Raw genomic sequence first — 88,128 nt, 5'->3', positions numbered from 1 at the left:
GAGGAGCGTAAGCGACCCACTGCTGCCTGAGGTGCGAGGAGCGTAAGCGACCCACTGCTGCCTGAGGTGCGAGGAGCGCTAGCGACGAGCCTCGAAGGCCTGGTGAGATGACGTCACCGGCCCTTCGAGGTTCGCTTCGCTCGCACCTCAGGGAGCAGGGGCGTGGGCAGAGGTAGCGATTCTCTCCGCTACCCCAGCGAACCGAGAGTCTTCAACCGTTCGTGCGCCTGGTGCATGATCGACTGGATCAGCTCGTCGCAGCTCGGCAGGTCATCGATCATACCGACGACCTGCCCCGACGCGAGAACACCGGCGCGGGTGTCACCCTCGACGAGCCCGGCCTTCAGCAGCATCGGGGTGTTGCCGGCCATGATGACCTGCTGCCAGGTCCGTTCACCCGACTTCTTCATCGTGCGACCGTCTTTGAGCATGGTGGTCCAGCGCATGCCGGTCATCTGTTTGAACTCGTTGGCATTTCGGGCCGCGGCGAACAGCGCCCGCACCGGACTGCCGCTTTCCAGTGCCTCGACGAGCGGGGTACGCAGCACGCGGTGGGGCATGCCGTCGACCTTCACCGACACGACGGTGTCGTTGAGGCCGCGCTGCAGGTACTCCTGCTTGACCGAGTCGGGGACCGCGCTGTCGGAGGTCAGCAGGAACCGGGTTCCCATCGCGACGCCCTGGGCGCCGTAGGCGAGCGCCGCGGCGAGTCCGCGACCGTCGAAGAAGCCACCCGCAGCGACCACCGGCATGTCGATGTTCTTCGCGGACAGCGCATCCAGGACGGACGGCAGCAGCAGGGTGGTGGCGACCGGACCGGTGTGACCGCCGCCCTCGCCACCCTGAACGATGACCGCATCGGCGCCCCAGGAGGCGACCTTCACCGCGTGTTTCGCTGCGCCGATCGACGGGATCACGACGATGCCGTGGTCCTTGAGCTTCGCGATCAGCTCGGGCTTCGGCGCGAGCGCGAACGACGCGACCTTGACGCCCTCGCGGATCAGCAGATCGATCCGTTCCGGGGCGTCGGTGGCGTCGGCGCGCATGTTCACGCCGAACGGCTTGGTGGTCAACGACTTCGTCTTGGCGATCGCGGCCTCGAGTTCGGCGAAGGTCATCGTCGCCGACGCCAGGATGCCGAGACCGCCGGCATTCGACGTCGCCGAGGTCAGCGACGGCCCGGAAACCCAGCCCATTCCCGTCTGCACGATCGGGTACTCGACCCCGACCAGCTCGGTGAACGACGTGGACAGGCCGGCCGCCCGCGCCGGACTCATCGGACTTCCTTGTTGCGAACACCCTTGGGATCGAGGACGTCTCGGATCAGGCCGAGTTCCTCGGCGGTGGGCTGCCGGGTCTCCGGAGCGTCGGCGAGACCCTCGATCTCGAAGCCGGTGTTCTCCGCGACCTCGTCGGCGGTGACCCCCGGATGCAACGACAGTGCCCGCATCGTGTGACCCGCCCCGCCGAAGTCGAAGACACCGAGGTTGGTGACGACTCGATGGATGTTCAGGTCGTCGTATGCCGGGTTGTCCGGGTCGACCTTGTCGTATCCGATGCCGGACACGATGTCGACGGTCTCCCCGAAGACGCGTGCCGTGTGACGCGGCACCCAGTAGCTCGTCGGGTGGTTGATGGTGTTGCCGGGTGCGCCGCGGACACCGAACATCTGCCGCGTCGGGTGCTGCAGCGGGCCGAACGCCGACAGGTTCTGGTTCCCGTGACGATCGATCTGGTTGGCGCCCATGACCACATGACGACGGCCCGACGCCACGACGTCGAACACCTTGCGGAACGGCATCCAGCCCTCGATGGGGCCGGTCTTGCCGATCGGCGGTGTGTCGGCGAGGATCAGCGCCTCGCCGTCGGTGATCAGCAGGTCGGGTTCGGTGGTGAGGCGTGCCAGGCGAGCGCCCAGCAGGGGGACGGGCGCCATCGGCGACGCCATGATCTCGCCGGCACCGGCGAAGATGCCGGCGCATGAGATGACGCAGTACTCGGCGCGCGTGACTTCGACAGGCTCAGCCAGCGGGGAGGAAGGCTCAGCCGGCGGGATATTCGTTGCCTGTGTCTCTGCGGTGCTCACTGTGCGTTCTCCTCCTGCTCGGCCTGCCATGCGGTCACCTCTCGCTGGTAGGTCGCCTCGTCGACCTGAAGGAATCGGCGCGAGAACGCTTCCCAGGTGTCGGGTTCCTTGGCGCTGGCGACGTAGAACTGCTGGAACTTCTCGTCCCGCCCGTACTCGCCGGCAAAGGTGAAGTGCGCGCCGTTGGGGGCGTGCACCACGCGGTCGACGTTCATCCGGTTCAGCAGGAGTCGCTGATGCGGAACGGTTTTCACCAGTACCTCGTTCGAGACGAGCTGATCGGTCTCCAGGTAGCGGCGCTCGGCGGCCGCGCAGTAGAGGTCGTCGAAGTACGGGTCCACGCCGGTGTAGGCGGCGTTGCCGTGGGCGTCGGCCAGATCCAGGTGGACGAAAGCGGCGTCGAGCTTGAGCGCCGGCATCGCGACCAGCGTCTGGGTCCGTCCGTCGGCGTCCGGATACGGGGATTCGACGGTTTTCAGTTCGCCCTCCCAGAAGTTCAGGACGTCGGAACCGAGTCCGGCGCGGATCGGGAGGAACGGCAGCCGTGCGGCCGCGGCCTCCAGGCCGCACTTGACCATGCCCTCGTCCATCTCGCGCACCTCGATCTCGCCGTTGGTGCGCGCCTTCGCGAACCACGGGTCGTAGAACGGGGCGGAGTCGAGCGACACGAAGCCGTAGTATGCGCGACGCACCTTGCCTGCGGCGCAGAGCAACCCGAGGTCGGGGCCGCCGTAGGTCACGACGGTGAGGTCCTTGACGTCCGAGCGGGCGATCGCGCGCACGAGCGCCATCGGCTTGCGGCGCGAACCCCAGCCGCCGATCCCGATGGTCATCCCGTCGCGGAGCTCCGCGACGACGTCGTCGAGAGTGCTTGTCTTGTCGGTCGGCATCTCAGGCGTGTCCTCCGTTGTGAGAAGCGTTCGAGGCGAGCGGTTTACCGGTCGAGACGAAGGCGTCGCGGTGCTCGTCGGCGACGCCGGCCAGGTTCAGCTCGAAGGTGTAGCCCTGTTCCAGGCGGTAACTGGCCTTCACGTCCACCGGATCGATGTTGTTGATGGCCTCTTTGGCCGCGCGGATCACCCGGGTGTCCTTGGCCGCGATGGCCTCGGCGACCTCGAGTGCGGCGTCGAGCAGGTCCTCGCGGGGGACGACCCGGTACACCGAACCGAAGTGCTCGAGTTGCTGGGCGGTGACGTTCTTCGCGGTGAAGTAGAGGGTGCGCATCATGTGCTGCGGCACCAGGCGCGCGAGATGTGTTGCCGCACCGAGGGCGCCGCGGTCGACCTCGGGAAGCCCGAAGACCGCGTCGTCGGAGGCGACGATGACATCGGCGTTGCCGACCAGACCGATTCCGCCGCCCACGCAGAAGCCGTTGACCGCGACGACCACCGGCACCGCGCAGTCGTAGACCGCGCCGAAGGCGGCCGCGCATCCCCGGTTGGCGCCGATCAGGGCGTCGAAGCCCTCGGTGGCCTGCATCTCCTTGATGTCGACGCCGGCGTTGAAGCCTCGTCCTTCGGCGCGTAACACCACGACGTGTGTGGCCGGATCGTTGCCGGCCGCCGTGATGGCGTCGGCGAGTTCGAACCACGCTGCCGATGGCAGCGCGTTGACCGGCGGGTAGTCGACCGTGATGGTCACGATGCCGGACTCGGTACGTCTCGTGGTGATCGGCACGCGTGCTCCTCTCGTGGCTGCGTTGGCAACCTCGTGGGCTGCGCAAGCATGAACCAAGCAAGTGCTTGGTTGTTTGGTAGGGTAGCACCCATGCAGACGCAGTCACAGGCCGAGCTGGGCCTGGTCGGGAAGGTTGTCCTGGTCACCGGTGGTGCACGCGGAGTCGGTGCGGGTATCACGCGGGTGTTGTCGACCCTCGGTGCCCGGCCGGTCATCTGCGGCCGGAGTGCGGACAGTCTCGCCGACGACCTTCGCGAGATCGACTTCGTCTCGTGCGACGTCCGCGACGCCGCGGCCGTCGAGGCGATGATCGACGACATCGTCGACCGCGCCGGACGCATCGACGGGGTGGTCAACAACGCCGGTGGGTCGCCCTTCGCGCTGGCCGCCGACGCATCGGTCCGGTTCGCGAGCAAGATCGTCGACCTCAACCTCCTGGCCCCGCTGGCGGTGGCGAAGGCGGCGAACGCGGTCATGCAGACGCAGCCGGACGGTGGGGCGATCGTCAACGTGTCGAGCGTGAGCGGACACCGGCCGTCGCCCGGGACGTCGGCGTATGGAGCCGCCAAGGCGGGCCTCGACAACCTGATGACTTCGCTCGCCGTCGAATGGGCCCCGAAGGTGAGGGTCAACTCGGTCGTCGCCGGACCCGTGGAGACCGAGCAGTCGCATCTCCACTACGGGGACGACGCCGGAGTCGCTGCCGTGGGCGCCACCATCCCGCTGGGCCGGATGGCAACCCCCGTCGACGTCGGCAACGCCGTTGCCTTCCTGCTGTCACCGCTGGCGGGATACATCAGCGGCTCGACGCTCACCGTGCACGGCGGGGGCGAGAAGCCGGCCTTCCTCGACGCCGCGACCGCCGGCAACGCCGTCTGACCCACCGCACAAGCACAGTCTTCGCAGTTCAGAAAGGAAACACCTTGAGTAGCAAGTTGAATGAGGGCCGCGTCGTCATCGTGACCGGTGCCGGACAGGGCATCGGACGAGCCCACGCGCTCGCGTTCGCCGCCGACGGGGCGAAGGTCGTGGTCAACGACTATGCGGAGGATCTCGCTGCCGGGGTCGTGGACGAGATCGTCGCGGCCGGCGGCGAAGCCGTCGTCTCGGTGGGCGACGTGGCCGACTGGAAGAGTGGCGAGGCCATGGTCGCCACCGCCCTCGACGCCTTCGACCGGCTCGACGTGCTCGTCAACAACGCGGGATTCGTCCGCGACCGCATGCTGGTGTCGCTGTCGGAGGACGAGTGGGATGCCGTCATTCGCGTGCACCTCAAGGGTCACTTCGTCGGCTTGCGTCATGCCGCGGCCCACTGGCGGGCCGAGGCCAAGGCGGGTCGTACGCCGCAGGCGCGGATCATCAACACGAGTTCCGGTGCCGGACTGTACGGTTCGATCGGCCAGGGCAACTATGTCGCGGCCAAGGCGGGTATCGCGGCGCTCACCGTCCAGGCGGCCGCCGAACTGGGCGGCTACGGCGTCACGGTCAACGCGATCGCGCCCGCGGCCCGGACCCAGATGACGATGGGTGCCGGTGACGAGATGGCCGCGCAGATGGCCGCCCCCGCGGACGGATCGTTCGACGCGATGGATCCGGCGAACATCTCACCGCTCGTGGTGTGGCTCGGCTCGCCCGAGTCGGCGTCGGTGAGCGGTCGGGTCTTCGAGGTCGAGGGCGGCAAGATCTCGGTGACCGACGGCTGGCAGCGAAGCGTCGAGCGGGACAAGGGGTCTCGCTGGGAGGTTGCCGAACTCGGTCCGGTGGTGGAGGAGATCCTGGCGAAGGCGCCGGTCCCCATGCCGGTCTACGGCGCGCGGTGACCTCGGCGGACAGAGACCAGCAGCGGGTCGCGGCGGCCCGCGCATATGTCGACGCCCTGGTCAGCCACGACCCGTCGGCGGTGTCGCTGCATCCCGACTGCACCCGCGTGGAATTCGGTCTGCGGACCGGCCGCAACGGCCCCCACATCGCACGAAGCCTCGCGCGGGGTCCGCAGTTCCGGTTGATCCACCGCGTCTCGGACTTCACCGCGACGGTCGACGGTCACAGCGTCACCACGCGGTATGTGGTGCATGTCCGACCCCGGACCCTGCGACTCGGTGCTCCGGTGTCGGAGACCTTCGTCGTCGACGAGGAGAACCGGATTCGCGCGATTGTCGCGCGGTTCGGGCTGCCGCGTCCTTACTTGGCCCCGCACGCCCAGCAGTGATCGACGCGTCTACTACTTTCGGGACGGGTCGTCGAGTGCGATGCGTTGCCTGTTGGGTAGTGGGTGCGAGGACCTGTGGATGCCGACGAGACGGCTCGCCGATATGTTCCTAGCATCGGTTGAGCAGGTACTTCGCCGGGCGACTGCGCGCAGATTGTGGCAGGCGCAGTACTGTGTTCTGCGTAGCCATCTCGGGGGAGAAACATGTCGGATCTGGTCGTAAAGCCTGAATCGTTGATTTCGGCCGCTCAGGCGATCGAGCAGAGTGCATCTCGGATCGGCGAGCTGACGCTCGGTCCAGGCGGGGAAGACGGCTACGCCACAGAGTCCTTCAGTTCTCTCGTGAATGCGTTCCGCGGTGCGACGCACGATATGTCGCGTATCGCGTCGAAAACGGACAAGCAGATCGCGACCGCGTTGTCGAACACCTCAGACGCCGTCTCCTCATTCGCCGCGTTGGTGATGAACTGCCGGAACATCACCGTTGAGGCTGACGATGACAGTGCCAAGCGGATCGAGGACTCCATCGGATATCCGACACGCGTCGGGGCGCTCACCGATCATCTTGTCCCGGCTCCCATCCTTGAGGACGTCACAGCGAAGGCATCTCGCTGAGATGACGCCTAGCTACGACGAGATCGCGTCGTGGAAGCCGGAGGCACTGACCCCGATCGCGAATGGGTTGTTTGCACTCAAGGCGAACCTCGACCTTGAAGCCCCGAAAGCCGGGAACCCGGTCCGGAATCTGATGCGCGGCGAGTGGACCGGAGACGCACGTGGACCTGCCGACGACCGTGCCGTGTCCATCACGTGCTGGCTTCAGAGCATGGCCGATGAGTACGGCGATCTGGCGCAGACCTTGAATACCGGCGCAGGCGACATCGCCAGCGCCAGGACCGGACTGAGAAACGCTACCGATGCCGCCGCGGACCTCGGGTATGTCCTCGACACGGCGAGCCGTGACTACATGCTGAATTTTGTTCCGGAGAAGGCGCCCGACGGCGCGGAGTTCGACGCCACCACGGCTGCCGAGATCCAGGGACGATTGAAGGGCTTGGGAGATGCCGCAGACCAGGCTGTCACCTCTGCCGGTAGCGCGATCAGCGCTGCGGTCGGCGAGCTCTACGCCATGGCCCCGGAATCTCTCGTTGTCAACAGCGGTTTGGTTGCCAATCAGATCGAGGCTTTCCGCAAAGTCTATGGACGGGAGCCCGACACCCTCAATGACTGGCGAATGGCAGCAGCGTTGGACCTCCACAGTTATAACCCCAAGAACCAAGGGGTCCCGCCGGTCATCAGCGTCATCAAGATTGACCCCGTACCCGGACAGGGTGTTGTCGCCACTGGTCTGTTCATCCCCAACGGCAAGGTACTCGGGGGAGCATCGCGGCACTATGGAGACGGCCGCGAATTTGACCCGAACTTCGCCCCCGAGAACACCCGGGTCTCGTACTTCATCGACTACGAGAACGGCATAGTGATTGCGCGGCAGAATCCGTCGGCCGATACGGTGGGGCAAGTCAGGACCGGCACGCCCAAGATGTCTGCTGCTCAGCTGCCAGACGGCACTGTGTTGATCAACTACGACGCCGCGGATCCACTTGCTCCTGGGCCGGCTGGTGACGCGGGGTGGAGGGTGCGCGGACAGACGATCGTGACCCCTGGCGTTGACGGTGCCCGGGTCTCGGGGGTTGCGACCGACTTCCCGTCGATGGAGACCTACCAGTACCTACCTGACGGCAAGACCAGGATCTTGCATCAAGACGACTCCGGCGACCACATCGGGTTAGGGCCGCTCGTGCATCTCCCGTTCCGCCATGAGTACGGGGACTATCAATGGGACTTGCAAGGATTTCCGAGAGAGAACAACCCCGAGCAAGTGTATGGTCCTCATCCGCCCGGCATCGAGGGGATAACGGACTTCGGATCGGCAGACAGTCCGCCTACCGTCAAAGGAGCCGCATGAGCACGCCCGATATCGACTCACGCAACGCAGCACGATGACCAGCGAGCAGGCTGCGACAGTCGAGCCCGGCGACAGTACCAGTCAACGGAGTTACGCGACGAGGACGTGCGTGGCTCTCCTGCTCATGATTTTGTGTTTCTTTGCCTCGTATTTTGCTGAGCGCTTGCCCATTTACCAGGGCGCCAAGGCGATTCCGGTCGCAATCATCGTGGGAGCATGCGTTCTGGCGATATTCAGAAACACGCGCGGCTGGGCGTCCGTGGTTGCTACAGCCGCGGTTTCCGCGGGGCTCGCCCGACTGATTTTCGAAAGCGCGACGTGAACCCGATTACGAGCGAAGTCCAGGACAATCGGTTCTTCGGGCCAATGACACCGTTCGCTGCAATCGGCACATTGGCGCTGGCCCCGTTGACCTGGATCGTGGTGTTGGCGGCCAGCTTCGTGCTGTACCTTCTGGTGGCCGTTGTCGGTGGGTTCTTGATGTTCAACGGTGGTAAGCGTCGTCAGATAGGCGCCGGCATCGTTTTCGGGTCGATGGCGTATGTGCTCGTGTTGGTCGTACTTGCCGTCAGGCTCGCGCTCGGCGCGTGAGCGTTCATGTGCAGCGCCACAGGCCTTCGCGCTCGACCCGCAGCGTAATCCACCGAGAATGATGGACCCACCAACAGCCTGGCAGTGGGTCCAGCGAGAAATGCTGGATTATGCGCCGGGCGCCCGCACGACCATCGGCACTCCGGGGAAATACGCGGCCATCTCCGAGCGCGACTTGCGCAGGGCAGCGGTGCCGTAGCCGGACTTGCGGTACTGCGGGTGGATCCAGATCCGCAGGTCCACCTCGCCGTCCTTCAGTTCGCCGAAGACGAAGCCCACCTTGGATTCTCCCTCGACGGCGACGAGCCACACGGCCTCTTCGGCGTCGACGCGGTCGGCGGCGGCGCTGATCTCGGCGGCGACGTCACCGGCCGGTGCCCCGGAACCGTCGCCGGCGGTGCCGAGTTCGTCGGTGCGGGCCGCGAACAGTTCGGCATCGGCCTCGGCGTCGAACGGGCGCAGGTCGAGGGTGTCCCCGCTGCTGGCCGGACGCTCGGCGAGTGTGAAGGTGAGGGCGTTGTTGAGGTCGTCGAGCTCGGCTTGGTTCTTGCGGCGCTCGTCCTTGGTCAGCTGGTCGAGTTTCATGTCCAGGATCGCCTTGGCGCCCAGCTGCGACTTGCCGAGCAGCTCGACGATCGCCGTGACGGCTTCATCGTGATTCTCCGCGTCGACGATGGCGTCGAGAACCTCGTGGCGGCGTTCCAGCGCGGTCAGCAAGGCGTCGGCGATGTCGCGGCGAGTGGTGGCCAGGTCGAGATCAGTCATACTTCGATCGTAGGGCAACCCGCTCGATCCGTGGCGGGAGTCGCGGATGGGTGAGCGTTCCCCGGAGACCGCAACCTGGAACGTGTTCTATAGGCGATAACCGCGATTTTGGTGGACCTTCTTTCCTGAAGCTGTAACACGTCCTAGTCTTGTGGCATGACGAACGAGGGTACGACGACCGCACCGACCGACTTCGATCACCTTCGCGGGGGCACGCACATGGGCGACCTGATGGTCGCCGCGCTGCGGCGCCATGCCGATCGCACGGTGTTGTCCCTGGGGGACACCGAGATGACCGGCGGCGAGATGGCCGCCGCGATCAGCCGCTACATCCAGGCGTTCGAGGGGCTGGGCGCGGGCACGGGCACCGCGGTCGGCCTGCTGGCACTGAACCGGCCCGAGGTGCTCTTCGTCATCGGGGCCGGCCAGACGCAGGGGTGGCGACGGACCGCGCTGCACCCGCTCGGCTCGCTCGACGACCACGCCTACGTCCTGTCCGACGCCGGTGTCTCGACCCTCATCATCGACCCCGTGCCGATGTTCGTCGAGCGTGCGGCGGCGCTGCTGGAACGTATCCCCGGACTGAAGCAGGTGCTGACCCTCGGCCCGGTGCCCGAGCAGTTGTCGGCCCAGGCTCGTGACGTCATCGCCGAGGCGGACAATTTCGAACCGAAACCGCTTGTGGCCGAACATCTGTCGCCCGAACACGTCGTCTCGATCACCTACACCGGCGGCACCACCGGAAAACCCAAGGGCGTCATCGGAACCGCGCGCGCGATGGCGACGATGACGCAGATCCAGCTCGCCGAATGGGAGTGGCCGGAGCATCCCCGGTTCCTGCTCTGTACGCCGCTGTCGCATGCGGGTGCGGCATTCTTCATCCCCACCCTCATGAAGGGCGGGTCGATGGTGGTGCTGTCGAAGTTCGATCCGGCCGAGGTCCTCAAGACCATCGAGGAGCAGAAGATCACCGCGACGATGCTCGTGCCGTCCATGCTGTACGCGCTGATGGACCATCCGGATTCGCGGACGCGTGACCTGTCGTCGCTGGAAACGGTGTATTACGGTGCGTCGCCGATCAATCCGGTCCGGCTCGCGGAGGCGATCGAACGGTTCGGCCCGATCTTCGCCCAGTACTACGGCCAGTCCGAGGCGCCGATGGTGATCAGCTACCTCGCCAAGGGGGATCATCCGGGGCCGGGGGAGGACCAGCGTCGCCTGAGCAGTTGCGGCCGGCCGTCGGCCTTCCTGCGCACCGCACTCCTCGGCCCCGACGACAAGCCCGTCCCGCAGGGTGAGCCGGGCGAGATCTGCGTTGCCGGACCACTTCTCGCCGGCGGATACCTCGGACTCCCGGAGCAGACCGCCGAGACCTTCCGCGACGGATGGCTGCGTACCGGCGATGTCGCACGTGAAGACGAGGACGGATTCTGGTTCATCGTCGACCGCACCAAGGACATGATCGTCACCGGTGGCTTCAACGTGTTCCCGCGCGAGGTCGAGGACGTGGTGGCAGAGCATCCTGCGGTGGGCCAGGTCGGCGTGATCGGTGTGCCCGACGAGAAGTGGGGCGAGGCGGTCACCGCGATCGTCGTGCTTCGTCCCGACGCGGACGCCGACGACGCAGCCAAGGAGCGCATCACCGCCGAGATCCAGCAGGCCGTCAAGGATCGCAAGGGTGCCGTGCAGTCACCGAAGCGGGTGATCTTCGCCGATGCACTGCCGTTGACCGCGCTGGGCAAGCCGGACAAGAAGGCACTGCGGGCGCAGTACTGGGCCGACGCGGAGCGCGGGGTCGGCTAGGCGTCCCGCGCCTGGAAACCGCCCCTGGAAACCTCCCCTGGAAACCGCGCTGAGCAGGCGGAACGCCGACATACTGTCGTCGAGCCGCCTGTGGAGGGCGGATTTCGGGGGCGCATTTCAGGGGCGGGCGAGGACCGCTCGCGCCCGGTCGGCCAAGGACTCCCGGACCCACTGCGGTTCGAGGACCGCGATGTCGAGGTCGAACATCGCCGCCCACAACGCGCCGGCGGCATGCCGGCGGTCGGCGAACCGGAGTTCGACCCGTCGACGATCTGCGGCGTCACCCCTCGTCTCCGAGGAGAGCACGATCGCGCGGACCCGATCGACATCGTCGGGGGTGCACTCGACCACGACGTCGACCGCATCGAACGAGGAACGAAACGCGGTACGACGCCGCTCCCAGATCTCTTCCAGATCCACGTCTGCGTCGCGCACCGCCGGTTCGTCCAGGACCTCCACCTCGCTCATCCGCGACAATCGGTACATCCGTTCCTAGGTCCCGTCACCCGCACCGTGTGCGACGAGGTACCAGGTGTCGCCCGCGATGATCAGCCCGATCGGATCGAGAATCCGCTCCCGTGCCTCGCCCACCCCACGCGGGCGGTACCGGGTGCGGATTCGCCTGCCCGCGAAGACCGCGAACTGCACCGGATCGAGAGCGTCGAGTTCCTTCGGCGTCCGCACGAATCCCTCGGGGCGGACCAGAACCCGCTGGGCGGCCCGTACCGCGGTACCTCTGTACGCCTCGGGCAGTGCCGCGGTGACCTTGCGCATCGCGCTGGCGAAGGCGGGCGAGTCGAGCCGTCCCGTTCCGGCGAGCAGCGAGGTCGCCTCTTCGACCGTCAGGCCGGTGAGGTCGGTGCGATAGCCGGGGACGAGCGAGAACCCGCCGTGCCGGCCGCGCTCCGCGTAGACGGGCACCCCGGACAGCGACAGCGCCTCGATGTCGCGCAGCACGGTCCGCTCCGACACCCCGAGTTCGACGGCGATCGTCGACGCGGTCACCCGATCGTGCTTCTTGAGCAGCATCAGGACCGCGATGAGGCGTTCGGCGCGCATGCCGACGATCATCTCGCACAAACATGACAGAAGATGTCAGGTTTCGCGGTTTGACTGGACTCGTCAGCCACCGACGAAAGGAAAGACCATGAACGCACAGACCACACCGCCGGATCCCCGCCCGGTCTTCGCGGCCGCCACCACCTGGGTCACCGAGCTGCTCTCCGCGGTGACAGCCGACCAGTTCGCCGCCCCGACGCCGTGCGACGACTTCGACGTCCGCACTCTCGGGGCCCATCTGCTTGCGACGGCGCAGCGCGCGGCCGCCCTGCCCGCGGGAGTCGACGTGCGGTCGATGCCGTTCATCGCCGACCGTTTCGACGCGCAGGAGTATGCGGCGGTCGTGGCTCGTGCCCTCGAACTCTGGTCCGACGACGCAACGCTCACCGCGCCGGTGCAGGTCCCGTGGGGTGAGGTTCCCGGCGCCGGTGCGTTGTGGGGTTATGTCAACGAAAGTCTGGTGCACGGTTGGGATCTCGCGGTGGCGACCGGGCAGCCGTCCGAAGCCGTCCCGAAAGCCGCCGCCGCGACGCTCGCGATCGCGCGTCAGTTCATCCCCGCCGAGATCCGCGAGGACCCGAACGTTCCCTTCGGCGTCGTTGTCGAGCCGCGGGCCGGCGCCGGGCCGACCGAGACGCTGGCCAACTGGTCCGGACGGCGTTCCGCGGCATGGATTCCGGCCGCGACTCGGTGAACCGGTCCGGCCACCTCAGTTCCGGTAGGAGACGTCGAACTGTTTGACCCCGTTCAGCCAGCCCGATCGCACACGACGCAGTTCGCCGAGCCGGGCGATGTCGGGCAGGGTGTCGGCGATCGCGTTGAAGATCAGGTTGAGTTCGAGTCGGGCGAGGTTGGCGCCGATGCAGAAGTGGGCGCCGTTGCCGCCGAAGGACAGGTGCGGGTTGGGATCTCGCGTGATGTCGAAGGTGAACGGGTCGTCGAAGACCTCTTCATCGAAGTTCGCGGAGCTGTAGAACAACCCGACACGCTGGCCGGCGGCGACGTCGACGTCGCCGATTCGGGTGTCGGTCAGGGCGGTTCGCTGGAATCCATGGACCGGGGTGGACCATCGCAGGATCTCCTCGATGGCCGTCGCCGGACGTTCCCGCCGGTAGAGCTCCCACATCTCCGGATGGTCCAGGAAGGCGTTCATCCCGTGCGACGTCGCGTTGCGGGTTGTCTCGTTGCCGGCGGTGATGAGCAGGACGACGAAGAAACCGAACTCGATCTCGGTCATTCTCTCGCCGTCGATGTCGGCCTCGATGAGGGCGGTGATGAGGTCGTCGGTCGGGTTCTTGCGGCGTTCCTCCGCCATCGCATATGCGTAGGCGAGTACCTCGGCGTTCGCGGTCGCCGGGTCGATGGTCTCGTCGGGGTCGTCGTTGTTGATCATCGCGTCGACGAGCACGTGGAGCCGCTCGCGATCGGCCTGCGGGACGCCGATGAGGTCGAGGATCGACTGCAGGGGTAGATGCACCGCGATGTCGTCGACGAAATTGCCGCTGCCCTTGGCGGCCGCGGCCTCGACGATCTCGTGAGCCGAGGCCGCCAGTTGGTCCTTGAGCAGTGCTACCGCCCGCGGAGTGAACATGCGCGACACGATCTTTCGCAGTCGAGTGTGCTCCGGCGGGTCGTGGTTGATGAGCAACGCCTTCGTGAGTTCGATCTGGTCGGGCGTCACGTAGTCGGGCAGGCGCAGGATCGCGCCCTTGGCGTTGGTGGACCACAGCTGGTTGTTCTTCGAGATCTCGCGGATGTGCGCGTGCTTGGAGATCACCCAGAAACCGCCGTCGGTGAACCCCGATGTACCTACCGGCTGCGCATTCCACCAGACGGGGGCGGTGCGGCGGAGCTCGGCGAACTCCTTGACCGGCATGCCGTGCTGCTGGAGTAGATCGGGGCCGGTGAAGTCGAAACCGTCGCGGAACGGATTGACCTTCGTCGGTGTCGTCATCTCGAACCTCCGGGTGGACGAGCACGCATGTACGTGATGTGTGCTACATCACCACACCATACATCATTGGGTCATGCGTATGGTCAGCTCGAGACGCGGGCGAACGGACTGGTGACGGTAGGCTCATGACCTGATGCGCACACATGGTTGGAGCGGTCGGGTACCCGTCAACGACGCCGAGGCGGTCGCGCGCATCCTGGCGGCGACCCGCACGACCATCGACCGGCGTGGCACGGCCACCAGCATCGCCGACGTCGCACGTGAACTCGGGGTCACCCGGCAGACGGTGTACCGCTATTTCTCCGGCACCGAGGAATTGTTGTCGGCGACCGCCCTCGACGCCGTCGAAGGACTGCTCGAACGGGTGATGACACGACTGGCCGGTATCGCCGAACCCGACGCGGCCCTCGTCGAGGGCATCGCCGCCGTACTCGAGGAGCTCGCCGAAGACGACTACGTCGGCCTACTCCTGCGGGCCGACAAGCTGAGCGTGCCGGTGGTCGGCGGATTCACCTCCGCCGACGCCCGACGATTCGCCCGCACGATGGTCGACCGACTCGAGGTCGGCTGGGCCGAGAACGGCTACGACGCCCACGCCCTCGACCTCATCGCCGAGATCGTCCTGCGCACACTGCAATCCATGGTCCTCGACACCGAGTCGCACCGGACCGGTGCCGAACTCCGGGCTTTTCTCGACGCCTGGACCGGTGCCGCGGTTCGGGAGCTCGCGCGACAGGGCCCGGTCGTTCCCTGAGGTGCGAGCCGGCGCTTGTACTTGCTCCCTGAGGTGCGAGCGCAGCGAGCCACGAAGGGCTGGCGACGTCGACTCACCAGGCCTTCGTGGCTCGTCGCTTGCGCTCCTCACACCTCAGGCAGCACTGCTGGTGTGTCGCGTTCTCTCCGATCAGGCACCAGAGGTGTCGCGCTCCTCAGGCGGCAGCGGCCGGCTTGCAGATCACCACCGGGATCTCCCGGTCGGTCCAGGCGGCGTAGGTGTCGTAATCCGCGTAGACCTTGACCAGATCCGGCCACAATCCGGCGCGCTCGGCGTCGGTGGCGGTATGTGCGACGAGGTCGTACTTCTCCTTGCCGAGCTGGATCGTGACCTGAGGGTTGTCGCGCAGATTGAGGTACCACGCAGGGTGTTTCGCCGAGCCGCCCTGCGAAGCGACTACGACGAACGCGTCCCCGCGACGCAGGTAGATCAGCGGCGCGGTACGCGGCTGACCGGATTTGCGGCCGATGGTGGTGAGCAGGCACACCGGCGCTGGCTTCTTGAGCCCCGCACCGATGCGCCAGGTCTCGCCGAATCGTCCGCCCGTCAGCTTGTACACCGCGGTGTGTGCCCGTGAGCCGAGCTTGATGATGGTGCTGACGATCGGCGAATCGAGCTGGTCCGGTTTCTTGTCCGGGTCGAAGACGGCCACGCGGTCAGATGCGCTCGAGGATGGTGCCGGTGGCCATCGCGCCGCCGGCGCACATGGTGACCAGGGCGGTCTGTCCGTCGCGTCGCTCGAGTTCGTGCAGGGCCGTGGTGATCAGGCGAGAACCGGTGCTGCCCACGGGGTGGCCGAGAGCGATGGCGCCGCCGTTGACGTTGACGCGATCCATGTCGGCGTTGTGGACCTGGGCCCAGCTGAGCACCACCGATGCGAAGGCCTCGTTGATCTCGACGATGTCGATGTCGGACAACGACATTCCCGACTTCGCCAGGACACGTTCAGTCGCCTGGACCGGGCCGTCGAGGTGGAAGTGCGGTTCCGAGCCGACGAGCGCCTGAGCCTTGATGCGGGCGCGCGGCGTCAGGCCGAGGGCACGGGCCTTCGCCTCGTCCATGATCAGCACGGCCGCGGCGCCGTCGGAGATCTGCGACGACGTGCCCGCCGTGTGGATGCCGCCGTCGATGACCGGCTTGAGTGCGGCGAGGGATTCGAGAGTGGTCTCCCGCAGGCCCTGGTCGCGGCTGACATCGATGATGTTGCCCGTCAGCTCGCCGTCCTTGGTCCGCTCGGGCGCCTTGAACGTGAGCACCTCACGGTCGAAGCGTCCTTCGTCCCAGGCCTGGCGGGCGAGGCGCTGGCTTCGTTCGCCGAGTGCGTCGACGTCGGCACGGGTGATGCCGCGTCGCTTGGCGATCCGCTCGGCTGCCTCGAACTGATTCGGCAGGTCCACATTCCATGAGTCCGCGTGGTAAGGGCCGGCATTGGTGCCGACATTCGCGCCGAGCGGCACGGCGGTCATGGTCTCCACGCCGCAGGCGATGCCGACCTCGATGGCGTCCGACGCGATGAGCCCGGCGATGAGGTGATTGGCCTGCTGGGCGGATCCGCACTGGGCGTCGATCGTGGTGGCGCCGGTGTGCTCGGGGAGTCCGGCCGACAGCCAGGCCTTGCGGGTGACGTTGCCCGCCTGCGAGCCTGCCTGCGTGACGCAGCCGCCGATGGCCTGCTCGACGAGGGCCGGGTCGATTCCGGCCTTCTCGATGAGACTGCGCTGCATGATGCCCAGCAACTCCTCTGCGTGGAGGCCCGACAACCACCCGGCGCGCTTGCCGATCGGCGTGCGTGCTGCTTCCACGATGACCGGAACGCCCATCTTCACTCCTTCGTTCACCCGGCGGACCTCGTCCGTCGTCTGCGGGTCGACGGCACTTCGACGGAGGTGTCGAGGCCGTGCAATCAAGCTAGAACATGTTCTATGTTTGCGTCCATGGGCAGCGTCGGAAGGCCGGTCTGGGCGGTGTCGTAGCACGTTCCGCCGGACTTCCGATGCGTACCGGGATACATGGGATCTTATGTCCCCGACGGCCGAACTCCGCAGGTGGGGCGGGTGCGCGATCCGAAAACTAGAACAAGTTCTCATCCGGGGGTGTCGCGTGTGTCACAATGTGGTCTAATGAGATTGAAACAGGTTCTAAATCTCCAGCGAGGTGGTGTGACGTGACCCAGGCCCAGAGTGCCCCGATCGGCAGTGAGCCGACCACGGCGGATTCTGCGCGCACGAGCCCTTCCGACGTAGTCGTGAAGTGTGCGTTCATGGAGCAGGAGGGTTGGGACTTCACCAACCCCGACCTGCTCGAGCAGGGAATCCCGGTGGAGGAGTTCGCGCAGCTCCGTAAGACCGCGCCGGTCTGGTGGAACGCCCAGGCGCCCGGCAAGGGTGGAGGTTTCCACGACGGCGGTTACTGGGTGATCTCGAAGCACGCCCACATCCGCGAGATCTCCAAGAACAACGATGACTGGGAGACCAACGCCAACGGCGTCATCATGCGTTTCGACGACGAGATGACCGCCGAGCAGATCGAGATCACCAAGGCCCTGCTGATCAACCACGATCCGCCGGAGCACACCCGTCTGCGCAAGTTGGTCTCCAAGCTGTTCACTCCCCGTGCGGTGCACTTCCTCGAGGAGAAGCTCGACGACGCCGCCCGCGAGATCGTCACGCGCGCTCTGGAGAAGGGCAGTGGCGACTTCGTCAAGGACGTCGCCGTGGACCTGCCGCTGCTCGCCATCGCCGATCTCCTGGGTGTTCCGGAGCAGGATCGCGAGAAGCTGTTCGACTGGTCGAACTCGATGATGAACGCCGACGACCCGGATTACACCACCGATCCCCAGCAGGCCAACGCCGAAATCCTCGGCTACGGCTACACGATGGCGGAGGAGAAGCGCCGCAACCCGGGCGAGGACATCGTCACCAAGCTCGTGAACGCCGACATCGACGGGCAGTCGCTCGACGAGACGGAGTTCGGCTTCTTCTTCATCCTGTTGACCGTGGCCGGCAACGAGACCACGCGTAACGCCATCAGCCACGGCATGAACGCCTTCCTGGACAACCCCGACCAGTGGGAACTGTTCAAGAAGGAGCGCCCCGCGACGGCCGTCGACGAGATCGTCCGCTGGGCGACCCCGGTCAACTGCTTCCAGCGGACCGCGAAGCGCGACACGCAGATCGGTGGCATCGACATCAAGAAGGGCGAGCGCGTCGGCATGTTCTACGGCTCGGCCAACTACGACGAGGACGTGTTCGACGATCCGTTCTCGTTCAACATCCTTCGCGACCCGAACCCGCACGTCGGCTTCGGTGGCAACGGTGCGCACTTCTGCGTCGGCGCCAACCTGGCGCGCATGGAGATCAACCTGATGTTCAACGCGCTCGCCGATCTCGTCCCGGACATCACCAAGGTCGCCGCGCCGCGTCGTCTGCGTCACGGCTGGATCAACGGCGTCAAGGAACTCCGCGTCGACTACGGGACGAAGTGACCGCGACAGACCCGAAGCCGGCCTACCTGGACATCGACCGCGAGAACCATCCCGCGGTCGTGGCGGGTCGTCGTTCACGAGAGTTCGTGGAGTCCCGCGACAAGCAGGCGTGGATCGACAACTTCGCGCCGGACGCGATCGTCCAGGATCCGGTGGGTCCCTCGATGTTCGATCCGGAGGGTGTCGGATTCCGGGGGTACGAGCGCATCTCGGAGTTCTGGGACAAGTCGATCGCGACCACCGAGAGCATCGAGTTCCGCTTCGACGAGGAGATCATCTGCGGGAACGAGGTCGCCTACATCGGCAGCATCGTCACGCACATCGCAGGTCATGTCTCCGAGGCGCGTGGTGTGTTCACCTACCATGCCGACTCCGAGGGCCGCCTCTCCGCACTGCGGGCCTACTGGGAGGTCGAGAAGACGATCAACTCGGTGCGCAAGGCCTGAACGAGCACACGAACCGCCGCGGGCGGGACCGGTGATGACCTCACCCGTCCCGCCCGCGGTCTTCTTGTCGGATCGGTCGTTACAGTGGTTGCCTCGTGGCCGAAGATGGGTCGAGAGAACCATCGACACGAAGGGTGGAAGGACTCGGAGTCCGGCGCGATCGATCAATTCGACGCGGTGTACCGCGAGCACGTTGCGGGGGTGTGGCGCTACGTGCGTACCCGTGTGCCCGGAACCGCCGATGCCGACGACGTCACCGCTGAGGTGTTCGCCAAGGCGATCCGCTCCTGGGACCGTTTCGACGGCCGGCGCGGCTCGGTGGGCAGGTGGCTGATCGGGATCGCCCGGCATGTCGTCGCGGACTGGTGGGCGCGTACCGCGCGAGAGGTGCCCGTGGCCGAGGTGAGTGCCGATGCCGACCGGTCCGAGGGCATGATCCGGAGACGGCGATGCTCCGCGCGGCGGACGTCGACGATGTCCGGAGTCGCCTGTGGGTTCTCACCGCGCGGGAACGCGAAGCGGTCACGCTGCGGTTCACCACCGAGCTGACCTCGGAGGAGATCGGTGCTGCGATGGGTCTCTCGGCGACCGCGGCTCGCATGCTGGTCTACCGCGGCGTGGCCAAACTGAGGGAGGTGATGCCGCGGTGACGTCGAACGATCCATCCGATTCCGAGCCGCCGTTCGATCCCGAGGAGGTCGCGGCGGCCGAGCGCCTCGACGACGACATCGCCGCCGTTCTCGCCGGCTCCGCCCGACCGGGTGCGGTGGAGCCGGATCTCGTGTTGCTGGCCAATGCCTTCCGGCGTGCGCCGACCACGTCGACCTACGCGGCCGTGGAACGGCAGGTCGCCGCGGCGCGGGCGAGTTCCGCCGGCCGGTGGCGGTGGTCGCTCGCACAGGGGGCCGCGGCTGTGCTCGGGCTTCTCCTTGTCCTGCATGGTGTTGGCAACATGGTTGCCGGAGAATGGCTCTCGACCTCGCTCGGTGAGCCGTACAACCAGCACGCGATGGTCGACGGTGGCCTCGCGTTCATGGCGGTCGGTGCGGCGATCGTGGTGGCGTCGACGCGTCGCCGATGGCTGCCGGTCGCATTTCTCGTGGGGGTGCCGCTGGGTCTGGTGCTGGGCGGCCGCGGGGTGCATGAGATCGGGGTCTTCGCCTGGGGGCCGTGGCGCACGGTGCGGTGGCGCTGGCGGCGATTGTACTGCTGGTCACATACTTGGCTGCACGGCGTTACAGCCGGCGACGCGGACGGGAAGGGTAGATATGAGAGCACTACACCGGATCCGAAACTACCTCAGCGCCATGAGCGGAGCCCGGCGCAACCGCACCGAACTCGTCGGGAAGATAGCGCGGCGACCACTCATCGCCGGGGCGACGATGGGGATGGAGAGCGCGATGCTGCTGTCCAACAGTGTCGACCCGAAACTCAAAGAGCTCGCCGAACTCAAGGCCGCGGGGATGGTCAGCTGCGAATTCTGTCTCGACATCGGCTCGGCGCTGGCATCGGGTGCCGGGATCACCGAGCAGCAACTCCGTGATCTGCCCGACTACCAGGACTCCGATGCCTACAGCGAGGTCGACAAGCTCGTGATCGCCTTCGCCGAGGCGATGACCCGCACCCCCGCGGTCGCCGACGATCTCGCCGAGGTGCGTCGACGCCTGGCCGGTCACTTCTCGCCGACGCAGATCGTCGAACTCGCGATGACCGTCGCCTGGGAGAATCAGCGGGCTCGCCTCAACCAGTCCCTGGGGGTCCGTCCGACCGGAATGGCGGACGGGATGGCCTGCGCTGTGCCCGAGCGGATTTCGTAGCATCCATGCGCTGATGGTGCGCATGAATGCTACGAAACGCCGGTCAGTGGAGGGGCTTGTCGGCTCCGACGAGCCACATCGAGAAGTACTGTGAGCCACCGCCGTAGGCGTGGCCCAGGGCCTTGCGGGCACCGTCGACCTGGTGGTCGCCGGCCTTGCCCATGACCTGGATCGCGGCCTCCGCGAAGCGGATCATGCCCGACGCGCCGATCGGGTTCGACGACAGCACGCCACCGGAGGCGTTGAGCGGGATGCGCCCACCGATCTCGGTGTCGCCGGATTCGGTCAGCTTCCAGCCCTCGCCCTCGGCGGCGAAGCCGAGGTTCTCCAGCCACATCGGTTCGAACCACGAGAACGGCACGTAGATCTCGGCGACGTCGACCTCGTCGAGCGGATTGCTGACGCCCGCCGACTTCCACAGGGCGGCAGCGGCATCCCGGCCGGCCTGCGGACTGACCACGTTGCGGTGTGCGAACGACAGCGGCTCGGTCCGCATGGCGGTGGCGTGAATCCACGCGACCGGGTTGCCACCGGCGACCGCGTCGTCGGCGACCTGCTCGTCACCGATCACGACCGCACACGCGCCGTCCGACGACGGGCATGTCTCGTCGTAGCGGATGGGATCCCAGAGCATCTGTGAGCTCATGACCTTCTCCACGCTCTGATCCGGCTGATGCAGGTGCGCCAGCGGATTGAGTGCGCCGTTGCGACGATCCTTCGCCGCGACCATCGCGCCGATGTGCTCCGGTGCGCCCGACTGGCGGATGTACGCGCGCACGTGCGGCGCGAAGAAGCCGCCGGCGCCGGCGCCGACGGGCTTCGTGAACGGCACCGGGATGGACAGCGCCCACATGGCGTTGGACTCGGACTGCTTCTCCCAGGCGACGGCGAGGACGCGCTTGTGGACGCCTGCGAAGACCAGGGATGCGGCGACGTTCGCCGTCGAGCCACCGACCGATCCGGCGGTGTGCACCCGGATCAGACGCTTGCCGACGGCACCGATGGCCTCGGCCATGGCGAGCTCGGGCATCATCGACCCCTCGAAGAGGTCGGGGGCCTTGCCGATGACGATGGCGTCGATCTCGTCGAGGGAGACCCTGGAGTCGATCAGCGCCGCGTCGATCGCCTCGCGGACCATACCGGCCATCGTGACGTCGGAGCGCTTGGCGACGTAGCGGGTCTGGCCGGTACCGAGGACTGCCGCACGGTTCTTGTGTCCCATCAGTTCCCGCCTCCCGCGTTGTTCTGGTCGCTCAGGGTGACCACCATGTTCTGCTGCAGCAGAGGGCCGCTCGTCGCGTGGGCGACGGCGGTGCCGGCGTTGCCGGTGAGGATCTCGTGGGCCGCATAGCCGATGCGCTGTAGGCCTACCGAGAACAGCGAGTTGCCGGCCAGCGCACCGCCGGACGGGTTGATCCGCACCGAATCAGGTAGATCGAGAGCATTACGCACGATGATCTCCTGATGCGAGTACGGCGCGTGTATCTCGGCCACGTCCACCGCTCGGCTGCGGTCACCGAACGCGGTGTCGCCGGCGAGCTTCGTCGACGGCGAGACGGTGAGATCCCGGGCCCCGAAGTTGGGCGTGTCGATGCGGTGATCCCAACCGGTGACGAACGCCGGATTGGCCACCAGTTCACGGGCTTTGCGCTCGCTGGCGATGACGACCGCGGCGGCTGCGTCGGTGTAGGGCGCGATGTCATGGCGGCGCAGGGGATTCGCGACGTAGTCGCTCGCCAGGAGGTCGTCGACCGAACCGCCGGAGGTGCGGGCCCCGATGGCGGCCATGTCGGCCTCGGTCCAGGTCCCGGCGTCGATCCCGGCGCGTGCCTGCAGCGCGGCCAGCGAACGGGCATCGGGATGCAGCGGCGCGACCGTGTAGGGGTCGGTCTGCAGGGCGAGGGTCTGGTCGGTGTTGCCTGCGGAGGCCTTGCCGAAGCCGTAGGCGAGCGCCAGGTCGACCTCGCCGGTGGCGATCTTCACCCAGGCCTCATAGAGTGCCCAGGCGCCGTCCATCTCGACATGGGACTCGTTGATCGGCGGCATCGCGCCGATCGAGTCGATTGCGGAGATGAACGAGAAGGCGCGTCCGGCAAGATAATCCGACGAACCGCTGCACCAGAACTCGATGTCGGTGCGGCCGATGCCCAGTTCGGCGTAGAGCTTGTCGAAGCAGGGGATGAGCATCTCGACACCGTTGGTGGTGCCATGTGTGCCCACGACGTTGGGGCTGTGGGCGAACCCGATGATCGCGATCGGCGGCAGTGTCATCACAGATGGTCCTTCATCACAGGTGGGCTCGGTAGGTGTCGTACTCGGCGTCGGGTTCGCCGGTGGGTGCGAAGTGGCTGATGTTGCCGATCGAGTGCTCCCACTCGTCCTCGGGCAGCCAGACGGCCTTGACGCGCATGCCCATTCGGACGTCGTCGGCCTCGCAGTCGAGGATCAGGTGCAGGAACGGGATGTCCGCACCGTCGAGGAGCACATATGCGGCCACATACGGAGGCTTGATCCGCTGGCCCTGGAACGGCACGTTCACGATGCAGAACGTCGTCACGATGCCGGTGTGTGGGAGTTCGACTCGTTCGACGGCGCGGGCGCCGTCCGCCGGGCTGACCGAACGGGGCGGGAAGTACACGCGCCCTTCGTCGACGCCCGAACCGATCCGGGTACCGATCAGCTTGCCCGCCTTGAGGCCTTCGAGGTAGGCGGACTCCTCCTCGGTGGCCGAATGCGTGATCTCGGTCGTGATGGGGGTCGGGATGACGACGAGGCCGGCCTCGGCACCCTTCGGTGCGTCGGCGGTGTTCTCCGGTGCGGTCTGTGGGCTCTCGCCCGGGGCGAAGTACGCGATGTCGTCGATGCGGCCGATCCGTGCGGCGCCGAACACCGCGTGCACACGCAGTCCGGTGGAGATCTCCGACGGCGACTCGACCGAAACCGCCTGCAGCAGTGCGGTGTCCGCGCCGTCGAGCCGGATCAGTGCCCACGCGAAGGGTTTGTCGAGCGGCTGTCCGGGCACCGGCTCGTCCTGCCAGGTCCAGCTGGTGACGGTGCCGACGGTCGAGACCTCCGCGAACTCCGTCGACTGTTTCCCGGTCACGGGATCGAATTCGGCCGGCGGCACGGAGACCTTGCCGTCGCTGCCCTTCGACCCGACGATGCGGCCGTCGCGCAGCGCGAGCGCGAACTGGCTCAGCACCGGACCCAGCGACCGTGTGTAGTCGAAGGAGTTGATCAGGGGAGCGGTCAGGATGGGGGACTTCGGCTCGGGCACCGTGGCAACAGGACTGGCGATGGGGTTGCCGGCGGCCGGAGACGTTACGCTCATGCTCACATCTCGAGTAGAACACGTTCTAGTATTGGACACAAGACGCATGTCAGGCCGTGAGAATCTCCGCGGCCGGCGAAAGGGAATGCGAGTGAAGCTCGGTCTGCAACTCGGATATTGGGGTGCCGATCCGATCCCGAACGCGCCAGAGCTGATCGCGGTCGCGGAGGAATGCGGATTCGACGCGGTGTTCACCGCGGAGTCCTGGGGATCGGACGCCTACACGCCGCTGGCGTGGTGGGGTGCGGCGACGTCGCGCCTCCGATTGGGCACCGCGGTGGCCCAGCTGTCGGCGCGGCCGCCGACCTCGCTGGCGATGCACGCGCTGACCCTCGATCACCTGTCGAACGGCCGGCACATCGTCGGCCTCGGTGTCTCCGGGCCGCAGGTGGTGGAGGGCTGGTATGGCGAACCCTTCGGAAAACCGTTGGCGCGCACCCGTGAATACGTCCAGGTGGTTCGTGACGTCCTCGCCCGCGCCGACAAGGTGACGAGTGCCGGACCGCACTATCCGCTGCCGTACCCGGCCGACGCGCCCGGCGCCACCGGACTCGGCAAGTCGCTCAAGCCGATCACGCATCCGCTGCGCGCCGACCTCCCGATCTGGCTGGGCGCCGAGGGGCCGAAGAACGTCGCGCAGACCGCCGAGATCGCCGACGGCTGGCTCGCCATCTTCTTCAGCCTCGGGCTCGCCGATCAGTACAACTCTTGGCTCGACGAGGGATTCACACGTCCCGGAGCACGCCGAAGTCGTGAGGACTTCGAGGTCGCGGCCACGGTGCAGGTCGTCATCACCGACGACGTGGCGTCGGCGATCGAGCGGTACCGGCCGTCGACCGCGCTGTACGTCGGCGGAATGGGCGCCAAGGAGAAGAACTTTCACGCCGAGCTCTACAAGCGCATGGGTTACGGCGACGCGGTCGACGAGATCGTCAGCCTGTTCCTGAGCGGCAAGAAGGCCGAGGCGATGGCCGCGGTCCCCGACGAGATGGTCCGCGAGACGATGCTCGTCGGGACCGCCGACGTGGTCCGGGCGCAGATCAAGGATTGGGAGGCCGCGGGTGTGACGATGCTGATGGTCACCGCGCGCGACACCGAGACCATCCGGCAGTTGGCGACGCTGGTGTAGTCGCCTCATCGCTCAGGCAGCAAGTGGTCAGAGGCTGTCGATGATCTCCGCGAGCGTCTCGTCGGCGAGCGGGAACGGTTGGTAGATCGCGACATCCGTGGCGATGTCGTGCGACCGTGCGCGGATCGTCGCGGCCACATCGCGTGGACTGCCGTGTGCGGCGATGAGTTCGAGGAGTTCGTCGTCGACGAGACCGGCCATCTCCGCCCAGCGCCCCTGCTTCGACAGCAGGTTCAGCTCGGTCTGGAGGTCCCCGTAGCCGTGCATCTCCAGCACCGGTCGATAGGCGGGCGTCGACCCGTAGAAGGACAGGAGACGGCGGGCCGCGTCGACCGAGGTGTCGAACTCCTCCGCGGTGCGACCGGTGGCGACGATGATCTCCGGGACCACCGCGAAGTCCGCGCGGGTACGTCCGGACGCGTCCAGGCCGGCGTCGACGCGCGGCAGGATCGATTCGCGGACGAATCGATCGGTGGTGAACGGCATGACGAGCAGGCCGTCGGCATGTTCGGCGACGGCGCGGGTGAGTCGGGGTCCCAGGGCGCCGACGTAGATCGGTGGCATGCCGTGTGGGTTGGGTCCCGGGTTGAACATCGGGGTCATGAGGCGGTGCCGATAGAACTCGCCGTCGAAGTCCAGCCGGGTGCCGTTCTGCCAGCAGTCGAAGATCGCCCGCAGTGCGGAGACGAACTCGACCATCCGGTCGACCGGCCGCTCGAACGGCACCCCGAACCGCTTCTCGATCTGCGGTCGGATCTGCGTGCCGAGTCCGAGGGTGAACCTGCCGCCGCTGAGCAGCTGGAGGTCGTTGGTCTGATGGGCGACCGTGATCGGATTTCGCGGGAACGCGATGGCGACGTTGGTCATCAGCGCGACGCCGTCGACGCCGGCCGCGCCGAACAGCGGGCTGAAGACGTCATGCGGGCCGTCGAAGGTGAAGATCCCGTCGATCCCGGCGTCTCGCAGTGCCCGGGCGCGTTCGGCCGCCTGCTGCGGACCGAAGAGTGCGGTGTGGATTCTCACCGGTGCTCGGTGGTCCTCACTCGCCGGTGAACTCCGGGGTGCGCTTCTCGGCGAATGCGCGGGGCCCGACCTTGGCGTCCTTCGACTTGAAGACCTTGATGCCGATCTCGGCGTCGATCGCGAAGGCGTCGAGTTCGTGGAGGCCCTCGGTCTCGCGGATGGTCTTGAGGATGCCCTGGACCGCGAGTGGTCCGTTGGCGGCGATCTTCTCGGCCAGCTCCAGAGCCTTGTCCAGTGCCTTGCCGTCGTCGACGACGTGCCCGATGAGGCCGTACTCGAGCGCCTCGCGCGCGGTGATGTGCCGGCCGGTCAGGAGGATGTCACAGGCGACGGTGTACGGGATCTGCCGGACCAGGCGCACGGCGCTGCCGCCCATCGGGTAGAGACCCCACCGTGCTTCGGACACGCCGAACTTCGCGCTCTCGCCGGCGATTCGGATGTCGGTGCCCTGCAGGATCTCGGTTCCGCCGGCGATGGCCGGGCCCTCGACCGCGGCGATGAGCGGCTTGGTCAGGCGACGGCCCTTGAGCAGGGCGGGCAACGACGCGGGGTTCCACGCGCCGGAGTCGACGGTGTCGCCAGGGGCCTGCTTGTTCATGCTCTTCAGGTCGGCGCCCGCGCAGAAGTAACCGCCCGCGCCGGTGAGGATCGCGACCCGGATGTCGGGATCGGAGTCGACCTGGTCCCACGCCTCGGTCATGATCCGCATCATCTCGGTCGAGAGTGCATTGCGCGCCTCCGGACGGTTCATCGTCACGATGAGGATGTGCCCGCGCTTCTCGACGAGGCACTCGGGAGCCTTGTCGGTGACGGACTCGGTGGGGGTGGCTGTGGTCATCGCTGTCTCCCGGTCATATTCCGCACTTGCCCAGAACGATAACACGTTCTAATTTTGAGGCCATGGCCTATACGATCGCCGATCTCATCGAGCATGCCGTCGACCTGGTTCCGGAGCGCGTCGCCCTGGAATCCGGCGATCACGGCCGGACCTACGCCGAACTCGAGGCGCGCTCCAACGCGCTCGCCCACAAGCTCCGCGAACTGGGCGTGCAGCCCGGCGATCGGGTGGGCCTGTACAGCAGAAACACCCTCGAGTCCGTCGAGTCGATGATCGCCGTCTTCAAGGCGCGAGCGGTCATGGTGAACGTCAACTACCGCTACGTCGAGGCCGAGCTCGAGCACATCTTCACCGACTCCGGGATGAAGGTCCTGATCCACGAGCGACGGTACTCGCAACGGGTGTGCAACACGTTACCGAAATCACCGGCGATCGAGCACCGCATCGTGATCGAGGACGGGACGTCGGAAGACCTGTGCTGCGAGGGGCACGACGACGCGATCCGGTATGAGGAGGCCATCGCCGGGGCGCCGTCGGAACGCAACTTCGAGGACCGCTCCAACGACGACCTGTACATGCTCTACACCGGCGGCACGACCGGAAAACCCAAGGGCGTCGTGTGGCGCCAGGAGGATGTGTGGCGCGTACTCGGCGGCGGAATCGACTGGTACACCAGCGAACCCGTGCCCGACGAGTGGCACCTCGCGAAGACCGGTGCCGACGGTGGACAGCTCGTGCGCTACCCGATCCCGCCGTTCATCCACGGCGGCTCACAGTGGGCGATCTTCCAGTCGCTGTTCGCCGGCGGAAAAGCCGTGGTGTACCCCGAGTTCAGCGGTCCGACGGCCTGGGAGATCGTCGAGCGACACAAGGTCAACGTCGTGTTCATCACCGGTGATGCCATGGGGCGCCCGATGGTCGAGGCCCTCGGGCAGGGCAAGGAGTACGACCTGTCGAGCGTCGTCTCGATCGCCTCGTCGGCCTGCCTGTTCTCGCCGAGCGTGAAAGAGCAGTTCCTGGAACGCTTCCCGAACGCCGTCATCGTCGACGCGATCGGCTCGTCGGAGACCGGTTTCGGTGGTCTGGGCATCGTCGCGAAGGGCACACCGCACACCGGGGGCCCACGCGTGAACGCCGACAGCGAGACCCACGTCCTCCGTGAGGACGGTACGCCGGTGGAACCGGGCAGCGGCGAGATCGGGGTGCTCGCACGGTCGGGCCATGTGCCGCTGCGCTATCACAACGACCCGGAGAAGTCGGCGAAGACGTTCAAGGTCTTCGACGGCGTGCGCTACTCGCTGCCGGGCGACCACGCGGTTCTCGAGGCCGACGGCAGCATCACCATGCTCGGCCGCGGATCGGTGTCGATCAACACCGGCGGCGAGAAGGTCTTCCCCGAGGAGGTCGAGGGTGCGCTCAAGGCCCATCCCGATGTGTTCGACACCGTTGTGGTGGGAGTCGCCGACGACCGCTGGGGTCAGCGCGTCGCCGCGGTGATCGCCGCCCGTGACGGGGCACGTCCCTCGCTGGAGAGTCTCAACGACGTCGTGCGCAAGGAGCTCGCGGGCTACAAATGCCCGCGCAGCGTCTGGTTCGTCGACGAGATCAAGCGTTCGCCCGCAGGTAAACCCGACTATCGCTGGGGGGCGGCGGTCACCGCCGAGCGTCCCGCCGACGAAGCGCTGTAGCGCCGGAAATGTGACAAGGCGCTGTAGAGCGCCGGAAACGAGTGAGAGCAATGCGTACAGAACTGGCCGACAGGTTCGGCATCGAGTACCCGATCTTCGGGTTCACCCCGAGCCAGGATGTCGCGGCGGCGATCAGCCGTGCCGGCGGATTGGGTGTGCTCGGATGTGTGCGGTTCAACGAGGCCGAGGAACTCGACGAGGTCCTCGAGTGGATGCACGAGAACACCGACGGCAAGCCGTTCGGCGTCGACGTGGTGATGCCGGCCAAGATCCCGACCGAGGGGTCCAAGGTCGACCTGGATTCGATGATCCCGCCGGAGCATCGGGCGTTCGTGGAGCGCACGCTCGACGATCTCGGTGTCCCGCCGTTGCCGGGTGGTGATCGCGTGAATGCGGGTGTGCTGGGCTGGCTGCACTCGGTGGCCCGCTCGCATGTCGACGTCGCGATGGAGCATCGTCGTAAGTACGGGCAGATCAAACTCATCGCCAACGCGCTCGGATCGCCGCCGTCGGATGTCATCCAGACCGCGCACGACAACGGGGTGCTGGTCGCCGCCCTCGCGGGCGCGAAAGACCATGCGCTGCACCATGTCGAGGCCGGCGTCGACATCGTCATCGCCCAGGGCTACGAGGGGGGCGGCCACACCGGCGAGGTCACCTCGATGATCCTGTGGCCCGAACTCGTCGACGCGGTCGGCGACTCCGCGCCGGTGCTCGCGGCCGGCGGTGTGGGTAGCGGTCGCCAGATCGCCGCGGCCATCGCGCTCGGTGCGCAGGGCGTGTGGATGGGTACGTACTGGCTGACCGCCGCCGAATACAAACTCGGTGTGCCCGAGGGCTCGGACAAGCCGTCGACGGTACAGCAGGCGCTGCTCAAGGCGACGTCGCGCGACACGGTGCGTCGTCGTATCTACTCGGGCAAGCCCGCGCGTCTGCTGAAGACGGCGTGGACCGACGCCTGGGACGCCGAGAACGCTCCCGAACCGCTGCCGATGCCGCTGCAGAACCTCCTCGTCGCCGAGGCGCACGCGCGCATCTCGGCGGCCGACGATCCCGACGTCGTCGCGATGCCCGCGGGTCAGATCGTCGGACGCTGCAACGCGATCACCCCGGTCGCCGGCCTCATCGCGGATCTCGTGAGTGAGTACGAAGAGGCCGTCGGGCGGATGAACAAGACGCTGGGCGGCTGACCCGCCCCGCACCCACCCCTTTTCGGCAAACCCAGCACGCGCGGGTGGTGGAAACGCCGAAAAGGGGTGGGTCTGCGTCAGGAGCGGTAGGTTCGACCCTCACGTCGCCAGGTGGGCGGGCCGGGATCGGATGCCAGTAGGCGCTTCACCGTCTTGAACGTGGCGGTCTCGGGAAGCGAGTCGACGATCCGCACCCGGTGTGGCCATTGCTTCGGGCCGAGATCGTTCTGCGCCGAGAGGAAGTCGGCGAAGTCCTCGGGGTCCAGGTCACCGTCCGCGACGATCACCGCCTCGATCTCGTCCCCGATCTCCACCGGTATCCCGTGCACCGCGACCTGTCGGATCGCGGGATGCCGCAGCAGGATTCGTTCGATGGGTCCGGTGCCGAGGTTCTCCCCGTCGACGCGCAACCAGTCGCCGAGGCGGCCGGCGAAGTGCAGGTAGCCGTCGTCGTCCACCCAGGCGAGATCGCCGGTGTGGTAGACGCCGCCGCGCATGCGTTCGGCCGTCGCGTCGGGGTCGTTGTGGTAGCCGGCGAACAACCCCGGCCCCGAGGAGTTCACGATCTCACCGATTACGCCGGGCGGTGCGGGTTCACCGGTCTCGACGTCGACGACGGCGGTCGGTGCACGAAGCGGACCCAGCGCATCGTGCGGGGTGTCCGGGGTCCGGGTGATCGCGACACCGCCCTCGGTGGACCCGAATCCGTCGACGACGCGGCAGCCGAAGCGGACGGCGAAGCGTTGCCGATCCACCGCCGACGCCTCGTTGCCGTACATGATGCGCAATGAACTCGACGCGTCGTCGGGATGTGGGTCGGTGGCGAGGATGTAGTTGAGCGGCTTTCCGACGTAGTTGGCGTAGGTCACGCCGTAGCGGTGGAGGTCGGCGACGAAGCCGCGTGCGGAGAAGCTGCGACGCACCGCGATCGACGCACCACCCGCGACGGCCACGCTCCATCCCGCGATCATCGCGTTCGAGTGGAACATCGGCATCGACAGATGGATGACATCGTCGGCACCGATTCCGAACCGTTCCGCGAGCATCGGTCCGCTGACCGCGAAGGTCCGATGCGTGCAGCGCACAGCCTTCGGATCGCCGGTGGTTCCCGACGTGAAGATCAGCATCAGCAGGTCGTCGGGCGTCGCTTCGACCAGCGGTGCCGCGGCACCCGATTCGATCGCCGACGACCACTCCGGACCATCGACGTCGACGACGCGGACGTCACCGAGGTCGACGCCGGCAAGCAGGTCGCGGGTATCGCTGCCACACAGCACGATCTGGCAGTCGGCGCGCGCGACGTCGGCGGCGAGCGCGGCGCCGCGTCGAGTGGTGTTGAGTCCGACGAGGACGAAGCCGTGCCGCGCCGCGGCCGCGAACAGGGCGCTGAACTCCGGTGTGTTGGTGAGTAGTACACCGACATGGGGTGGCCGGTCGGGTGACAACCACTCGAGCAGGACGTCCGCCCGGACCGCAGCGCCCTCCAGATGGCGTGCCCACGAGGTGAACTCCTCCTCGAAGTACACACCGCGGTCGGTGACCTCGCTCAAGGGGGCGAGCAGGTCGCCGACCGTCGACACCACCGACCCCGTCGACACCCGGCCCGGCGCGCTCACGCCGGGGTGGCGGCCAACTCGGCGCCGATCGCGCGTACCGACGCCGTCGCCGATCCGTAGGCGAACTCGTTGTGCTTGGCGCGCAGGAAGTATCGATGAACCGGATGGCTGGTGTCGAGGCCGACGCCACCGTGCACGTGGACCGTGGTGTGCGCTACCCGATGCCCGGCCTCCGCGGCCCAGAACTTGGCAGTCGCGATCGCGTTGTGCACCTCGGTGGCGTTGTCCGAGTTCGCCAGCAGCCAAGCGGCCTGGGTGGCCGTCAGCGCGAGACCCTGAGCGTCGATGTAACCGTCGGCGAGACGCTGGGCGACGGCTTGGAAAGAGCCGATCGCCCGGCCGAACTGCTCACGCTCACGGGCATATTCGGCGGTCAGCTCGAGCGCGCGTTGCACGACACCCGACTGTTCGGCGCAACAGGCCAGCGTCACCCGTGCCCACAGGGCGTCCGCCACGCCGGAACCCTCGAGCACGGCGTCGGGATCCACCGGCACGTCGTCGAACTCGACCTGCGCGGTCGGTATCAGTCCGGTCGACGGCGCGGCCGTGACCCGGACCCCGGTCGAGTCGGTGCGCACGGCGACCACCACGACGCCGTCGGGCCCGACCGCGTCGACCAGCAGCAGATCAGCGGCCTCGGCATAGGGCACGTTGACCTTGACGCCGGACAGTCGCGAACCGTCGGACGAGAGGGAGGTGGTGGGGGAGTCGGTGGGCGAGCCCAGGTCCTCCTCGACGGCCACCGAGACGACGAGACCACCAGAGGCCCCCGAAGCCAACACCTGCTCACGAAGAGCCGTCGACCCGTGCGCGGCGATGACCGGCAGTGCGGCGATCGCATGCGATCCGAACGGCACCCGCGCGAGAGTCCGGCCGAGTTCGGTTGCGATGAGTGCGTTCTCGATGACGCCGAGATCGCCGCCGGCATCGCCCGCGTCCTCCGATGTCAACTCGAGCCCCAGCAGGCCCGCATTGCCGAGTTGCCGCCAGAGTTCGGCGTCGATCGGTGCGCGTGCGGATTCGAGTTCGGCGACGCGTTCGGGCGTGCTGACGGCGGTGGCGATGTCACGGGCAAGGCCACTGACGTCGTCACCGGATTCGGGAAGGGAGAAATCCATGGTGGAGTGCCTCTTTCGAGTGAGTCGTCAGCGACGCTGGTGGGGAAGACCGAGGGCGAGCATGGCGATGATGTCGCGCTGGACCTCGTTGGTGCCGCCGCCGAAGGTGAGGATCAGCGAGGTGCGCTGGAAGCGTTCGAGCCGACCGTTGAGGTGGGCGCCGGGGCTTCCCGCGCGCAGCGTCGCCGCAGGGCCGACGACCTCCATCAGCAACCGGTAGGCCTCGGTGGCGAACTCGGTGCCGTACACCTTGGTCGCCGAGGCGTCGGCGGGGCTCGGCGCCTCGCCCGAACCGGCGATCGAGGCGATCTTCCAGTTGATCAACTTGAGGAACTCGACCTTCGCATGCACCCGGGCGAGATTCTGCTGAACCCACTGGGCGTCGATGAGTCGCTGTCCGTCGCCGGTCTTGGTGTGCTGTGCCCAGGCGATCGTCTCGCGCAGAGCGGTCTGGATCGGTGCCGCGCTGCACAGGGCGACGCGCTCGTTGTTGAGCTGGTTGGTCACCAGCGGCCACCCGCCGCCCCCGTCGCCGACGATCGCCGACGTCGGTACCCGCACGTCCTGGTAGTACGTGGCGCTGGTGTCGACCCCCGACATCGTGTGCACCGGGGTGTAATCGAAACCCTCGGCGTTCGTCGGCACGATGAGCACCGAGATGCCCTTGTGCTTCTTGCCGCCTTCCTGCAGCGTCGACGGATCGGTACGACAGGCGAGCCAGATGTAGTCGGCGTAGGGGACCAGGCTCGTCCACATCTTCTGGCCGTTGATCACGTAGTCGTCGCCGTCGCGGACCGCGGTGGTGCGCAGCGCAGCGAGGTCGGTGCCGGCGCCCGGCTCGGAATAGCCGATGGAGAAGTGCAGCTTGCCTGCCGCGATGCGCGGTAGGAAGAAGGCCTTCTGGTCCTCCGTGCCGTAGTGCATGATCGTCGGCGCCACCGAGTTGATGGTGAGGAAGGGAACCGGGGCACCTGCGATGGCGGCCTCGTCGGTGAAGATGAGCTGATCCATCATCGAGCGGTTCTGGCCGCCGAACTCGGTGGGCCACCCGAGGGCGAGCCAGCCGTCGGCGCCCATCTGCGCAACGACATCGCGGTAGGCGTCCCCCTCGCCGAGTTCGCCGTCGCCGCCGGACAGCGCCGCGCGGCGCTCCTCGGTCATCAGGGACGAGAAGTAGCCACGCAGCTCCCGCCGGAGCTCGGACTGTTGATCGGTATAGGCGATTCGCATCGAAACTCCATGGGTGGGTGGCTAGCGTCCGAACCCCGCTTGTGGTCAAGTTATGGGGGAAGGCTCGTCTAGTTTCTGAAACACGTTCTAACCTGTTCTGGCAGCCCCGTCAACAGGCGACGAGCCGGTGAGGAGGAGGTTCTGATGCGTATCAAGGCAGATTTCGACCTGTGCGAGTCCAACGCCATCTGTGTGGGGATGGCACCGGACTTCTTCGACCTGGATGATGACGATTACCTGGTCATTCTCCAAGAGGAGATCCCCGCGGACCGCGTCGAGGAACTGCGGCAGGTGGCGGCCAACTGCCCGAAGTCCGCACTCTCGGTCGTCGAGGACTGACAGAGCTGGAACTCCCGCTCGGTTCCATCTGATCGGGAATCATGCTAGAACAGGTTCTAGTTTCAGCTCAGGAGGATGTCGGGTGGGTTACTCGTTGGACGGTCGCGTCGCGGTCGTCACCGGTGCAGGTGCAGGTCTCGGTCGGGCGGAGGCCATCGGTCTCGCCGCAGAAGGGGCCGCGGTCGTCGTGAACGACCTTCCGGCAGCGCTCGATTCGAGCGATGTCATCGACACGATCACCGCGACCGGTGGTCGAGCGATCGCCGTGCCCGGCGACATCAGCGACTCGTCCACCGCGACTGCCATCATGACCGCGGCGACCGAGCAGCTCGGTTCGCTCGACATCGTCGTGAACAACGCGGGCGTGGTTCGCGACAAGATGCTGTTCAACATGACCGACGACGAGTGGGACCTGGTCATCCGCGTGCACCTGCGCGGCCACTTCCTGCTCAATCGCAATGCGGCGTCGCACTGGCGTGCGGCGTCGAAGGCTGCTGGTGGTCCGGTCTACGGCCGGATCATCAACACCTCTTCGGAGGCCGGTCTACTCGGTCCCGAGGGGCAGGCCAACTACGGTGCCGCCAAGGCCGGCATCACCGCGCTCACGCTGTCCGCGTCGCGTGCACTCAAGCGTTACGGCGTTCGCGCCAACGCCATCTGCCCGCGCGCGCGGACCGCGATGACCGCGGACGTCTTCGGAGAGGCGCCCAGCGATGGCGTGGATCCGCTCGATCCAGCACATGTGGTCCGTCTCGTGACCTACCTCGCCGGCCCCGAAGCCGACGGCGTCACCGGACAGGTGTTCGTCGTATACGGCCCCAAGGTCACCCTCATGGCGGCACCCACGATCGACGAGGTGTTCACCGCCGACGGCGATGCGTGGGACTCGGAGGACCTGGCCAAGACTCTCACCGGCTACTTCGCCGACCGAGATCCGGGACGTACGTTCTCGGCAAGCGCTCTGGTCAACTGACTTAATCGCCGGGATTCTGCGTGATAGGTTTCGCGATGGTGCGAGGGTGAAGGGGGTCCGCTGGTGCTGAACAAACTGGCAACACCCCTCGGGGGGATCGGGGATTTCGTCGCGCTCGGCGTCGATTCGGCGCGTGAGCTCTTCCGTCGTCCGTTCCAGTGGCGGGAGACAGTCGAACAGTCGTGGGCCATCGCCCGGGTGTCGATGGTGCCGACCTTGCTCGTCGCAATCCCGTTCACGGTGCTCGTGAGCTTCACCTTGAACATCCTGCTGCGCGAGATCGGTGCGCAGGATCTGTCCGGTGCGGGCGCGGCCCTGGGCACCATCACCCAGATCGGCCCGATCGTCACCGTGCTGATCGTCGCAGGTGCGGGTGCCACGGCCATCTGCGCCGACCTCGGCGCCCGCACCATCCGCGAAGAGATCGACGCGATGAAGGTGCTCGGCATCAACCCGATCCACCGTCTCGTCGTCCCGCGCATCGTGGCGTCGACGGGCGTCGCCCTCCTGCTGAACAGCCTGGTCTGCACCATTGGCATCGGTGGCGGTTTCGTCTTCTCCGTATACCTCCAGGACGTGAACCCGGGCGCCTTCGTGGCCAATCTGACCCTGCTCACCGGCTTTGGCGAGCTGATGATCTCCATGGTCAAGGCCGCCTTGTTCGGCCTCTTCGCCGGCATGGTCGGCTGTTACCAGGGACTCAACGTCAAGGGAGGCGCGAAGGGTGTCGGCGATGCCGTCAACGAGACCGTCGTGTACTCGTTCATGGCACTGTTCGTCGTCAACGTCGTCGTCACCGCCGTCGGACTCAAAGCAACGGCGGGCTGAGCGATGGTACTTCCGTTCACCACCCGCTTCCGGACCGCGCGCGTCGCGGTGAAACGAGCCGGCGAGGACTGGGACCAGATCGGCGATCAGGCACTGTTCTACTGGGACAGCATCGTGTCGATCCCCCGTGCGCTCAAGCAGTACAAAAAGGAGACCCTCCGGCTCATCGCCGAGATCTCCATGGGCACAGGGGCACTCGCCATGATCGGCGGCACCGTCGTGGTCGTCGGCTTCCTGACGCTGTTCACCGGTGGCACCATCGCCGTCCAGGGCTACAGCTCGCTGGCCAACATCGGCGTCGAGGCCCTCACGGGCTTCTTCTCCGCGTTCATCAACGTGCGTATCGCGGTGCCGGTGATCTCCGGGATCGCGCTGGCCGCGACCATCGGCGCCGGCGCGACCGCGCAGCTCGGCGCCATGCGGGTGTCGGAGGAGATCGACGCCCTCGAGACGATGGCCATCTCCTCGATCCCGTATCTGGTCAGCACCCGCATCGTCGCCGGTCTGATCGCGATCATCCCGCTGTACGCGTTGGCGTCCCTGGCATCGTTTCTCGCGAGCCGCTCGGCGACGGTGTTCCTCTACGGACAGTCGCCGGGTGTGTACGACCACTACTTCGACACCTTCCTGATCCCGTCGGACATCCTGTGGTCGTTCGTGCAGGCCATCTGTATGGCCGTGGCGGTCATGCTCATCCACACCTATTACGGGTACAACGCCTCCGGCGGTCCGGTCGGCGTGGGCGTCGCGGTCGGCAACGCCGTTCGTGCCTCGCTGGTCGTGGTCGTCGTCATCACCCTGCTCACCTCCCTCGCCATCTACGGCGCGGACGGCAAGTTCAACCTGGCGGGCTGAGCGATGAGCAAGAGACAAGAACGGACACGGACCACCCGTCGCCTGGCGGCAGTCGTCATGGTCTCGGCGCTGCTGGCCCTGATCATCGGCGCCAGCGCGTCGTTCCTCGGCGCGTTCAAGGGAACCCAACAGGTCACGCTCGTCGCACCGCGCGCCGGCCTGGTGATGAATCCCGACGCCAAGGTCAAACTGCGCGGGGTCGAGGTGGGGCGGGTCGGCGAGATCACCGAACGCGGCGGCGACGCGATCCTCACCCTGGACATCGCCGACAGCGAGATGTCGAAGATCCCGGGTAACGTGGTCGCCGACATCAAGTCCAACACCATCTTCGGCGCCAAGGCCGTCAACTTCGTCGTCCCCGGCGAGGCCGAGGGAGAACTCACCGCGGGCGCGGTCATCCCCGCCGACCGCGTGGTCGTCGAACTCAACACCGTCTTCCAGCAACTCGTCTCGGTGCTCGCCGACCTGCAGCCCGAGAAACTCAACGCCACCCTCGGTGCGGTCGACACCGCGTTGTCGGGTCAGGGTGAGGACATCGGTGTGGCCCTGGAGCAGCTGACCACGCTGCTGGGCAAGACCAATCCGCACCTGCCGGCGCTGAACCGGTTGTTCCGAGAGGGGGCGACCGTCACCAACGTCTACGCGGACTCGATGCCGGACCTGATTCGCACCGTCGACAACTTCACCGTCGTCGGAAACACATTGGTGGACAACACCTCCAACCTCGACGCGCTGCTGATCAACGCCACCGGGATGGCCAACACCATCGACGGTGTCATCGCGCCGACCAAGAAGACGCTCATCGGCGCGCTGTCGGATCTCAATCCCATTGCTGCGCTGCTCGGTTACAACTCGCCGGGCATCAAGTGCTTCCTCACCGCGGGGGCCATCGCCTCGGAGGTCGCCAAACCGTTCATGGGTGGCCGCAACGGCATGCTGATGCTCGACGCCGGACTGTTCCCCGGCAAGGACCCCTACGCCTACCCGTATGACCTGCCCAAGGTCGGGGTCGAGGCACCGCCCACCTGCGCCGGTGGTCTCTCCGACCCGGGCAGTACCGAACACGCCCCGTTCTTCGTGGGCGACAACGCTCCTCAGCCCTACGAGCCCAGGACCAAGCCGAAGGTGAACTCGAAGAAGCTGTTCCAGATCCTGTTCGAAGAGCCGCCCCGTGGATAACCGCGCACGCGCGTTCCGCGCGACCCTCATCAAACTCGGCGCGTTCACCGTCGTGATGATCCTGGTGTTCGTCGCGCTGGTCGTGGTTTTCAGCCGGTACCGCTCCGGGGCGTCGAACGAGTTCTCCGCGGTCTTCACCAGCGCATCGGCGATGAAGTCGGGCAGCAAGGTCAAGATCGCCGGCGTCGAGGTCGGTTCCGTGGGCGGTGTGGAACTGAACCGGGCAAACGAGGCCGTGGTCACCTTCTCCGTCGACGAGCAGTACCCGCTCCCGAAATCCGTTCGGGCACTGATCCGGTACGAGAACCTCACCGGCGACCGGTATCTCGAACTCCAGCAGGGGACCGGTGACACCTCGAGCTTCCTCGGCGACGGTGCGCAGATCCCGATCACCCAGACCGAACCGGCACTCGACCTCGACAAACTCGTCGGTGGTTTCAAACCGCTGTTCCGGACCCTCAACGCCGACGACGTCAATGCGCTCACCAGCTCGCTGATCGCGGTCTTCCAGGGCCAGGGCGGGGCGCTGAACACCCTGCTGGCCAACACCGCGTCGTTCACCGATGCACTCGCCGACCGCGACCAGTTGATCGACAGCGTCATCAACAACCTGAACACGACACTCGCGACCCTCGACGGCGACCGCGCGGGACTCGACACCAGCGTGGACCTGCTGCAGCAGTTGGTGACCGGCCTCGCCGAGCAGAAGGGCACGATCGGCAATGCCCTCACCCAGACGTCGCGGGTCACGAACGGTCTCGCCGATCTGCTCTCGACAACCCGTCCCACGCTGCAGTCGATGGTCGCCAACACCGGTCGGGTGTCGGAGGAGCTGCTGGCCGCCGAGCCATTCGTCCGCAATCTGCTGACGCGCCTGCCGGAGGATTACAAGACCTTGTCGAACCTGGGTTCCTACGGTGCCTGGCTGCAGATCTACTTCTGCCGCATCCGACTACTGCTCCCCGCGCCGGGCGGACAGACGATCATCTACACCTCGAACAACGTCATGGGCGACACCACCCGCGCGGGCGGAAGGTGTGACGGCTCATGAGTCTTCCCTTCGGCGGCATGTTCTCCAGCCGCAGAACCGAATCCGACGAGGCCGACATCGCGCGCGAGCAGAAGCGCGGCGGACGCACCCGGGCGCAGGTGGGTGTCATCGGCATCGTGGTGATCGCGCTCGTCGTCATCACCGCCATGCAGATGGACAAGCTGCCGTACCTGGCACCCATCAGCACCTACAGCGCCTACTTCGACGACGCCGGCGGACTCGCCAAGGGCGACATCGTGGTGGTGTCGGGCGTGCAGGTGGGCACGGTGGAGGGCATCGAACTCGCCGGCACCGACCAGGGCACCAAGGTCAAGGTCTCGTTCCGGATGAACGACGAGGTCGAGATGGGCGACGAGACGCAGGCCGCCATCCGCACCGAGTCCGTGCTGGGCCGGCGCAACCTCACGGTCATCCCGCACGGCGGCGAACGGATCAAGCCGGGGGGATCGATCACCCTCGGCAACACCATCGCGCCGTATTCGTTGCAGGACGCACTCGAAGGCGCTACCGACACGATCTCGGGGACGAAGACCGACCAGTTGAACACCGCGCTGAACACGCTGTCGGTGACTTTCTCCGAGACACCCGACCAGGTGCAGGGCGCGGTCGACGGCGTCGCCCGGCTGTCGAAGGCCGTGGCCGACCGCGACCAGGAACTCCGTGCCCTGCTGGCCAAGGCCAATCAGGTCAGCAAGATCGTCGGAGACCGCAACGACCAGATCAACCGGCTGCTCATCGACGCCAACGCCCTGGTCGGCGAGATCGAGATGCGGAGATACGCGCTCAACCAGCTGATCAAGGGCATCGGCGACGTGACCGCTCAGTTGCGTGGCTTCATCGCCGAGAACAACGCACAGCTGACGCCGGTGCTCGAGAAGTTCGACCGGGTGGCGACGATCCTGACCGACAACGAGAAGAACCTGAAGGAGACGATCGATCGGCTCGGGCCTTTCGCCAACACCCTGGGCGAGGCGGTGGCGTCCGGTCCGAACTTCGACTCCCTGGTGGGCCTCAACAGCTTCGGCGACTACACCGCGACCTTCCTGAACGCGCTGCGCGGACGCTACCCGCAGGTCTGGCAGTCGCTGATGTATACCGGCTTCCCGTTGATCCCGGACTACTACAAGCTCGGTCCCCCCGACGGCACGGACTCGCCACGCGGCCCGCTGCCATCCCCGACCTATCCCACGCCGGCGCCGACCACGAGAGGGCGGTGAACATGACCATCGGACGCAAGGTGCTGCTCGGTGTGCTCGCCGTGGTACTCGTGATCGCCCTGGTCGTCGTCGGCTGGACGGTCTTCCTCCGGTCCACGACGAACACCTTCACCGCCTACTTCGGATCGGTCGCGAGCCTCTACGAGGGTGATCCCGTGCGGGTCCTGGGTGTGAACGTCGGCCGGGTCTCGAAGATCACGCCCCGCGAGAACGACGTGAAAGTCGAACTGCGCGTGGACAAGAGCGTCGACATCCCGGAGGACGCGAAGGCGGTCATCGTTGCGCAGAGCCTGGTGTCGGGGCGTTTCGTCCAGCTGACCCCGGTCTACTCGGGCGGCCCGGTGATGTCCGACGGCTACGACATCCCGATGGATCGCACGGCGGTCCCGATGGAATGGGATGACATCAAGGCCCAGCTCACGAAGCTGACCGAGGCGATCGGTCCGGAGGGTCCCGACCAGGGCTCGGCGGCCAGGGCGGTCAACGTCTTCGACGAGAATCTCGAGGGCAACGGCGCCGCGATCAACAAGTCGATCCGCGAGGTCTCCGACGTCATCGGCACCCTCGCCGCCGGCCGGGGAGATCTGTTCTCGACGATCCAGAGTCTGCAGAAGCTGACCGACGCGCTGTCGGGCAGCCACGAGCAGCTCGTGCAGTTCAACGGCCGGCTCGCCTCGGTGAGTTCGGTTCTCGCCGACAACACCACCGAGCTCGACGAGGCGCTCAAGGGCCTGGACTCGGCGATGACCGACGTGCAGGGCTTCATCGACACCAACAAGGACGCACTGGCCTCGTCGGTGGAACGGCTGCAGGCGACCACCAAGATCGTCGCCGACAAGAACGAGCAGGTCGAGGGCGTGCTGCACTCCGCGCCCAACCAGCTCGCGAACTTCTACAACATCTACAACCCGCTCTCCGGCTCGCTGTCGGGCGTCTTCGGCCTGGGCAACGGCACCAACCTGATCACGCTGCTGTGTGGTTCGATGGATGCCACCAACCGTCCGGGAACGTCGATGCAGGACATCGACAAATGCGTCGAGATCCTCGCGCCGGTGCTGTCGTCGATCTCGATGAACTACCCGCCCTTCCTCACCAACCCGGTGCAAGGAACCAATGCGCTGCCGAGTCAGCTGCAGTACCAGAATGCGAACGTGAAGGCGCGGGCGCAGGCCGGCGTGCGGCGCATCGACAACGAGACGCGGCGGGACAACGCCGGTTCGCCGCTCGGAAACCTCCTGGTGCCGTTCGGGGGTGACCGATGACCTCGGCACGCCTACGCGGCGGACTGGCCGCAGGCGCGGTGGCGCTCACCGCGCTCCTCGCCGGATGTTCTTTCGACGGACCGAATTCGCTGCCCGTGCCGGGTGCGGAGGGGACCGGCGGCGGCTCCTACCAGATCACCGCCCTCATCCCGTCCGCCGCCGGACTGGTGAACAACGCCCCGGTCCTCATCGACGATGCTAACGTCGGCAGCGTCGGCGACATCGAGGTGAAGGACTGGAACGCACAGGTGACGATCCGTCTGAACGACGGCGTCATCGTCCCGCGCGGTTCGCATGTGATGGTCGGGATGACTAGTGTGTTGGGCTCGACGCACCTGGAGATAGTCCAGCCCGCCGAACCGAAGGGCGGACGCCTCGAAGCGGGCGACGAGATCCCGCTGACAAAGTGTCCCGAACAGTCCAACATCGTCACCGATCCCAAGGTGCCGACGGTGCCCGACATCAATGCCGCGCAACAGGTCGCGGCGTGCACCTACCCGAGCACCGAGCAGGTGCTGAGCTCGCTGTCGGTGGTCCTCAACGGCGGCGGGCTGTCGCAGGTGGGCGACATCGTGCACGAGATGAGCCAGGTGTTCGGCGGACGTGAGACGCAGATCAAGAAACTCATCCCGCGGCTGACCACCCTGGTTGCGGATCTGAATGCCCAGAAGGACAACATCATCCGCGCCACCGAGGGGCTTGATCGCCTGTCCCGCACGATGAACGAGCAGAAGGACACGATCGAACGAGCGCTGGACGCGAGCCCGCAGATCCTGCAGCTGCTCGTCGACCAGCGTCAGCAGTTCCTCGACACCCTCGCCTCGGTGTCGAAACTGTCGAAGACCGCCAACGACATCCTCGGCGCCAACTCCGAGGACATCGTCACGATCGTCAAGGGAATCGAACCCGCCCTCGATCAGCTGCAGGCCTCGGGACCGGCGATGACGCAGTCGCTGAACATCCTGCTGACCTTCCCGTTCTACGAGCCGACCATCCGCCAAATCGTCAAGGGCGACTTCGTGAACTCGGATCTGACCCTCGACCTCACGGTGGACCGGCTGAGCGAGACGATGTTCGCCGGCCTGGGCGTCACCGGCCCAGAAGGCGTGTTCGGCCGCCCGGCCGGTGCGGCCGCTCGCGGACTCAACCCCTTCACCGCGCCGTTGATCCCGGGTGGTGAGAAGCTTCCCGACACCGCGGAACCGGTTCCGGCCAATCTCATTCCACCGGTGCAGGTGCCGTCGCCCACGGCGCCGCCGACGGTGCCCTCGTATGCGGGAGGTGGGCGCTGATGAAGATCACTCGATTCGTCCGGATCCAGCTGATCATCTTCTCGATCGTCACCGTGATCGCGATGGTCGCGATGGCGCTGTTCTACATCCGGATCCCGTCGATGTTCGGCGTGGGCAGCTATCGGGTGCAGCTGAACATGGAGACCAGCGGCGGCCTGTACCAGAACGCCAACGTCAGCTATCGCGGCGTCTATGTCGGCAAGGTCGACTCGGTCAAGCTCACCGACGACGGCGTCGCGGCGACGCTCGTCATCGACAACGGCACCGACATCCCGGCGTCGGCGGTGGCATCGGTGCGCAGCGTCTCGGCGATCGGTGAGCAGTTCGTCGAGTTCACCCCGAACAAGAACCCGCCGGCCGACGCTCCGACCGGGTACCTCCACGACGGCACCGAGGTCACCGTCTCCGAGGTCCCCGTGGAGATCTCGACCATGCTCGACCAGGCCGACGCGATGCTGCAGGAGATCGGCGACACCAAACTCCGGTCGCTGGTCGACGAATCCTTCGTCGCCTTCAACGGCACCGGTGAAGCGCTGCAGCGGCTCCTCGACTCGATGACCCTGTTCATCGGCGAGGCCAACAACAACACCGACACCACCATCGCACTCGTCGAGCAGGGGGCTCCGCTGCTGGCGACGCAGTCCCGCACGGCCGACGACATCCGGGCGTGGACCCGTGACGTCACCGCGTTCACCGACCAGCTGCGGGCCGATCGTCCCGAGATCGGCGACATCCTCCGCAAGGGGCCGTCGACGACGTCGAAGGCACAGAAACTGTTCGAATCGCTCGGCGGTTCGTACCCGTTGCTGGTGTCGAATCTGGGCACGATCGCCCAGACCCAGGCGATCTACCTGCCGAACTGGAAGCAGATCCTGGTGCTCTATCCGCGTCTGATGAACTCACTGATCACCGCCCTGAACACCGGTACCAACAACTACGGGCCGAATGTGAACTTCTCGCTGGGCTTCCAGGACCGGCCGGTGTGCAACATCGGCTTCCTGCCCAAGGAGGAGTGGCGGTGGCCGTCGGCGCAGACCGCGCGCGAGCTGCCGCCGGGAATGCTCTGCCGGGTGCCGCAGAACTCCAACGTCGCCGTGCGCGGCGCCCGCAACTACCCGTGTGCGGAGTTCCCGGGCCGCCGCGCGCCGACGCCGGCCGAGTGCCGCACGGGCTACAAACCGCTGCCGGGATTGGTCGATCCGTTCCAGAGCGGTCTTTCGTTCGGCTTGAAATGGCAGCCGGCGTCCTCCGGTACCGTGACACCGGGCACACCGAAGGACTTCACCCCGGAGCCCGCGGTGTACGCCACGACATACGATCCGGAGTCGGGCAACTTCATCGGACCCGACGGCAAGACGTACAACGCCGGCACGGGGAGTGAAGGGCAGGGACAGAGCAGTACATGGCAGACGATGATCAGCGGGACGGTCAGTCCGTGACGCCTGACGGCACCACGTCGACCCCGGTCACCACGAGCCCGGCCGGCACGGCACCGAGTCGCACCGCCCAGACCGACCGTCGGAAGCCGACGAGGCCGGTCCGGTCGGCGCCGATCCGAGGTGGCCGCCCGGCCGGAAAGAAGCCCGCGGAGCAGACCCCGGTTACCGAGACCCCCGTTGCCGAGACCGCCGCCGCCGAGACCCCGGTCGAGTCGGCCGAGGAGACGACGACCCCCGCAGTGCCACTCGCCGAGCCGGACGCCGGGTCGGAGATCGCTCCCGATCCCTCCGAGGTCGAGAAGACGGTCAGCTGCCGCGAGCGACGTCGGGCACGTCTGGCGTCGAAGTCTCCGGAGAAGGCCGGCAAGGGCAAGGTTCGCTACCGCGGGTCGGGCCGGCGATCGCCGCGGGCCGTGGTCGGCGTCGTCGTCGCGATCGTGGTCATCGTCGTCTGCGCGGTGGCCTCGGTGGTGTTCGCGCTGGGCATCGCCCGGCAGAACGAGCAGAACGATCTGCGGGCGGAGTACTCGGCGTTCGCCTCGCAGGTGCTGATCAACCTGACGAGCATGAATCCCGACACCGTCGACCAGACGCTGAGGTCGGTGCAGGACGACACCAGCGGCAAGGTCAAGCAGGAAGTGCAGAACAACATCCAGCAGGTCGCCTCGCTCGTGCGGGACGGCAAGCTCGAGACCAAGTCGATCATCCTCAGTTCGGCGGTCACCAAGGCCGAACCCGACGAGGGTTCGGTGATCATGGTGTTCGGCTGGCATCAGCAGTCGCTCGACGGCCAGACCCCCGCCCAGGACAAGGTGTTCCGCTGGCGTGTGGACATGACCCGGATCAACGGCGACCTGAAGATGACGGATTTCGAGTGGGTGGCGTGATGGCAGGCAAGACATCCGGGCTCAGCAAGGCGCGCCTGGGATTGATCGTGCTGGCCGTCCTCGTGGTGGCGACCGTCGCGGCCACCGCGTTCCTCGGCTACCGGTACACCCAGGGCCGTGCGGAGGAGGAAGCGCGCGAATCCTCGCTCGCCACCGCCCGCGACTACGCGAACACCATGTTCGGGTACAACGCCGGGAACGTCAGCGATCACATCGACCAGTCGATGAGCGTGCTCACCGGCCCGGCCAAACCCGAGTACACCAAGCTGATCACCGAGAACAACCTGGCCGCGGAGGTTCGCAAGCAGCAGGTCGTCTCGGAGGTCACCATCCAGGACGCCGGCGTGGTCACCAACACCGCCGACACCTCGCAGGTGCTGATCTTCATGAACCAGTCGGTCACCCGTGGCCAGAAGGAACTCGTCAGCATCAACCCGTCGCGGCTGACCTTCGACATGGAACGCCAGGGCGGGCGCTGGATGATCAACCACATCGAGGTCATCACCGACGACACCTTCCGCTCCAAGCTCGAGGTCGTCGAGTCCCTGCCGCCGGATGCCAAGCCGGTGCCCGGACAGTCGCCGGCGCCCTCCCCGGCCCCGGCAGCGCCGCCGGCCGCGCCGGTCCCGGGATCGGGCGCACCCGCAGTACCCGTGCCCTGATCCACCCCGTCTGACCCAGCTGATCGAGCCGCGTGCCCCGATCGAACCGGTGTCGAGCGAAGGGCGGAGCCGTGTCGAAAATCCCGTTGCGGGACGCCGAGAGCGGGCGTACTTTCGCGGTTACACAGGGAAGGAGGTGGTCTGATAGTGATTTCTCATCGGACATGTGAGGTGACCATCCGTTAGCAGCTGACCGTGTGGCATTCGTGTCGCCGGAGGTGGGTCACCACCTCATCAGCGCCGACGAATACCAGGTGGTCACCCGGCCCCCGCATCCCGACCTGGTCCGGTCGGCACGAGGCTCGTATGAGCGATGCGGGGGCCGTTCCATGTCTGGAGCACCCGTGTCCGCCCACCACTCGTCTCCGGCAGGACGGCCTTCGGCCATTCGCGTAGCGCGCTACTCGTGAGAAACGGATGCAGCAGAGGTGAACTGAGGCAGTCCACCGATGTACGTGCCACGAATACCTGCTACAGGGAACACCCCGCCAGAGGGAGAGAACGATGGTCACCACGAACGCCGTCCGTGAACACCCGATCGAACCCGGTCTCGACGGTTCTGACATCGACGACACCGGCATCCGCGACCGCGGTTGGGACGACAGTTACTGGGGGCCGGGAGATCCGGACTTCGGGACCGCGACACCACCTCACTTCACCTTCGCCGATCCGCACGCCGCCGGACTCTTCCACGCGGACGACGAGCACGTCTCGATCCACAACCGTGGTACCGGCCCGATGGCCGCCCTCATCTTCCTCGACGACGGCCGCGTCGAACTCCGTCGACTGGGGCCCGGCGAGACGATCACCCTGCCCGACGAGGACTCGTTCACGTATCTCCAGGCGCCGCGAGGTGACGACGGCCGCCCGGTCATCTACGGAGGGGTGTGGGTCCACCAGGGGCGCGCGATGCCGGTGACCATCCCCATCCCGTCGGAGCGGGAGTTCCTCGCCCAGCGTTACCTCACGCCGTGGAGCACGGACTGGGCCGGGGGGACTCGCCGGCTGCCGGCTGCGGGACCCCGCGGAGGATCACATCTCCTACCAATACCGCTCCGGAGGAACGACATTCACGGTCCGCAATGCCGGCGACACCTGGGTTGCGGTCGTTCATCGGGCCGGGTCGGAGTACACCGTCGTCGAATGCGGTCCGCACGAGCGCGTCGACTTCTCGATCTCCCCGCACTCCGCTCGCAGCGACGTCTTTTCGGTGGTGGGCCTGCGACTCGACGGCTCACCCGGACGCGCACCCTATGTCTCGGCGTCGGGCACGGTGCACCCCGGCTGGGCGGGGCGCCCGGGAGCTGCGACGGCCTACGGCTCGGTGGTGATCATGGTCGGGTCGCTGATGTACAGCGCGCTGCCCAAACGGAACCTGTATCTCGCGTTCTCGGATCTACGACGTTGCGGCCGCACTCATCGGTGAGGGGCTCCCGGGTATCCGCTGATCCCGCGAGATGCTCAACCGACGTGGCGTCGGAGCTTGGCCGACAGACGGGGGATGAGGTCGCCGTCGGTGTCGACGCGCTCCTCGACGTAGGCCAGGTCGCCGTCGGGGACCAGACCGTAGAGGCGCTTCGCCCCGCCGGCGCGGCGGCCGGACTGGGACTTGATGACGACGTCGGTCGCCAGCTCCCATGAGGTCTGGTTGAGGGGAGTGCCGTAGAAGAGCTCGACCGAACCCTCGGCGTGGGCGAGGAGCAGCTCGATGGTGTCGTCTTCGCCGATACGCCAGAAACCGGATTCGCGAAGGTCTGGTCGGACGAAGACGGCGTCGTCGTCGATAACCCACGAGCGTGACTCCCAGGTGAGGAAGTTCTGGCCGTCATGCGAGACGACGATCTGCTGCGCGAAGTGGTAGTCGGTGTCGGTGTCCGCGTCGTGGCCTTCGCCCTCGCCGCGCCAGACACCGACCAGCGGCAGAAGTGCCAGCAGACCGGGATGGAGATCGGCGCCGAGACGAAGGTTCGCGGTGTCGGCGGGCAGCGGGAGGCCGTCCCAGGTGGGGACGTTGCGCTCGCGGCTGCCGGACTCGACGGCGCGTGCCTCGGCCTGGCTTATCGCCTCGTCACCGGAACGATGAGCGACACCTTCGCCCGACGGCGACGTGACACCGTCGCCCTTGGGCACGGAGCCGGCAGGCTCGTCGGCGGCTCCACCGGTTCCCGGGTGGGACGTCACGACTCGTCGGTGACCAGGCGGTAGAGGGTGTAGACACCGAACCAGGTGATCAGCACGGCGGCCAGGATCAGCAGGATTTCGAAGAAGAGGACCACGAGGATAATTCTAACCCGGGCTTCTGCGGAGGGTGCAGCGGGTGCCCTTCGAGACGCTTCGCTCCTCAGGGAACGGGTCGGTGCTCCGGCAGGCGCTCCTCAGGGAACGGAAGAGGTCCCGGAAACGACGAAACCCGGTCACCGCTGTGCGGTGACCGGGCGGCGTCGTGAGGTCTCGGACACCCACGACGAGGAGTGCATCACTTGGAGACGGTGATGTCCTGTTCGTGGATGCCGGGGCCCTCGGGGCTGATCGACGCATCGCCGTTGCCGACGGACGACAGGGCGCGAAGCGTCCAGGTGCCGGGGGCGGCGAAGAAGCGGAAGTCGCCGGTCGGTGAGGCGACGACCTCGGCGGTGAACTCACCGGTCGAGTCGAGCAGACGAACGAAGGCGCCCGCGACCGGGTTGCCCGAGCCGTCGGTGACCTGCCCGGTGAGGACGGTCTCCTTCTCCACGTCGACGCCGGCAGGCAGCTTCTGTCCCTGCTTGGGTGCAGCACACATAGTTGTTACTTTCCTTCTCCGAGTTCGATCGGCGCACCGACTAGCGAGCCGTACTCGACCCAGCTTCCGTCGTAGTTCTTGACGTTCTTCTTGCCGAGCAGCTCGGTCAGCACGAACCAGGTGTGGCTCGAGCGCTCGCCGATGCGGCAGTACGCGATGGTCTCGCGGCTGTCGTCGAATCCCTTGTCCGCGTAGAGAGCGGTGAGCTCTTCGTCGGACTTGAAGGTGCCGTCTTCGTTCGCGGTGGTCGACCACGGGATGTTGATGGCGCCGGGGACGTGGCCGCGCTGCTGTGCCTGCTCCTGCGGGAGGTGCGCCGGCGCGAGGATCTTGCCGGAGAACTCGTCAGGGCTGCGCACGTCGACCAGGTTCTTGGTGCCGATGGCGTCGATGACCTCGTCGCGGAACGCGCGGATGCTCAGGTCGGGCGAGGAGGCCTTGTACTCGGTGGCCGGGCGGGTGACCGCATCCGAGGACAGCGGACGGCCGTCGAGCTCCCACTTCTTGCGGCCGCCGTCGATCAGCTTGACGTCGTTGTGGCCGTACAGCTTGAAGTACCAGTAGGCGTAGGCCGCGAACCAGTTGTTGTTGCCGCCGTACAGGATCACGGTGTCGTCGTTGGCGACGCCACGCTCGGACAGCAGCTTCGAGAAGCGATCGGCGTCGACGAAGTCGCGGCGGATTCCGTCCTGCAGGTCCTGCTTCCAGTCGAGCTTGATCGCGCCGGGGATGTGGCCGCCGTCGTAGGCCGAGGTGTCCTCGTCGACCTCGATGAAGACGGTCTTGTCGGCGTTGAGGTTCTGCTCAGCCCATTCGGCGCTGACCAGGACGTCGGAACGTGCCATGTCTGGTTCCTTTCGGATGGATATCTGGTGGTGAATGGATCTGTGTGGCGAAACAGCGGCGAGGCGCGGACAGACGCCCGCGGGCTCTGATCTGTGATGAACGAGGAGGCGTGTGGAGAGAGGACTCAGGCCTCGGTGAAGACGCACCCCGTCGTCATCGGCGGTGCGCATGATGCGACTGCGTGGCAGCGCATGTAGGGCACACCGTCAGCGGTGCGTGCGACAGCAACAATCGGCGACACGACAGAAGTCGATCGCCCGGCGGCGTGTGAGCAAGTACTCACGGCGCTGTTGCATGCCCACGAGGGTACAACAGTGCCGATCGGAGTCCGAACCCCCGGGTGGATTGCGCTCTGACCAGCGCAGAAAGGCCGCGTCCAGAGCGGTGTGTGCGCTGCGTACGGCGGTGTCAGAACCGGCCCGGCCGGAGGCCGGCGGGGCCGGAGTCGGCGACGACCTGCACGTCGCCGCCGAAGCTCTCCGCGCGTTGGGCCACGAGTCCCCAGGCCATCGGGAGCGGGGGGAGCACCATGCTGAAACGGTCGAGTACAGCCGCGCGCATCTCCTCGGGGACGTCGGCGTCCACGTGTCGTTCGGGTCCGGTGTAGAAGTCGGTGGCCCGGATCTCCAGTGCGCCGTCGGTGACCGACAGGTCGACCGCGACGCTGACCCGAACCTTCGGCCCGGTGAACGAGGACGCCGACGGGGGATCATCGGCGGCGAGCCCGGCGTCCGGCGGCAGGGCGACCGTGCCGGTGAAAACGACACCCTCCGAACGGGAGACGACGCCGTCCTGGGGACCACCGCCCCCGGCCTTGCCGTCTGGGGCGGGCGTGCTCACCGTCAGATCGGTGATCCGCAGATAACGCGCGAGGGTGACCGCGTCGAGGCGGGTGTAGGCCGAGATCGACGATGTGTGCAGAACATCACTCCCGGTGAAATCCCCTCGTTCCGGGCCCTGGAAACGGCCGAGTGTGGCGCCGAGTTCGCCTCGGCAGATGCCGCGGGCGGGTTCGCAACCGGGTAGTTCGACACCGCGAGCGGCGATCGTCGCCCCGGAGTAGTCACCCTTCGACGCCTGGGTGAGGAACGGGAACCCGGCGAGTGTCACCTCGGGATCGAATGGGACGCGCGGTGATTCGGCGAGGGCACGGGCGAGTCGGTGCTCGCTGCGAATGGCCGCGCCGACGTCGACGAGCAGCACCGATCCGGCGGCGACGACCGCCACGGTGACCGCGATGACGAGGACTTTCCGGATGCCCGGCATGCTCGGACGACCATCCTCTCCGGCGTGTCCACCGATCGCCCCGACTCGACTTGTTAACAGCGAAGTGCGCGGATGGCGCTATTCTGTCACCTATCTCGCACACGTTGGTAAGCCAGAGTAAACAATCTGCGGTGGCGTGTGCGGAGGCGTTCACAGCGTGGTGGGCGGATTGGATGGTCTGGGACGGGGACGAACGAGATCGGAGTGCTAGGTGGATCTCTTGTTGTTGACGGCCGATCCCAATCCGGAGTCGGTCCTGCCGTCGCTGTCGCTGCTCGCTCACAACGTGCGTGTCGCCCCGACGGAGGTTTCCTCACTCATGGAGGCGGGCAACGCGGACGTGGCCCTGGTCGACGCACGCGCGGATCTGGCGGCGGCACGAGGACTGTGCCGGCTGCTGGGTAGCACCGGCTCCTCGGTGCCGGTGGCGGCCGTGCTGACCGAGGGCGGATTGGTCGCGGTCAATGCGGACTGGGGCATCGACGAATTCCTGCTCCCGGGCACGGGACCGGCGGAACTCGACGCGCGGTTGCGCCTGCTGGTGGTGCGCACCCGCGGAGTGGCCGCCGAGGAGACGTCGGGGAAGGTCACGCTCGGGGAGCTGGTCATCGACGAGGGGACGTATACCGCGCGACTGCGTGGACGTCCCCTCGATCTGACTTACAAGGAATTCGAACTCCTGAAGTACCTGGCGCAGAACGCAGGTCGTGTGTTCACGCGCGCTCAGCTGCTGCAGGAGGTGTGGGGGTACGACTTCTTCGGCGGTACGCGCACGGTCGACGTGCACGTGCGCCGTCTGCGCGCCAAGCTCGGCAGCGAACACGAATCGCTGATCGGCACGGTCCGCAACGTCGGATACAAGGCGGTGCGGCCCACGCGCGGTCGGGCGGCCCAGGCCGAGGTCGAGGAAGTGCCGGAAGACGTTGCCCCGGAAGTTGATCCGGGCGAGTTCGACGACACCCTCCACGGTCCGGATACCTTCGACGAGGAGTTCAGTGCCAGCGCCGGAAACTGACCGAATGCAGGTACGACGAGGTGCCGCCCCCGCGGAGGTCGTCGCCGAGGCACGTCGCATGGTGCGTGCGGCGACCTCTGCCGACGGCGTCGCTCCGCTCTCGGACGAGGCGGTCAAAGCGATTGACACCGACGCGGATTCGCCGGTCATCCACGTGTGGTCCACAGGTGCCTACGCCAACGTCGTGCCCGGTCGGGACGGCGAGCCGTCGATGATCGAGGCGGTCGTCGACCCCGAGCGGCGGCGCGAGGGACTGGGACGCTCGCTGCTCGACGCCGCTTTCGCCGCGGCGAAGCAGGAAGGGCTCCCGGCCCGGGTGTGGGCGCACGGCGATCTGCCCGGTGCAGTCGCGCTCGCATCGGCGATGGGACTGCAGAAGCGGCGCGAACTCCTGCAACTACGGCGCCCGGTCGGTGAGGGACACGAGCTCCCCGAACTCGTCGTCGATCCGGGTCTCACACTCCGGACCTATGCCGGGTCGGACGACGATGCAGAGATCCTGCGCGTCAACAACGCCGCCTTCGACTGGCATCCCGAACAGGGCGGCTGGGAGCTCGATCAGATCGCCGAGCGGGTCGCGGCCGACTGGTTCGATCCCGAAGGTCTGTTCCTCGCCTTCGACGCCGAGGATCCGGCACGGCTCCTGGGTTTCCACTGGACCAAACAGCACGATGCCGATCTCGGCGAGGTGTACATCGTCGGTGTCGATCCGCAGGCGCAGGGGCGCGGGCTCGGGAAGCTGCTGACGCTTGCCGGACTCCACCACCTCGCACGGCGCGGTGTCGCCGAGATCAACCTCTACGTGGAAGGCGACAACACGGCGGCCTTGCGCACGTATGAACGCCTGGGCTTCACCAGGTATGCCGTCGATGTCGCCTACGGGTGAAGCCCGCGGCTGAGCGCGGTCCGCATCGCCCCGACGATGTCGCCGATGTGTGGCTCCCGCCAAGTAAGGACACCTGCGTTGCGTAGATCACTTCCATCCGGTCCCGGAGGTCGCGGCACGCCATTCGCACCTGACCGCCTCGGGTGGTTCACCTTCCGTTCACCTTCTGTCGGGGATTCGGCAACCCGGCGCGCCTAGCTTTCCTTTTCGGACACTCCGGACACCCGGGCCTCGGGACGGAGCACGATACGGAAAGGCAACACCTGCGGTGAGAATCAAGCGGAACGGCGCTCTGGCGGCGGTGTCGGCGATCGCGGCATTGACCCTGGTGACGGCGTGTGGTGGGGGAGACACTCAGACGGTGAGTGGCGAGGGTTCCACCGCCCAGCAGAAGGCCATGGAGCACTTCAGTCAGATCCTCTCGGACGACAGCGACATCGTCCTCGACTACACCGGCAGCGGCTCCGGTGACGGCATCAAGAAGTTCATCGCCGGCGACGTCGACTTCGCGGGTTCGGACTCGGCCCTGAAGGGCGACGAGATCACCAAGGCCAAGGATCGCTGCAACGGCAACGACGCCTGGCATCTGCCGATGGTCGTCGGACCGGTTGCGGTCGCCTACAACCTCGAGGGCGTCGACGACCTCAAGCTCAATCCCGCCGTCATCGCCAAGATCTTCAACGGCAAGATCACCAAGTGGAACGATCCGGCGATCGCCGCACTCAACCCGGGCGCGCAGCTGCCGGGCGGCGACATCGTCCCGGTCTACCGCTCCGACAGCTCGGGCACGACCGACAACTTCCAGCGGTTCCTGCAGAACTCGGCGACCAACGACTGGCCGTATGAGCACAGCAAGGAATTCGCTCCCAAGAACGTCGGTTCGGGCGCGTCGAAGTCGACCGGTGTCGGTGACACGGTCAAGAAGACCCCCGGCTCGATCAGCTACGTGGAGTGGGGCTTCGCGACCGAGAACAAGCTCGGTGTCGCCGACATCGACTTCGGAGCGGGTCCGGTCGAGCTGAACGCGGAGAGTGCCGGCAAGGCCCTCGACGCGCTGGAGTTCAAGAACCCGGCCAGCAAGGACCTCGTCGTCGACACCGACGCGCTGTTCGCGTCGAAGACCCCGGGTGCCTACCCGCTGTTGCTGACGCCGTACAGCATCGTCTGTTCGGCCGGTTACTCCGACGAGGCCACCAGTGCCACCCTGAAGGATGCGTTCACGAAGATCCTCGGCGACGGCCAGACCGGTCTCGCGGAGATCGGCTACGTGCCGGTGCCGCAGAACTTCAAGGCCAAGCTGCAGGGCAGCATCGACGCGCTTGCCGGCAGCGGCAACGCCTGACGTGACACAACGGAACAGTGCATGCGGGGCCGCCAGGAATTGCGGCCCCGCATGTGCGGTTGACACACTGACACGACTCTTCGTGTGTCGCACGGACTGTGAGCAGTGGACCGGGAAGTGGCCCCAATGACCAGAGCGGAAGCACAAGAGGGACGCATGACGTCGCTGAGCAAAGAAAGTGGTGCGATCCCGCCGGATTCGGATGGGACGAGCCTTCCCGAGTCGTCGCCCGACGGCGCCACACCCAGCAACCTGCACTCCGGGGCGCGTCACCGTGTGGCCGACCAGGTGTTCCGCAACCTGGCGGTCGGTTCGGGCTTCGTCGTCTCGCTCGTCATCGGGCTCATCGCGCTATTCCTCCTGGCGCAGGCCATCCCGTCGCTGGCCAAGAACGAGGAGAACTTCTTCACCTACACCGGTGACTGGATCACCAGCGGCAACCAACTCGCGTTCGGCATCCCACAGCTGTTCTACGCGACGGTCGTCGTCTCCGTCATCGCCCTGCTCATCGCGATGCCGGTCGCGCTCGGGATCTCGATCTTCCTCACCGAGTACGCCCCCAAGCGCCTCGTCGGACCGATCACGTACACCGTCGACCTGCTCGCCGCGGTGCCCTCGATCGTGTACGGCTTGTGGGGCATCCTCGTCCTCGGCCCCGCGCTGGTGCCGGTGAACGAGTGGCTCGTCGGCCACCTCGGTTTCCTGCCGTTCTTCCAGCAGCCCACCCAGGTCGCGAACATGTCCACCGGTGGCACGCTGCTCACCGCGGGCATCGTGCTCGCGGTCATGATCCTGCCGATCATCACCGCGGTCACCCGTGAGGTCTTCATGCAGACGCCCAAGGGGCACCGTGAGGCCGCTCTCGCCCTGGGCGCGACGAAGTTCGAGGTCGTCAAGCTGGCGGTGCTGCCCTTCGGCTTCTCCGGCTACATCTCCGGTTCGATGCTCGGCCTCGGTCGCGCGCTCGGAGAGACGATGGCGCTGCTGCTGATCATCTCCACCGCCGGCCCGATGAACTTCAACCTCATGGAGAGCGGCGAGACCTTCGCGACCAAGATCGCCAACAACGCCGCCGAGTTCGACTCACCGGGCAAGACCGGCGCCTACATCTCCGCCGGACTCACCCTCTTCGTCCTGACCTTCATCGTCAACGCCGCGGCCCGTGCGGTCGTCGCCGGAAAGAAGTGACCATGACCGTCACAACGCCCTCACGATCGGCCGACCCGGTCAAGAAGCCGACCGGCTTCGCCCCGCTCGCGAAGCGTCGGCGCCTGACCGATCACATCGTCCGGACCTCGGTCATCGCCGCACTCCTCATCGCCTTGGTCCCGCTCGTGTGGCTGGTCGCCACGCTGGTCATCCGCGGCATCGAACCACTGCTCGACATCGACTGGTGGACCCTGCCCGAGCGCAAGGGCGGCGCGGCTAACGCCATCGTCGGAACGCTGATGCAGACCGCACTGGCCGCCGTGATCTCGATCCCGCTCGGCATCTTCGTGGCCATCTACCTCGTCGAGTACGCCACCAAGAAGTCGCTGCTCGCCCGGGTCACCACCTTCATGGTCGACATCCTCTCCGGAGTTCCGTCGATCGTCGCGGCCCTGTTCGTCTATGCGGTGTGGCGCACCAGCCTCGGACTGCCCCGCTCGGGGTTCGTGGTGGCCATCGCGCTGGTGCTGCTCATGGTGCCGCTCGTGGTCCGTGCCACCGAGGAGATGCTCAAGATCGTCCCGCAGGATCTGCGCGAGGCGTCGTATGCGCTGGGTATCCCGAAGTGGAAGACCATCGTGAAGATCGTGCTGCCGACGGCCCTCTCGGGCATCGTGACCGGCGTGATGCTGGCCATCGCCCGCGTGATGGGGGAATCGGCGCCCGTGCTCATCCTCGTCGGCTCGACGCGCGCGATGAACTGGAATCCCTTCGAGGGCAACCAGGAATCACTGCCGCTGATGATGGTTCAGCAGTACAACAACGGGCCAGGTGTCTTCGACAAGGTCTGGGGGGCGGCCCTGTGCCTGGTCATCCTCGTGGCCATCGTCTACGTCGGGGCCAAGGTCGTCTCGAAGATCTTCGCACCCAAGACATCCTGAGTCTCGGCGACTCTGAGACCACCCCCGGCCCGGTGAACGGGTCGACACTGAGAAACGGACAACGTCATGGCAAAGCGCCTCGACATCAAAGACCTGAACATCTACTACGGCGACTTCCATGCGGTGAAGGACGTGACCCTCGAGGTGCCGCCGCGCTGCATCACCGCCTTCATCGGCCCGTCGGGCTGCGGCAAGTCGACGGTCCTGCGCACCCTGAACCGGATGCACGAGGTCACCCCCGGCGCCTACGCCGAGGGCAGCGTGCTGCTCGACGGCGAGGACATCTACGGCCGCAACGTCGATCCGGTGAGCGTGCGCGCCACGATCGGCATGGTGTTCCAGCGACCCAACCCGTTCCCGACGATGTCCATTCGCGACAACGTCGTCGCCGGCCTGCGCCTCCAGGGCGTGCGCAACAGGGCCGAGCTCGACGAGGTCGCCGAGCGCAGTCTGCGCGGCGCGAACCTCTGGGAAGAGGTCAAAGACCGTCTCGACAAGCCCGGCGGCGGGCTCTCCGGCGGCCAGCAGCAGCGGCTCTGTATCGCGCGGGCCATCGCGGTCTCCCCGGACGTGCTGCTGATGGACGAGCCGTGCTCGGCGCTCGACCCGATCTCGACGCTGGCCATCGAGGATCTGATGGGTGAGCTCAAGAAGGAGTACACGATCGTCATCGTGACCCACAACATGCAGCAGGCCGCCCGCGTCAGCGACCAGACCGCATTCTTCAATCTCGAGGGTGTCGGTCAGCCCGGACAGCTGGTCGAGATCAGCGACACCGAGACGATGTTCTCGAATCCGACGAAGAAGGAGACCGAGGACTACATCTCGGGGCGCTTCGGCTGACGCAGCGCCAACCTTCCGAACAGGGCTCTTCCCGTTGACGGGAGGGGCCCTGTTTGTTTGCTGCTCACATGTTGATCAGGAGAATGACCAGCAGAGCGGTGAGCGATGCGATGACGCCGAGATAGGTGAATATCTGCCGTCGGTGGGCGGCTGCCGCGGCTGCCTCGTCGGTCATCGCATTGAAATCGGGTTCGATCGGCTGATTCTGGCCCATGTCCGCCACCATAACGGGGACATGTGCAGCTGTGAAATCGTTCCCGGGCGCAAAGCGCGCCAGATGTTCCTGACATGAAGAGAGGCCGAGTTCAGTTCATCCAACTGAATCCTCGGCCTCTCGAAATGTGTGCCCTCGCTCCCCGAGAAGGGTGAGCGAGGAAGATCACCCGATGTTCTGGAACTGTTCGGGGGTCTTGCCGGTGGCGGTGAACACCACCCGGCGACCGATCAGCACGGCATGATCTGCGAAGCGTTCGTAGTAGCGACCGAGCAGGGTCACATCCACCGCCGCGGCGACGCCGTGCTGCCATTCGCGGTCCATCAGGACGGTGAACAGGTGGCGGTGGAGATCGTCCATCGCGTCGTCGTCCTCCTGCAAGCGCAGCGCGGCCTGCGGGTCGTGGGTCACCAAGACCTCATGCGCATTCTTGGCAAGGGTCACCGCGAGCCGGCCCATCTCCGCGAAGTAGCCGTTGACCTCCTCAGGGAGGGCCTTTGCCGGGTGGCGACGACGGGCGACCTTGGCCACGTGGAGGGCGAGGGCACCCATCCGGTCGGCGTCGGCGACGATCTGGAAACCACTGACGACTCCGCGGAGGTCGCCGGCGACCGGGGCCTGGAGAGCGAGGAGAGCGAAGGACTGTTCCTCGGCGCGGGCCGACAACTGTGCCATCCGTTCGCTGTCGCCGATGACCTCTTCGGCAACGGCGAGGTCGGCCTGCAGGAGCGCCTGGGTGGCACGCGACATCGCGGTACCCGCGAGTTCACACATTTCACCCAGGACGTTGGTCAGCTCCTCGAGTTGCTCTTGGTAGGCAGTACGCATGTACCCAGGGTACGTCGGGGAACGGTCTTCTTCGCTCACGGGCGATGAACGCAGCGTGAACGACCGGCGCGGTGACGTCGTCGTCGTCTCATCCGGACGATCGTGCTAGGTACAGGTCGTGTCGCCCGCGTTGGTGACGGCGAGATCGTTGGGCAGATCACCGGTGTTCTCGGCCGGCGCGAGCTGCTCGACGTTCACCGTGGCCCCGGCGTCGGGCACCGATCCCAGCTCGCCGGTGAAGTCGGACCCGAGGATGAGTTCGACCCCCGATTTGACCGTCCGGTCGAGCTGGATCTCGGCGCCGGGGAACATGGCGGCCAGCGTGGCGGCCGCGTTCTGCTGTCCGGTGCCGTACCGCACGACGGTGTCGTCCCGGCTCTCCGAGGCGTCGGCCACACCGCGGACGTCGAAGCCGTACGGCTTCAACTGGTCGGACACCTCGGCGGCGAGACCGGTGGTGCTGGTCCCGTTGAGCACGCGGATACCGATGTTGCCGGGATTCTGCGCGGTGGCGTTGATCCGTCCGGGGGTCTCCGTCGAGTTCCTCGAACTCGGAGCTCGCGAGGGCGCCTTGGACGTCGGCTTCTTCTTCTCGACCTTCTCGCCGGGCAACGGCAGGTCGTCGATGATCGCGTTGAAGATCGCATCGACGTCGTCGGTGCGTGGGATCTCATTGTTGGAACCGTCGGTGGTCGTGCCGGAGGTGGGGATGGTCAGGAACGAGACGCGACCGGCCTCGATGCCCTGCATCGACTCGGCGAGGTTGATCAGCGACTGGGTGTCGACGCCGTCGACGTAGCTGTACTTGATGAACGTGTTGACGATGCTGTTGAGCTTGTTGGGGTTCGCCAGCACGTTGCCCGACAGCGTCGAACGCAGCAACGACGACATGAACAGCTGCTGACGCTTGATGCGACCGTAGTCGCCGTTGCCCTCGGAGGCGATGTTGCGGGCGCGGACATAGTTGAGGGCCCTGCGCCCGGTGAGCTTCTGTTTGCCGGGTTTGCGGAGGATGTTGCCGAGCTCGTAGTCGTAGAGTGGCACCGTCGAGCACACCTCGACACCACCGATCGTCCGTACGACCTGCTCGAAGCCGTAGAAGTCCATGCCGATGAAGTGGTTGATGTTGAGGCCGCTCATCTGGGTCAGCACCCGGACGAGGCACTGCGGGCCGCCGTAGAAGTAGACGCTGTTCAGCTTCACGCCGCTCTGTGCCGGCATCTCCGCGCCGTACTTGCCGGTCTCGTTGTCCCACGAGTTGCATGCGGGCTGGTCCACCTGGAGGTCGCGTGGGAAGGACACCGCGACGACGCGTTCACGGTTGGCCGGGACGTTGACCAGGATGACGGTGTCGGAACGGGCGCCCTCGGCATCGGCGGTGGTGCCCGCACCCACCTTCGCGTTCTTGCCGCCACGCGTGTCGGTGCCGACGATCAGGTAGGTCTCGTCGCCGTTTTGGGCGTCCTTGTTGCGGATGTTCTTGTCTTCGGCGTCGACGGCGGTGACATTGCGCCAGTTGCCGTTCCACGACTGCAGGTAGTTCCAGACGAAACCGGTGCCGACCAGGGCGGTCACACATGCGATGGCCACCAGGATGCGTCCGGTGGCGGTGGTCTTTCGGACGAGTGCACCGCGACGGTCGCCGCCGCGCCCCGGGTGGTGGCGGGGCGCCTGGCGGAGTTGGAGTGGACCGGTCAGGTCGGGGGTTCGTTCGAGCGGTTCGCGAGGGGTCGGCGGTTCGTCCGGCGTGGTCGCGGCCGGGGGTACCAGCGCGTCCTGGGCACGCGACTCCTCGAAGGCGCGCTGGGCGGTGGCGCGGTCCGACAGGTCGGGTGCGGGCTCGCCGGGTTTGTCACCGATCGTGGGGATCTTCTGGGTGACGTCGTTGTCGAAGCGGTGGATCTCGGTGGGACGATCGTCGGCCGCGGGCTGGCTCTGGTCGCTCCGTCCGAGCGGAGGACGAGGGGGCCGGACCTGATCGGGCTGCGCCGGGTTGAAGCGGCGGGACCGGCTGCGGGTCGTCGGCGGGATGTTCGCGTAAGGGCCGGGCGGGGGTGCCTGGTCGGGCGCACCGGCGCGGGAGCGTCCGCGGCGGGGGGAGTCGGCCGGGGGCGTCCGGGGTTCCTCCGCGTTCATCTGCTCCATGAGCTCGCGGACGGTCAGTCGGGTCCGCCCGCGGACGAAGCGATCACTGGAACGCGGCTCGCGGAGACTCGGGTGCGCTCCCGGCGGCGAGGCGTCCCGAGCGCCGGGGTCCACCGGCGGACGGCGGTCGTTGGCATCGTCGGGACGCCCGGCACGACGGCCACGACGAGACCGGTTGGCCTCGTCTCCCGCCTCCGGTTCGTCCGGTCCCGATGTCCGACTCAATGCACGTTCCTCTACCCCGTAGGTCTCGAATGCGCATGACCGCGCGTCGGGGCTGATCGACGCGGCACGCACGCACGCAGGGCCCCGGGTGGCCGGGACCTTCGCGCCATATTACTGATCGCACCTGAGAATCGAACTCAGCCGGACCGTCGTTGTGACGGTTTTCGCAGAACGTGTCAGCCGCCGGAGTGCATGATCTCCGCACCGGCGGGCACGACGTCCTCGTCGGGATCGTCGAGCCAGCCGTCGGGCAGGGCGACCTTCGCCGGCGAACCCTGGCGGCCGCGCGGGCCATGACCGTCACTCGGGAACGGTGCGTCGGCAGGCAGTTCGGACAGCAGTTCGCGCAGCTCGTCGACGCTGCCGACGAGCGCCATCCGCCGACGGATCTCCGAGCCGGCCGGGAATCCCCGCAGGTACCACGCCACATGTTTGCGGATCTCGCGGCAGCCCTTCATCTCGCCGTGGTGGTCGACGAGGAGCTGGCAGTGCCGGACCATGATCTCGGCGACCTCGCCCAGGTTCGGGGGACTGGGTGCCTCGAATCCGTTGAGTTCGGCGGCGAGTTCGGCGAACAACCAGGGGCGTCCGAGGCAGCCGCGGCCGACGACGACTCCGTCACACCCGGTCCGGTTCATCATCGCCACCGCGTCCGCTGGTTCGAAGATGTCGCCGTTGCCCAGCACCGGCACCGAGGTGACGTGCTCCTTGAGGCGGGCGATCTCATCCCAGTCGGCTTCGCCGGAATAGCGCTGCGACGCGGTCCGGGCGTGCAGGGCGACCGCGGCGGCACCCTCCTCGGCGGCGATGCGCCCCGCGTCGAGATGCGTGCGGTGGTCGTCGTCGATGCCGATGCGGAACTTGACCGTGACCGGGATGTCGGTGCCCTCGGTCGCACGGACGGCGGCCGCGACGATCTTGCGGAACAGCGTCCGCTTGTAGGGGATGGCCGAGCCACCGCCCTTGCGCGTCACCTTGGGTACCGGGCAGCCGAAGTTCATGTCGATGTGATCGGCGAGGTTCTCGTCGACGATCATCTTCGCCGCCTGGTACGTGTACTCCGGGTCAACGGTGTACAGCTGCATCGATCGCGGACTCTCGTCGGGTCCGAAGGTCGTCATGTGCATCGTGACCGGATGACGTTCGACGAGGGCGCGGGCGGTCACCATCTCGCAGACGTACAGACCGGAGACGGTCCCGGTGCGGGCGAGCTCGAGTTCGCGGCACAGCGTGCGGAATGCGACGTTGGTGACACCCGCCATCGGCGCGAGGACGACGGGGCTCGCCAGCTCGATGGAGCCGATGCGGAGCTTGGCCGGGGACGCAGAACCGGCGCCTTCGGAGGTCGAAGGCGCCGGGCTGCTGGAGAGGGTCGTGCTCAGGATGCCCGCTGCTCCCGCTTCTTGGCCTCGCGGGCGAGCGAACGGTCGCGCATCTCCTCGAAGCGGATGGTGTCCTTCTCGAGCTGCTCGAGGAAGGCGGCGAGCTCCTCACGGGTCTTCTCGCCCTCGGCGGTGAAGTCGTCGCGCTCGAAGACGTTCCACTTGCGCAGAACCGGCATGACGACCTCTTCGAGGTGCTGGCGAAGGTCGTAGATGCCGTGCTTGGCCATCAGGACGCCGTGGCGGCGGAAGTTCGGCATTCCGGCGCCGGGCATCTGGAAGTTGGTCACGATGTCGGTGACCGCGCGCAGCGTCTGGTCGGGGGAGATGTCGAAGCCCGCACCGCAGATGTTGCGGTAGAAGATCATGTGCAGGTTCTCGTCGGCCGCGATGCGCTGCAGCATCTTGTCCGCGATCGGGTCCTTGCAGGCCTTGCCGGTGTTGCGGTGGCTGACGCGGGTCGCGAGTTCCTGGAAGGTCACGTATGCGACCGAGTGCAGCAGGCCGAGTTCGTCGGCGTGCTCCTCGAGTTCGTCGACGCGACCGGCGGTCGCCAGCATCGGGTCGTAGCCGTTCGTCATGTGGATCATCCGCGCCTCTTCGAGGGCGACCGGATCGACACCGCGGGTGACGACGAGGTAGTCGCGCATGACGATGCCGTGGCGGTTCTCCTCGGCGGTCCAGCGACCGACCCAGTGGCCCCAGGCGGAGTCCATCGAGAAGTTGTCGGCGATGACGCGGTGGTACGATGGGAGGTTGTCCTCGGTCAGCAGGTTGGTGATCATCGCGGCCTTGGCGACCTCGTCGAGCTGCGACTGCTCGGGGTCGTAGTCGACGCCGCCGAGCGCCGCGAAGTTGCGACCCTCGTCCCACGGGACATAGTCGTGCGGGTTCCAGTCCTTGGCGGTCTTGAGGTGACGGTTGACGTTCTCCTCGGCAACCGGGGCGAGTTCCTTGAGAAGCTCGAGTTGCGTCAGCTCGCGTGCCATATAGATGTCCTCCGAAGGGTGTCCGCGTATGTCGTACGTGTGTCGTCTTTTCTTGCCTCGCGACGGTGCCGCGAGTGGGATAGCGGCGTCGTCGTGGGCGGGTCACGCCCACCCGGGCGGACCTTGGGTGGTCTCGGACGCGCGACTGCGCAGCCCTCCTCCACTGGTCAAAGCCCTAGCCTACGGCACTTGCGATCGGGTCCCAAGTCCGTCTGTGACACTGTCGTGTCCGTATGGTGCCGACGTTACGACCGTGCACGGTGGTGTCGGTCACGGTTGTCCTGGGCGATCGGTTCGGTCGCCTCGTCGCAGGTCGGCGGGGATTTTTCCCGGCGTCAGCCCTTCTTGTGGGACCGGGCGAAGAAGGCGCCGCTGGTCTCCATCCACGTGGCGGCGGGCTCATCGAGATTGCCGTGTTCGCGGGCTTTCTCACACCACCGCATCGCTGCCCGGCCGAACTCCATCGGGTTGTAGACATCCTCCTCGCGGCTCCACAGACCGTCGCCCGCATAGGTGAGGATGGTGATGTTCGTGGCGGTGATGAGGCTCTGGTCCCCCGGATCGCGCATCGGGTTGTCGACCTCGCAGATCACCCGACCGGTCGGGGCGTCGACCACGTGCCACAGCGACGGGAAGCCCGTCATGTGACTTCCGGGGAAGGCGGTCATCGTGCGCCAGGCCCAGGCGCGGATCTCCTCGCGGCCGCGCAGCGTCCCCAGCGCGTGCTCGACGAAGTCGGCGTCCTCGGTGAACATGTCGGCGTAGCGGTCCCAGTCACCGCTGACCGCGACCTCGGCGACCGTGCGCTGGAATTCGGCGAACGCCTCGTCGAGTTCGGTCGCGCTGAAGGCCCCGCCCGGGGCGTCGGGAAGTTTCTCGGTGGATTCCATCGACGCCGATCGTAGGGTTCGGACGGTGTACCCGGCCGGGGTTTGGTGACACTCGGTAGCATTCGGTGCCTATGCATCCGCCCGAAGCCGCGGGTGCACGGGGTATCGGTGAGGACGTCATGTACCAGGTAGGGGACCTGATCGCGGGGTACCGCGTCCTTGACGTGCTCGGACGCGGTGGCATGGGCGACGTCTACAAGGCGGCCCACCCGCGGCTGCCGCGGTCGGATGCACTCAAGGTCCTGCGGTCGGGACACGCCACCGATCCGGTGTTCCGCGCCCGGTTCGAGCGGGAGGCGGACATCGTCGCGCCGCTACACCACCCCAATGTCGTCACCGTCTACGACCGGGGGGTCTTCGAGGGTCAGCTCTGGATCGCGATGGAGTACGTGCCCGGTGTCGACGTCGCGCGGATGCTCGCGGCCGACGCGCCCCTCGACCCTCGGCTGGCGTGCACGATCGTCCGCGGCGTGGCCGCCGGGCTCGACGCCGCGCACCGTCGCGGGATCATGCACCGCGACATCAAACCGGCGAACATCCTCGTCACCCCGGGTCTCGGCGGCGACCGTCCCGGAAACACCGGCTCCCTCACACCCGAGGCCGTCAAGGTCACCGACTTCGGCATCGCGCAGGTGCTCGACGAGGTGACGAACCTGACCGGGACCGGCATCACGATCGGGACGATGCATTACGCGTCGCCCGAGCAGATCGAGGGCCGACGCGTCGACCCCCGTAGCGACATCTATTCGCTCGGCGCCACCGCCTTCGAACTCCTCACCGGCGCACCGCCTTTCGATGCGACGTCGCTGCACGGCCTGATGACCGCGCACATGTACCACGAGCCGCCGCCGGCGAGCAGTCGCAATGGGGCGCTCCCGGCCGCGGTCGACGCGGTCCTCGCTCGGGCGATGGCCAAGAACCCAGACGACAGGTACCCGACCGCCGGCGAGTTCGCCGACGCCCTGCACGATGCCTTCGACACCCGTCAGACCCTCGTCGGGCCGCGTATGCAGCCGGATCCCCATGCGTCTCCGGGTTCTTCGGGGTCGGCTCCGGGCATGCCTGCCGCCGGAGATCCGACTTCATCTGCGGCGTACCGTGATCGGGCGACCGATCCGACCGCCCGGGAGCGGCTGGGGCCGCCGATGGTCTCGACCGAGACCCTGCACGGATGGGAGCCCACACATGCCGCGGAACCGGCCCGGCCCGTCCGGCGTGGAGGTGGCGCCACGGTCGTCGCGATCGGGGCGGCGGTCGCGCTGATCGCCGGAATCCTCGGCGCCGGTGCCGGATTCGTGAGCACCTCGGCGGGGACACTGGAGACCCCGAACGCACCCGACGCCGAGGTGACGACGACCGCCGTCGAACTGTCCTGGGGTCACGTCGACGACGCGACCGACTACGTCGTCACCCAGAACCACGAGGTCATCTACTCCGGTCCCGATACGAAATTCACCGCACCGCGCCCGATTCCGGGTACGTACACCTACCAGGTCGCTGCGCAGGACGAGGACGGCCGGACCTCGGAGTTCTCCCGCAACTCAGAGGCTGTCGACGTCTTCATGACCTGGGGCGAACTTCAACCCATCGCCGACCTCTACCACGACCTCGTGCCGGCATCTCCGTTGAGCACCAACGGTTTCGACGGCATGCGGTGCTGGGGCGAGGACGGCGACCTCGCGTTCGAGTCCTCCAAGCGCACCGTGTGGTGCACCCGTTACCGCGACGACGAGGCGAAGAATGCGGACTACCAGGTGATCGTCGACGTGTACGACACACCCGAGGAGGCGCGGGCGGCGGCGGACGTGACCGCCTACAATCTGCGCGGCACCGGTTACACAACGGCGCAGGGTTTCACGGGGACGCTGTACCTCTCGGACAAGCAGCGTGATCAGGGGCAGGCCATCCTCGCCCATGACACCGGCGACCGCGCCAAGTCGGTCGTGTGGGTCGTGGTGCCCGGCAAACCGGCTGCCGCTGCGGCCGATCTGCTGAAGAGGCTGCCGATCTGATGGCACAACCTGTGACCACCCCACCCGCGGGCCCGCCCACCACCCCGCCGAACTCACCGACCGTGCGGCCGTGGACGATCGCGGCGATCGTCGTCGCCGCGGTGCTGCTCGCCGTCGGCTCCTTCTTCTCGGTACGTGCGCTCACCAGCGTCGACGTGCCGGATGCACCGACCGGCCTGAAACTCGACGCCGGAACCGGACGCCTCGTCGCGACCTGGGATGCGGTGCCGGGTGCGACGGGCTATCAGCTCGTCCGCGACGACGGGATAGTCGTGTACCGCGGTACGGAGACCGAGGTCGTCGACGCCTCGGTGCCCGCAGGCGAACACACCTACCGGGTGGCCGCGCTGGACGGCGACACCGTCTCGCCGCCGAGCCCGTCGCAGTCCGTACGCACTGGCGCGACCTGGGGGGTCTTCGCGCCGCTCGTGGCGCAGTTCCCCGAGCTCCTCCCACAGACCCCGGACACCGCCGCGAGATGGGGCAACGCCGAGTGCGTCCGTAGGTACGCCGGCGGCCGCGACGAGGTCGGCCCGTCGGAGACCGGAAACGGCAAGGTGCGCACCGTGTTCGTGGTGCGATGCGCCGCGGGGGCGGTCGACCGCCCGTTCGGCGTGTTCTGGTTCGCCTCCAAGGACGCCCTCAACGCCGAGTACTCCCGCTCGTCGGCGACCTCGCGGCCGGTGCGGTGGAAGCACGGCACCGGCCTCATCGACGAGAACGGTCGCGGCGTCTTCAAGATCACCGACGACCCGGCTCGGGAACTGGCGATGATCGTGGTGCTGGAGACCCCGGCCCAGAACGTCCTCCAGATGGTCGATTCGATGCCGATCTGAGTCCTGTCCGGGCGGTGGAGGACAACCTGGTCGATCGACTGGGACGAACACGCTTCCGGAGTCTCCGGCGTGCGGCATGATGGCGTGGGGGCTTTCGGGTGCGGGGAGACGAGAGGTTGATGTCATGCAGCGGTTGAGTGGTTTGGACGCTTCGTTCCTCTACCTGGAGACCCGGAGCCAGCTGATGCACGTCATCGGTCTCGTGGAGATCGATCCGAGCACCATGCCCGGCGGGTACAACTTCGACAGGCTGCGCGAGGAGATGGAGCGGCGCGTCGCCGCGATCCCGGCCTTCCGCCGAAAGCTCGACAACTCGATCTTCAACATCGACCACCCGGTGTGGATCGAGGACGAGGACTTCGACATCCAGCGTCACGTCCATCGCGTGGCGGTGCCCGCGCCGGGCGGTGCGGGTGAGGTCGCCGAACTGTGCGGTCATCTCGCCGGCCAGACCCTCGACCGGGGCAAGCCCCTCTGGGAACTGTGGATCATCGAAGGGCTCTCCAACGGCCGCATTTGCGCGATGCTGCGTATGCACCACGCCGGCACCGACGGTGTCACCAGCGCCGAGATGCTCGCCCAGATGTGCACTCTCACACCGGACCCACCCGAACTCGACTCGTCGAAGGTCCACGAATCGGCGGGCCCGCCGTCGCGCGCAACGATCGCCGCGACCGGGGCGATCAACTACTTCGCCAGCGCCCGCAGGCGATGGCGAAACTGTTGCCGCGGACGGTCAGCGTCCCGGTCGGCTGGCTGCGCCGGGCTCAACGGCAGTCCGCCATGCCCGCACCGTTCATGGCGCCCCGGACCCGGTTCAACTCGGCGATCACGCCCCACCGCAGCATCGGCCTCAGCCAACTGTCGCTCGACGACGTCAAGCGCGTGAAGAACCACTTCGGGGTGAAGCTCAACGACGTCGTGCTGGCGCTGGTCGGCGGTGCGATGCGCACCTACCTACTCGAACACGACGAGCTGCCCGACAGGCCGCTCGTCGGGATGGTGCCGGTGTCCGTCCACGGTGCCGACGAGTCCGACCTCGTGGTCGAGGGCACCAACAAGGTGACGGGAATGTTCACCCAGTTGTCCACTGACGTCGAGGATCCGGTGGAGCGACTCGAGAAGCAGGCGGAGTTCAGCCGAAAGTCGAAGGAACACCACGCCGAGATCGACGCCAACATCCTGCGGTCCTGGGCTCAGTTCGCACCGGGGGTCACACTGTCGACGGCGATGAAGTTCTACGGCAACCGGAAGCTTGCCTCGGCGCATCCGCCGATCTTCAACGTCCTCGTGTCCAACGTGGCCGGCCCCGATTTCCCGCTCTACTTCCTCGGTTCACGCGTCACCGCCGTCTACCCGCTCGGGCCGATCTTCCACGGACTCGGACTGAACATCACGGTGTTCTCCGCCGACGGACACCTCAACATCGGCATCCTGGCGTGCACCGACCAGACCCCCGACCCGTGGGAGATCGCCAACGCCTTCGACGATCAGCTCAAACAGCTGCTCGCCGCCTGCGACTGAGCCGCGCCGCGCGCGGCGTGACCGGTGGGCGCTACACCCGGTCCGATCCGCCCGCCAGCTGGTCGAGCCAGACCCGCGCCGACGCATCGGACGGCGAACGCCAGTCGCCGCGCGGTGACAGCGAACCGCCCGAACCGATCTTGGGGCCGTTGGGCATGGCGGTGCGTTTGAACTGGTTGCCCATGAAGCGCTTCAGGAAGATCCCGAGCCAGTGCTCGATGGTCGCGGTGTCGTACTCGTTGCGCTTGTCCTCGACCAGCAGCTCCGACCACGGGCCGCGTGAGCGGTCACCCCAGGCCTGCCGGGCGAGGTAGGCGACCTTGGTCGGCCGATACCCGAACCGGGTCACGTAGTAGAGGAAGAAGTCGTGGAGTTCGTACGGGCCGACGGTGTCCTCGGTGGACTGGATCTTCCCGTCGTCGCCGGCCGGGACGAGTTCGGGGGAGATGACGTCGTCGAGGATCTCGGCGAGCACCTCGGTGGTCTCCGCGGAATGGTGGCTGTTGCTGATCATCCACCGGATCAGGTGCTGGATGAGGGTTTTCGGCACCGAGCCGTTGACGTTGTAGTGCGACATCTGGTCGCCGACACCGTATGTGCACCACCCGAGCGCGAGTTCGGACAGGTCGCCGGTGCCGAGGACGATGGCGCCGTGGTGGTTCGCCAGCCGGAACAGATGCGACGTGCGTTCACCGGCCTGCACGTTCTCGAAGGTGACGTCGTAGACCTTCTCGCCGCGGGAGTAGGGGTGGTCGAGGTCGGCGAGCATCTGCTCGCACGACGGCCGGATGTCGATCTCCTTGCCGGTCACACCGAGTGAGTTCATCAGGATGTGAGACCGGCGCAGCGTCGCGCCGCCGGTGGCGAAACCGGGCATCGTGTAACCCAGGATGTTGGTGCGGGGCAGGCCGAGTCGGTCGAAGGTGTCGACCGCGACGAGCAGTGCGAGAGTCGAGTCGAGTCCGCCGGAGACGCCGATGACGATCTTGTCGATGCCCGTCGAGCGCAACCGCTGGGCCAGACCCTGCACCTGGATGTGCCGGACCTCGGCACAGCGCTCGTCGAGATCGGCGGAATCCGTCGGGACATAAGGAAATCGGGGCACGACCCGGCGCAGCACATCGTCGTCGCCGTTCAGTTCGCCGAACGAGAACCCGATGCGCCGCAACGACTTCAGTTGATCGGAGTAATCGCCGGCCTGGTCGCGCAGGCTGATCATCCGCATGCGTTCCTGCCGGAGCCGGTCGAGGTCGATGTCCGCGGAGATCACCTGATCGGTGGTCGCGAACTGTTCGCTCCGGGCCAGCAGAGAGCCGTTCTCGGTGATGAGGGCGTCACCGTCCCAGGCGAGATCGGTGGTCGACTCGCCGTAACCCGCCGCGACGTAGACGTGCGCGGAGATCGTGCGCGCGGAATGGCCTGTGCAGAGGTTCTTCCGGTAGGACTCCTTGCCGATCGTGACCGGGCTGCCGGACAGATTGGCCAGCACGGTCGCGCCGCCCAGGGCCGCCCAGGTGCTCGGCGGGATCGCCACCCAGCCGTCCTCGCAGATCTCGACATGCAGTGCGAAACCGGGCAGATCGGTCGCCTCGAAGATCAGATCCGCCCCGAACGGGACCTCTTTGCCGTCGACGGTCACGGTGGTGGGCACCGCATCGCGGGCGGCCGAGAAGAATCGCTGTTCGTAGAACTCGCGGTAGTTCGGCAGATACGACTTCGGGACGATGCCGAGCACCTCGCCGTCGTGGATGACCGCCGCGCAGTTGAACAGTCCGTCGCCGACGACCATCGGCAGACCCACCACGATCAGTGGTCGGAGACCCCTACTGGCCGTGGCGATCTCGCTCAGTGCGTCGCGGCACCCGTCGATCAGCGCGTCCTGGTGGAACAGGTCGTCGATGCTGTAGCCGCAGAGCCCGAGCTCGGGGAAGACTACCAGAGCGGCGCCGTCGTCGGCGGCGCGCCGCATCAGCTCGACGGTGCGTGCGGCATTCGCGGCGGGTTCGGCGATCGTGAGGACGGGCACCGCACCCGCGACCCGAACGAAGCCGTTTGCGTAGACAGACACGTCGACAACAGTAAACCGCGGAGTGCCCGAAGATCGCGCGCCGGCTCGCTAGGTGTACTGACCTGCCAGGTTGGGTACGCGGCTGACGGGTGAGTTGCCTCGCAGTGCGGTGTGGCCGCGTTCGTGATTGTAGATGCGCAGGAACTCGGGGAAGGCCGCGACGCGTTCGGTTTCGCTGAGGTAGGGGCGGGCGTAGGCCCATTCCTCCTGCAGGGTGCGGTTGAAGCGTTCGACCTTGCCGTTGGTTTGCGGCCGGTACGGGCGGGTCCACTTGTGCGTGATCTCGTTGTCGGCCAACAACTTCCGGAACATTCGGGACCGATAACATGACCCGTTGTCGGTCATCACCCGCGCGGTGGTGACACCGATAGAGGCGAAGTGCGCCAAGGCACGGGTCATGAACGCGGTCGCGGTTTCCTTCTTCTCATCACCGAGGATCTCTGAGTAGGCGTAGCGGGAATGGTCGTCGACGGCGTGGTGGAGGAACGCGTATCCCAGGTTGGGGCGGCCGTGGACTTTGCGGGGTCGTGCGGGCTCGCGGTGGGCGCTGGAGTTGCGGCCGCCTCGGGCGCGGCCGTGGATGCGGTGTCCGCCACCGTCGGGGATTCTGCCGAGTTTCTTGATGTCGACGTGGATCAAGTCTCCGGGCGCTTGGCGTTCGTACTGACGAATCTCGCGTCTGCGGGCACGTACGGGCGCCCCTGTTGCTGGGTCGGTCCACGACAACCGCACACACTGGTACCGGGTGAGGATGCGGTGGACTGTGGACACGTTCAACCCCAGGTGGAACCCGATCCGAGCTGGTCCCCAACGGCGCGACACGCGTAACCCCACCACCCGGCGTTCCCGGCGACGGGTGGTGCGATGCGGGCATGAGCGGGGCCGGCTTGAGCGGTCAACCATCCCTGCGGGCCCGTGGTCGCGGTAGCGGTCGGCCCACCGTTTGGCCGTGGTCACCGAGACATTGAAACGGTCCGCGGCACGCCGCAGCGGCCACCCATCCTCGACAACACACCGAGCCAGACGCAGCCGGCCAGTCGGGGACAACGGTGAATTACGGTGAGACATGAAGACCTCCGGGTTGAGGAGCGGTTCTTAGACAGCTCCACACCTCACTCGGAGGTCTTCCCTATGTCACGCCGACTCGCCGAACCCCGTACCTAACGTCCCGGGTCAGTACAGCTAGCCCATCGGGTCGTCCACCAGCGGCTCGTCGACTCGCTCGAACGGCGCGGTCTTCGCGCCCCAGCGATGGCAGACCCAGACGCCGTCGACGTACTCAAGTTCGATCGAACCGGTGTTCCCGAGGTGCGTCGCCGCGGCGAAGCGGGAGTCGATGCCGGCCAGGCGCGCCGCGATGAGGCGGATCGCCGCACCGTGGCTGACCAGGAACACGTCCCGCGGGTCGGTTCCCGTCAGGTATGAACGCGCGAGGTCTTCGACGGTCGGGATGTAGCGCTCGTAGACCATCGCGAGCGACTCACCGCCGGGGATGCGCACGTCGAGGTCGCCGGCGTGCCACTTCTCCATGACGTCGTGGAAGACGTCGTGGGCCTCGCGGTCGGTGCGGTCCTCGAGCTCGCCGGCCTGGACCTCGTGCACGCCCTCGACGGACTCGGTGGCGACCTCCCACACCGAGCCGATCAACTCCGCGGTCTGCCGGGCACGCCTGGCCTCCGAGCTGACCAGCACGGCCTCCTGCTCCGGACGGTTCTCGAGTCCGAACCGGACGCCTTGTCGCGCACCGAAATCGGTGAGCGCCGCGCCCGGGAGCGCGGTGTCGAGGCGGCGCATGACGTTCGCGGTGGTCTCGCCGTGACGGACCAGATGCAGGCGCGCCATCACACCTCCCCCTGTCGCATCGCATCGATCCAGGCCAGCGACTCGGCGTGGTCGGGCGGCGTCGTCCCGGTGGTCCGCACCGCGGGCCACGAACCGAGATAGACGACCCGCTCGCACCGACGATGGAGTGCCGCAAGGGCTTCGGCGACCGCCGCGTCGTCGATGTGGCCCACGGCGTCGAGGAAGAACCGGTAGCGACCGGCGATGGCCCGGCCCTCCGCCTCGTCGCGCTGCGGCCGGGATTCGATACGCGTGAGATCGATTCCGCGGGAGGCGAACTCGTTCATCGCGGCCATCAGGCTGCCGGGCTCGTTGGGCAGGTCGAGGATCACCGACGTGCGGTCGGTGCCGGTACGCCGCGTGGGTACCGCGGGACGACCGAGGACGAGGAACCGCGTGGTGGCCTCCCGCGCGTCGCAGACACCGTCGGCGATGACCGTCAGATCCGACAGGCCCGCCGCGAGACCGGTCGTGACGGCGGCGTCGGCCTTGCCGGACGCGACGTCCAGGGCGGCAGCGGCATTCGACCCGGACGTGATGAACTCGGCGTTCGGGAACAGCTTCGCCACCGACTGCCGCACCTGCGCCGCCGCCACCGGGTATGCGGCGATGGTTCGGACGTCCTCCGGAGCGAGGGGTGTGGCCGCGGCGATCGCGAACGCGATGTCGACCACGGTCTCGGCGAACGCCTGCACACGTGCACCCTCCCCCGACCTCGCCGGCGGCACGAGGGCGTCCATCGTCGCCGGTACCGATCCCTCGAGCGAGCTCTCGATGGGCACACAGCCGTAGTCGGCCTCGCCACTACGGATCATCGCGATGGTGGCAGTCGGACTCGAGGCATCCACCTTGGTGACGTCACCCGATAGGTCGAGACCCCCGAGGGCGGGGTCGTGGGCGGCGAGAACCGCGTCGAGTGCCATCTCGGTGAAGGTTCCGGGCGGGCCGAAGTAGGCGATCACAGGCACCACACGAGCCTAGTGGACGCGGGCGACCACTCCGGACCGGGCGCTTCCCGGTAACGAGAAGTCCAATGTCCCATTGACGGAGAGGGCAGATCTATTTAGGTTAGGGTTACCTTCTAAGGCTCCACCGCAGCCGCCCGCGCCGACCGGAGAGACAGACATGACGCGTACGACGACCGACCGACCGACGGATGCCGAGATGATCCAGACGGCGTGCCGCCGGGTGGGCTCGGCCATCCTCGCCATCGAGGGCGCCGACACGACACCGATCGACGTCGTCCACCTCTTCGAATCCCAGGCCTTCGTGCTCGTCCCCACCCACGGTGAGGCGATGGCCGCCGTGGACGACACCGAGGGGACGCCCGCGATGCTCGAGGTCACCGACTGGGCACCCGTCGACCTGCGTGAACGGGTCCGATCGATCATCTGGCTCAACGGCACCCTGCACGCGGTCCCCCGCGACCTCGAACGCGACCTGGCCATCGAGATCGCGGGCGAGCACCCTGACGACGGCCTCCTCGACATCGGCCACGGGGCGTCGATGCTGCGCCTCCAGGTCGGTTCCGCGGTGATCGCATCCGGCGCCGGTGCATCGTCGGTCTCGGCCGTCGAACTGGCCGACGCCGACCCCGACCCGTTCTGGGAGTGCGAGGCGGGTTGGCTGGAACACCTCGACCTCGACCATGCCGATCTCGTCGGCCAGCTCGCACGCAAGGTGCCCACCGACCTGCGCCAGGGCCGTGTACGCCCGCTCGGCCTCGACCGGTTCGGCATCCGCTTCCGCATCGAGGGCGTCGACGGTGACTCCGACGTGCGCGTGCCCTTCCCCCGCCCGGTGTCGGACGTCGTCGAACTGTCCCGAGCGCTGCGCAACCTCGCGGGCTGCCCGTTCATGAACTCCATGCCCGACTGACTTCGCTCGCGCCCCGGGGAGCCAGGGGTCCTAGGCTGACCGGCATGTCCCTGCGCGAGTACCTGCGGCCGTCACCCCACGGCATCCCGGTCGTCACCGACCGTGTCGAGCGTCGCGGTCTGATCGCCGAACTCGTCATCGTCGGCGTCCTGACGTTCGCCTTCTCCGCGGTGTCGGCGGCGCTCGCACTTCTCGAGGCCCAACTCGCCGGGGGCATCGGCGATACGACGGTCGCCCTCAACCCGAGTCGCTCCGACCTCGCCCTCATCGACGCGGCGCGTCAGGTGATGAGCGTCCTGAGACTGTTCGCCATCGGCGCGCTCGGCGTCTACCTGCTGTGGCGGAGCGGGCTGGGACTCTCGCGCGTCGGCCTCGGACGCTTCACGCCCCGACGCGACGTCCCCACAGGACTCGTCCTCGCCGCCGTCATCGGGATACCCGGGCTGGTCCTGGTCGCGGTGGCCCGCGCATTCGGCCTCAACGCGAGCCTCGTCCCCAGCCAGGCCGACACCTGGTGGGAATGGCCGGTGCTCATCCTCATCGCGATCGGGAACGCGGCCGCCGAGGAGATCGTGGTGGTCGCCTACTTCATCACCCGGCTCCGGCAGCTCGGCGTCTCGGACACCAGGTCGCTCGCCGCGAGCGCCGTGCTCCGCGGTGGCTACCACCTCTATCAGGGGTTCGGCGCCGGCCTCGGGAACGTGGTGATGGGCGTCGTCTACGGCCGGTTCTACCAGGTCACCGGTCGCGCGTGGCCGCTTGTCGTGGCGCACGGCGTCATCGACGTCGTCGCCTTCATCGGCTATGCGCTGCTGCGCGACCACCTGTCCTGGGTCGGCTGACGACAGGACACATCACTCGCGAGCCTTCGAGTGCTTGCCGCCCGATCCGGTGACCCGGGCCAGCCCGAAGAGCACCAGCCCGACGAGCATCAGGATGCCGGCGCGCAGCCACGTCTCCGCGCTCTGCTGCGTCAGCAGGACGATGCACGTCCCGATCGCCAGCACCGGCACGATCGTCCACGTCCGGAAGTGATCGGTGTCGGCGCGCTCACGTCGAAGTACCAGGACCGCGATGTTGGTGCTGAGGAAGACGAACAGCAACAGCAGCACGACGGTCTCGGCGAGTGCCGCCACCGAACCGGTCGCCGACAGGACCATCGCGATCGCCGTCGTGGCGATGATCGATGCCCACGGGGTGCGACGACCGGGCAGGACCTTCGCCAGCGTGGCGGGCAGCAGTCCGTCGCGGGCCATCCCGAACGTCAGACGGGACGCCATGATCATCGTGAGCAGCGCGCCGTTGGCGACGGCGATCAGAGCGATCAGCGAGAACAGCCGATCGGGTACGCCGGCATCGGCGATCGAGACCACCTCGAGCAGCGGACCGGACGAGCCGGCGAGCTGGTCCGGCGACACCACCACCGAGACCGCGAGGCCCACCATCACGTACACGATGCCCGCGGTGATCAGCGCACCGAACAGTGCCTTCGGGTAGACCCGTCGCACGTCGCGAACCTCCTCGGCGACGTTGGCCGACGTCTCGAACCCCACGAAGGAGTAGTAGGCGAGCAAGGCCGCGCTGAGCACGGCGAGCGCGGGCGTCGACGAACTGTCGAACTCGAGCACGCGATGCGCTTCGCCGTCTCCCCGCCCGAGGACGATCCCGGCCAGGACGACGACGAGCACCAGACCCGACACCTCGATCACGGTCATCACGACGTTCGCCCGCACCGACTCGCTGATGCCTCGGGCGTTGAGTGCCGCGATCGCGAACAGGAAGACGAGTGCGGCGGCGGTGGTCGGCACGTCCAGGAAGGACTTGAGGTAGTCACCGGCGAACGCCAGCGCGAGACCGGCTGCGCTGGTGACCCCGGCGGCCAGCATGCAGAACCCCACCAGGAACGAGACCAGCGACGACCGGTAGGCGTGCTGCGCGAAGACCGCGGCGCCGCCGGCGTGCGGATACTTGGTGACGAGTTCCGCATACGACCCCGCCGTCAACAGCGCCATCACGAGGGCCACCACGAGCGGCACCCAGATGGCACCGCCCACCTCGCCGGCGATCTCCCCCACGAGCGCGTAGATCCCGGCGCCGAGCACGTCGCCGAGGATGAACAGGAACAGCAACTTGCCGGTGATCGCGCGCCGGAGCGGACTGCGCTGGTCATCACCCGTTTCGGTGTCGGGCCGTGCGGCCACATCGTCGGTCATGGCGTCCCGGATACCCCGACGCGTGCCGATCGAGTCCTGTGATCTGCGTCGGATCCGTGGCGGCCGGTCGTGAATGCGTACATTGGTTGGGATGAACGAGCAGGACCCGCCGATCATTCGGCGCGGTCGTCCGGGGCCTCAGGTACCGCCCGGGCGGCCGGCGGGAGGCACACCGCCACGTCAGGGACCACCGCCCGGTGCACCTGGACGCCCTCGCCCGCAGGGTCCGGCTCCCGCCGCACATCCCCAGGCGATGCCGCGGATTCCGGCGCAGGGTCCTCCGCCGAGGCGGTCGGCCGTTCCCGCCGGCGCAGGCCCCGGACAGTACGCGCCCACCCAGAAACCCGAACCGATCCCGGTGGGCGACCGGTCGCGCGAACACCGGCCGCCGCGCGACGACCGGCGCGTCGATCACGGTCGGTCGTCGACGAGACCGCCCGCTCCGCCGGCGGGCGCCCCGCCCGCTCCCGGATCGCCACGCCGTCGCCGCCGCCGTTCGGTGCGGGTCGGCAAGATCGTGCTGATCCTGCTGCTCGTGTTCGTGCTCGGCAGCATCGGGCTGCTCTTCTACTACGACTCGAGACTCGACCGCATCGACGCGCTGCCCGCCTACGCCGGCCGGCCGTCGGACACGCCCGGTACCAACTGGCTCATCGTCGGCACCGACAGTCGATCCGACCTCTCCGACGCGCAGCGCACCAATCTGTCCACCGGTGACGCCGACGGCTCCCGCACCGACACGATCATGCTGGTCCACAATCCACCCGGAACCGGGAAGGCGACGGTCGTCAGCATCCCGCGCGACCTCTACGTCGAGATCCCCGGCCACGGAAGCCTGAAAGTCAACGCGTCGTACAGCATCGGCGGACCGGCACTGCTGGTGCAGACCGTCGAGAACCTGACCGGCATCCACATCGACCACTACGCCGAGATCGGCTTCGGTGGCTTCGACACCCTCGTCGACGCCGTCGGCGGTGTCGACATGTGCATCGACCAGCCGCTCAACGACCCCAAGGCCGGCCTCAAACTGGCCAAGGGCTGCCACCACCTGAACGGTCGCCAGGCGCTCGGCCTCGTACGCACCCGAGCCTTCCCGCGCGCCGACCTCGAGCGCGTCATCAATCAGCGGAAGTTCCTGGCCGCATTGGTCTCCCGCGCCACGAGCCCGGCCGTGTTGCTCAACCCGTTCCGGCTGTTCGGCTTCATCGGCGGCGCGATCGACTCACTCACCGTCGACGAGCGCGATCACATCTGGAACCTCGCCTCGCTGATGTTCGCCCTCCGTGACCCGGTGACGACCACAACACCCACGGGTGAAAGCGTTTACACCGATGACGGTCTGGCACTGCCGGTCACCGAGACGACCGAGGAGTTCTTCGGCCGTCTGCGTGCAGGTCAGCCCATCCCCGACGAGTTGCTCGTCGACGCCGGGTGACGAGGTGGCGAGCCTGCCCAAAGACAGGTCAGACTAGCCTTAGTTAGCCTGAACTTGCTGGTAGAAGCCACTTTTCGGCACCTACCATGGGTGCATGACCGAATTCACCAAGTTCCATCAGCTGCTGCACGACCAGATCGGCAACGAGTTCTACGCCTCGCAGCAGTACATCGCGGTCGCCACCTACTACGACAACCACGACATGCCACAGCTGGCCAAGCTCTTCTACCGCCAGGCAGTCGAGGAACGCACCCACGCGATGATGATCGTGCAGTACTTCCTCGACCGGGACATGGACGTCGAGATCCCCGGTATCCCGGCCCCCAACAACAAGTTCGAGGACTACAAGGCCCCGATCAATCTGGCCCTCGAGCAGGAGAAGACGGTCACCCAGCAGGTCGTCGACCTCGCGAAGTCCGCACGCGACACCGGGGACTACCTCGGCGAGCAGTTCGTGCAGTGGTTCATCAAGGAGCAGGTCGAGGAGGTCGCCATCATGACGACCCTGCAGACCATCGCCGAGCGCTGCAAGGGCAACCTGTTCGACCTGGAGAACTTCGTCGAGCGCGAGTTCAACGGTCCCGCGGCCGACGACCCGACCGCACCTTCCGTCGCCGGCGGCAACATCTAGGCACCACCGGGCAGACATGAACTCGGCGGCGCGACTTCACTCGAAGTCGCGCCGCCGAGGTGTTTCTCAGCCTCTGTCTAGCGCAGCGTCACCTGGCGGCCACGGATGCCGTCGCGCGAGCTCCGCTCGGCGATCGTCAGCTCCGAGGTGTCGGCGAGCGCCTCGCCCAGCCACTGATCGAGCTGATTGAGACCCGCCTGCCACTCCTCGTGGTGCATCTCGTTGTCGAGGTCGAACACCGGGACCAGCAGGCCGTGGGTGCGGAACGACCCGGCGAAGCGCGAACCCTCACCCATCGTGAGTCGGCCGGCCGCGTGGAGCCGCGCCATGGCCGCCATCAGGTCGTCCTCCGGTTCCGGACGGATCCACCGCAGGTGGGCCCGCTCCCCGGCGTCGACCCACCACGGGGCGCCCGAACCGCTGTCGACGACGAGGCGTGCGGTCGGCAGCACGGAATCGTTGGCGCGCTCGAACATCGGCGCGATCTCCGCGGGCACCTCGGTTCCCTCCGGGAACCACCACGAGAAGTCCTGGTGCACGGTGATGTCCAGGGTCGCGTCGGTCTTCAGCACCTCGTCGAGCGAGGGGGATTCGTCGGCGGACTCCAGGTCGAACTCGCCACCCGCATCGGCGTGAGCGGCCCACGCGATGGCCGCGGCCAGCTCGACGGCCGGCGTCTGACGATCCGGCTCGGTCTGCAGACCGACCAAACCTTCTGTGGCGCCGCCTGATTCACGCGTGAGCGCGGGACCGGCACCGGGCAGGATCGTCACGACGAAGACGTCGTTGCGCGACTCGGCGGGCTCGACCAGTTCGAGTCGTGCGGTCGCCGACGCGACGAACGTCCGCAGCGCGACGAAGTCGCATTCGGCGGCCAACCCTGCGAAGGGACGCGGCGGCGGTGCCATCGACGCCGCCTGCCGAGCCTTACGAGCGGCGACCCGCTCGGCGCGATTGCTTCCCGGACGGGGTCCACTGCCCCGCTTGCTCTTCTTGCCCATCGGTCCACTCTCTCATGAGCAGGCCTCAGCACCCAGATGACCGGGGCGGCGAGAAGACCGGTCAGTCGACGGTCACCAGCCAATCGCGCACCCGGGCCGGATGGTTCGTGGCCAGCCAGCGCACGCCCAGGTCGGCGCAGAGCTGGACGTCCACGAGTTCGTCGACGGTCCAGCAGTAGGTCACGCGCCCGGCCGCGGCGGCCCGGTCGACGAGGTCCGGGTACTGCCTCAACGTCATCACCGACGGTCCGATCCCCGTCGCCCCGACGGCGGTCGCCGCGCTTCCGCCGAGCACCCGGGCGGTGTCGCCCAGCAGGATGGTCGGGAGCATCGGGGCATGGCGGCGGATACGCCAGACCCCGGCGGAGGAGAACGAGATGACCACCGCGCGACTGTGATCGGCCGACGGCGGCGTCGCGACCCCGAACTCGTGCAGGATCTCGAGGAGCTTCTGCTCGACGAGGCTGCCGAATCGCACGGGATGTTTGGTCTCGATGAACAACCGGACCGGCCGCCGCCAGTCCAGGGTGAGCGTGAGCAGCTCACGCAGAGTCAGGATCGATGCGGGGTCGCCGGCGGAATGCCAACTGCCGAAGTCGAGTTCGCGGAGCTGGTCCAGGGTCATCTCGCTGACGATGCCGGACCCGTTCGACGTGCGGTCGACGGTACGGTCGTGCACGCAGACGAGCTCGTGGTCGGCGGTCAGCCGGACGTCGCACTCGAGTCCGTCCGCGCCCTGCGCGAGGGCGAGTTCGTACGCGGCCAGCGTGTGTTCCGGACGGTCCCCGGAGGCACCGCGGTGTGCGACCACCGCCGGCTTTCCCGAACGCGACACCTTCTCGACCGCACCCACGTTCACACCTGCGTTCATCCGACCGCCACCCACCTTCTCTTCGGGACCGGAACCGCCGTGACGGCGTCGAACAGCACCGGCACGCGGCGCGTCAGCCAGAAGGCGAAGGCCGCCGAGACGGCTGCGCTGATGATCACCATGGCCAGTGCGTTGGCCCCGGTCTGCACCGAGTCCGAACCCCACGCGACGGCACGTGCGATCAGTGCCAGTACCGCGGTGACGTTGACGATCACCCACGCGACCCACAGCCGGCGGACCCGGCGTCCGACGCGTTCCGCGTCGAGGGACGGGTCATGGGCCACACGCAGGGCCGCGACCTCGCCCAGCACCAATGGCGCGCCGATCAGGTTGACCAGCGGCACTCCCACCAGCACCCCGACCCACACCGGCCGTCTCGGGTCGAGCAGGCGGGCGTCCTCATAGGCACCGGCCCGCAGGTCCATCACCCAGCGCATGAACGCGAGGGTCGCCCAGACGTAGGCGAGGAAGGCGGCGACACCTCCGAAGATGATCAGCCAGTCGGAGACCACGATCAGCGGGTCGGGCAGCGGCTGGGTGCGGTTGACGGCCAGTAGGAGGTAGCGCACCAGATGGATGACCGCGGAGGCCGCGAGTGCGGTCCCCGCCACGACGAGCACGAACAGCAGGCGTGCCCGCGAGGTCTCGATCCGGTCGTGGGTCGGGTCCGGCTTCACCGGTTCGTCGCGCAAACCCCATGTAGGGATGTACACGTACCGCGGGATGAGCCGCGGGCCGCGCGAACCCGACGGCCCGCGACGGATGGGAATGGCCTCGGGAGGACGCCGAGCGACCCACCGGACGTTGCGACCCCGGTAGAAACGGCCGGTCGGCACGGGAGCGCGGCGTGTCGGGGCGGGTGCCGCGGGACGTGTCGGCGCGGGCGCCGCCGGATGTGCCTTCGCCGCCATCGCATGCGCGACATCGTCGACGACGCTCAGCGGGCCACCACAGCGAGGACAGTGCTCCCGCCCGGGACGGTGCGGCGCCTGGATGCGGCACCTCGGACAGAGGTCGATCATCGGACGGCGTCGCCCCCACCGTTGCCCTGGCCGTTCCCGCCGCCGAATTCGACGGGCTTGCCGTGCTCCTGCCAGGCGAGCATCCCGCCGCGGACGCAGATGCCGTCGTATCCCACCTGTGCGAGGTACTGCAGAACCCGCATCGACCGGCCGCTCGAATGACACACCACATAGAGGTCCGCATCCGGGTCGATCTCGCCGAGCCGGCCGGGGATCTCGGCCATCGGGATGTGGACGGCGCCGCGGATGTGCCCGTTCGCCCATTCTTCGGGTTCACGGACGTCGAGGATCACCGCCTCGGCCGTCCCGGTGAAGTCGTCCGGCAAATCGGTCACCGGCACCTGCGTGATGTCGCCCATGGTCACGATTTCCATGGTGGCACAGTCATGGCACAAGGCGTGTCAGGTCATCTTGACGGACGTTTCCGGCAGCCCGATGAACATCGCATTCAGCATCACGCAGATTGCCTAAATGCCTCCTATGCTGATCATCATAGTTTTATCCACATGCACAGACCGGACACCTGTCCGGTGTCCCCATCTCACCGTCAACCTGGGGATGAGACTGTGGAAACTGTGGAAAAACCCTGGCCAACCGGCCTGTCGATGTGACTGGTGTCACTAGTTCGACCCAATGTGCGCGCAGGAAATTCACCAAACTGCAGGGGTCGACGGGTGGTGCATTTTCTTTCCATGCACACACCTGTGGATAACGTGGGGACAAACCCTTGGGGAAAACCCCCGAACTGGGTCTGGTATTACCCCTCAGTCTCGGTGTACAAACGCGGTCCGCACCGCCGGGGCGCGGTCGAAGGCGGCGAGTACACCCGCCGTGACGCTCTCGGCGAGACCCGACACCGACATCTGGTTGCCGACCAGACGTGCCAGCAGAGGCTTGGGCGCCTCGATGACCGTGATCTCGGCGTCGGGGTAGCGCTCGGCCACCACCGAACGCATCACGCCGATGCCGTCGACCAGACCGAGTTCGGCGGCGCGGTGCCCGACCCACACATCGCCGTTGAACAGCTCCTCGTCGGATGCTGTCAGCTTCTTGCCACGACGCTGACGCACCCACGCGATGAAAGCCTCGTGCAGCTGCCCTTGGAGACCCTTGAGCCATTCGACGTCCTCGGGCACCTCCGGCGAGAAGGTGTCGAGCCGGGCCTTGTTCTCCCCCGTCGCGTAGAGACGACGCTGCACGCCGAACCGGTCGAGCAGTGCCGAGAAGCCGAAACCCGAGGACACCACCCCGATGGAACCGACGATCGAGGTGTGCGCGGCGTAGATCTCGTCCGCCGCACAGGCCATCCAGTAGCCACCGGACGCCGCGACGTCCTCACAGAACGCCAGGACCGGCACGCCCTTCTCGGCGGACAGCTGTCGGATGCGCTCGGCGATGTACTCCGACTGGGCGGGCGAACCTCCGGGCGAATTGACCACGACCACCACGGCCTTGAGCCGATCGGTGTCGAACGCCCGCTTGAGTACCGGTTCGACCGTGTCGGTCGTCAGACCGTGCCTGCCCATGCCGGCGCCGCCGATCGGACCGTCGAGTCGAACCACCGCGACGTGCTCGGCACGCGATCTCGCGAACTTCTTGCCCACCGCCGCCAGCGGTCCTGCAGTCATCTGCCCGAGTCTAGTGGCGGATCACCACAGCAGGTTTCCGGCGGGCACGCCCGCGTTGTCTCCGGGGTGCAAGCGGCACTCGCACCGTAGACTCTCCCGCGTGCAGGTCAGGTGGCTCAGCGCATTCCTCGATTTCCCCGCCGACGAGTTCGGCGGCGAGGTGACCTTCTGGCGCGCGATCTCGGGCAGCACGGTGTCGCCGCCGCGCGGCGAACACCGAGAATTCGCCTCCCTCGAACCGTTCCACGGCGATCCGCACCTGCGTGTGCAGCGGGTCGATGAGGGCCCGGGCGGGGTCCACCTCGACATCCACACCGACGATCCGCACGCGGCAGCCGAGGAGGCCGCCGGCCTCGGGGCGACCATGATCCACGATGCCGACACCCACCTGGTCCTCCGTTCACCGGCGGGCTTCGTGTTCTGCCTGGTGCCGTGGGAGGGCGAGACCACCCGGTCGCGACCGATCCGGTGGCCCGGCGATGCCATCAGCATCATCGACCAGTTGTGCATCGACATCCCGGCCCCTGACTTCGACGCAGAGGTCGCGTTCTGGACGAACCTGACCGGTTGGCCGCTGAATCCGCCCGGCACCCGACCCGAACTCGTCGCGCTGCGTCGAGATCCGTCGATCACGATCGGAATCCTGTTGCAGCGCAGGGAGGCCGGGACGACCGACGACTCGACACCCGCGACCGGGCACCTCGACCTCGCGACGAATTCGGTACCCGACGAAGTGGCGCGTCACGAGGGATGGGGCGCCCGCGCGGTCGGCCAGTATCCGAAGTGGACGACGATGGTCGACCCGATGGGGCGCCCGTACTGCATCACGTCACGCAATCCGCGTACCGGGGCCTGAGGAACTCGCGCAACCTCTCGACCTCGGCATCGATCTCACGCTTCTCGGCCTTGGTGACCTCACGCAGCATCTCGACGCGCACCCCGCCTTCACCGTCGAGATGCCATGTGCCGGCGAGGAATCCGTCGGCGAAGACGAAACCGGGTGAGCGGCCGTTGGGTGTCACGGTCCGGCGGAACAACTCCGGGTCGGCGACGCGGACGCGGTCGGCCGAGACCCCGATGACGTGATCGAAGGGCGCCACGAGGCGGGCCGGCGCGGGTGTGTCCGGATCGGCGAAACCGAGTCCGTCGAGGTCGTAGAGGACCTCGCCGTGCGGGCCGGCCAGTCGGACGAGTTCCCAGTCGGCTTCGAGCTTTTCGACGAGCGGCCGCAGCCCGGTGAGCCCGGACCACGTCTGGATGGCCTTGACGGTGGCGGGACCGAAGCCGCGGAGGTACAGGCGGATCAGGTCCGCGCGCGCGTCGTCACCCTCGACCGCCGGCTCGCCCGGGCCGACCCATTCGTCGAACAACCGGTAGGTCGGTGCCGCGCGTCCCCGCCAGAGACCACGCGGCGGCACCTGGACCAGAGGCAGCCCGCACCGGGCGATCCCGGTGAGTGTGGACGGGTTCTCCGCCGGATGCCGAACGGCCAGCTGCTTTCCCAGGTCGGCACCACTGAGTTCACCGCCGGTGAGAAGTCGGGCGGCGTCGGCGAGAACCTGCGACGGATCCGCATCCACGAGTCGCGGCATGTGCGCCTCGGTGAGTTCGCGCCGCAGAATCGGTTCGGCGAGGGGCCGGATCCACCGGGCGTCCTCGGCATCGATGAGGAACACCGTGGACCGCAGCAACGCGATTCGCACGACCTCCCGCGCCGTGAGGAGCTCGTCGAGTTCGGACGAGTCGAATCCCTCGACGCGCGACCACAATCCGAAGAAGGCGGCGCGCGGGTCCTGGGACTGCATCCCCACGCACCGGTCCAGCACCTCGATGGCGTCCTCGTCGACGCGGTCGAGCAGGTGCTGGCGGGACAGCAGGGTTCGGTTCCACTGCCTCAGGGTGATCGTCTCGCCGGTCACCTCAAGCGGGGTAGCTGATTCCGGTCGCCGCATGGCAGCGATAGCCGTGCGGGTTCTTGGCCAGATACTGCTGGTGGTAGTCCTCCGCGTAGTAGAAACGCCCGTCGCCGGCAGCCTGGAGCGGCTTGATCTCGGTCGCGATCCGTCCCTCTCCGGCCGCGTCGAGCGCGGACTGGAACTTGGCCGCGGACTGCGCGACGATCGCGGCGTCCTCGTCGGAAAGGGTGTACACCGCCGACCGGTACTGGGTGCCGATGTCGTTGCCCTGGCGCATCTCCTGGGTGGGATCGTGGGACTCCCAGAAGATCTTGAGGATGCCCTCGAGGTCGATGACCGCCGGATCGAAGACGACGAGTGCCGACTCGGTGTGGCCGGTCCGCGCGGTGCAGGTCTCCTCGTACGTCGGGTTCGGGGTGTGGCCGCCGGCGTAGCCGACCGCGGTGGTGTACACACCCGGGACCTGCCAGAAGATCTCCTCGATCCCCCAGAAACAGCCGCCCGCCAGGATCACCGCGGACAGCCGGCCGTCGAAGGCACCGATGCCGCCATTGGCGTACGAGCCGTCGGCCTCCGGTCGTCCGCGCATCGGAGTGTGCAGGACCAGATGGTCGCCGGGAACAGTGATCTCGGTGTCGCGCCCAGGTAGTGCGGAATCGGCCGCGATGAGTTCCTGCTTGTGCGAACTGGCAGCAAAGAGCTGGTCAAGCCAAGACATGCGGCAAGTCTACGCGCCGCCGACCCTGTCCGAGTTCTCCGAGTTGAGTCAACCGTCCCAGTCTGACTATGATGGCGATCACATCCTGATTTGTGATACCCGTCACTGTCGGTCCACGGTCCGCCGGACCCCCGAGACGCCGATGGTGAAGCCGATCCGCTGACGAGGGGCGACAATGGCGACGCACGCGACCGGAGACTTCCGGAGCGCAGGCCGGACTCCCCGCGGCGCCCCGCGCGTCAATTACGACGTGGCGAGACGCTGCCGGGCGATCGGGTTGAGCATCGTCGCCCTGCTCGCGGTCTTCGTCGCACTCATGCTGATCTGAGCGGATTCGGACATCTCGCCCGCGCACAACGGTGCCGCCGCAGCACGGTTGACCTTCAACCGCACTTGATATTTCTTGTGGCCTCTTTGTTGCAATCACCCATGGTGTGCGGAAGGGTGGAAGCATCCGCGTGGCGCCGACCCGGTCGGCGCACCCACGTGTGAAACAGGGAAACGAAAGCACCTCAGAGAGGAACATCGTGGCTGAATACACCTTGCCGGATCTGGATTACGACTACGCGGCACTGGAGCCGCACATCTCCGGCAGGATCATGGAGCTCCACCACAGCAAGCACCACGCGACCTACGTCAAGGGCGCCAACGACACCCTGGAGAAGCTGGCCGCGGCCCGCGAGGACGACAGCATCGCCGGCAAGGTCTACGGGCTCTCGGCCACGCTGTCCTTCCACCTGGGCGGCCACACCAACCACTCGATCTTCTGGAAGAACCTGTCGCCCAACGGCGGTGGCGAGCCCGAGGGTGACCTCGCCGCGGCGATCACCGAGCAGTTCGGTGGCTTCGACAAGTTCAAGGCGCACTTCACCGCCGCCGCCACCACTCTGCAGGGTTCGGGCTGGGCGATCCTGGGCTACGACACCATCGGCGGCAAGCTGGTCATCCTGCAGCTGACCGATCAGAGCGGCAACATCCCCGCCGCGATCATCCCGGTCGTCATGCTCGACATGTGGGAGCACGCCTTCTACCTCGACTACCAGAACGTCAAGCCGGACTACGTCAAGGCTTGGTGGAACGTGGTCAACTGGGCCGACGCCGGTGAGCGTTACGGTCGCGCGAAGACCCAGGGCAGCGGACTCGTCGTGCCTGCCTGATACTGGTTCGCCAGACATCAACGGCGCCGGTCACCTTCGGGTGGCCGGCGCCGTTTCTTGCCCTTCGAGGCAGTGAGAATGGGTGTGGGTGGTCGACCGGGTCTGGGTCTGACTTACCCTCGATCCACCGATCGGGAACGTGTGGAGGTCGGCGCGGTAAACGGAGAATGCCTCTCTGATCAGGGATAATTGTTCTTACTACGGAGCAATTGAACCCGAAAAGAGAGGCATCTCGCAGGTGCAAGTTTCTCACGCCGCACGGACGGCTGTCGCATCATTCGATGACCCGAATCTCGTGTCGAGTGCCGGTCTGGTCCCGATCGTCCGTCTCGCCGAGAAGGCGGGCCTGCGCAGCCTCACCGATCAGTGGTTGAGCGTCCCGACGGATAAGGGCGCGAATGCGGGGTTGAAGGTGTCGTCGCTGGTGGCGGGGATGGTCGCGGGGGCGGATTCGATCGATGACATGGCGCTGCTGCGCCACGGCGGGATGAAGAAGATCTTCACCGCGATCTACGCCCCCTCGACGTTGGGGTCGTTCCTCAGATCGTTCACCTTCGGACACGTCCGCCAACTCGACGCCGTCGCCTCCCGGCTCCTGGTGAACCTCGCCGGTGAAGCGGCGATCGTCTCGAGTGGACCCGACGGCGGGCTGGTGTTCGTGGATGTCGATGACACCATCATCGAAGTCCACGGCCCGAAGAAGCAGGGCGCCGGGTTCGGGTACTCCGGGGTCCGCGGCCTGAACGCGCTGCTAGCCACGGTGTCCACCGATACGTCCGCTCCCGTAGTCGTTGCCCAGCGTCTGCGCAAGGGCGCGGCCGGCTCCCCGCGGGGCGCGGCCCGGATCGTCGCCGATGCGCTGAAGACCGTGGCCCGGCTCCCCGGGATGGAGGCCGCACCCGTGTTGCTGCGCGCGGACTCCGCCTACTACGGACACGCGACCGTGACCGCCGCGCTCCGCGCCGGCGCGGACGTGTCGATCACCGCCCGGCAGGATCCGGCCGTGAAACGCGCGATCGGCACCATCCCCGACGACGCCTGGACGAAGATCCGATATACCGACGCGATCTACGACCCGGACACCGGCACCTGGACCTCTGACGCGGAAGTCGCTGAGGTCCCGTTCACCGCGTTCACCTCGAAACCGAAGAAGGACCGGGTCGAAGGGCGTCTGGTCGTCAGGCGCATCCCGGAGTTGAATGCGAAGAAGCTGTCCCAGCCGACCCTGTTCGACACGCACCGGTTCCACGCGTTCTTCACCACCAGCACCCTCGACACCATCACCGCCGACCAGGTCCACCGCGGGCACGCGATCATCGAGCAGGTCCACGCCGACCTGAAGCACTCCGCCCTCGCGCACCTGCCCTCGGGGATCTTCACCGCGAACGCCGCCTGGCTCGTCCTCGCCGTCATCGCGTTCAACCTCACCCGCACCGCCGCGACCCTCACCGGTGCTGCACTCGCGAAAGCGACAACGGCCACGATCCGCCGGAAACTCATCGCCATCCCCGCGAGGATCGCGTCCTCCGGGCGCCGCATCCGATTGCATCTCCCCCAAGCCTGGCCCTGGGAAACAGTGGGATCGGCACTGTTCGCGCACGCCCTCCCGCCACCGCGAGGCTGACGAACCCGACCGACCTGCCGCCAAAGGCACCGACGAAATGAACGAGTGGAACACTGCGGGCAGCGAGGCCCGCAGCTCCACCGCGTTCCACCACCACCACGCCCCCAGAAGCCCCGCAACGCTCCGTCACTCAAGGACATCGGTGGATCGAGGCTTACTTCGAGGCTGACGGTTGCTGTCATGAGCGAGATGTGTCGGCCCGGAACCGCCGGTCGGCTACCCGCGCCATG

At 67.0% G+C, this 88,128-nt stretch carries 86 protein-coding genes and 2 pseudogenes; 47 read left to right on the top strand and 41 right to left on the bottom strand.

Annotated features, from left to right (window positions below):
* Window positions 1–188: 188 nt before the first annotated feature.
* From BPODLACK_RS10485 to echA20, 4 genes are read right to left on the bottom strand one after another with little or no spacing between them, the layout of a single operon-like run.
* The gene (locus BPODLACK_RS10485; protein WP_006437741.1) at window positions 189–1,277 is read right to left on the bottom strand and encodes an NAD(P)H-dependent flavin oxidoreductase; all 1,089 of its coding nucleotides are present in this window, start codon (window positions 1,275–1,277) and stop codon (window positions 189–191) included.
* Entirely contained in the window at window positions 1,274–2,086 is an 813-nt protein-coding gene (locus BPODLACK_RS10480) for a CoA-transferase subunit beta (RefSeq protein ID WP_006437740.1), read from the bottom strand. Before BPODLACK_RS10480 ends, BPODLACK_RS10485 begins: the two co-directional genes overlap by 4 nt.
* Window positions 2,083–2,976, bottom strand: coding sequence for a CoA transferase subunit A (locus BPODLACK_RS10475; RefSeq protein ID WP_006437739.1), 894 nt, complete (start codon window positions 2,974–2,976; stop codon window positions 2,083–2,085). The genes BPODLACK_RS10480 and BPODLACK_RS10475 overlap by 4 nt, the downstream gene beginning before the upstream one ends.
* Before the next feature lies 1 nt (window position 2,977).
* On the bottom strand, window positions 2,978–3,763 hold the full coding sequence (gene echA20 / locus BPODLACK_RS10470; protein ID WP_159405225.1) for a (7aS)-7a-methyl-1,5-dioxo-2,3,5,6,7,7a-hexahydro-1H-indene-carboxyl-CoA hydrolase: 786 nt from the start codon (window positions 3,761–3,763) through the stop codon (window positions 2,978–2,980).
* A 90-nt stretch (window positions 3,764–3,853) separates the two neighbouring features.
* Here echA20 and BPODLACK_RS10465 point away from each other — a divergent pair, with 90 nt between their 5' ends.
* The 6 genes from BPODLACK_RS10465 to BPODLACK_RS10440 all read left to right on the top strand — a co-directional run bounded on the left by BPODLACK_RS10465 (window position 3,854) and on the right by BPODLACK_RS10440 (window position 8,529).
* Entirely contained in the window at window positions 3,854–4,642 is a 789-nt protein-coding gene (locus tag BPODLACK_RS10465; RefSeq protein WP_006437737.1) for an SDR family oxidoreductase, read from the top strand.
* A 44-nt stretch (window positions 4,643–4,686) separates the two neighbouring features.
* Window positions 4,687–5,583 (top strand): SDR family oxidoreductase, encoded by an 897-nt coding sequence (locus tag BPODLACK_RS10460; protein ID WP_006437736.1) that lies wholly within the window; start codon window positions 4,687–4,689, stop codon window positions 5,581–5,583.
* The gene (locus tag BPODLACK_RS10455; RefSeq protein ID WP_006437735.1) at window positions 5,580–5,972 is read left to right on the top strand and encodes a hypothetical protein; all 393 of its coding nucleotides are present in this window, start codon (window positions 5,580–5,582) and stop codon (window positions 5,970–5,972) included. Before BPODLACK_RS10460 ends, BPODLACK_RS10455 begins: the two co-directional genes overlap by 4 nt.
* Before the next feature lie 204 nt (window positions 5,973–6,176).
* Window positions 6,177–6,587, top strand: coding sequence for a hypothetical protein (locus BPODLACK_RS10450; RefSeq protein ID WP_159405224.1), 411 nt, complete (start codon window positions 6,177–6,179; stop codon window positions 6,585–6,587).
* Between the two features lies 1 nt (window position 6,588).
* A complete protein-coding gene (locus BPODLACK_RS10445) occupies window positions 6,589–7,938 on the top strand; it encodes a hypothetical protein (protein ID WP_159405223.1) in 1,350 nt (449 codons plus the stop codon).
* A 216-nt stretch (window positions 7,939–8,154) separates the two neighbouring features.
* Window positions 8,155–8,529, top strand: coding sequence for a hypothetical protein (locus BPODLACK_RS10440; RefSeq protein WP_159405222.1), 375 nt, complete (start codon window positions 8,155–8,157; stop codon window positions 8,527–8,529).
* Between the two features lie 108 nt (window positions 8,530–8,637).
* On the opposite strand, the gene BPODLACK_RS10435 is transcribed toward BPODLACK_RS10440, so the two are convergent.
* Complete coding sequence (locus BPODLACK_RS10435; RefSeq protein WP_006437015.1) at window positions 8,638–9,294, bottom strand: GNAT family N-acetyltransferase; 657 nt, start codon at window positions 9,292–9,294, stop codon at window positions 8,638–8,640.
* A 156-nt stretch (window positions 9,295–9,450) separates the two neighbouring features.
* Between BPODLACK_RS10435 and fadD8 the strand changes: the two genes are divergently transcribed.
* Window positions 9,451–11,097, top strand: a complete 1,647-nt coding sequence (gene fadD8 / locus BPODLACK_RS10430; RefSeq protein WP_159405221.1) for a fatty-acid--CoA ligase FadD8 — start codon at window positions 9,451–9,453, stop codon at window positions 11,095–11,097.
* A gap of 117 nt (window positions 11,098–11,214) precedes the next feature.
* Here the strand turns inward: fadD8 and BPODLACK_RS10425 are convergent.
* Window positions 11,215–12,156 (bottom strand): annotated as a pseudogene (locus BPODLACK_RS10425) (helix-turn-helix transcriptional regulator).
* A gap of 88 nt (window positions 12,157–12,244) precedes the next feature.
* Between BPODLACK_RS10425 and BPODLACK_RS10420 the strand changes: the two are divergent.
* On the top strand, window positions 12,245–12,850 hold the full coding sequence (locus BPODLACK_RS10420) for a TIGR03086 family metal-binding protein (protein WP_159405220.1): 606 nt from the start codon (window positions 12,245–12,247) through the stop codon (window positions 12,848–12,850).
* Between the two features lie 15 nt (window positions 12,851–12,865).
* On the opposite strand, the gene BPODLACK_RS10415 is transcribed toward BPODLACK_RS10420, so the two are convergent.
* A complete protein-coding gene (locus BPODLACK_RS10415) occupies window positions 12,866–14,110 on the bottom strand; it encodes a cytochrome P450 (protein WP_159405219.1) in 1,245 nt (414 codons plus the stop codon).
* Between the two features lie 133 nt (window positions 14,111–14,243).
* Between BPODLACK_RS10415 and BPODLACK_RS10410 the strand changes: the two genes are divergently transcribed.
* On the top strand, window positions 14,244–14,864 hold the full coding sequence (locus tag BPODLACK_RS10410; RefSeq protein ID WP_006437010.1) for a TetR/AcrR family transcriptional regulator: 621 nt from the start codon (window positions 14,244–14,246) through the stop codon (window positions 14,862–14,864).
* Window positions 14,865–15,039: 175 nt separating this feature from the next.
* Here the strand turns inward: BPODLACK_RS10410 and BPODLACK_RS10405 are convergent, their stop codons facing one another.
* Both BPODLACK_RS10405 and BPODLACK_RS10400 read right to left on the bottom strand, forming a co-directional pair.
* Window positions 15,040–15,537: a nitroreductase family deazaflavin-dependent oxidoreductase gene (locus tag BPODLACK_RS10405; protein ID WP_006437009.1), complete on the bottom strand. Its 498-nt coding sequence runs from the start codon at window positions 15,535–15,537 to the stop codon at window positions 15,040–15,042.
* Between the two features lie 4 nt (window positions 15,538–15,541).
* Window positions 15,542–16,705, bottom strand: coding sequence for a steroid 3-ketoacyl-CoA thiolase (locus BPODLACK_RS10400; protein ID WP_159405218.1), 1,164 nt, complete (start codon window positions 16,703–16,705; stop codon window positions 15,542–15,544).
* A 344-nt stretch (window positions 16,706–17,049) separates the two neighbouring features.
* Here BPODLACK_RS10400 and BPODLACK_RS10395 point away from each other — a divergent pair, with 344 nt between their 5' ends.
* The 4 genes from BPODLACK_RS10395 to BPODLACK_RS23545 all read left to right on the top strand — a co-directional run bounded on the left by BPODLACK_RS10395 (window position 17,050) and on the right by BPODLACK_RS23545 (window position 19,465).
* Entirely contained in the window at window positions 17,050–18,369 is a 1,320-nt protein-coding gene (locus tag BPODLACK_RS10395; protein WP_159405217.1) for a cytochrome P450, read from the top strand.
* Entirely contained in the window at window positions 18,366–18,815 is a 450-nt protein-coding gene (locus BPODLACK_RS10390; RefSeq protein ID WP_006437006.1) for a nuclear transport factor 2 family protein, read from the top strand. The genes BPODLACK_RS10395 and BPODLACK_RS10390 overlap by 4 nt, the downstream gene beginning before the upstream one ends.
* Window positions 18,816–18,920: 105 nt before the next feature.
* Entirely contained in the window at window positions 18,921–19,364 is a 444-nt protein-coding gene (locus BPODLACK_RS10385) for an RNA polymerase sigma factor (RefSeq protein WP_236577653.1), read from the top strand.
* Window positions 19,304–19,465 (top strand): sigma factor-like helix-turn-helix DNA-binding protein, encoded by a 162-nt coding sequence (locus tag BPODLACK_RS23545; RefSeq protein WP_236577658.1) that lies wholly within the window; start codon window positions 19,304–19,306, stop codon window positions 19,463–19,465. Before BPODLACK_RS10385 ends, BPODLACK_RS23545 begins: the two co-directional genes overlap by 61 nt.
* On the opposite strand, the gene BPODLACK_RS10380 is transcribed toward BPODLACK_RS23545, so the two are convergent.
* On the bottom strand, window positions 19,423–19,959 hold the full coding sequence (locus tag BPODLACK_RS10380; protein WP_159405216.1) for a hypothetical protein: 537 nt from the start codon (window positions 19,957–19,959) through the stop codon (window positions 19,423–19,425). The genes BPODLACK_RS23545 and BPODLACK_RS10380 overlap by 43 nt on opposite strands.
* A 124-nt stretch (window positions 19,960–20,083) precedes the next feature.
* Between BPODLACK_RS10380 and BPODLACK_RS10375 the strand changes: the two genes are divergently transcribed.
* Window positions 20,084–20,632, top strand: a complete 549-nt coding sequence (locus BPODLACK_RS10375; protein WP_006437003.1) for a carboxymuconolactone decarboxylase family protein — start codon at window positions 20,084–20,086, stop codon at window positions 20,630–20,632.
* Between the two features lie 43 nt (window positions 20,633–20,675).
* Here BPODLACK_RS10375 and BPODLACK_RS10370 read toward each other — a convergent pair whose 3' ends face one another.
* The 3 genes from BPODLACK_RS10370 to BPODLACK_RS10360 are packed head-to-tail and all read right to left on the bottom strand — an operon-like array spanning window position 20,676 to window position 23,963.
* Window positions 20,676–21,854: a thiolase domain-containing protein gene (locus BPODLACK_RS10370; protein ID WP_006437002.1), complete on the bottom strand. Its 1,179-nt coding sequence runs from the start codon at window positions 21,852–21,854 to the stop codon at window positions 20,676–20,678.
* The gene (locus BPODLACK_RS10365) at window positions 21,854–22,903 is read right to left on the bottom strand and encodes a thiolase domain-containing protein (protein WP_040004814.1); all 1,050 of its coding nucleotides are present in this window, start codon (window positions 22,901–22,903) and stop codon (window positions 21,854–21,856) included. The genes BPODLACK_RS10370 and BPODLACK_RS10365 overlap by 1 nt, the downstream gene beginning before the upstream one ends.
* 16 nt (window positions 22,904–22,919) lie before the next feature.
* Window positions 22,920–23,963, bottom strand: coding sequence for a Zn-ribbon domain-containing OB-fold protein (locus tag BPODLACK_RS10360; RefSeq protein ID WP_006437000.1), 1,044 nt, complete (start codon window positions 23,961–23,963; stop codon window positions 22,920–22,922).
* Window positions 23,964–24,054: 91 nt separating this feature from the next.
* Here BPODLACK_RS10360 and BPODLACK_RS10355 point away from each other — a divergent pair, with 91 nt between their 5' ends.
* Window positions 24,055–25,092: an LLM class F420-dependent oxidoreductase gene (locus BPODLACK_RS10355; RefSeq protein ID WP_006436999.1), complete on the top strand. Its 1,038-nt coding sequence runs from the start codon at window positions 24,055–24,057 to the stop codon at window positions 25,090–25,092.
* Window positions 25,093–25,119: 27 nt separating this feature from the next.
* Here the strand turns inward: BPODLACK_RS10355 and BPODLACK_RS10350 are convergent, their stop codons facing one another.
* Entirely contained in the window at window positions 25,120–26,115 is a 996-nt protein-coding gene (locus BPODLACK_RS10350; protein WP_159405215.1) for a TIGR03617 family F420-dependent LLM class oxidoreductase, read from the bottom strand.
* A gap of 16 nt (window positions 26,116–26,131) precedes the next feature.
* Complete coding sequence (locus BPODLACK_RS10345; protein ID WP_024499325.1) at window positions 26,132–26,953, bottom strand: crotonase/enoyl-CoA hydratase family protein; 822 nt, start codon at window positions 26,951–26,953, stop codon at window positions 26,132–26,134.
* A gap of 62 nt (window positions 26,954–27,015) precedes the next feature.
* Here BPODLACK_RS10345 and BPODLACK_RS10340 point away from each other — a divergent pair, with 62 nt between their 5' ends.
* Both BPODLACK_RS10340 and BPODLACK_RS10335 read left to right on the top strand, forming a co-directional pair.
* Window positions 27,016–28,641, top strand: a complete 1,626-nt coding sequence (locus BPODLACK_RS10340) for an acyl-CoA synthetase (RefSeq protein WP_024499324.1) — start codon at window positions 27,016–27,018, stop codon at window positions 28,639–28,641.
* Window positions 28,642–28,691: 50 nt separating this feature from the next.
* The gene (locus BPODLACK_RS10335) at window positions 28,692–29,831 is read left to right on the top strand and encodes an NAD(P)H-dependent flavin oxidoreductase (protein ID WP_006436994.1); all 1,140 of its coding nucleotides are present in this window, start codon (window positions 28,692–28,694) and stop codon (window positions 29,829–29,831) included.
* Between the two features lie 77 nt (window positions 29,832–29,908).
* Here BPODLACK_RS10335 and BPODLACK_RS10330 read toward each other — a convergent pair whose 3' ends face one another.
* From BPODLACK_RS10330 to BPODLACK_RS10320, 3 genes are read right to left on the bottom strand one after another with little or no spacing between them, the layout of a single operon-like run.
* Complete coding sequence (locus BPODLACK_RS10330; RefSeq protein WP_006436993.1) at window positions 29,909–31,447, bottom strand: long-chain-fatty-acid--CoA ligase; 1,539 nt, start codon at window positions 31,445–31,447, stop codon at window positions 29,909–29,911.
* Window positions 31,444–32,565, bottom strand: a complete 1,122-nt coding sequence (locus BPODLACK_RS10325) for an acyl-CoA dehydrogenase family protein (RefSeq protein ID WP_006436992.1) — start codon at window positions 32,563–32,565, stop codon at window positions 31,444–31,446. The genes BPODLACK_RS10330 and BPODLACK_RS10325 overlap by 4 nt, the downstream gene beginning before the upstream one ends.
* A 27-nt stretch (window positions 32,566–32,592) precedes the next feature.
* Window positions 32,593–33,795: an acyl-CoA dehydrogenase family protein gene (locus BPODLACK_RS10320; protein ID WP_024499323.1), complete on the bottom strand. Its 1,203-nt coding sequence runs from the start codon at window positions 33,793–33,795 to the stop codon at window positions 32,593–32,595.
* A 144-nt stretch (window positions 33,796–33,939) separates the two neighbouring features.
* Here BPODLACK_RS10320 and BPODLACK_RS10315 point away from each other — a divergent pair, with 144 nt between their 5' ends.
* From BPODLACK_RS10315 to BPODLACK_RS10260, 12 genes are all read left to right on the top strand, one after another.
* The gene (locus BPODLACK_RS10315) at window positions 33,940–34,134 is read left to right on the top strand and encodes a ferredoxin (RefSeq protein ID WP_005201561.1); all 195 of its coding nucleotides are present in this window, start codon (window positions 33,940–33,942) and stop codon (window positions 34,132–34,134) included.
* 82 nt (window positions 34,135–34,216) lie between these two features.
* Window positions 34,217–35,107, top strand: coding sequence for a 3-oxoacyl-ACP reductase (locus BPODLACK_RS10310; RefSeq protein WP_006436989.1), 891 nt, complete (start codon window positions 34,217–34,219; stop codon window positions 35,105–35,107).
* Window positions 35,108–35,170: 63 nt separating this feature from the next.
* Complete coding sequence (locus BPODLACK_RS10305; RefSeq protein WP_006436988.1) at window positions 35,171–35,935, top strand: MlaE family ABC transporter permease; 765 nt, start codon at window positions 35,171–35,173, stop codon at window positions 35,933–35,935.
* Window positions 35,936–35,938: 3 nt separating this feature from the next.
* Entirely contained in the window at window positions 35,939–36,790 is an 852-nt protein-coding gene (locus tag BPODLACK_RS10300; RefSeq protein WP_006436987.1) for an MlaE family ABC transporter permease, read from the top strand.
* Between the two features lie 57 nt (window positions 36,791–36,847).
* On the top strand, window positions 36,848–37,969 hold the full coding sequence (locus tag BPODLACK_RS10295; protein ID WP_035760631.1) for an MCE family protein: 1,122 nt from the start codon (window positions 36,848–36,850) through the stop codon (window positions 37,967–37,969).
* Window positions 37,962–39,020, top strand: a complete 1,059-nt coding sequence (locus BPODLACK_RS10290) for an MCE family protein (RefSeq protein WP_006436985.1) — start codon at window positions 37,962–37,964, stop codon at window positions 39,018–39,020. The genes BPODLACK_RS10295 and BPODLACK_RS10290 overlap by 8 nt, the downstream gene beginning before the upstream one ends.
* Complete coding sequence (locus tag BPODLACK_RS10285; RefSeq protein ID WP_006436984.1) at window positions 39,017–40,237, top strand: MCE family protein; 1,221 nt, start codon at window positions 39,017–39,019, stop codon at window positions 40,235–40,237. Before BPODLACK_RS10290 ends, BPODLACK_RS10285 begins: the two co-directional genes overlap by 4 nt.
* Before the next feature lie 2 nt (window positions 40,238–40,239).
* Window positions 40,240–41,499 carry an MCE family protein gene (locus tag BPODLACK_RS10280; RefSeq protein WP_006436983.1) on the top strand — a complete coding sequence of 420 codons (1,260 nt, stop codon included), beginning with the start codon at window positions 40,240–40,242 and terminating at the stop codon, window positions 41,497–41,499.
* Entirely contained in the window at window positions 41,496–42,791 is a 1,296-nt protein-coding gene (locus tag BPODLACK_RS10275) for an MCE family protein (RefSeq protein WP_159405214.1), read from the top strand. Before BPODLACK_RS10280 ends, BPODLACK_RS10275 begins: the two co-directional genes overlap by 4 nt.
* Window positions 42,791–44,230 (top strand): MCE family protein, encoded by a 1,440-nt coding sequence (locus BPODLACK_RS10270; RefSeq protein ID WP_159405213.1) that lies wholly within the window; start codon window positions 42,791–42,793, stop codon window positions 44,228–44,230. Before BPODLACK_RS10275 ends, BPODLACK_RS10270 begins: the two co-directional genes overlap by 1 nt.
* A complete protein-coding gene (locus BPODLACK_RS10265) occupies window positions 44,227–45,117 on the top strand; it encodes a hypothetical protein (RefSeq protein WP_159405290.1) in 891 nt (296 codons plus the stop codon). Before BPODLACK_RS10270 ends, BPODLACK_RS10265 begins: the two co-directional genes overlap by 4 nt.
* Window positions 45,117–45,779, top strand: coding sequence for a hypothetical protein (locus BPODLACK_RS10260; RefSeq protein WP_006436979.1), 663 nt, complete (start codon window positions 45,117–45,119; stop codon window positions 45,777–45,779). The genes BPODLACK_RS10265 and BPODLACK_RS10260 overlap by 1 nt, the downstream gene beginning before the upstream one ends.
* A gap of 471 nt (window positions 45,780–46,250) precedes the next feature.
* Here BPODLACK_RS10260 and BPODLACK_RS23540 read toward each other — a convergent pair whose 3' ends face one another.
* Window positions 46,251–46,676, bottom strand: coding sequence for a hypothetical protein (locus BPODLACK_RS23540; RefSeq protein ID WP_232513019.1), 426 nt, complete (start codon window positions 46,674–46,676; stop codon window positions 46,251–46,253).
* A gap of 313 nt (window positions 46,677–46,989) precedes the next feature.
* On the opposite strand from BPODLACK_RS23540, the gene BPODLACK_RS23535 reads away from it, so the two are divergent.
* A complete protein-coding gene (locus BPODLACK_RS23535) occupies window positions 46,990–47,205 on the top strand; it encodes a hypothetical protein (protein WP_232513018.1) in 216 nt (71 codons plus the stop codon).
* Between the two features lie 35 nt (window positions 47,206–47,240).
* Here BPODLACK_RS23535 and BPODLACK_RS10250 read toward each other — a convergent pair whose 3' ends face one another.
* From BPODLACK_RS10250 to BPODLACK_RS10235, 4 genes are all read right to left on the bottom strand, one after another.
* Window positions 47,241–47,960, bottom strand: coding sequence for an FABP family protein (locus BPODLACK_RS10250; RefSeq protein WP_198362474.1), 720 nt, complete (start codon window positions 47,958–47,960; stop codon window positions 47,241–47,243).
* Window positions 47,961–48,255: 295 nt separating this feature from the next.
* Window positions 48,256–48,561 carry a DUF1416 domain-containing protein gene (locus tag BPODLACK_RS10245; protein ID WP_006436976.1) on the bottom strand — a complete coding sequence of 102 codons (306 nt, stop codon included), beginning with the start codon at window positions 48,559–48,561 and terminating at the stop codon, window positions 48,256–48,258.
* A 5-nt stretch (window positions 48,562–48,566) separates the two neighbouring features.
* The gene (locus tag BPODLACK_RS10240) at window positions 48,567–49,406 is read right to left on the bottom strand and encodes a sulfurtransferase (RefSeq protein ID WP_096274631.1); all 840 of its coding nucleotides are present in this window, start codon (window positions 49,404–49,406) and stop codon (window positions 48,567–48,569) included.
* 409 nt (window positions 49,407–49,815) lie between these two features.
* Window positions 49,816–50,673 (bottom strand): LmeA family phospholipid-binding protein, encoded by an 858-nt coding sequence (locus BPODLACK_RS10235; RefSeq protein ID WP_096274630.1) that lies wholly within the window; start codon window positions 50,671–50,673, stop codon window positions 49,816–49,818.
* A 211-nt stretch (window positions 50,674–50,884) separates the two neighbouring features.
* On the opposite strand from BPODLACK_RS10235, the gene BPODLACK_RS10230 reads away from it, so the two are divergent.
* The 6 genes from BPODLACK_RS10230 (at window position 50,885) to pstB (ending at window position 56,849) form a co-directional block, all read left to right on the top strand.
* Complete coding sequence (locus BPODLACK_RS10230; protein ID WP_024499783.1) at window positions 50,885–51,688, top strand: winged helix-turn-helix domain-containing protein; 804 nt, start codon at window positions 50,885–50,887, stop codon at window positions 51,686–51,688.
* Between the two features lie 4 nt (window positions 51,689–51,692).
* Window positions 51,693–52,574, top strand: coding sequence for a mycothiol synthase (gene mshD, locus BPODLACK_RS10225; RefSeq protein WP_006436972.1), 882 nt, complete (start codon window positions 51,693–51,695; stop codon window positions 52,572–52,574).
* 268 nt (window positions 52,575–52,842) lie between these two features.
* Complete coding sequence (gene pstS / locus BPODLACK_RS10220; protein ID WP_096274629.1) at window positions 52,843–53,916, top strand: phosphate ABC transporter substrate-binding protein PstS; 1,074 nt, start codon at window positions 52,843–52,845, stop codon at window positions 53,914–53,916.
* Between the two features lie 156 nt (window positions 53,917–54,072).
* On the top strand, window positions 54,073–55,104 hold the full coding sequence (gene pstC, locus BPODLACK_RS10215) for a phosphate ABC transporter permease subunit PstC (protein WP_096274628.1): 1,032 nt from the start codon (window positions 54,073–54,075) through the stop codon (window positions 55,102–55,104).
* 2 nt (window positions 55,105–55,106) lie between these two features.
* Window positions 55,107–56,006: a phosphate ABC transporter permease PstA gene (gene pstA, locus BPODLACK_RS10210; protein ID WP_096274627.1), complete on the top strand. Its 900-nt coding sequence runs from the start codon at window positions 55,107–55,109 to the stop codon at window positions 56,004–56,006.
* 66 nt (window positions 56,007–56,072) lie between these two features.
* The gene (pstB, locus tag BPODLACK_RS10205; protein ID WP_096274626.1) at window positions 56,073–56,849 is read left to right on the top strand and encodes a phosphate ABC transporter ATP-binding protein PstB; all 777 of its coding nucleotides are present in this window, start codon (window positions 56,073–56,075) and stop codon (window positions 56,847–56,849) included.
* Window positions 56,850–56,913: 64 nt separating this feature from the next.
* Here the strand turns inward: pstB and BPODLACK_RS23305 are convergent, their stop codons facing one another.
* The 6 genes from BPODLACK_RS23305 to BPODLACK_RS10180 form a co-directional block, all read right to left on the bottom strand.
* Window positions 56,914–57,063, bottom strand: coding sequence for a hypothetical protein (locus tag BPODLACK_RS23305; RefSeq protein ID WP_191834514.1), 150 nt, complete (start codon window positions 57,061–57,063; stop codon window positions 56,914–56,916).
* A 165-nt stretch (window positions 57,064–57,228) separates the two neighbouring features.
* Window positions 57,229–57,891, bottom strand: coding sequence for a phosphate signaling complex protein PhoU (gene phoU / locus BPODLACK_RS10200; RefSeq protein ID WP_096274625.1), 663 nt, complete (start codon window positions 57,889–57,891; stop codon window positions 57,229–57,231).
* Between the two features lie 105 nt (window positions 57,892–57,996).
* Window positions 57,997–60,261, bottom strand: a complete 2,265-nt coding sequence (locus tag BPODLACK_RS10195) for an LCP family protein (protein ID WP_096274624.1) — start codon at window positions 60,259–60,261, stop codon at window positions 57,997–57,999.
* 176 nt (window positions 60,262–60,437) lie between these two features.
* Window positions 60,438–61,565 carry a tRNA dihydrouridine synthase DusB gene (gene dusB, locus BPODLACK_RS10190; protein WP_255219194.1) on the bottom strand — a complete coding sequence of 376 codons (1,128 nt, stop codon included), beginning with the start codon at window positions 61,563–61,565 and terminating at the stop codon, window positions 60,438–60,440.
* Window positions 61,566–61,639: 74 nt separating this feature from the next.
* Complete coding sequence (locus BPODLACK_RS10185) at window positions 61,640–62,632, bottom strand: acyl-ACP desaturase (RefSeq protein ID WP_006436963.1); 993 nt, start codon at window positions 62,630–62,632, stop codon at window positions 61,640–61,642.
* 335 nt (window positions 62,633–62,967) lie between these two features.
* Window positions 62,968–63,522 (bottom strand): nuclear transport factor 2 family protein, encoded by a 555-nt coding sequence (locus BPODLACK_RS10180; RefSeq protein WP_006436962.1) that lies wholly within the window; start codon window positions 63,520–63,522, stop codon window positions 62,968–62,970.
* Between the two features lie 119 nt (window positions 63,523–63,641).
* Here BPODLACK_RS10180 and BPODLACK_RS10175 point away from each other — a divergent pair, with 119 nt between their 5' ends.
* The 3 genes and pseudogenes from BPODLACK_RS10175 (at window position 63,642) to BPODLACK_RS10165 (ending at window position 67,894) form a co-directional block, all read left to right on the top strand.
* A complete protein-coding gene (locus BPODLACK_RS10175) occupies window positions 63,642–65,534 on the top strand; it encodes a serine/threonine-protein kinase (RefSeq protein ID WP_096275013.1) in 1,893 nt (630 codons plus the stop codon).
* Entirely contained in the window at window positions 65,534–66,370 is an 837-nt protein-coding gene (locus tag BPODLACK_RS10170) for a fibronectin type III domain-containing protein (protein WP_096274622.1), read from the top strand. Before BPODLACK_RS10175 ends, BPODLACK_RS10170 begins: the two co-directional genes overlap by 1 nt.
* Window positions 66,371–66,494: 124 nt before the next feature.
* Window positions 66,495–67,894, top strand: a pseudogene (locus BPODLACK_RS10165) (WS/DGAT/MGAT family O-acyltransferase).
* Window positions 67,895–67,925: 31 nt separating this feature from the next.
* On the opposite strand, the gene BPODLACK_RS10160 reads toward BPODLACK_RS10165, so the two are convergent.
* From BPODLACK_RS10160 to pheA, 4 genes are all read right to left on the bottom strand, one after another.
* The gene (locus BPODLACK_RS10160) at window positions 67,926–69,962 is read right to left on the bottom strand and encodes an NAD(+) synthase (RefSeq protein ID WP_159405212.1); all 2,037 of its coding nucleotides are present in this window, start codon (window positions 69,960–69,962) and stop codon (window positions 67,926–67,928) included.
* Window positions 69,963–70,010: 48 nt separating this feature from the next.
* A complete protein-coding gene (locus BPODLACK_RS10155; protein ID WP_159405211.1) occupies window positions 70,011–71,030 on the bottom strand; it encodes an IS481 family transposase in 1,020 nt (339 codons plus the stop codon).
* A 114-nt stretch (window positions 71,031–71,144) separates the two neighbouring features.
* Complete coding sequence (locus BPODLACK_RS10150) at window positions 71,145–71,804, bottom strand: histidine phosphatase family protein (RefSeq protein WP_006437697.1); 660 nt, start codon at window positions 71,802–71,804, stop codon at window positions 71,145–71,147.
* Entirely contained in the window at window positions 71,804–72,775 is a 972-nt protein-coding gene (pheA, locus tag BPODLACK_RS10145; RefSeq protein ID WP_024498826.1) for a prephenate dehydratase, read from the bottom strand. The genes BPODLACK_RS10150 and pheA overlap by 1 nt, the downstream gene beginning before the upstream one ends.
* 154 nt (window positions 72,776–72,929) lie before the next feature.
* Here pheA and BPODLACK_RS10140 point away from each other — a divergent pair, with 154 nt between their 5' ends.
* The gene (locus tag BPODLACK_RS10140) at window positions 72,930–73,682 is read left to right on the top strand and encodes a DUF2470 domain-containing protein (RefSeq protein WP_159405210.1); all 753 of its coding nucleotides are present in this window, start codon (window positions 72,930–72,932) and stop codon (window positions 73,680–73,682) included.
* 44 nt (window positions 73,683–73,726) lie between these two features.
* A complete protein-coding gene (locus BPODLACK_RS10135; RefSeq protein ID WP_159405209.1) occupies window positions 73,727–74,524 on the top strand; it encodes a CPBP family intramembrane glutamic endopeptidase in 798 nt (265 codons plus the stop codon).
* 12 nt (window positions 74,525–74,536) lie between these two features.
* Here BPODLACK_RS10135 and BPODLACK_RS10130 read toward each other — a convergent pair whose 3' ends face one another.
* Complete coding sequence (locus BPODLACK_RS10130; protein ID WP_159405208.1) at window positions 74,537–75,895, bottom strand: APC family permease; 1,359 nt, start codon at window positions 75,893–75,895, stop codon at window positions 74,537–74,539.
* 253 nt (window positions 75,896–76,148) lie between these two features.
* Here BPODLACK_RS10130 and BPODLACK_RS10125 point away from each other — a divergent pair, with 253 nt between their 5' ends.
* Complete coding sequence (locus BPODLACK_RS10125) at window positions 76,149–77,330, top strand: LCP family protein (RefSeq protein WP_442903267.1); 1,182 nt, start codon at window positions 76,149–76,151, stop codon at window positions 77,328–77,330.
* Between the two features lie 94 nt (window positions 77,331–77,424).
* A complete protein-coding gene (locus tag BPODLACK_RS10120) occupies window positions 77,425–77,961 on the top strand; it encodes a ferritin (RefSeq protein WP_159405207.1) in 537 nt (178 codons plus the stop codon).
* Between the two features lie 77 nt (window positions 77,962–78,038).
* On the opposite strand, the gene BPODLACK_RS10115 is transcribed toward BPODLACK_RS10120, so the two are convergent.
* The 5 genes from BPODLACK_RS10115 to BPODLACK_RS10095 form a co-directional block, all read right to left on the bottom strand.
* Entirely contained in the window at window positions 78,039–78,962 is a 924-nt protein-coding gene (locus BPODLACK_RS10115; protein ID WP_159405206.1) for a DUF5926 family protein, read from the bottom strand.
* A 61-nt stretch (window positions 78,963–79,023) separates the two neighbouring features.
* Window positions 79,024–79,833: a glycerophosphodiester phosphodiesterase gene (locus tag BPODLACK_RS10110; RefSeq protein ID WP_006437705.1), complete on the bottom strand. Its 810-nt coding sequence runs from the start codon at window positions 79,831–79,833 to the stop codon at window positions 79,024–79,026.
* Entirely contained in the window at window positions 79,830–80,744 is a 915-nt protein-coding gene (locus BPODLACK_RS10105) for a DUF4328 domain-containing protein (RefSeq protein WP_236577652.1), read from the bottom strand. The genes BPODLACK_RS10110 and BPODLACK_RS10105 overlap by 4 nt, the downstream gene beginning before the upstream one ends.
* Before the next feature lie 107 nt (window positions 80,745–80,851).
* Window positions 80,852–81,229: a rhodanese-like domain-containing protein gene (locus BPODLACK_RS10100; RefSeq protein WP_236577651.1), complete on the bottom strand. Its 378-nt coding sequence runs from the start codon at window positions 81,227–81,229 to the stop codon at window positions 80,852–80,854.
* Window positions 81,230–81,619: 390 nt separating this feature from the next.
* Entirely contained in the window at window positions 81,620–82,483 is an 864-nt protein-coding gene (locus tag BPODLACK_RS10095; protein ID WP_159405204.1) for a S49 family peptidase, read from the bottom strand.
* Between the two features lie 100 nt (window positions 82,484–82,583).
* Between BPODLACK_RS10095 and BPODLACK_RS10090 the strand changes: the two genes are divergently transcribed.
* The gene (locus BPODLACK_RS10090; RefSeq protein ID WP_159405203.1) at window positions 82,584–83,339 is read left to right on the top strand and encodes a VOC family protein; all 756 of its coding nucleotides are present in this window, start codon (window positions 82,584–82,586) and stop codon (window positions 83,337–83,339) included.
* Here the strand turns inward: BPODLACK_RS10090 and BPODLACK_RS10085 are convergent.
* Window positions 83,308–84,402 carry a winged helix DNA-binding domain-containing protein gene (locus tag BPODLACK_RS10085; RefSeq protein WP_236577650.1) on the bottom strand — a complete coding sequence of 365 codons (1,095 nt, stop codon included), beginning with the start codon at window positions 84,400–84,402 and terminating at the stop codon, window positions 83,308–83,310. The two genes, BPODLACK_RS10090 and BPODLACK_RS10085, sit on opposite strands and share 32 nt — an antisense overlap.
* Before the next feature lies 1 nt (window position 84,403).
* Window positions 84,404–85,117 carry a peptide-methionine (S)-S-oxide reductase MsrA gene (msrA, locus tag BPODLACK_RS10080; RefSeq protein WP_159405201.1) on the bottom strand — a complete coding sequence of 238 codons (714 nt, stop codon included), beginning with the start codon at window positions 85,115–85,117 and terminating at the stop codon, window positions 84,404–84,406.
* Between the two features lie 175 nt (window positions 85,118–85,292).
* Here msrA and BPODLACK_RS23300 point away from each other — a divergent pair, with 175 nt between their 5' ends.
* The 3 genes from BPODLACK_RS23300 to BPODLACK_RS10070 all read left to right on the top strand — a co-directional run bounded on the left by BPODLACK_RS23300 (window position 85,293) and on the right by BPODLACK_RS10070 (window position 87,898).
* Window positions 85,293–85,445 (top strand): hypothetical protein, encoded by a 153-nt coding sequence (locus BPODLACK_RS23300; RefSeq protein WP_191834649.1) that lies wholly within the window; start codon window positions 85,293–85,295, stop codon window positions 85,443–85,445.
* A 199-nt stretch (window positions 85,446–85,644) separates the two neighbouring features.
* Window positions 85,645–86,274, top strand: coding sequence for a superoxide dismutase (locus BPODLACK_RS10075; protein WP_006437713.1), 630 nt, complete (start codon window positions 85,645–85,647; stop codon window positions 86,272–86,274).
* 238 nt (window positions 86,275–86,512) lie between these two features.
* Window positions 86,513–87,898 carry an IS1380 family transposase gene (locus BPODLACK_RS10070; RefSeq protein ID WP_006436550.1) on the top strand — a complete coding sequence of 462 codons (1,386 nt, stop codon included), beginning with the start codon at window positions 86,513–86,515 and terminating at the stop codon, window positions 87,896–87,898.
* The last annotated feature ends 230 nt before the right edge of the window (window positions 87,899–88,128 follow it).

Origin of the sequence: Gordonia sp. YY1, assembly GCF_009872315.1 — a bacterium.
Lineage (GTDB): Bacteria > Actinomycetota > Actinomycetes > Mycobacteriales > Mycobacteriaceae > Gordonia > Gordonia amicalis.
Note: the sequence above shows the minus strand (reverse complement) of the source record. Positions and strands in the feature narration are given on the sequence as shown.

Excerpts from the sequence above, each read along its gene's own strand:
- BPODLACK_RS10140 (WP_159405210.1), top strand. The coding sequence starts at position 72,930 with ATGACGCGTACGACGACCGACCGACCGACGGATGCCGAGATGATCCAG.
- BPODLACK_RS10175 (WP_096275013.1), top strand. The coding sequence starts at position 63,642 with ATGTACCAGGTAGGGGACCTGATCGCGGGGTACCGCGTCCTTGACGTG.
- BPODLACK_RS10400 (WP_159405218.1), bottom strand. The coding sequence starts at position 16,705 with ATGGGCGTTCCGGTCATCGTGGAAGCAGCACGCACGCCGATCGGCAAG.
- BPODLACK_RS10325 (WP_006436992.1), bottom strand. The coding sequence starts at position 32,565 with ATGGATTTCTCCCTTCCCGAATCCGGTGACGACGTCAGTGGCCTTGCC.
- BPODLACK_RS10295 (WP_035760631.1), top strand. The coding sequence starts at position 36,848 with ATGGTCTCGGCGCTGCTGGCCCTGATCATCGGCGCCAGCGCGTCGTTC.
- BPODLACK_RS10420 (WP_159405220.1), top strand. The coding sequence starts at position 12,245 with ATGAACGCACAGACCACACCGCCGGATCCCCGCCCGGTCTTCGCGGCC.
- BPODLACK_RS10380 (WP_159405216.1), bottom strand. The coding sequence starts at position 19,959 with ATGCACCCCGCGGCCGCCCAGCACCAGACCCAGCGGCACCCCCACGAG.
- BPODLACK_RS10375 (WP_006437003.1), top strand. The coding sequence starts at position 20,084 with ATGAGAGCACTACACCGGATCCGAAACTACCTCAGCGCCATGAGCGGA.
- phoU (WP_096274625.1), bottom strand. The coding sequence starts at position 57,891 with ATGCGTACTGCCTACCAAGAGCAACTCGAGGAGCTGACCAACGTCCTG.
- BPODLACK_RS10435 (WP_006437015.1), bottom strand. The coding sequence starts at position 9,294 with ATGACTGATCTCGACCTGGCCACCACTCGCCGCGACATCGCCGACGCC.
- BPODLACK_RS10340 (WP_024499324.1), top strand. The coding sequence starts at position 27,016 with ATGGCCTATACGATCGCCGATCTCATCGAGCATGCCGTCGACCTGGTT.
- BPODLACK_RS10115 (WP_159405206.1), bottom strand. The coding sequence starts at position 78,962 with ATGGGCAAGAAGAGCAAGCGGGGCAGTGGACCCCGTCCGGGAAGCAAT.
- BPODLACK_RS10170 (WP_096274622.1), top strand. The coding sequence starts at position 65,534 with ATGGCACAACCTGTGACCACCCCACCCGCGGGCCCGCCCACCACCCCG.
- BPODLACK_RS10300 (WP_006436987.1), top strand. The coding sequence starts at position 35,939 with ATGGTACTTCCGTTCACCACCCGCTTCCGGACCGCGCGCGTCGCGGTG.
- BPODLACK_RS10270 (WP_159405213.1), top strand. The coding sequence starts at position 42,791 with ATGAAGATCACTCGATTCGTCCGGATCCAGCTGATCATCTTCTCGATC.
- BPODLACK_RS23300 (WP_191834649.1), top strand. The coding sequence starts at position 85,293 with ATGGCGACGCACGCGACCGGAGACTTCCGGAGCGCAGGCCGGACTCCC.
- BPODLACK_RS23305 (WP_191834514.1), bottom strand. The coding sequence starts at position 57,063 with ATGGGCCAGAATCAGCCGATCGAACCCGATTTCAATGCGATGACCGAC.
- BPODLACK_RS10280 (WP_006436983.1), top strand. The coding sequence starts at position 40,240 with ATGACCATCGGACGCAAGGTGCTGCTCGGTGTGCTCGCCGTGGTACTC.
- BPODLACK_RS10360 (WP_006437000.1), bottom strand. The coding sequence starts at position 23,963 with ATGAGCGTAACGTCTCCGGCCGCCGGCAACCCCATCGCCAGTCCTGTT.
- BPODLACK_RS10415 (WP_159405219.1), bottom strand. The coding sequence starts at position 14,110 with ATGACGACACCGACGAAGGTCAATCCGTTCCGCGACGGTTTCGACTTC.
- BPODLACK_RS10315 (WP_005201561.1), top strand. The coding sequence starts at position 33,940 with ATGCGTATCAAGGCAGATTTCGACCTGTGCGAGTCCAACGCCATCTGT.
- pstA (WP_096274627.1), top strand. The coding sequence starts at position 55,107 with ATGACCGTCACAACGCCCTCACGATCGGCCGACCCGGTCAAGAAGCCG.
- BPODLACK_RS10370 (WP_006437002.1), bottom strand. The coding sequence starts at position 21,854 with ATGGGACACAAGAACCGTGCGGCAGTCCTCGGTACCGGCCAGACCCGC.
- BPODLACK_RS10095 (WP_159405204.1), bottom strand. The coding sequence starts at position 82,483 with ATGACTGCAGGACCGCTGGCGGCGGTGGGCAAGAAGTTCGCGAGATCG.
- BPODLACK_RS10155 (WP_159405211.1), bottom strand. The coding sequence starts at position 71,030 with ATGTCTCACCGTAATTCACCGTTGTCCCCGACTGGCCGGCTGCGTCTG.
- BPODLACK_RS10465 (WP_006437737.1), top strand. The coding sequence starts at position 3,854 with ATGCAGACGCAGTCACAGGCCGAGCTGGGCCTGGTCGGGAAGGTTGTC.
- BPODLACK_RS10385 (WP_236577653.1), top strand. The coding sequence starts at position 18,921 with ATGGGTCGAGAGAACCATCGACACGAAGGGTGGAAGGACTCGGAGTCC.
- pstC (WP_096274628.1), top strand. The coding sequence starts at position 54,073 with ATGACGTCGCTGAGCAAAGAAAGTGGTGCGATCCCGCCGGATTCGGAT.
- BPODLACK_RS10345 (WP_024499325.1), bottom strand. The coding sequence starts at position 26,953 with ATGACCACAGCCACCCCCACCGAGTCCGTCACCGACAAGGCTCCCGAG.
- BPODLACK_RS10180 (WP_006436962.1), bottom strand. The coding sequence starts at position 63,522 with ATGGAATCCACCGAGAAACTTCCCGACGCCCCGGGCGGGGCCTTCAGC.
- BPODLACK_RS10185 (WP_006436963.1), bottom strand. The coding sequence starts at position 62,632 with ATGGCACGCGAGCTGACGCAACTCGAGCTTCTCAAGGAACTCGCCCCG.
- BPODLACK_RS10485 (WP_006437741.1), bottom strand. The coding sequence starts at position 1,277 with ATGAGTCCGGCGCGGGCGGCCGGCCTGTCCACGTCGTTCACCGAGCTG.
- BPODLACK_RS10365 (WP_040004814.1), bottom strand. The coding sequence starts at position 22,903 with ATGACACTGCCGCCGATCGCGATCATCGGGTTCGCCCACAGCCCCAAC.
- BPODLACK_RS10120 (WP_159405207.1), top strand. The coding sequence starts at position 77,425 with ATGACCGAATTCACCAAGTTCCATCAGCTGCTGCACGACCAGATCGGC.
- BPODLACK_RS10275 (WP_159405214.1), top strand. The coding sequence starts at position 41,496 with ATGACCTCGGCACGCCTACGCGGCGGACTGGCCGCAGGCGCGGTGGCG.
- BPODLACK_RS10125 (WP_442903267.1), top strand. The coding sequence starts at position 76,149 with ATGCCGCGGATTCCGGCGCAGGGTCCTCCGCCGAGGCGGTCGGCCGTT.
- pstB (WP_096274626.1), top strand. The coding sequence starts at position 56,073 with ATGGCAAAGCGCCTCGACATCAAAGACCTGAACATCTACTACGGCGAC.
- BPODLACK_RS10450 (WP_159405224.1), top strand. The coding sequence starts at position 6,177 with ATGTCGGATCTGGTCGTAAAGCCTGAATCGTTGATTTCGGCCGCTCAG.
- BPODLACK_RS10105 (WP_236577652.1), bottom strand. The coding sequence starts at position 80,744 with ATGGCGGCGAAGGCACATCCGGCGGCGCCCGCGCCGACACGTCCCGCG.
- BPODLACK_RS10320 (WP_024499323.1), bottom strand. The coding sequence starts at position 33,795 with ATGCGAATCGCCTATACCGATCAACAGTCCGAGCTCCGGCGGGAGCTG.
- BPODLACK_RS10440 (WP_159405222.1), top strand. The coding sequence starts at position 8,155 with ATGCGTTCTGGCGATATTCAGAAACACGCGCGGCTGGGCGTCCGTGGT.
- BPODLACK_RS10285 (WP_006436984.1), top strand. The coding sequence starts at position 39,017 with ATGAGTCTTCCCTTCGGCGGCATGTTCTCCAGCCGCAGAACCGAATCC.
- BPODLACK_RS10110 (WP_006437705.1), bottom strand. The coding sequence starts at position 79,833 with ATGAACGCAGGTGTGAACGTGGGTGCGGTCGAGAAGGTGTCGCGTTCG.
- BPODLACK_RS10445 (WP_159405223.1), top strand. The coding sequence starts at position 6,589 with ATGACGCCTAGCTACGACGAGATCGCGTCGTGGAAGCCGGAGGCACTG.
- BPODLACK_RS10150 (WP_006437697.1), bottom strand. The coding sequence starts at position 71,804 with ATGGCGCGCCTGCATCTGGTCCGTCACGGCGAGACCACCGCGAACGTC.
- BPODLACK_RS10130 (WP_159405208.1), bottom strand. The coding sequence starts at position 75,895 with ATGACCGACGATGTGGCCGCACGGCCCGACACCGAAACGGGTGATGAC.
- mshD (WP_006436972.1), top strand. The coding sequence starts at position 51,693 with ATGCAGGTACGACGAGGTGCCGCCCCCGCGGAGGTCGTCGCCGAGGCA.
- BPODLACK_RS10100 (WP_236577651.1), bottom strand. The coding sequence starts at position 81,229 with ATGGAAATCGTGACCATGGGCGACATCACGCAGGTGCCGGTGACCGAT.
- BPODLACK_RS10475 (WP_006437739.1), bottom strand. The coding sequence starts at position 2,976 with ATGCCGACCGACAAGACAAGCACTCTCGACGACGTCGTCGCGGAGCTC.
- BPODLACK_RS10235 (WP_096274630.1), bottom strand. The coding sequence starts at position 50,673 with ATGCCGGGCATCCGGAAAGTCCTCGTCATCGCGGTCACCGTGGCGGTC.
- BPODLACK_RS10135 (WP_159405209.1), top strand. The coding sequence starts at position 73,727 with ATGTCCCTGCGCGAGTACCTGCGGCCGTCACCCCACGGCATCCCGGTC.
- BPODLACK_RS10245 (WP_006436976.1), bottom strand. The coding sequence starts at position 48,561 with ATGTGTGCTGCACCCAAGCAGGGACAGAAGCTGCCTGCCGGCGTCGAC.
- msrA (WP_159405201.1), bottom strand. The coding sequence starts at position 85,117 with ATGTCTTGGCTTGACCAGCTCTTTGCTGCCAGTTCGCACAAGCAGGAA.
- fadD8 (WP_159405221.1), top strand. The coding sequence starts at position 9,451 with ATGACGAACGAGGGTACGACGACCGCACCGACCGACTTCGATCACCTT.
- BPODLACK_RS10260 (WP_006436979.1), top strand. The coding sequence starts at position 45,117 with ATGGCAGGCAAGACATCCGGGCTCAGCAAGGCGCGCCTGGGATTGATC.
- BPODLACK_RS10240 (WP_096274631.1), bottom strand. The coding sequence starts at position 49,406 with ATGGCACGTTCCGACGTCCTGGTCAGCGCCGAATGGGCTGAGCAGAAC.
- BPODLACK_RS10335 (WP_006436994.1), top strand. The coding sequence starts at position 28,692 with ATGCGTACAGAACTGGCCGACAGGTTCGGCATCGAGTACCCGATCTTC.
- BPODLACK_RS10410 (WP_006437010.1), top strand. The coding sequence starts at position 14,244 with ATGCGCACACATGGTTGGAGCGGTCGGGTACCCGTCAACGACGCCGAG.